The organism is Telluria sp. ZT3P25, assembly GCF_059685895.1.
In genome coordinates this window covers 1,532,293-1,647,635 of record NZ_JCASIJ010000001.1, presented here as the reverse complement: position 1 = coordinate 1,647,635, position 115,343 = coordinate 1,532,293, and the positions used below count along the sequence as shown (strand labels likewise).

General features: G+C 64.7%; 95 protein-coding genes (2 of these 95 only partly in view). 54 read left to right on the top strand and 41 right to left on the bottom strand.

The window, feature by feature from the left end:
• Nucleotides 1–887: the 3' portion of a LysR family transcriptional regulator gene (locus AC56LY_RS07485; RefSeq protein ID WP_499577984.1), read on the top strand. It extends 19 nt beyond the left edge of the window; 887 of the gene's 906 nt are visible here — the last part of the coding sequence; its start codon lies beyond the left edge, outside the window; its stop codon occupies nucleotides 885–887.
• Between the two features lie 92 nt (nucleotides 888–979).
• Here AC56LY_RS07485 and AC56LY_RS07480 read toward each other — a convergent pair whose 3' ends face one another.
• The 3 genes from AC56LY_RS07480 to upp form a co-directional block, all read right to left on the bottom strand.
• Nucleotides 980–1,183: a cold-shock protein gene (locus AC56LY_RS07480; protein WP_137176112.1), complete on the bottom strand. Its 204-nt coding sequence runs from the start codon at nucleotides 1,181–1,183 to the stop codon at nucleotides 980–982.
• Between the two features lie 318 nt (nucleotides 1,184–1,501).
• On the bottom strand, nucleotides 1,502–1,873 hold the full coding sequence (locus AC56LY_RS07475; RefSeq protein ID WP_499577981.1) for an Hpt domain-containing protein: 372 nt from the start codon (nucleotides 1,871–1,873) through the stop codon (nucleotides 1,502–1,504).
• A 7-nt stretch (nucleotides 1,874–1,880) separates the two neighbouring features.
• Nucleotides 1,881–2,531 carry a uracil phosphoribosyltransferase gene (gene upp, locus AC56LY_RS07470; RefSeq protein WP_482898636.1) on the bottom strand — a complete coding sequence of 217 codons (651 nt, stop codon included), beginning with the start codon at nucleotides 2,529–2,531 and terminating at the stop codon, nucleotides 1,881–1,883.
• Nucleotides 2,532–2,996: 465 nt separating this feature from the next.
• Here upp and AC56LY_RS07465 point away from each other — a divergent pair, with 465 nt between their 5' ends.
• Together AC56LY_RS07465 and AC56LY_RS07460 are read left to right on the top strand one after the other, a co-directional pair.
• Nucleotides 2,997–4,733 carry a putative bifunctional diguanylate cyclase/phosphodiesterase gene (locus AC56LY_RS07465; protein ID WP_499577979.1) on the top strand — a complete coding sequence of 579 codons (1,737 nt, stop codon included), beginning with the start codon at nucleotides 2,997–2,999 and terminating at the stop codon, nucleotides 4,731–4,733.
• Nucleotides 4,730–6,223 (top strand): HDOD domain-containing protein, encoded by a 1,494-nt coding sequence (locus AC56LY_RS07460; RefSeq protein WP_499577978.1) that lies wholly within the window; start codon nucleotides 4,730–4,732, stop codon nucleotides 6,221–6,223. The genes AC56LY_RS07465 and AC56LY_RS07460 overlap by 4 nt, the downstream gene beginning before the upstream one ends.
• A gap of 33 nt (nucleotides 6,224–6,256) precedes the next feature.
• On the opposite strand, the gene aroC is transcribed toward AC56LY_RS07460, so the two are convergent.
• Nucleotides 6,257–7,351, bottom strand: a complete 1,095-nt coding sequence (gene aroC, locus AC56LY_RS07455; RefSeq protein WP_499577976.1) for a chorismate synthase — start codon at nucleotides 7,349–7,351, stop codon at nucleotides 6,257–6,259.
• Between the two features lie 228 nt (nucleotides 7,352–7,579).
• On the opposite strand from aroC, the gene AC56LY_RS07450 reads away from it, so the two are divergent.
• Entirely contained in the window at nucleotides 7,580–9,895 is a 2,316-nt protein-coding gene (locus AC56LY_RS07450) for a GGDEF/EAL domain-containing response regulator (RefSeq protein WP_499577975.1), read from the top strand.
• Nucleotides 9,896–9,907: 12 nt separating this feature from the next.
• Here the strand turns inward: AC56LY_RS07450 and AC56LY_RS07445 are convergent, their stop codons facing one another.
• Nucleotides 9,908–10,360, bottom strand: coding sequence for a CBS domain-containing protein (locus AC56LY_RS07445; RefSeq protein WP_183552023.1), 453 nt, complete (start codon nucleotides 10,358–10,360; stop codon nucleotides 9,908–9,910).
• Nucleotides 10,361–10,561: 201 nt separating this feature from the next.
• Here AC56LY_RS07445 and AC56LY_RS07440 point away from each other — a divergent pair, with 201 nt between their 5' ends.
• Nucleotides 10,562–11,350, top strand: a complete 789-nt coding sequence (locus AC56LY_RS07440) for an alpha/beta fold hydrolase (protein WP_499577974.1) — start codon at nucleotides 10,562–10,564, stop codon at nucleotides 11,348–11,350.
• On the opposite strand, the gene AC56LY_RS07435 is transcribed toward AC56LY_RS07440, so the two are convergent.
• Nucleotides 11,343–12,776, bottom strand: coding sequence for a YihY family inner membrane protein (locus AC56LY_RS07435; RefSeq protein WP_499577972.1), 1,434 nt, complete (start codon nucleotides 12,774–12,776; stop codon nucleotides 11,343–11,345). The genes AC56LY_RS07440 and AC56LY_RS07435 overlap by 8 nt on opposite strands.
• 78 nt (nucleotides 12,777–12,854) lie before the next feature.
• Between AC56LY_RS07435 and wrbA the strand changes: the two genes are divergently transcribed.
• From wrbA to AC56LY_RS07380, 11 genes are all read left to right on the top strand, one after another.
• Entirely contained in the window at nucleotides 12,855–13,466 is a 612-nt protein-coding gene (wrbA, locus tag AC56LY_RS07430) for an NAD(P)H:quinone oxidoreductase (RefSeq protein WP_499577970.1), read from the top strand.
• Nucleotides 13,466–13,864 (top strand): DUF2069 domain-containing protein, encoded by a 399-nt coding sequence (locus AC56LY_RS07425; protein WP_499577969.1) that lies wholly within the window; start codon nucleotides 13,466–13,468, stop codon nucleotides 13,862–13,864. Before wrbA ends, AC56LY_RS07425 begins: the two co-directional genes overlap by 1 nt.
• The gene (locus AC56LY_RS07420) at nucleotides 13,857–15,278 is read left to right on the top strand and encodes an FAD-binding oxidoreductase (protein ID WP_499577968.1); all 1,422 of its coding nucleotides are present in this window, start codon (nucleotides 13,857–13,859) and stop codon (nucleotides 15,276–15,278) included. Before AC56LY_RS07425 ends, AC56LY_RS07420 begins: the two co-directional genes overlap by 8 nt.
• Before the next feature lie 112 nt (nucleotides 15,279–15,390).
• Nucleotides 15,391–15,729: a DUF4124 domain-containing protein gene (locus AC56LY_RS07415; protein ID WP_499577967.1), complete on the top strand. Its 339-nt coding sequence runs from the start codon at nucleotides 15,391–15,393 to the stop codon at nucleotides 15,727–15,729.
• Nucleotides 15,717–18,266 carry an FtsX-like permease family protein gene (locus tag AC56LY_RS07410; RefSeq protein WP_499577966.1) on the top strand — a complete coding sequence of 850 codons (2,550 nt, stop codon included), beginning with the start codon at nucleotides 15,717–15,719 and terminating at the stop codon, nucleotides 18,264–18,266. Before AC56LY_RS07415 ends, AC56LY_RS07410 begins: the two co-directional genes overlap by 13 nt.
• On the top strand, nucleotides 18,266–19,336 hold the full coding sequence (locus AC56LY_RS07405; protein WP_499577965.1) for a lipocalin-like domain-containing protein: 1,071 nt from the start codon (nucleotides 18,266–18,268) through the stop codon (nucleotides 19,334–19,336). Before AC56LY_RS07410 ends, AC56LY_RS07405 begins: the two co-directional genes overlap by 1 nt.
• Before the next feature lie 18 nt (nucleotides 19,337–19,354).
• Nucleotides 19,355–21,184 carry an ABC transporter transmembrane domain-containing protein gene (locus tag AC56LY_RS07400; RefSeq protein ID WP_499577963.1) on the top strand — a complete coding sequence of 610 codons (1,830 nt, stop codon included), beginning with the start codon at nucleotides 19,355–19,357 and terminating at the stop codon, nucleotides 21,182–21,184.
• A gap of 260 nt (nucleotides 21,185–21,444) precedes the next feature.
• On the top strand, nucleotides 21,445–23,481 hold the full coding sequence (locus AC56LY_RS07395; protein WP_499577961.1) for a methyl-accepting chemotaxis protein: 2,037 nt from the start codon (nucleotides 21,445–21,447) through the stop codon (nucleotides 23,479–23,481).
• Between the two features lie 103 nt (nucleotides 23,482–23,584).
• The gene (locus AC56LY_RS07390) at nucleotides 23,585–24,709 is read left to right on the top strand and encodes a threonine aldolase family protein (protein WP_499577959.1); all 1,125 of its coding nucleotides are present in this window, start codon (nucleotides 23,585–23,587) and stop codon (nucleotides 24,707–24,709) included.
• Between the two features lie 41 nt (nucleotides 24,710–24,750).
• Nucleotides 24,751–25,545, top strand: a complete 795-nt coding sequence (locus AC56LY_RS07385; protein WP_499577957.1) for a thymidylate synthase — start codon at nucleotides 24,751–24,753, stop codon at nucleotides 25,543–25,545.
• A 64-nt stretch (nucleotides 25,546–25,609) separates the two neighbouring features.
• Nucleotides 25,610–27,067, top strand: coding sequence for a PEGA domain-containing protein (locus tag AC56LY_RS07380; protein WP_499577955.1), 1,458 nt, complete (start codon nucleotides 25,610–25,612; stop codon nucleotides 27,065–27,067).
• A gap of 17 nt (nucleotides 27,068–27,084) precedes the next feature.
• Here AC56LY_RS07380 and AC56LY_RS07375 read toward each other — a convergent pair whose 3' ends face one another.
• A complete protein-coding gene (locus AC56LY_RS07375) occupies nucleotides 27,085–27,906 on the bottom strand; it encodes a hypothetical protein (protein ID WP_499577952.1) in 822 nt (273 codons plus the stop codon).
• Between the two features lie 441 nt (nucleotides 27,907–28,347).
• Here AC56LY_RS07375 and AC56LY_RS07370 point away from each other — a divergent pair, with 441 nt between their 5' ends.
• The 6 genes from AC56LY_RS07370 (at nucleotide 28,348) to AC56LY_RS07345 (ending at nucleotide 35,720) form a co-directional block, all read left to right on the top strand.
• Nucleotides 28,348–30,132 carry an Atrophin-1 multi-domain protein gene (locus tag AC56LY_RS07370; protein WP_499577948.1) on the top strand — a complete coding sequence of 595 codons (1,785 nt, stop codon included), beginning with the start codon at nucleotides 28,348–28,350 and terminating at the stop codon, nucleotides 30,130–30,132.
• A 260-nt stretch (nucleotides 30,133–30,392) separates the two neighbouring features.
• On the top strand, nucleotides 30,393–31,580 hold the full coding sequence (locus tag AC56LY_RS07365) for a glycosyltransferase family 2 protein (RefSeq protein WP_499577946.1): 1,188 nt from the start codon (nucleotides 30,393–30,395) through the stop codon (nucleotides 31,578–31,580).
• Nucleotides 31,567–32,754: a WecB/TagA/CpsF family glycosyltransferase gene (locus AC56LY_RS07360; RefSeq protein WP_499577943.1), complete on the top strand. Its 1,188-nt coding sequence runs from the start codon at nucleotides 31,567–31,569 to the stop codon at nucleotides 32,752–32,754. The genes AC56LY_RS07365 and AC56LY_RS07360 overlap by 14 nt, the downstream gene beginning before the upstream one ends.
• A 56-nt stretch (nucleotides 32,755–32,810) precedes the next feature.
• Nucleotides 32,811–33,842, top strand: coding sequence for a glycosyltransferase family 4 protein (locus AC56LY_RS07355; protein ID WP_499577941.1), 1,032 nt, complete (start codon nucleotides 32,811–32,813; stop codon nucleotides 33,840–33,842).
• A 47-nt stretch (nucleotides 33,843–33,889) separates the two neighbouring features.
• Nucleotides 33,890–34,783 (top strand): beta-1,6-N-acetylglucosaminyltransferase, encoded by an 894-nt coding sequence (locus tag AC56LY_RS07350; RefSeq protein ID WP_499577938.1) that lies wholly within the window; start codon nucleotides 33,890–33,892, stop codon nucleotides 34,781–34,783.
• 37 nt (nucleotides 34,784–34,820) lie between these two features.
• Nucleotides 34,821–35,720, top strand: a complete 900-nt coding sequence (locus AC56LY_RS07345; protein WP_499577934.1) for a glycosyltransferase family 32 protein — start codon at nucleotides 34,821–34,823, stop codon at nucleotides 35,718–35,720.
• A gap of 20 nt (nucleotides 35,721–35,740) precedes the next feature.
• Here the strand turns inward: AC56LY_RS07345 and AC56LY_RS07340 are convergent, their stop codons facing one another.
• The 12 genes from AC56LY_RS07340 to AC56LY_RS07285 all read right to left on the bottom strand — a co-directional run bounded on the left by AC56LY_RS07340 (nucleotide 35,741) and on the right by AC56LY_RS07285 (nucleotide 50,191).
• Entirely contained in the window at nucleotides 35,741–36,601 is an 861-nt protein-coding gene (locus AC56LY_RS07340; RefSeq protein WP_499577931.1) for a glycosyltransferase, read from the bottom strand.
• A 61-nt stretch (nucleotides 36,602–36,662) separates the two neighbouring features.
• A complete protein-coding gene (locus AC56LY_RS07335) occupies nucleotides 36,663–38,087 on the bottom strand; it encodes an MOP flippase family protein (RefSeq protein ID WP_499577929.1) in 1,425 nt (474 codons plus the stop codon).
• A gap of 8 nt (nucleotides 38,088–38,095) precedes the next feature.
• Complete coding sequence (locus AC56LY_RS07330; protein WP_499577926.1) at nucleotides 38,096–38,962, bottom strand: hypothetical protein; 867 nt, start codon at nucleotides 38,960–38,962, stop codon at nucleotides 38,096–38,098.
• 81 nt (nucleotides 38,963–39,043) lie between these two features.
• Nucleotides 39,044–40,249: a glycosyltransferase family 4 protein gene (locus tag AC56LY_RS07325; protein WP_499577923.1), complete on the bottom strand. Its 1,206-nt coding sequence runs from the start codon at nucleotides 40,247–40,249 to the stop codon at nucleotides 39,044–39,046.
• A complete protein-coding gene (locus tag AC56LY_RS07320; RefSeq protein ID WP_499577922.1) occupies nucleotides 40,246–41,688 on the bottom strand; it encodes an O-antigen ligase family protein in 1,443 nt (480 codons plus the stop codon). The genes AC56LY_RS07325 and AC56LY_RS07320 overlap by 4 nt, the downstream gene beginning before the upstream one ends.
• A 33-nt stretch (nucleotides 41,689–41,721) precedes the next feature.
• Nucleotides 41,722–42,795 (bottom strand): glycosyltransferase family 2 protein, encoded by a 1,074-nt coding sequence (locus tag AC56LY_RS07315; RefSeq protein ID WP_499577920.1) that lies wholly within the window; start codon nucleotides 42,793–42,795, stop codon nucleotides 41,722–41,724.
• Nucleotides 42,782–43,738: a beta-1,6-N-acetylglucosaminyltransferase gene (locus AC56LY_RS07310; protein WP_499581984.1), complete on the bottom strand. Its 957-nt coding sequence runs from the start codon at nucleotides 43,736–43,738 to the stop codon at nucleotides 42,782–42,784. Before AC56LY_RS07310 ends, AC56LY_RS07315 begins: the two co-directional genes overlap by 14 nt.
• A gap of 92 nt (nucleotides 43,739–43,830) precedes the next feature.
• The gene (gene epsG / locus AC56LY_RS07305) at nucleotides 43,831–44,718 is read right to left on the bottom strand and encodes a chain length determinant protein tyrosine kinase EpsG (protein WP_499577916.1); all 888 of its coding nucleotides are present in this window, start codon (nucleotides 44,716–44,718) and stop codon (nucleotides 43,831–43,833) included.
• Between the two features lie 39 nt (nucleotides 44,719–44,757).
• Nucleotides 44,758–46,182 carry a chain length determinant protein EpsF gene (gene epsF, locus AC56LY_RS07300; RefSeq protein WP_499577914.1) on the bottom strand — a complete coding sequence of 475 codons (1,425 nt, stop codon included), beginning with the start codon at nucleotides 46,180–46,182 and terminating at the stop codon, nucleotides 44,758–44,760.
• A 70-nt stretch (nucleotides 46,183–46,252) separates the two neighbouring features.
• Nucleotides 46,253–47,041 carry a polysaccharide export protein EpsE gene (gene epsE / locus AC56LY_RS07295; protein WP_482898603.1) on the bottom strand — a complete coding sequence of 263 codons (789 nt, stop codon included), beginning with the start codon at nucleotides 47,039–47,041 and terminating at the stop codon, nucleotides 46,253–46,255.
• A 113-nt stretch (nucleotides 47,042–47,154) separates the two neighbouring features.
• Nucleotides 47,155–48,504: an XrtB/PEP-CTERM-associated polysaccharide biosynthesis outer membrane protein EpsL gene (gene epsL / locus AC56LY_RS07290; RefSeq protein ID WP_499577911.1), complete on the bottom strand. Its 1,350-nt coding sequence runs from the start codon at nucleotides 48,502–48,504 to the stop codon at nucleotides 47,155–47,157.
• Nucleotides 48,505–48,685: 181 nt separating this feature from the next.
• The gene (locus tag AC56LY_RS07285) at nucleotides 48,686–50,191 is read right to left on the bottom strand and encodes an undecaprenyl-phosphate glucose phosphotransferase (RefSeq protein ID WP_499577909.1); all 1,506 of its coding nucleotides are present in this window, start codon (nucleotides 50,189–50,191) and stop codon (nucleotides 48,686–48,688) included.
• Between the two features lie 24 nt (nucleotides 50,192–50,215).
• Here AC56LY_RS07285 and AC56LY_RS07280 point away from each other — a divergent pair, with 24 nt between their 5' ends.
• The 4 genes from AC56LY_RS07280 (at nucleotide 50,216) to AC56LY_RS07265 (ending at nucleotide 54,634) form a co-directional block, all read left to right on the top strand.
• Complete coding sequence (locus AC56LY_RS07280; RefSeq protein ID WP_499577907.1) at nucleotides 50,216–50,497, top strand: hypothetical protein; 282 nt, start codon at nucleotides 50,216–50,218, stop codon at nucleotides 50,495–50,497.
• Between the two features lie 477 nt (nucleotides 50,498–50,974).
• A complete protein-coding gene (locus tag AC56LY_RS07275; protein WP_499577905.1) occupies nucleotides 50,975–51,526 on the top strand; it encodes a dihydrofolate reductase in 552 nt (183 codons plus the stop codon).
• Entirely contained in the window at nucleotides 51,523–52,158 is a 636-nt protein-coding gene (locus AC56LY_RS07270) for a DUF4337 domain-containing protein (protein WP_499577904.1), read from the top strand. The genes AC56LY_RS07275 and AC56LY_RS07270 overlap by 4 nt, the downstream gene beginning before the upstream one ends.
• A 217-nt stretch (nucleotides 52,159–52,375) precedes the next feature.
• Nucleotides 52,376–54,634 (top strand): Orn/Lys/Arg family decarboxylase, encoded by a 2,259-nt coding sequence (locus tag AC56LY_RS07265; protein ID WP_499577902.1) that lies wholly within the window; start codon nucleotides 52,376–52,378, stop codon nucleotides 54,632–54,634.
• 93 nt (nucleotides 54,635–54,727) lie between these two features.
• Here AC56LY_RS07265 and AC56LY_RS07260 read toward each other — a convergent pair whose 3' ends face one another.
• The 5 genes from AC56LY_RS07260 to AC56LY_RS07240 form a co-directional block, all read right to left on the bottom strand.
• Nucleotides 54,728–56,236, bottom strand: coding sequence for an alpha/beta hydrolase (locus AC56LY_RS07260; protein ID WP_499577899.1), 1,509 nt, complete (start codon nucleotides 56,234–56,236; stop codon nucleotides 54,728–54,730).
• Between the two features lie 257 nt (nucleotides 56,237–56,493).
• On the bottom strand, nucleotides 56,494–57,060 hold the full coding sequence (gene dcd / locus AC56LY_RS07255) for a dCTP deaminase (RefSeq protein ID WP_499556188.1): 567 nt from the start codon (nucleotides 57,058–57,060) through the stop codon (nucleotides 56,494–56,496).
• 82 nt (nucleotides 57,061–57,142) lie between these two features.
• Nucleotides 57,143–57,952, bottom strand: coding sequence for an alpha/beta hydrolase (locus tag AC56LY_RS07250; RefSeq protein WP_499577897.1), 810 nt, complete (start codon nucleotides 57,950–57,952; stop codon nucleotides 57,143–57,145).
• Nucleotides 57,953–58,028: 76 nt separating this feature from the next.
• A complete protein-coding gene (locus AC56LY_RS07245; protein ID WP_499577895.1) occupies nucleotides 58,029–58,958 on the bottom strand; it encodes a dioxygenase family protein in 930 nt (309 codons plus the stop codon).
• The gene (locus AC56LY_RS07240) at nucleotides 58,955–59,497 is read right to left on the bottom strand and encodes a Spy/CpxP family protein refolding chaperone (protein WP_499577893.1); all 543 of its coding nucleotides are present in this window, start codon (nucleotides 59,495–59,497) and stop codon (nucleotides 58,955–58,957) included. Before AC56LY_RS07240 ends, AC56LY_RS07245 begins: the two co-directional genes overlap by 4 nt.
• 123 nt (nucleotides 59,498–59,620) lie before the next feature.
• Between AC56LY_RS07240 and AC56LY_RS07235 the strand changes: the two genes are divergently transcribed.
• Both AC56LY_RS07235 and AC56LY_RS07230 read left to right on the top strand, forming a co-directional pair.
• On the top strand, nucleotides 59,621–60,307 hold the full coding sequence (locus AC56LY_RS07235; RefSeq protein ID WP_499577891.1) for a response regulator transcription factor: 687 nt from the start codon (nucleotides 59,621–59,623) through the stop codon (nucleotides 60,305–60,307).
• Between the two features lies 1 nt (nucleotide 60,308).
• Complete coding sequence (locus AC56LY_RS07230) at nucleotides 60,309–61,739, top strand: sensor histidine kinase (RefSeq protein ID WP_499577889.1); 1,431 nt, start codon at nucleotides 60,309–60,311, stop codon at nucleotides 61,737–61,739.
• A gap of 10 nt (nucleotides 61,740–61,749) precedes the next feature.
• Here the strand turns inward: AC56LY_RS07230 and AC56LY_RS07225 are convergent, their stop codons facing one another.
• The 8 genes from AC56LY_RS07225 to AC56LY_RS07190 form a co-directional block, all read right to left on the bottom strand.
• Nucleotides 61,750–64,113, bottom strand: coding sequence for a DNA internalization-related competence protein ComEC/Rec2 (locus AC56LY_RS07225; protein WP_499577887.1), 2,364 nt, complete (start codon nucleotides 64,111–64,113; stop codon nucleotides 61,750–61,752).
• Nucleotides 64,114–64,194: 81 nt separating this feature from the next.
• Nucleotides 64,195–65,574 (bottom strand): T6SS immunity protein Tli4 family protein, encoded by a 1,380-nt coding sequence (locus tag AC56LY_RS07220; RefSeq protein ID WP_499577885.1) that lies wholly within the window; start codon nucleotides 65,572–65,574, stop codon nucleotides 64,195–64,197.
• A 20-nt stretch (nucleotides 65,575–65,594) separates the two neighbouring features.
• Nucleotides 65,595–67,292, bottom strand: a complete 1,698-nt coding sequence (locus tag AC56LY_RS07215) for an esterase/lipase family protein (protein WP_499577883.1) — start codon at nucleotides 67,290–67,292, stop codon at nucleotides 65,595–65,597.
• A complete protein-coding gene (locus AC56LY_RS07210; protein WP_499577880.1) occupies nucleotides 67,289–70,159 on the bottom strand; it encodes a type VI secretion system Vgr family protein in 2,871 nt (956 codons plus the stop codon). The genes AC56LY_RS07215 and AC56LY_RS07210 overlap by 4 nt, the downstream gene beginning before the upstream one ends.
• Nucleotides 70,160–70,284: 125 nt before the next feature.
• Complete coding sequence (locus AC56LY_RS07205) at nucleotides 70,285–71,091, bottom strand: TatD family hydrolase (protein ID WP_499577878.1); 807 nt, start codon at nucleotides 71,089–71,091, stop codon at nucleotides 70,285–70,287.
• A gap of 4 nt (nucleotides 71,092–71,095) precedes the next feature.
• Complete coding sequence (gene lolD, locus AC56LY_RS07200) at nucleotides 71,096–71,803, bottom strand: lipoprotein-releasing ABC transporter ATP-binding protein LolD (protein ID WP_499581982.1); 708 nt, start codon at nucleotides 71,801–71,803, stop codon at nucleotides 71,096–71,098.
• Nucleotides 71,804–71,819: 16 nt separating this feature from the next.
• Nucleotides 71,820–73,085, bottom strand: coding sequence for a lipoprotein-releasing ABC transporter permease subunit (locus AC56LY_RS07195; RefSeq protein ID WP_499577875.1), 1,266 nt, complete (start codon nucleotides 73,083–73,085; stop codon nucleotides 71,820–71,822).
• A gap of 48 nt (nucleotides 73,086–73,133) precedes the next feature.
• Nucleotides 73,134–74,417, bottom strand: coding sequence for a lipoprotein-releasing ABC transporter permease subunit (locus tag AC56LY_RS07190; RefSeq protein WP_499571649.1), 1,284 nt, complete (start codon nucleotides 74,415–74,417; stop codon nucleotides 73,134–73,136).
• Nucleotides 74,418–74,625: 208 nt separating this feature from the next.
• On the opposite strand from AC56LY_RS07190, the gene AC56LY_RS07185 reads away from it, so the two are divergent.
• The 3 genes from AC56LY_RS07185 (at nucleotide 74,626) to AC56LY_RS07175 (ending at nucleotide 78,843) form a co-directional block, all read left to right on the top strand.
• Nucleotides 74,626–75,642 (top strand): hypothetical protein, encoded by a 1,017-nt coding sequence (locus AC56LY_RS07185; RefSeq protein ID WP_499577871.1) that lies wholly within the window; start codon nucleotides 74,626–74,628, stop codon nucleotides 75,640–75,642.
• 43 nt (nucleotides 75,643–75,685) lie between these two features.
• On the top strand, nucleotides 75,686–77,389 hold the full coding sequence (gene recJ / locus AC56LY_RS07180; RefSeq protein WP_499577869.1) for a single-stranded-DNA-specific exonuclease RecJ: 1,704 nt from the start codon (nucleotides 75,686–75,688) through the stop codon (nucleotides 77,387–77,389).
• A 344-nt stretch (nucleotides 77,390–77,733) separates the two neighbouring features.
• Entirely contained in the window at nucleotides 77,734–78,843 is a 1,110-nt protein-coding gene (locus AC56LY_RS07175) for a metallophosphoesterase (RefSeq protein WP_499577867.1), read from the top strand.
• A gap of 38 nt (nucleotides 78,844–78,881) precedes the next feature.
• Here the strand turns inward: AC56LY_RS07175 and AC56LY_RS07170 are convergent, their stop codons facing one another.
• The gene (locus AC56LY_RS07170) at nucleotides 78,882–79,982 is read right to left on the bottom strand and encodes an MBL fold metallo-hydrolase (protein WP_499577865.1); all 1,101 of its coding nucleotides are present in this window, start codon (nucleotides 79,980–79,982) and stop codon (nucleotides 78,882–78,884) included.
• A gap of 268 nt (nucleotides 79,983–80,250) precedes the next feature.
• Here AC56LY_RS07170 and AC56LY_RS07165 point away from each other — a divergent pair, with 268 nt between their 5' ends.
• From AC56LY_RS07165 to AC56LY_RS07140, 6 genes are all read left to right on the top strand, one after another.
• Nucleotides 80,251–81,423 (top strand): sialidase family protein, encoded by a 1,173-nt coding sequence (locus AC56LY_RS07165; protein WP_499577862.1) that lies wholly within the window; start codon nucleotides 80,251–80,253, stop codon nucleotides 81,421–81,423.
• The gene (locus AC56LY_RS07160; protein WP_499577859.1) at nucleotides 81,423–82,145 is read left to right on the top strand and encodes a hypothetical protein; all 723 of its coding nucleotides are present in this window, start codon (nucleotides 81,423–81,425) and stop codon (nucleotides 82,143–82,145) included. The genes AC56LY_RS07165 and AC56LY_RS07160 overlap by 1 nt, the downstream gene beginning before the upstream one ends.
• On the top strand, nucleotides 82,135–82,962 hold the full coding sequence (locus tag AC56LY_RS07155; RefSeq protein ID WP_499577857.1) for a hypothetical protein: 828 nt from the start codon (nucleotides 82,135–82,137) through the stop codon (nucleotides 82,960–82,962). The genes AC56LY_RS07160 and AC56LY_RS07155 overlap by 11 nt, the downstream gene beginning before the upstream one ends.
• A gap of 81 nt (nucleotides 82,963–83,043) precedes the next feature.
• On the top strand, nucleotides 83,044–83,481 hold the full coding sequence (locus AC56LY_RS07150; protein ID WP_499577855.1) for an MbcA/ParS/Xre antitoxin family protein: 438 nt from the start codon (nucleotides 83,044–83,046) through the stop codon (nucleotides 83,479–83,481).
• Entirely contained in the window at nucleotides 83,478–84,167 is a 690-nt protein-coding gene (locus AC56LY_RS07145) for an RES family NAD+ phosphorylase (RefSeq protein ID WP_499577851.1), read from the top strand. Before AC56LY_RS07150 ends, AC56LY_RS07145 begins: the two co-directional genes overlap by 4 nt.
• Before the next feature lie 16 nt (nucleotides 84,168–84,183).
• Nucleotides 84,184–84,504 carry a DUF2288 domain-containing protein gene (locus tag AC56LY_RS07140; RefSeq protein ID WP_499577848.1) on the top strand — a complete coding sequence of 107 codons (321 nt, stop codon included), beginning with the start codon at nucleotides 84,184–84,186 and terminating at the stop codon, nucleotides 84,502–84,504.
• A gap of 45 nt (nucleotides 84,505–84,549) precedes the next feature.
• Here the strand turns inward: AC56LY_RS07140 and AC56LY_RS07135 are convergent, their stop codons facing one another.
• Entirely contained in the window at nucleotides 84,550–86,571 is a 2,022-nt protein-coding gene (locus tag AC56LY_RS07135; protein WP_499577845.1) for a bifunctional 2',3'-cyclic-nucleotide 2'-phosphodiesterase/3'-nucleotidase, read from the bottom strand.
• Between the two features lie 132 nt (nucleotides 86,572–86,703).
• Between AC56LY_RS07135 and prfB the strand changes: the two genes are divergently transcribed.
• The 3 genes from prfB (at nucleotide 86,704) to lysS (ending at nucleotide 90,081) form a co-directional block, all read left to right on the top strand.
• Nucleotides 86,704–87,808, top strand: a protein-coding gene (prfB, locus tag AC56LY_RS07130) for a peptide chain release factor 2 (RefSeq protein ID WP_258837984.1) whose coding sequence is annotated in 2 segments (ribosomal slippage) — nucleotides 86,704–86,784 and nucleotides 86,786–87,808 — 1,104 coding nt in all. Because the reading frame shifts where the segments join, the coding sequence is not laid out codon by codon here.
• A 13-nt stretch (nucleotides 87,809–87,821) separates the two neighbouring features.
• A complete protein-coding gene (locus tag AC56LY_RS07125; RefSeq protein ID WP_499577841.1) occupies nucleotides 87,822–88,493 on the top strand; it encodes an HAD family hydrolase in 672 nt (223 codons plus the stop codon).
• A gap of 52 nt (nucleotides 88,494–88,545) precedes the next feature.
• Nucleotides 88,546–90,081 (top strand): lysine--tRNA ligase, encoded by a 1,536-nt coding sequence (gene lysS / locus AC56LY_RS07120; protein ID WP_499577836.1) that lies wholly within the window; start codon nucleotides 88,546–88,548, stop codon nucleotides 90,079–90,081.
• Nucleotides 90,082–90,138: 57 nt separating this feature from the next.
• Here the strand turns inward: lysS and ppnN are convergent, their stop codons facing one another.
• Nucleotides 90,139–91,560: a nucleotide 5'-monophosphate nucleosidase PpnN gene (ppnN, locus tag AC56LY_RS07115; RefSeq protein ID WP_499577834.1), complete on the bottom strand. Its 1,422-nt coding sequence runs from the start codon at nucleotides 91,558–91,560 to the stop codon at nucleotides 90,139–90,141.
• Nucleotides 91,561–91,877: 317 nt separating this feature from the next.
• Here ppnN and AC56LY_RS07110 point away from each other — a divergent pair, with 317 nt between their 5' ends.
• Nucleotides 91,878–93,326: a peptide MFS transporter gene (locus AC56LY_RS07110; protein WP_499577831.1), complete on the top strand. Its 1,449-nt coding sequence runs from the start codon at nucleotides 91,878–91,880 to the stop codon at nucleotides 93,324–93,326.
• Nucleotides 93,327–93,661: 335 nt separating this feature from the next.
• Here the strand turns inward: AC56LY_RS07110 and AC56LY_RS07105 are convergent, their stop codons facing one another.
• On the bottom strand, nucleotides 93,662–95,908 hold the full coding sequence (locus tag AC56LY_RS07105) for an OPT family oligopeptide transporter (protein ID WP_499577829.1): 2,247 nt from the start codon (nucleotides 95,906–95,908) through the stop codon (nucleotides 93,662–93,664).
• Between the two features lie 205 nt (nucleotides 95,909–96,113).
• On the opposite strand from AC56LY_RS07105, the gene AC56LY_RS07100 reads away from it, so the two are divergent.
• Together AC56LY_RS07100 and AC56LY_RS07095 are read left to right on the top strand one after the other, a co-directional pair.
• A complete protein-coding gene (locus AC56LY_RS07100) occupies nucleotides 96,114–98,546 on the top strand; it encodes a penicillin-binding protein 1A (RefSeq protein ID WP_499581980.1) in 2,433 nt (810 codons plus the stop codon).
• Between the two features lie 96 nt (nucleotides 98,547–98,642).
• Nucleotides 98,643–99,002 carry a DUF1428 domain-containing protein gene (locus AC56LY_RS07095; RefSeq protein ID WP_499577826.1) on the top strand — a complete coding sequence of 120 codons (360 nt, stop codon included), beginning with the start codon at nucleotides 98,643–98,645 and terminating at the stop codon, nucleotides 99,000–99,002.
• Between the two features lie 14 nt (nucleotides 99,003–99,016).
• Here the strand turns inward: AC56LY_RS07095 and AC56LY_RS07090 are convergent, their stop codons facing one another.
• Entirely contained in the window at nucleotides 99,017–100,264 is a 1,248-nt protein-coding gene (locus tag AC56LY_RS07090) for an AMP-binding protein (protein ID WP_499577824.1), read from the bottom strand.
• 192 nt (nucleotides 100,265–100,456) lie between these two features.
• Between AC56LY_RS07090 and AC56LY_RS07085 the strand changes: the two genes are divergently transcribed.
• From AC56LY_RS07085 to AC56LY_RS07055, 7 genes are all read left to right on the top strand, one after another.
• Nucleotides 100,457–100,840 (top strand): PAS domain-containing protein, encoded by a 384-nt coding sequence (locus AC56LY_RS07085; RefSeq protein WP_499577821.1) that lies wholly within the window; start codon nucleotides 100,457–100,459, stop codon nucleotides 100,838–100,840.
• Nucleotides 100,837–102,201 carry a sensor domain-containing diguanylate cyclase gene (locus AC56LY_RS07080; RefSeq protein WP_499577818.1) on the top strand — a complete coding sequence of 455 codons (1,365 nt, stop codon included), beginning with the start codon at nucleotides 100,837–100,839 and terminating at the stop codon, nucleotides 102,199–102,201. Before AC56LY_RS07085 ends, AC56LY_RS07080 begins: the two co-directional genes overlap by 4 nt.
• Nucleotides 102,191–103,969, top strand: coding sequence for a putative bifunctional diguanylate cyclase/phosphodiesterase (locus AC56LY_RS07075; RefSeq protein ID WP_499577815.1), 1,779 nt, complete (start codon nucleotides 102,191–102,193; stop codon nucleotides 103,967–103,969). The genes AC56LY_RS07080 and AC56LY_RS07075 overlap by 11 nt, the downstream gene beginning before the upstream one ends.
• A gap of 116 nt (nucleotides 103,970–104,085) precedes the next feature.
• Nucleotides 104,086–104,346, top strand: a complete 261-nt coding sequence (locus AC56LY_RS07070) for a hypothetical protein (RefSeq protein WP_499577812.1) — start codon at nucleotides 104,086–104,088, stop codon at nucleotides 104,344–104,346.
• 115 nt (nucleotides 104,347–104,461) lie between these two features.
• Nucleotides 104,462–104,731 (top strand): hypothetical protein, encoded by a 270-nt coding sequence (locus AC56LY_RS07065; RefSeq protein ID WP_499577810.1) that lies wholly within the window; start codon nucleotides 104,462–104,464, stop codon nucleotides 104,729–104,731.
• A 90-nt stretch (nucleotides 104,732–104,821) separates the two neighbouring features.
• Nucleotides 104,822–105,829: an HDOD domain-containing protein gene (locus tag AC56LY_RS07060; protein ID WP_499577806.1), complete on the top strand. Its 1,008-nt coding sequence runs from the start codon at nucleotides 104,822–104,824 to the stop codon at nucleotides 105,827–105,829.
• On the top strand, nucleotides 105,830–106,789 hold the full coding sequence (locus AC56LY_RS07055) for a 5'-nucleotidase (RefSeq protein WP_499577803.1): 960 nt from the start codon (nucleotides 105,830–105,832) through the stop codon (nucleotides 106,787–106,789). It begins immediately after the preceding gene.
• On the opposite strand, the gene AC56LY_RS07050 is transcribed toward AC56LY_RS07055, so the two are convergent.
• Nucleotides 106,786–108,108 (bottom strand): GDSL-type esterase/lipase family protein, encoded by a 1,323-nt coding sequence (locus tag AC56LY_RS07050; RefSeq protein ID WP_499577799.1) that lies wholly within the window; start codon nucleotides 108,106–108,108, stop codon nucleotides 106,786–106,788. The two genes, AC56LY_RS07055 and AC56LY_RS07050, sit on opposite strands and share 4 nt — an antisense overlap.
• 158 nt (nucleotides 108,109–108,266) lie before the next feature.
• Here AC56LY_RS07050 and mfd point away from each other — a divergent pair, with 158 nt between their 5' ends.
• The 3 genes from mfd (at nucleotide 108,267) to AC56LY_RS07035 (ending at nucleotide 113,117) form a co-directional block, all read left to right on the top strand.
• Nucleotides 108,267–111,713: a transcription-repair coupling factor gene (gene mfd / locus AC56LY_RS07045; RefSeq protein ID WP_499577797.1), complete on the top strand. Its 3,447-nt coding sequence runs from the start codon at nucleotides 108,267–108,269 to the stop codon at nucleotides 111,711–111,713.
• Nucleotides 111,714–111,721: 8 nt separating this feature from the next.
• Nucleotides 111,722–112,564: a phosphoserine phosphatase SerB gene (gene serB / locus AC56LY_RS07040; protein WP_499581978.1), complete on the top strand. Its 843-nt coding sequence runs from the start codon at nucleotides 111,722–111,724 to the stop codon at nucleotides 112,562–112,564.
• Nucleotides 112,565–112,670: 106 nt separating this feature from the next.
• The gene (locus AC56LY_RS07035; protein WP_499577795.1) at nucleotides 112,671–113,117 is read left to right on the top strand and encodes a hypothetical protein; all 447 of its coding nucleotides are present in this window, start codon (nucleotides 112,671–112,673) and stop codon (nucleotides 113,115–113,117) included.
• A gap of 208 nt (nucleotides 113,118–113,325) precedes the next feature.
• Here AC56LY_RS07035 and AC56LY_RS07030 read toward each other — a convergent pair whose 3' ends face one another.
• From AC56LY_RS07030 to AC56LY_RS07020, 3 genes are read right to left on the bottom strand one after another with little or no spacing between them, the layout of a single operon-like run.
• Nucleotides 113,326–113,901: a DUF1349 domain-containing protein gene (locus AC56LY_RS07030; protein WP_499577793.1), complete on the bottom strand. Its 576-nt coding sequence runs from the start codon at nucleotides 113,899–113,901 to the stop codon at nucleotides 113,326–113,328.
• 37 nt (nucleotides 113,902–113,938) lie between these two features.
• Nucleotides 113,939–114,388 carry a hypothetical protein gene (locus AC56LY_RS07025; RefSeq protein ID WP_499577788.1) on the bottom strand — a complete coding sequence of 150 codons (450 nt, stop codon included), beginning with the start codon at nucleotides 114,386–114,388 and terminating at the stop codon, nucleotides 113,939–113,941.
• Nucleotides 114,385–115,191 carry a DUF72 domain-containing protein gene (locus AC56LY_RS07020; protein WP_499577785.1) on the bottom strand — a complete coding sequence of 269 codons (807 nt, stop codon included), beginning with the start codon at nucleotides 115,189–115,191 and terminating at the stop codon, nucleotides 114,385–114,387. The genes AC56LY_RS07025 and AC56LY_RS07020 overlap by 4 nt, the downstream gene beginning before the upstream one ends.
• A 143-nt stretch (nucleotides 115,192–115,334) precedes the next feature.
• On the opposite strand from AC56LY_RS07020, the gene trxC reads away from it, so the two are divergent.
• A protein-coding gene (trxC, locus tag AC56LY_RS07015; RefSeq protein ID WP_499577782.1) for a thioredoxin TrxC crosses the window boundary here: on the top strand, nucleotides 115,335–115,343 show its 5' end (the start). The gene runs 429 nt beyond the window's last position; the window shows 9 of its 438 coding nt (coding positions 1–9); it begins with the start codon at nucleotides 115,335–115,337; its stop codon lies beyond the right edge, outside the window.

Sequence of the window (115,343 nt, the reverse complement as noted above, 5' to 3'; positions counted from 1 at the left end):
TGACCACCTTTGTCGAGGTCGTCGCGCGCGGCAGCCTGTCGGGCGCGGCGCGCGCCGAGGGCATCGCACCAGCCATGATCGGGCGCCGGCTCGATGCGCTCGAAGCGCGCCTGGGCGTCAAGCTGCTGCGCCGGACGACGCGCAAGCTCGTGCTGACTGACGAAGGCATGGCGTTTCTCGAGGATTGCCAGCGCATTCTGGGTGACCTGGGCGAAGCCGAAGCGGCGGTCTCGGAACGCAGCGGCCATGCATCGGGCCACTTGACGATCTCGGCGCCGGCCGGCTTCGGCCGCCAGCACGTGGCACCGCTGCTGCCGTCGTTCCTGGCCGAGCACCGCGACGTGACGGCCAACCTGAACCTGAATGACCGCGTCATCGACCTGGTCGGCGATGGCGTTGATGTGGCGATCCGGATCGCCCGCCTCGGGGACTCGAATCTGGTGGGCGTCAAGCTGGCCGACAACGGCCGCGTGCTGGTTGCCGCGCCCGCTTATCTGAAGCGCCATGGCACGCCCCGTGTACCTGGCGACCTGGCGCGCCACAATTGTCTGGCGATGAGCAGCGAAGGCAGCCAGCGCGGCTGGACCTTCCTCGAGAATGGCAAGCCGGTCACGCTGAAGGTCAGCGGGAATATGGTGTGCAACGACGGCGCCGTGCTGCATGCCTGGGCGCTGGCCGGCAAGGGCCTGGCGTGGCGTTCGATGTGGGAGGTGGGCGAGCAGATCGCCAGTGGCGAACTGTGCACGGTGCTGGACGACTTCGCCGCGCCCGGCAACGATATCCACGCCGTGTTTGCGCAGCGCCGCCATCTGCCGCTGCGGATCCGCGCCTTTGTCGACTTCTTGCGCCGCAGCTACGCAGCGCCCGACTACTGGCGGCAACGCTAAAGAGGCAGACCAGACCAGAATCTGGAAGCGACAGACGAAAAAAAATCCCCGGCAGTTCCGGGGATTTTGGTCTCGCAACGCCTGTTAGGCGATTACAGAGGCTGGATGTTCGAGGCTTGCTTGCCCTTAGGGCCGGTGGTCACGTCGAACGAAACGCGCTGGTTTTCCTGCAGCGACTTGAAGCCGTTGCTCTGGATAGCCGAGAAGTGCGCGAACAGATCTTCGCCGCCTTCATCAGGGGTGATGAAGCCGAAGCCCTTCGAGTCATTGAACCATTTAACGATGCCAGTTGCCATTACAATTTCCTATTTCGGTTAGTTGGGCTTACGCCCGTTTTAGATCGTTTGAAGAAGCAAGAAAGAAATGACAGACAGACTGCACTACTACCTCGAACCCAACGATCCCACATTATACCGAATATTTCTCGCGCATGCCCTATTCGTTCAACAAAATACGTAAGTAGCCCCACGATTCCTGCTGTCAATAAACGCGCCGGCGCAATTTTTTAATTCGGTATGCAGCAAAGAATAGAGGCAAGGACCGTTGATTTGTTTGCGCTTGATCAAATTCCGGTCTGCTCGACAATTGTGCGCACCACTTGCGTGGCGGCTGGTTCAGGTCAGTGCTTTGGGATCGCGCAGTGCGGCAGCAATGTACTCGTCGAGCTCGGCGCGCCATGCCTGCCAATCGCTGGCGCCGACGCTCTCGAACGCGCGCAGCACGCGCAACCGTTGTTCGAGCAGGCGCGCGTGATGCCCCAGGCCCCGGAACCCGAAGGTCGCGGCCGAGCCTGCCAGCGTGTGGAGCATCGCCTGCAGTTCAGCCGCCGGTCCGGCCGGGTCGAACCCGGGCGCGCCGGCCGATGCGAGCTCTTGCGACAACGCCGTCAGGCGCCCGAACGTGGATGGCAAGCGCGCTGCGAACTTGTCATTCAGTTCGGCCAGGCGGGCAAAGAATTGCTGGTCAGCCGGCTGCGTCATGGTCATGGCGGCCTTATTTGGTGCCAAAGATACGGTCGCCCGCATCGCCCAGGCCCGGGATGATGTAGGCATGCTCATCCAGGTGCGAGTCCAGCGACGCGACATAGACCTTGACGTTCGGGTGGGCATCCTGCACCACCTGGATGCCTTCCGGCGCCGCCACCAGCGCCAGGAACAGGATCTGCTCGTCCTGCACGCCACGTTTCTTGAGGACGTCGATCGCGTGCACTGCCGAGTTGCCCGTGGCGACCATCGGGTCGCACAGGATGAAGGTGCGATCGGTCGTGTCCGGCAAGCGGACCATGTACTCGACCGGTTCATGCGTCTTGGGATCGCGGAACACACCGATATGCCCGACGCGCGCCGATGGCACCAGTTCCAGCAAGCCGTCGCTCATGCCGATGCCGGCGCGCAGGATCGGCACCACAGCCAGTTTCTTGCCAGCGATCACCGGGGCATCGATCGTCACCAGCGGCGTGCGGATCTGGCGTGTCGTCAGTGGCAGGTCGCGCGTGATTTCGTAGCCCATCAGCAGCGTGATCTCGCGCAGCAACTCGCGGAACGTGCGCGTTGACGTGTCGTGCTCGCGCATGTGCGACAGCTTGTGCAGGATCAGCGGGTGATTCAGGATGAAGAGGTTCGGGAAGCGCGGATCTTGGTTCATGGCGGGCTCGACAGAGTCAATAAAGCTTGAGAGCCAGCATTATCACAGGCACAACGTCGTTTGTCCCGGCTCAGGCCGAAAAAATTGTGTGCCGGTGGTGCCGACAGGTGTAATCCGGTCGCCCGCCTGCCCTTGCACCTTGTTACCCGTCATGCATCCAGAACCATCAGCGTCGGTAAGCGCAGCACATGAATGTGTCATGACCGCGCAAATGTCGTTGCATTAAGGCACTTAATTAACGGACAGACATTTTCTACTCAGCAATAATCAGCGACAATACGTAGATGACCCGGCGTACACACGCTGTCCGTCATGCGTGGATGCGAACGCACCGTACGTTGTTCATTCTGATGCAGTACGGAATTTTTCAGTGATAGACTCGTCCCTGGTTTGTTCGCCCGGCACGGATAACGAGATGACATCGGCATGTATCGACATGCCGCGAAACGAGAGCCCTGACCGACCATGCACCTCCCTTCCTGCGACGCCCCCCATTCGCCGCCAGCGCACCTGCCGCAGGCGAGCCTGCTCGACGGTCTTCTGGAAAGTGCGGGCGATGCCGTGTTCCGGGTGGCCGCGAGCGGGACGATCCGGGCTGCGGGCACGCGCGCCCAGCGCTTTCACGGGTACGCGCCCGGCTGTTCGCTGGTCTCGCTCGTGCACGACGTCGACCAGGCGGCCCTGCGCCACGCACTGAACGGCGCGGCCAGCGCGCACGAAGCGGCCCTGGTCCAGGCGCGCTTTCGCATTGGCGAGCAGGATATCTGGTTCGAATTGCGCATTGCCCGGCTGACGACGGGCGACGATGCGCAGATCCTCGTGATCGGGCGCGACATGTCGACGCAGCATGCAACCGAAGAGCGGCTGCGCCACATGGCGACCCACGACGCGCTGACCGAATTGCCGAACCGCCTGCTGCTGGCCGACCGCATCCGCATGGTGATCTCGAACGCACGCCGCTCGGGCCAGGGGTTTTCGGTCGTGGCAATCGGCCTGGACGGGTTCAAGAAAGTCAACGATGGCCTGGGCCATCCGCTGGGCGACGCCGTGCTCCAGATGGCAGCCAGCCGCCTGCGCCGGGTCTTGCGCGACAGCGACACGCTGGCGCGCGTTGGCGGCGATGAATTTGTCGCCGTGCTGCCGGGCACGTTCAGCGAGGCCCAGATCAAGCTCGTCACCGGGCGCCTGATGGCCACGCTGCAGTCGCCCTTCGAGACGGGCGGCCACACGATCTACCTTGGCGCATCGATTGGCGTGACGATCTACCCGGACCACGCCGAAGACGAGGTGCGCCTGGTAACGCTGGCCGACGCCGCGTTGTCGCGTGCCAAGGAAACCGGCAAGGGCCGCACCGTTGTCTACAGCCCGGCCGACCAGGGCCCGTCCGAACACGATATCTCGCTCGAGGCGGCCATGTTCAAGGCCGTGCGCGAAGGCGAATTCCTGCTCTACTACCAGCCGATCGTCGACGCCCGCACGCGCGTTATCGAAGGCTTCGAAACCCTGATGCGCTGGAAACACCCGACCCTCGGCATGGTGCCGCCGGTCCGCTTCATCCCCATTGCAGAAAACAATGGCCTGATTAATCTGCTGGGCGCGTGGGCACTGAAGGCAGCCTGCATGCAGATCCGTCAGTTCCAGGAAGTCGCCGGCCGCGAACTCTACATCTCGGTCAATATCAGCCCGCGCCAGTTCCGCAGCGACCGCTTCCTGACCGTGCTCGACGAGGCGCTCACGCTGTCGGGCGCGCAAGGCCACCAGTTGGTGCTGGAAATCACCGAGGGCACGCTGATGGTCGATCCGGTGCATGCCGAAGCGGTCATGGCGAAAATGGTCGAACGCAATGTGCGCATCGCGATCGACGATTTCGGCACCGGCTACTCGTCGCTGGCGTATCTGAAGCGGTTCCCGATTTCGGTACTCAAGATCGACCGCGCATTCGTCAAGGACCTGCCCGGCTCGCAGAAGGACGCCGCGATCTGCCGGGTGGTGCTCGACCTGGCCAGGCACCTGAGCCTGGCGGTCGTGGCCGAGGGCGTCGAAACCGAAGACCAGTTGGTCTGGCTGGACGGACAGGGTTGCCACTACATCCAGGGCTACCTGACGGGTAAGCCAATGCCCGCCAATGTGGCCGTCACGGCACTCAACGAAAACCTCTACACCGCTCTTCTGCCGGCCGACACCCGGACAGGCACACCATGACCTTACCCAACACCGCCGCGCGCTCGGCGAAAGCGCAAGCCACCCTCGCCCTGCTGTGGGAACGCATCCGCCGCCAGGGCGACATGCCCGGCTTTACCAAGGCGATCAATGCCATCCTGGCGTCGATGCGCGGCGAGGACGAGCGCGATTTCTCGATGACGCAGACGGTCCTGTCCGACCCGGTGCTGACCCAGAAGGTCCTGCGCCTGGCCAACAGCAGCATGTACGCGGCGTTCGGCCAGCACGTCAACACGATCTCCAAGGCGGTGCTGGTGCTGGGCACCGACAGCATCGGCCACCTGGCGCTGGGCCTGAAGCTCATCGAGGAGCTCGGCCGCAGCACGCCGGACACCGAAGTGGCCCACATCGAGATGGAAAAAGCCGTGCTGGCCGGGATGGTAGCGCAGCAACTGGCCGCCGGCGCGCAGGCGCGCAATCCGGAAGAAGCCGTCGTGTGCTCGATCCTGCATTCGCTGGGCCGGATGATGATCACGTTCTACATGCCCGAGCGCTGGACCCTGATCCAGGCCGCAGCTGCAGGCGGCGACGACACTGCTGCCGCCCAGGACGTGCTGGGCCTGCATCTCGAAGACCTCGGCCGCGCCACCGCCGCCCATTGGGGTTTGCCGGGCAACCTGGTGGCCGGCATGCGCCGTGTCGAACCGGGCGAACGGGGCGACGGCTTCGAGCACGACGACTGGCTGGCGGCGCTGGGCACGATGTCCACCCGCACCGCCGATGCGTTGTGGGCCGACGATGCCGCCGGCGCCGCCAAAGTCGCCGAGCTCGCCGAGCAGTTCGCGCCGATGCTGGGCATCTCACCGGCCGGCATCCTGGCATCGATCGAGCAGGCCCGGCTTGAGGCCGCGGCCGATCTGTCGATTGCACCGCTGGCCAGACCCGCCGAGAAACGCGCGCGCCTGGCCGCGGCCACGCGCAGCCGCATTGCCGGCAACAAGATTCTGATGGGCGGCGTGGCCGACATGCGCGAGGCAGGCCCGAACGCCACTGCCGGCCAGATGATGTCGCTGGCACTGGAAACCATGCACGAGGGACTGTCGTTTGCGCGCTCGTTTGCGTTCGTGCGCAACCGGCGCGACGGACGCTACGCAGCGCGCCTGGCACTGGGCGCCAACGCCAGGACGCTGCAGCCGGACCTGACCTTCGACGATACTTACGAGGCGAACGTGTTCCACGCGGCGCTGGCGAGCGACCGCGTGATCTTCATCGAGAATGCGCACGACGCCAAGTTCGTGGCCAAGCTGCCGGACTGGTGGAAAGCTTCGCTGTCGCAGGCCCGCTGCTTCGTCGTGATTCCGCTGTGCGCGCACGGCCAGCCGGCCGGCTTCATTTATGGCGACTGGGACGACACCTACCCGCAGGTGATCCTGAGCCAGACCGAGTTCGGCCTGCTCAACGACATGCGCGCGCTGGTGGTGCGCACCGTCGAGCGGCGCCACCAGATGGAAGCGATCGCAACCCGCGTCTGAACGGGCGGTCTTGGCAACCCCAGCCGCTGACGCTCAGGTCAGCCGGGGCGTGGCGACCCGGACGTCGCCACACTGCGCGCGGTGCATCAGCGCATGGTCGATCAGCACCAGCGCCAGCATCGCTTCGGCAATCGGCGTCGCGCGAATGCCCACGCACGGATCGTGGCGACCGAAAGTTTCCACCAGCGCCGGATTGCCTTCCTTGTCGATCGAGCGGCGCGGGACGCGGATCGATGACGTTGGCTTGATTGCCAGCGACACCGTGATGTCCTGGCCTGTCGAGATGCCACCCAGGACACCGCCGGCGTGGTTGCCGACGAAACCTTCTTGCGTCAGCTCGTCGCCATGGACCGAACCGCGCTGCGCCACCGAGGCGAAGCCGGCGCCGATCTCGACGCCCTTCACGGCATTGATGCCCATCATCGCGTAGGCGATGTCGGCGTCGAGCTTGTCGTAGATCGGCTGGCCCCAGCCCACCGGTACGCCGCGCGCGACGACGTCGATGCGTGCACCGATCGAATCGCCGTCGCGGCGCAGCTGGTCCATCGCGTCTTCCATGCGCTGCAGCAGCGCAGCATCGCCCGTCGCGGCAAAGAACGGGTTGGCATGCACGTGTTCCCAGCCTTCGAACGGCACGGCAATATCACCCAGTTCACGCATGCAGCCCAGGAACTCGGTGCCATATTGTTCGCGCAGCCATTTCTTGGCGACGGCGCCGGCGCCCACCACGGGCGCGGTCAGGCGCGCCGATGAACGGCCGCCGCCGCGCGGATCGCGCACGCCATACTTGTGCCAGTAGGTGTAGTCGGCATGGCCGGGACGGAAGCTCTCGGCGATATTGCCGTAATCCTTGCTGCGCTGGTCTTCGTTGCGAATCAACAGCGCGATCGGGGTGCCGGTCGTGACGCCCTGGTAGACGCCGGACAGGATCTCGACCCGGTCGGCTTCCTGGCGCTGCGTGACGTGGCGCGACGTGCCGGGCTTGCGGCGATCGAGGTCCAGCTGGATATCGGCTTCGGTCAGCGCCATGCCGGGTGGGCAGCCATCAATGACGCAACCGATTGCAGGGCCGTGCGACTCGCCGAAGGTGGTGACGGAAAACAGCTTGCCAAATGTATTGCCGGACATGGATAGGAAGGGGGTACAGTTTGATCGAACTGGCATTTTAACAGGCGATCCAATTAGCAGAAACGCATAATCTGCACATGGCCCTCGCCAAAATGTTGCCAACAGGATATATTTAGCAAGTTACTGGCAGTTCGTATTCCTCCGTGAGCAACCGGCTACTTCCTTTCCAAATTACAAATGCCTATATACTGGACGTACACATGCCAAGCATCCCTGGAGACGTAGCACATGCCAGCTTTGACGCCGCCGTCCGGACCACCGCAGGATGATCACACGATGGATGATCTCGTCTTCGCCGACGAAGTCGTCGTCGTCCCCGTCGCTACGCTTTCGCCATGGCGGATCCTGGTGGTCGACGACGATGCAGACGTACATTCGACAACACTCTTTGCACTCGGCAACGTCGAGATGCAGGGTCGTCCGCTGGCCTTCCTGCATGCCTACTCGGCCACCGAGGCCTTCGCCGTGCTCGGCCGGGAACGCGATATCGCCGTGATCCTGCTGGACGTCGTGATGGAACGGGCGGATGCCGGCCTGCAGTTGGTGCGCCGCATCCGCGACGAACTGGGCCTGCATGACGTGCGCATCATCCTGCGCACCGGCCAGCCCGGTTACGCCCCCGAGATGGAGGCGATCCGCGGCTATGACATCAATGATTACCGCACCAAGTCGGAACTCACGCGGACCAAGCTCTACACGGCAGTGGCCGCAGCGATCCGCTCCTACGAGCAGCTGTGTGCGCTCGAAGCGAACCGGATCGGCATGGAATGCATCGTTGCCGCCTGCGCGCAGCTGATGGCACTGCACGGCGTGCGCGATGTGGCATATGGCATCCTGAGCCAGGCCGGCAAGTTGATCGGACAGCCGGCCGACGGCGTGCTGTGCACCCGTGAATTCGGCGACGGCACCGGCGCCAGCGCCTTCGGCCCGCTGGGCGTGGTGGCCGCCTGTGGCGCCAGCCGCGACCTGGAAGGCTGCGAGCTCGATGCGCAGTACGACGATCCGCACGTGACCCGGCTCGCGCAGGCTGCCGGACGCACACTGGCGCGGCGCGCCTGCACGGCCGAGGACGGTGTCCTGGCGTTGTTCTTTCCTGGCAAGGCGGGGCGCGATTTTGTCGCCTGCATACCGCTCGGGCGCACGATCAGCGACGTCGAGATCCGCCTGCTGAAAGTCTTTTGCGGCATGGTGGCCGTCAGCCTGGACAATTGCGAACTGGTCACCGACCTGCACAAGTCGGCCTTCCACGATCCGCTGACGGGCCTGCCCAACCGCACGCGCATGGTCGAACTGATCGACGCCAAGCTGGTGGCAGGCTCAGGCTCCGGCCCCGACCACGCTGACGACGCCGTGCTGGCACTGGTCGATATCGACCACTTCGCCGAAACCAACGATGCCCTCGGCCACCGCTTCGGCGACCTGCTGCTGGCTGCCGTCGCGCAGCGCCTGTGCACGCGCCTGGCGCCCGGTCTCGCACCTGCTCTCAGCATCGGACGCATCGGCGGCGACATCTTTTGCGTACTGGGCAATGCCCACCTGGTCCAGCCAGCCCTGCTACAGGCACTGTTTCTCGAAGCGTTCCACATCGATGGTCAGGACGTGCAGGTGTCGTCGACGCTGGGCCTGGTGCGCCTGGCCGAACACGACGGCAGCGGCGCCGATGCGCTCAAGGATGCCGACATCGCGCTCAAGCGCGCCAAGCTGCAGCAGCGCGCCGGCCACTGTTATTTTTCGCGCGGCATGGGCGTCGAGATCCGCGAGCGCGTGCGCATGATGCATGCGCTGCGCAGCGGCTTCCGGAACGGCGAACTGTTCCTGGCCTACCAGCCGCAGATCGACCTGGGCACCAACCGCGCCTTTGGCGCCGAGGCGCTGCTCCGCTGGCGCCAGCAGGACGGCCAGCTGGTATCGCCCGACCGCTTCATCCCGATTGCCGAATACTCGGGCCTGATCGTCGAGATCGGCGAATGGGTGCTGCGCCAGGCCTGCATGGAATTGCTGCGCCTGCGCGCCGCCGGTCACACGGCGTTCACGATGTCGGTCAATGTTTCGCAAGTGCAGCTGCGGCACCCGCACTTTCTCGACATGCTGCGCCGCGCGCTTGACGATACGGGCGCGCCGCCCGAATTTATCGAGCTGGAAATCACGGAATCGATGGCGATGGAAGAGCCGGCCGTGCTCGTCGAAAAGCTGGCGCACGTCAAGCGCACCGGCGTGTCGATCGCGATCGACGATTTCGGCACCGGTTTTTCATCACTGTCGCATCTGCAGCGGTTGCAGGTCGACCGGCTCAAGATCGACCGCACGTTCGTCACGGAAATAACCGGTTCGGCGCGCGGCAGCAGCATCGCGCAGATGGTGGTGCAACTGGGCCGCAATCTGGGCCTGTCGGTGATTGCAGAAGGGGTGGAAGACGAGCGCCAGGCGCAGATCCTGCGCCAGCTCGGATGTCCGCTGGCCCAGGGCTTCCTGTATTCGCGGCCCTTGTCGCCCGAGGCGCTGCTGGTCTGGCTGGCAGGCGAACCGGTCACGCAGGCAGCGTGACCGGCGACAGGGTCAGTCCGGGGCGTTCTGCTCGGCTGGCCAGTCGCGGATATAGGCCTTGAGCATGCGGTTTTCAAAACTCTGTGCTTCGAGCACTGCGCGCGCGACGTCATAGAACGAAATCACGCCCAGCAGTGTGCGTGCATCCATCACCGGCAGGTAACGCGCATGCTTCTCGAGCATGATGCGGCGTACCTCGTTGACTTCGGTTTCCGGCGTGACGGTGATCGGGCTGTCGTCCATGTGACGACGCACCGTGCCGGCGCCCACCGCGCCGCCATTGGCGTGCAGCGTTTTGAGCACTTCGCGGAACGTCAGCATGCCCACCAGGTCGCCGTATTCCATCACGACGAGCGAACCGATATCGTTCTCGGACATCGTGGTTACGGCCTCGACCAGGGGCTGGTCGGGCGTCACGGTGTATAGGATATTGCCCTTCACTTGCAGGATTTCCGAAACTTTCATGCTGGCCACCCCCGCGCGGTCAATACTGCTGTTGGATAAATTTGTATAAGGCATAACGCCGACTGTAGCCTATGCCCGCTAAAAAATCCAGCTTTGCGCCACCTCATGGTGCAGAGACGCCGGCCCAATGGTGCAGTGCAGATTGCGCAAACGGCCAACGCTGCTAGGATGGCTGGCTTCCATCAAGACAGGCTATCTGACATGCAACTCGCGATCGACGGGCACACCGCCTTCTGCCATACCGGTGACAACGCGTTCGACCCGGCACTGCCCACGGTCGTGCTGGTGCACGGCGCCCTGAACGACCACACGGTGTGGCTGCAGCAAAGCCGGGCGCTGGCCGCGCGCGGCGTTGCCGTGCTGGCGCCCGACCTGCCCGGCCATGGCCGCAGCAGCGGGCCGGCGCTGCGCTCGGTCGAGGCACTGGCCGACTGGCTGATCGCCCTGCTCGATGCGGCGGGCGTCAAGCGTGCGCTGCTGGCCGGTCACAGCATGGGTTCGCTGGTCGTGCTGGAAGCGGCGTACCGCGCGCCGCAGCGCGCCGCCGGCCTGGCCTTGCTGGGCGCGACCTTCCCGATGAAGGTAGCTGACGCGTTGCTTGCTACTGCGCTGGACGATCAGCAGGCCGCCATCGACTTGGTCGTGACCTGGTCGCATGCAGCATGGAGCGACCCGTCGATCGCCGACGCCGCGCGTGACATGATGCGGCGAGTGGCAGCAGGGAGCAGTGAGCCGCTGCTGCACACCGATCTGGCCGCGTGCAATGCGTACGGTAATGGCTTGACTGCGGCTGCATCGATCACCTGCCCGGTCGTGGTCGTGCAGGGTACGCAGGACAAGATGACGCCGCCGCGCAAGGCCGGGTTGCTGACCGACGCGATCGCGCATGCGTCGATCGTCACGGCCGAGACGGGCCACGCGATGATGCAGGAAGCGCCCGAGGCGGTCTCAGACGCGCTGCTGGCGCAGGCGGAACGATTGATCAGCTGACCGGCGCCGTAACAGCATCAACGTCGGCATCCACGTCGGCGTTGGCGTCCCCGGCGTCGCCGAAATGCTCGCGCAGGGTTTCGCCCAGGCCGGCCTCGACCGCCTCTTCGACCCGGCGCGCCAGCGCGCCGGTGTCGAGCGACAGGGTGGTATCGGGGCTGGCCTCTTCTTCGCGCTGCACGGCCTCTTCCACCGCGAAGTCGAACACGAACAGGCGGTACACGTCGGCCAGGCGCAGCGTATCCGGGTCGGCCAGCAGCACCCAGTGCTCCTGGCTGGCGCGCTTGGTATGGCGCCAGCTGATCTTGGTGGGCGCCTGGTCATGCACGCGCCCGACCCAGCCTTCGGCCACCATGCGGTGCAGCAGGCGCGCCAGTTCGTTGTAACCGATCCGCGTGTGATGGCGGATGGTGCTGCCGGACACGAGCGCCGTGCCAGTCAGCTTGGCGCTGCCGTGCAGGACCTTCAGCACCGACATCGCGTCGACGAAGGCGCCGCCGGGCGCGGCCTGGTACCACCAGCGTTCGTATTTGACGACCGGCAGCGCCGCCGTCAGCAAGGCGCCCACCAGCGTGATCATCCAGGTGACATAGATCCAGACCAGGAACAACGGCAGTGCGGCCAGCGCGCCATAGATGATGGCGTAGGTCGGAAACTGGCGGATGAACAGGCCGAACACGCGCTTGGCGACTTCGAACGCGATCGCGGCGGCGAGTGCGCCCCAGAAGGCGTCGCGCCAGGCGACGTGGCGATTCGGCACCGCCACGTACAGCAGCGTGTAGCCACCTGTTGTCGCGGCAATCGAGGCAAGGGTGAAGGCCAGCGTGGCCAGTACGCTGGCATCGCGCTCCAGCCCGCCGGTGACGTCCACCAGCTGCGACGTGAAACTGAGCGAGGCGCCGAACAGGATCGGACCCAGCGTGATCAAGGCCCAGTACACCAGCAGGCGCTGGGTCCAAGGCCGCGGCTGGCGCACGCCCCAGATCTGGTTGAAGACCCGCTCGATCAGGCTCATCGTCGCGGCCGTCGTAAACAGCAGCGCCACCGCGCCCAGCGCCGACAGGCCCTTGGCCTTGCTGGCAAACTGCGTCAGGTTGCCGCTGATCGTGCTGGCAATGGCCGGCGGCATCAGGTTCTGCACGAACCAGGCGTCGACCATCGTGCGCACCTGGCCGAACGCCGGGAACATCGTGAAAATAGCCAACACGATCGTGAGCAGCGGCACCAGCGCCAGCGTGGTCGTAAACGTCAGGCTGCCGGCAACCTGCGGCAGGCGCTCTTCGCGCAGGCGGCGCAGCGCAAACCGAACAAGATCCTTGGCTTCGGCCCGCGTCAGGCTGCGTTCGAGGCTGCCATCGGCGTTCTCGGTAACGACGTGGGAAGGATGCTGGGAAAGATGCTGCGGCGGTTGGTTCGGCATGGCCATGGAAATACCCGATTCAGGCCGCGAATTGGGCGTCAACCCGGGCATGTCACTTCAACAAAGCGCACTATAATACCAAGGATGAACACGAACCCTTTGAGCATCCTGGTTTTGTATTACTCCCGCCACGGCGCCACGCGCAAGCTGGCAGAACTGATCGCCCAGGGCGTGGACAGCGTCCCCGGAGCCGAGGCGCGCCTGCGCACCGTGCCCGCCGTGTCGTCGGTGGCCGAAGCGACCGCACCGTCCATCCCCGACGATGGCGCGCCGTATGTCGACGCGGCCGACCTGGCCGAGTGCGCGGGCCTGGCGCTGGGCTCGCCCACGCGCTTTGGCAATATGGCCTCCAGCATGAAGTACTTCCTCGACGGCACCGCCGCCGAATGGGTCAATGGCACGCTGTCGGGCAAGCCGGCCGTCGTGTTCACGTCCACCGGCAGCCTGCACGGCGGGCAGGAAGCAACGCTGCTGTCGATGATGATTCCCCTGCTGCACCACGGCATGCTCGTGATGGGCCTGCCGTACACACACCCCGAACTGATGAACACGGCCAGTGGCGGCAGCCCGTACGGCGCCACCCACTGGGCCGGCGTCGATGGCAAACGCGCCATCACCGAGGACGAGCGCGCCTTGTCGATCGCGCTCGGTCGCCGCCTGGCAAGCGCGGCGCTCAAACTGCACGAAGGTCAATAATGGGCAAAGGCAGAGTCTTTCATATCGGCGCGGTACTCAGCCTGGTCTGGCTGATCGGCTGGCTGGTGGCATGGGAAGCGTTCGTGGCACCCCTCCAGCCCGGCAGCTGGCTGCTGGCCCTGAAAGCGCTGCCGCTGCTGCTGCCGCTGCGCGGCGTGATCAAGCGCGACCTGTACACGCTGCAATGGTCGTCGATGCTGATCCTGATCTACTTTGCCGAAGGCGCCGTGCGGGCCTGGGCCGATACCAACCTGCTGTCGCGCCAGATGGCCATCGGTGAAGTTGTGCTGGTGGTCGTGTTCTATGTTTGCGCCCTGCTGTATCTGCGCCCATTCAAGAAGGACGCGCAGCGCATGGCCAAGGAATTGCTGGACAAGGTCAAAGTTCCGCATGGTTGATCAGTCAGCGGCCGCCTTCCTGCAACAGCTGCGGTCCATCGTGGGCGTCGACCACGTCATCACGATTCATGCCGACATGGCGGGCTATCTGGCCGACTGGCGCGGCCGCTACAGTGGCCGCGCGCGCGCCGTCGTGCTGCCCCTCGACACCGATCAGGTCGCTGCAATCGTGCGCCTGTGCGCCAACGCCGGTGTGCCCATCGTCCCGCAAGGCGGCCGTACCGGCCTGGTCATGGGCAGCGTGCCCGATACCTCTGGTGATGCCATCGTGCTGTCGCTGCGCCGCCTGAACCGCATCCGCGCAATCGATCCGGCCAACCGCACCATGACGGTCGAGGCCGGCTGCATCCTGGCCGACATCCAGGCCGCCGCCGCCGGGGCCGGCATGCTGTATCCGCTGTCGCTCGCCGCCGAAGGATCGTGTACGATTGGCGGCAACCTGTCGACCAATGCCGGCGGCACCGCCGTGCTGCGTTACGGGAACACGCGCGACCTGTGCCTGGGCCTTGAAGTCGTCAATGCCCAGGGCGACGTGTGGGATGGTCTGCGCGGCCTGCGCAAGGACAACACCGGCTACGCGCTGCGCGACCTGTTCATCGGCGCCGAAGGCACGCTGGGGGTCATCACGGCGGCGGTGTTGAAACTGTTTCCGGCGCCGCGCGGCATGCTCACGGCCCTCGTGGCGCTGGACTCGCCGCGCCAGGCGCTCGCGCTGCTGAACCTGCTACAGGCGCGCTGCGGCGCCGCGCTGACGGGCTTTGAGCTGATGTCCGCCGTCTGCCTGGACCTGGTCGCGCAACAGTTCCCTGCCCTGCCGCAGCCATTCGCCACGCGCCATCCGCAGTATGCGCTCGTGGAATTGTCGAGCAATGAATCCGAAGCCCATGCGCAGGCGCTGCTCGAGTCAGGCATCGGCGCCGCGCTGGAAGATGGCATCGCACGCGACGCCGTCGTGGCCACGTCCAGCCAGCAAGCACTTGGCCTGTGGCGCCTGCGGGAACACATCCCATTGGCCCAGGCGGCGGCCGGCAAGAACATCAAGCACGATATCTCGTTGCCGGTCTCGACGATTCCGGAGTTCATTGCCCATACCGACGCTGCACTCGAGCGGGCGTTTCCCGGCTGCGTGCTGGTCACGTTCGGCCACCTGGGCGATGGCAACCTGCACTACAACGTCGCGCCGCCGCCGGGTGTCGCGCACGAAGCGTTCCTTCTGGAGCAGGATGCGGTCAACCGCATCGTCCACGACGCGGTGGTCGCGTTTGCCGGTTCGATCTCGGCCGAGCACGGCATCGGCGCGCTGAAACGCGACGAGCTGGCGCGCACCAAGTCGCCGGTCGAACTTGGCATGATGCGTGCCATCAAAACCGCGCTCGACCCGCTGGGCATCATGAATCCCGGGAAAATACTATGACCGGGAGCCTGCCATGCGTTGCCTGTGGTGTTTTGTATTGTGCGCGACGTGCTGCGCCGTGTGCCGGTTGGCCACGGCCGGCACGGTCTACAAATGTCATGAGGGAACGCACGTGAGCTACGCCGACCGACCCTGCCCTGGCGCCGGTGCGCCGCTCGCGCTGCCGCCCGCCCCGAGGCCCGATCCGGTGCAAGCCGCGCGCCTGGCCGCTGCGCGCACCGCATTGGCGTCCATCGAGGGGACACGCACCGCGCAGGCTGCGCGTGACGCGCAGGAATTCGAACGCGCCGGCCGCGCTGCGCTGACCCTGCGCAAGCGCTGCGACAAGCTGCGCCTGCAGGCACGCTGGGCCGACGAAGACCTGGCGCGCAGCACCGATGAGGCAAAAGCCGTCGCGCGCATCAAGGCGCGCCGCCAGGCCGAAACACTGGCGGTCGAATGCCCGGGTTGAGCCGGCTCACGCGCTGGCTGCTGCTCGGCGAGTGGCGTGCGCACCCGGTCCGTGCGCTGGTCGCGATTGCCGCGATTGCCGTCGGCGTGTCGATGGGCTTTGCCATCCACCTGATCAACGCTGCCGCCTTCAATGAATTCTCGGCCGCCGTCAAGAGCCTCTCGGGCCAGGCCGACATCCAGGTCCAGGGCCGCGAACTGGTGTTTGACGAAGCGGTCTACCCGCGCCTGGCCAGCCACCCGGACGTCGCGGTGGCCGCGCCCATCCTCGAGGTGCAGGCCGGCGTGCCGGGCCAGGACACACCGCTGCGCATCATCGGCATCGACGCCTTCCGCGCCGGCTACATTTCGCCCGACCTGACCGGCGTGCCAGGCGAAGGCCGCATGCTGGATGTGCTGGCCGACGATGCACTGTTCCTGTCACCCGCCGCCGAAGCGTGGCTGGGCAAGCGGCGCGGCGATACACTGAATCTGCGCGCCGGCACCGGCATCGTCACGCTGCGCGTGGCCGGCCCCGTGCAACGGGCGCGCAGCGGCCAGCGCCTGGCGGTGATGGACATCGGCGCGCTGCAGTGGCGCCTGGACCGCGTGGGCAAGCTCTCGCGCGTGGATCTCAAGCTGCGCAGCGGCGTCGACCGCGCTGCCTTCCAGCGCGCTCTAGCGGCCGATCTCGAGCGCACCTGGCCGGGCCGCTTCACGGTCGGCCAACCGAACGACGCCGACCAGGAAAGCCGCACCGAGAACATGAGCCGTGCCTACCGCGTCAATCTCACGGTGCTGGCGCTGGTCGCGTTGTTTACCGGCGCCTTCCTGGTGTTCTCGACCCAGGCGCTGTCGGTCATGCGCCGGCGCAGCCAGTTCGCGCTGTTGCGCGTGCTGGGCTTCGAACGGGGTCAGTTGCTGCGCCAGGTGCTGCTCGAAGGCGCGAGCCTGGGCGTGGCCGGCAGCCTGCTGGGGATCGGCGCCGGCTATGCGCTGGCCGCGACAGCCCTGCATTATTTTGGCGGGGACCTGGGCGCCGGTTATTTCCCGGGCATCCGTCCGCAAGTGGCGTTCACGCCCGGTGCGGCCATCGTCTTCTTCGGCCTGGGCCTGGGCGTGGCCTTGCTCGGTTGCCTGGCGCCGGCGTGGGAAGCGGCGCGCGCACGCCCGGCCGTGGCGATCAAGTCCGGCGCCGACGAAGCGCCGCTCTCGCGCCTGGCGCGCGTGTGGCCGTCGCTCGCATGCCTGACGATCGCCGCGCTGTTCGCGTTCGCGCCGCCCGTGTTCGAGCTGCCGCTGTTTGGCTACCTGGCGATCGCGCTGCTGCTCGTCGGCGGCATCGGCCTGATGCCGCGCTTTGCCGCCGTCACGTTCCGCGCGCTCGAAGGCTTGCTGGCAAAGAAGCGGCACCCGATGCCGGTGCTGGCGCTGTCGCTGGGTCGTCTGGCCAATGCGCCGGGCCAGGCCTCGATTGCGCTGGGCGGCATCCTGGCCAGTTTCAGCCTGATGGTCGCGATGGGGATCATGGTGTCGAGCTTCCGGGTCTCGGTCGACGACTGGATGGGGCATATCCTGCCCGCCGACCTGTATGTGCGCACGGTCGACGCCGGCGGCACCGGTTATTTGAGCCCGGCGCAGCAGACGGCGCTCACCGCGCTGCCCGGCGTCCAGCAGATCCAGTTCCTGCGCACGCGGCGCGTGTCGCTGGCGCCCGAGCGTCCGCCGGTCGTCGTCATCGCGCGCGACATCGACGTGCGCGATCCGGCGCGCCTGTTGTATCTGGTGGGCGCGAGTGCGCCGATTCCTGCCGGCGCGCGGCCGGCCTGGGTCTCCGAGGCGCTGCTTGACCTGTACGGCGCGCGCGTCGGCCAGACCCTGCGCCTGCCCCTGGGCGGCGCCGAAACGCCGTTCTTTGTCGCCGGCGCCTGGCGCGATTACGCGAACCAGAGCGGCTCGGTCGTCATCCAGCTGGCCGATTACCGCCAGTTGACGGGCGAAGGGGCCGTCACCGACGCGGCGCTGTGGACGGCGGATGGCATCGACGCGGCCGCGCTGGAAACCCGTTTGCGCGCGCTGCCGTTCGGCGCGGCGCTCACCTTCATGCGCCCGGGCGACATCCGCGCGGCGAGTCTGAAAATCTTCGACCGCAGTTTCGCCGTGACGTACTTGCTGGAGGCGATCGCGATCGCCATCGGGCTATCGGGCATCGCCGCCAGTTTTTCGGCCCAGACTTTGGCACGGGCGCGAGAATTCGGTATGCTGCGCCACGTCGGCGTCACGCGGCGCCAGGTGTTGCAGCTGCTCGCTTTCGAAGGCGGCCTGCTCACCGGCCTGGGCGTCATCGCCGGTTTCGTGCTCGGACTGGTGATCAGCCTGATCCTGGTATTCGTGATCAACCCGCAGTCGTTTCACTGGACCATGGGCTTGCATCTGCCCTGGCCATTGCTGGGCAGTGTGGCCGGGGTGCTGGTCGCCGCGTCCGTCGCCACCGCGCTCGTGTCGGGCCGTCAGGCCTTGTCGGGCGGTCCGGTGCGCGCTGTCAGAGAGGATTGGTAATGCGTTTCATCCTAGGTGTATTGCTCTCGCTGCTGGCGCTGTCCGCGCGCGCCGAACCGCCCGTGTTTGCCCCCGTCACGCCCGGTGCGGCGCTGACATTCCCGCGCGACTACGGCGCCCATCCCGAGTTTCGCACCGAGTGGTGGTACGTCACCGGCTGGGTCGAAACGCCCGACAAGCGCCCGCTGGGTTTCCAGGTCACGTTCTTTCGCAGCCGCACGGGCGTCGACGGCGCCAACCCGAGTCACTTTACGCCGCGCCAGCTGGTGATCGGCCATGCGGCGCTGTCCGATCCGTCGGTCGGGCGCCTGGTGCACGACCAGCGCAGCGCGCGTGAAGGCTTCGGCCTGGCCTGGGCCCGCCCCGGCAACACCGACCTGAAACTGGACGACTGGCGCATGGTGCGCGACAACGACGGCACCTACCGCGTGACCATCCGCTCGAACCAGCTGACGCTGGAACTGCGCCTGCGCCCCACGCAGCCGGTGCTGGCGCAGGGCCAGGGCGGCTATTCGCGCAAGGGCCCCAGTGCCCAGCATGCCAGCTACTACTACAGCGAGCCGCAACTGGCCGTGACGGGCAACGTGGGCCGCGCCGGCATGGCCGCCACGGCGGTCACCGGCAGCGCCTGGCTCGATCACGAATGGTCGAGCGAAGCCCTGCAACCCGACGCCGTGGGCTGGAACTGGGTCGGCGCCAATCTCGACGATGGCGGCGCGCTGATGGCTTTCCAGATCCGCGACAAGCAAGGTGGTAAACTATGGGCGCACGCCAGCCGGCGCGACAAGGCGGGCAAGGTCACGCATTACGCGCCGGAGCAGATCACGTTCACCCCGCAAACGCTGTGGACATCGCCGCGCACACAGGCGACCTACCCGATCGCCACCACGATCGCCACCGGCGACCAGGTATGGCAGATCGTCCCGCTGCAGAACGACCAGGAACTCGATTCGCGCCGCTCGACGGGCGCCGTGTACTGGGAAGGTGCAGTCACGATCCAGCAGAACGGCCGCCGCGTCGGCCGCGGCTACCTCGAGATGACCGGCTATGTGCAGCCGATGAAACTATAAGAATCCCACGAAGACACGATGACGACGCGCACCACCAGCTCCACCGCCTCCCCCGACGCAGACAGTTCCCGCAAGAGCAGCCTCTCGACCCTCAAGGGCTTGATCCCGTTCATGGCGCCCTACCGGCGCCAGTTCATCCTGGCCGGCATCGCGCTGCTGTTCGCGGCCGGCGCCACGCTGGCGATCCCCGCTGCCTTCAAGCAGATGATCGACCTGGGGTTCGGCGCCTCGGCCACCGCGCGCGGCATCGAGAACGTCAACGCGACTTTCCTGGCGCTGTTCGGCGTGGCCGCCGTGCTGGCGGTGGCCACGGCCGCGCGCTTCTATATGGTGTCGTGGCTCGGTGAGCGCGTAACGGCCGATATCCGCAGCGCCGTGTATCGCCACGTGGTGCGCCAGAGTCCCGAGTTCTTCGAGACCACACGCACCGGCGAAGTCCTGTCGCGCCTGACCACCGACACGACGCTGATCCAGGCGATTGTCGGCACCAGCATCTCGCTGGCACTGCGCAACACGCTGCTGTTCATCGGCGGCCTGGTGATGCTGTTCATCACGAGCCCGCGCCTGACGTCGATCATTCTCGGCCTCTTGGTGCTGGTGGTGCTGCCGATCGTGCTGTTCGGCCGCCGCGTGCGCAAGCTCTCGCGCGATTCGCAGGACCGCATCGCCGATGCCTCGGCCGTCGCCGGTGAAATCCTCAACGCCATGCCCACCGTGCAGGCCTTTACGCGCGAAGGCTACGAGGCCGGGCGCTTTGGCGTCGAAGTCGAAAGCGCGTTCACCACCGCCATGCGCCGCATCCGCGCACGCGCCACGCTCACGCTCCTGGCCATCGTACTGATCTTCGGGGCAATCGTGTTCGTGCTGTGGCTGGGCGCGCACGCCGTGATTGCCGGGACCATGACCGGGGGCGAACTGGGACAGTTCATCCTGTACGCCGGCATTGTCGCCGGTTCGGTCGGCGCGCTGTCGGAAGTGATGGGCGACGCCCAGCGAGCCGCCGGTGCCACCGAGCGCCTGCTCGAACTCCTGGGCGCACGTTCGGACATCCAGGACCCGCTGCACCCGGCCACGCTGCCCGCGCGCACCGCCAACGGCGCGCGCGTGACGCTCGACAATGTCACCTTCGCCTACCCGTCACGCCTGCAGGAAGCCGCTCTGTCGCACCTGGCGCTCGAGATCCAGCCTGGCGAGACGGTCGCCGTCGTCGGCCCGTCCGGCGCCGGCAAGACCACGCTGTTCCAGCTGCTGCTGCGCTTTTATGATCCGCAATCGGGCAGCATCCGCCTCGACGGCGTCGATGTGCGCGACCTGACGCTGCAGACGCTGCGCAGTGCGGTCGGCATCGTGCCACAGGACACCGTCGTGTTCTCGCTCGACGCAATGGAAAACATCCGCTACGGCCGACCCGATGCCACCGACGAGGAAGTGATCGCGGCGGCGCGCATGGCGGCGGCGCACGAATTCATCGAGCGCCTGCCGGAAGGCTACCGCTCGTTCCTGGGCGAGCGCGGCGTGCGCCTCTCGGGCGGCCAGCGCCAGCGCATCGCGATTGCGCGCGCGCTGCTGAAGAACCCGCCGCTGCTGCTGCTCGACGAAGCCACCAGTGCGCTCGACGCCGAATCCGAACGCCTCGTGCAGCGCGCGCTCGAAGCGGCCATGGTCGGTCGCACCACAATCATCATCGCCCACCGCCTGGCCACCGTGCAGCGCGCCGACCGCATCGTCGTCTTCGATGGCGGCAAGATCGTCGAGATGGGAACGCACCACGAGCTGGTCGCCCTGCGCGGCGTGTATGCCAACCTGGCGGCGCTGCAGTTCCAGGCGCACGGGCCGGTGGCCGCGTAACGGCTTCGTCAAGGCGTGCTGCCTGCAGTGGAGCATGCCGCGTCTGGCTGCAGACAACGCCGTTAGCATTACCACATCCGCTATCTGTTCTCGACGCAATCATGGCGGAATGATCAAGCAAACCATCGATTTTCGTCACATTCCGTTGTAATGTTGCATCGGAGCACCACAATGACTGCTAAAACTCACTAATTATTTCCTCATGAAAAGTTGTGGGGCGTATGATCCCGGGTTATACCTTCCATCATTACTCAACTATCATGAGCAACCAGAAATATAGTTTAGCCAGCTGGAATGTCGGCACCCGTATCAGCGTGGTCACATTTGCCCTGGCAGCGGTCATCCTGGCCGTCCTGATCGCCACGATCACCCTTTCCACCTCCAGCATGCTTGAGCAGCGTGCGATGCAAAGCGTGGCGAGCGAGCTCAAGGGTGTAACCAATACCGTCGAGCTGTTCAACAAAACCGTGTCGAGCCAGGCCGTCAGCTTTGGCCGCATCTTCAGTTCCGGGCTCACGGGCGCCTACGCGCTCGACGAAGCCACCACCGTCGACATCGGCGGGCGCCAGGTGCCGACGCTGAGCGTGGACGGCAAGCCATTGAACCTCGATTTCGCCGTACCGGACAGCTTTACCGAGCGAACCGGCGCCAATGCCACGGTGTTCGCCGTCGCCGGCGACGACTTCGTGCGCGTGACCACGTCGGTCAAGAAGGAAAACGGCGACCGCGCCGTCGGCACGGCCCTGGACAAGACGGCGCCAGCCTACGCCGCGCTGCGCGATGGGCGCACCTACGTCGGCCTGGCCACGCTGTTCGGCAAGCAGTTCATCACCCAGTACGAGCCGGTGCGCGACGCCGCCGGCAAGGTCGTCGGCGCGCTCTACGTGGGCGTCAACATCAGCAAGGACATCGCCTTCCTCAAGGAGCGCATCAATGCGATCAAGGTCGGCGACAGCGGCTACTTCTACGTGCTGTCGGCAGCGCCGGGCAAGACCTATGGCGAGCTGCTCGTGCACCCGAAGAGCGAAGGCAAGAACATCCTCGACAGCAAATCGGCCAATGGCCACGAGTTCGTCAAGGAAATGCTCGAGAAAAAGGAAGGCACCGTCCGCTACGACTGGCAAAATCCGGGCGATACCGGCGCGCGCGAGAAATTCGCGGCCTACACGCACATGAAGGACTGGAACTGGGTCATCGCCGGTGGCACGTATGTCGACGAGATCACCGCCGCCGCAACCCAGCTGCGCAACCGCTTCATCCTGTTTGGCATTGCCGCACTGGCCGTACTGGCCACGCTACTGTATCTGCTGGTGCGCTCGACAGTGACGCGCCCACTGGCAGCGGTCGAAGAAGTGGCACGCCGCATCGCCAGCGGCGACCTGACCGCCCGGATCGCGCCCCGCAACAATGACGAAATCGGTCGCCTGACCGTTGCCATCAACGACATCGGCGAGAGCCTGTCGGGCGTGGTCGGCAAGGTACGCGACGGCGCTGAGCACATTGCCGCCGCCTCGCAGCAGATCTCGACCGGCAACCTGGACCTGTGCAGCCGCACCGAGGAACAGGCGGCCAGCCTGGCCACCACCGCGTCATCGATGGACGAGCTGACCACGACCGTGCGCCAGAACGCCGACAATGCGCGTCAGGCCAATGAATTTGCCCGCACCGCATCGAGCGTGGCGCAGAAAGGCGGCGACACGGTCTCGCAAGTGGTCGCCCGCATGGATTCGATCACGGTCGCCTCGCGCAAGATTTCGGACATCACGAGCGTCATCGATGGCATCGCGTTCCAGACCAATATCCTGGCCCTGAACGCGGCCGTCGAAGCGGCCCGGGCCGGCGAACAGGGCCGCGGTTTTGCGGTCGTGGCGTCCGAGGTGCGTAACCTGGCACAGCGCTCGGCCGCAGCGGCCAAGGAAATCAAGGGCCTGATCGACGCCTCGAACCATGAAGTCGGCGCCGGCAGCGCGCTGGTGGCGCAAGCCGGTACCACGATGCAGGAAGTACTGACGAGCGTGCAGCGCGTCACCGCCATCATGGCCGAGATCAGCAACGCCAGCCAGGAGCAGACCCAGGGCATAGAGGAAGTCAACCGCGCCGTAGTCGAGATGGACACGACCACGCAGCAGAATGCCGCGCTGGTCGAAGAAGCCAGCGCCGCAGCGCAGGCGATGCACGAGCAGGCCGATGCCCTCGCCCGCTCGGTGCGCAGCTTCCGCCTGGCCGAAGACGGCCCGAGCCTCGGCTACGATGCACCGGCACCGGCCCCGCGCCGCACGGCCCTGACCCACGGCTGAAGTTCGGCCGATCAAGCGTCCTGCGCCCGGCCTTCCGGCCGGGCGTTTCCTTTGCCTGCCCGGCGCGGTGTAGAGTAGAGTTCCTGTCCCTTCGGAGTGCACCTTGTCAGAATCCGCCCTGCAGCGCCGCTGCCACACGATCTTCCCCGGCCACCGCCAGCGCCGTCCCGCCGAACACTTCGCGGCGATGGCCGCCTGGTGCGAGCAGCACGACATCGATCACGACGTGTATGGCAATGGCGACCTGATTCAATCGTTCGAAGCCAAGGTGGCGGCCACACTGGGCTTCGAAGCCGCTGTGTTCTGCGTCAGCGGGACGATGGCGCAGGTAACGGCGCTGCGCCTGGCCTGCCTCGAGCGCGCCAGCCGCCTGGTGGCGCTGCATCCGACCTCGCACATCTTCGTCCACGAGCGCGCCAACTACCAGTTACTCGACCACTTCCAGGCGCTGCCCGTGGGCGACCGGCACCGGCCATGGTCGGCCGCCGACCTGCTGGCAGTACCGGACCACCTGGGCGCCGTCGGCCTCGAGATTCCCATGCGCGAGATCGGCGGCCAGCTCTCGTCCTGGGACGAACTCGAGGCGATCAAGCGCAGTTGCCGTGAGCGCGGCATCCACCTGCACATGGATGGCGCGCGCCTGTGGGAAGCGGCCGCCGGGTACGAGCGCAGCGTGGCGCAAATCGCGGCCGGCTTCGATTCGGTGTATGTTTCGCTGTACAAGGGACTGGGCGGTCTGGGCGGCGCGATGCTGGCCGGCAGCCGGGAGTTCGTGGCACGCTGCGCCGAGTGGTTCCGGCGCCAGGGCGGCAACGTGATCCACCGCTCGCCGTACGTCGTGGCAGCCGCGATGGACTTCGATGCGCGACTGGCAGCGATGCCCGATTATTTCAGGCGCACGCAGTTCCTGTACGCGGCGCTGCAGGCGCACCCGGCAATCGGCGTGAACCCGGCCGCGCCGCAGAGCAATATGCTGCACCTGCACCTGCCCGTATCGCGCGAGCAGGCACTGGCGATCCGCGATGCGCTGGCGATCGAGGATGGTATCTGGCTGTACAACCGCGCCGCCCATGGCGCGCTGCCAGCCACCAGCGTCGTTGAAATCTACGTGGGTGACAATCTGCTGGCGATGCCCGACACTGCGCTGCACCTGGCGCTGCAGCGCTTTGCCGACCGGCTGGCCGCACCAGCCTGCGCCAGCCCAGGTGCCCCCATCTGCACCGGATGATAGAATGCCGGGTTGTACGATCCTTCATACCATCACCCGCAATGCGCCAATATCTCGACTTCATGCGCCATGTCCAGCAGCATGGCGCCACCAAGACCGACCGCACCGGCACCGGCACCCGCTCGGTGTTCGGCTACCAGATGCGCTTTGATCTGCAGGAAGGCTTTCCGCTCCTGACCACCAAAAAAGTGCACCTGAAGTCGATCATCCATGAGCTGATCTGGTTCCTGCAGGGCTCGACCAACATCGCCTACCTGAAAGAGAACGGCGTCTCGATCTGGGACGAATGGGCCGACGCCGACGGTAATCTGGGCCCGGTGTACGGCTACCAGTGGCGCAACTGGCCGACCCCGACCGGCGAACACATCGACCAGATCGCGCAGGTGCTCGAGCAGATCCGCACCACGCCCGACTCGCGCCGCATGATCGTCTCCGCCTGGAACGTGGCGGACGTGCCGTCGATGAAGCTGCCGCCGTGCCATGCGCTGTTCCAGTTCTATGTGGCCGATGGCAAGCTGTCGTGCCAGCTGTACCAGCGCAGCGCCGACATTTTCCTGGGCGTGCCATTCAATATCGCCTCGTATGCGATCCTGACCCACATGATGGCCCAGCAGGCGGGCCTGGAGGTCGGCGACTTCATCTGGACCGGCGGCGATTGCCACCTGTACGCCAACCACATGGAGCAGGTCGACCTGCAACTGTCGCGCGACCTGCGCGCGCTGCCGCAACTGGTCATCAAGCGCAAGCCTGACTCACTGTTCGACTACCGCTTCGAGGATTTCGAGATCACCGGCTATGACCCGCATCCCGGGATCAAGGCGCCGGTGGCCGTCTGACGGTGGCCGGCGTTGCCCGGCATATGCAGTGCGCCGGGCATGACAGCATTCTGACTGGAGCACTATGACATTGTTACCCAACGCGTTGATACCGCGCCTGCTTGCGACTCTGGTCTGCACTGCGCTCACCATCATCCAGACCAGCGCGGCAGGAACGTCGCCAGGCACGGGCGCGCGCGCTGCCGAGTTCGGCAATTATCTGCGTCCATTTGCGGCCACGTCCTTGTGGAACGCGCGCCCGGTCAACCCGACCTTCGGCACCTTCGTCATTCCAAAGTCGAGCTACTTCCCGACCGTCGCGTCGGGCGCGTATTCGACCGGCGTCTTCGTGGCATCGGCAACGGACAAGCCGATGACCGTGGTCGGCCCGGGCTCCACCGGCACCCACACGGTGGGCGTTGCCGACCCCGACAACAACGGCAGCCGCGAGATCACGATTCCCCGCTGGCCTGCAGGCGTGTTGCCGGCGTCAGGCACGGACGGTCATGCCGATATCGTCGACCCGGTGACGAAGACCATCCATTCATTCTGGCAATTGAAACAGAAAGACGGGCGCTGGACCGCCGCCCTTTACTCGTGGAGCAAGCTCTCCGGCAACGGCTGGGGCGATCCCGCGCATTATTATCAGGGCGCCCGCGCGGTCGGTATTCCTGCGTCGGCAGGTCTGATTCGCAAACACGAGATCAAGGATGGTCTGGCCACGTATCCGCATGCGCTGGCCATGTCGCTGACCAAGAATGGGCTGGCCAACGGCGTCAACAGCCCGGCCTATATTTTCCCGGCCACTTCGGCCGACAACACGGCAGCAGCCAATACCGGCGCCATTCCGCAAGGCGCATTGCTGATGCTGCCGCCCGGTTTCGACAGCAGCGCGATCACCAATCCGGACCTGAAGAAGATCGTCGAGACCCTCAAGTTGTATGGCGCGTATGTCGTCGACTACAACACCGGCACGCCATTCGTCATCTATGCCGAAAACGACGCCGGTTTCAATCTAATGCCCAAGGGCTGGGACAACGAGGTCGCCAGCCAGCTCGACCTGGTTCGTGCCGGTCTGCGCCAGGTGACGTCGGTCCAGGGTTGGCTCGACGGTAATGGCAACCCGGCAACCGCCGCGATCAAGGCGCAGCAGAACATGAACGTCCTGTCGATGCGGGGTCCATGGTCTCGGCAATCGGGCACCGGTACGGCTGCCTACGACACCCTCGAGCAGCGCCTGTCGTTCGATGCGACGACCGGCAAGACCGTGTACGTCAACTCGAGCAATGCCGGCATGACGCCCGTGACATGGGCAAAGCCGCAGGCCGGCACGCACGTTCAATTGTCGGTCAGTGCGACCGGCGGCGCCACGTTGCGGCTGCAGGTGACAAGCAACAACGTGATGGTGCAGGACACCCGGGACCTCGCGAACGGGCAATCCCGCCGCTTCGTGTGGCCGGCCGACGCCAAATTCACACTGACGGCAACGAGCGGCGCGGCCGGACCGTCGTCAGTCAAGGCCTCGCTGGTCAGATTGCCCTGACCTGATACCCGCCGGGATTACAACCAGAGTCCTGGCGCGATCTTGCGGGCAATCATGCGCAGTTTCTCTTTTGCCCTGTAACTGGAACTACGGTAATTCGCATTCGAATACCCGGAATAACCATCGATGATCGGTTGCACGCGAAAACGCGGAATGATTCTGGTATTCGGTGTGTGCAATGCCTCGTTCATCGTTTGGAAGAATTTCTTTTCGAGCACGAACGATTTGGCATACTCGCCCCGGAAATAGCGGTCATAGGCATCGCGACGGAAGGCAAACGTACGCAATTCCATCCACAGATTACCGCCCAGCGATTCGCCGATGAGTGGCACGTCCCGCAGGTCGCAATACACCTCGTAATCGGCGGGCGCCGAGCAAATCAATTGCTCGATATTCAAAATTTTCAATCTGCCGGTGACTTTCCAGATGTGATCATCCGCCTTGATCACATTACTGGCGAGCAGGCCCTCGTCAAACATCCTGAATTCGCCATAGCCCTTGCCTCTGGACGGCGGGTAATCCGAACTGACGCTGATGAATTCCACGTTCTTGAATGACTTGCGCTGCAGCGCGTTTTTCAGCGGGGTCAGATCGGTGTCCGAGTTTTCGAGAAACACGATGCGATCGGCGACTTCCGGCGCCACCGCCTCGTAATACCGGAGCGCCTCGATATAGTCGTTCATCCGGATGGCAGGGTCCATCCTCGTCGAACCGGGCATGTCTTTCGATGGCGTGATCGTCGCAGACATCAGGATCACATTGGGTTTTTTGGGGTTCGACATCGTTTTCCTCGCGGCCAGGCCAGCCTTGACCATTTCTGTTTGTTGTAACTTCAACATCTTACCGCGTTTTTACCGGCACAGGCAGTCGCGCTCGCGACATCGTAATTAATGCAGCCGAGAAACTCTATGGATGGTCGTGCCGCTGAATGACGTCAGGTATCTGCAGCGACGCTTCCCGTCAATACCACAATCCCCCGTTCGCGTAAATACACTCGAATCTTTGTCCAATAGTAAAGACGCCTGACCGGCTCTGCCATTTAAAAGAAACACAATTGCTTTAGGTGTTGCTTTTTAATTTGATCACGTGGACCGGTATCACTTTTTTAATGCCCATAGCAAGAAGGGCAATCTTCTGTTGCAAATCTCCAAAATTAGTGCATATAACTTTTATTTGCCGTGTGGAATTCTTTTCCCTACAGTAATATTCATGGCATCTGACAGGCTGAGAGAGAAGAGCCTGATACGCATCCGATCCTCCTGAATATTGAAGATACCGACATGACACTCTTTTCGCGCACGGTCACCGTGCAGGTCGTCTCCACACTACTGTGCACGTCGCTGGCCGCATGTGGCGGCGGCGGCGCAGATACCGGTTCGGCGACCGCCGCATCGACCGTTTCGAATATCGTTGCGCCGACGCCCGCTGTAACAACGCCCACCACCGATAGCGGCGGCGCCTCCAAACTCTCGCCTGCGCAAGACGCGCCGACGACGGGCACCACCCTGCCCGCCGCCTCGCCCGCGATCCCGTCGGCACCAGTGTCAGTGACACCATCGGTGCCAGTGGTGACCCCATCTGTGCCAGTCTCGGTGACCCCATCTGTGCCAGTCTCGGTGACCCCATCCGTACCATCATCGTCAACCCCATCAACGGCGACCCCATCAAAGATACCCTCGGCGACCCCGCCCGCGTCGCAAACCACGCCCTCGAACACCGGAGATGGCGTCTTCGGCACCTACTTGCGGCCGTATGCCGCCAACTCGCTATGGAACTCACGTCCGCTCAACCCGGTGTTCGGCACCTTCGAGATTCCGAAGTCCAGCTATTTCCCGACCGTCGCCTCGGGTGCCTATTCGACCGGGGTCTTCCTGGCGTCCGCGTCCGACTCGCCGATGACCGTCGTCGGCCCGGGCTCGACCGCCACGAACACCGTCGGCGTCGCCGACCCGGACAGTGGCACGAACCGTGTCATCACGCTGCCTCGCTGGCCAGCGGCCGTGTTGCCGGCTTCCGGTACGGACGGTCATGCCGATATCGTCGATCCGGTTACGAATATCGTCCACTCCTTCTGGCAGCTGAAGCAGCAGAACGGCCGCTGGACCGCGTCGATGTACTCATGGAGCAAGCTGGGCGGAACTGGCTGGGGCGATCCATCGCATTATTACCAGGGCGCACGCGCAGTGGGCGTTCCTGCTTCGGCCGGCCTGATCCGTAAGCATGAAATCAAGGACGGCCTTGCCGCCTATCCTCATGCGCTTGCCATGTCGCTGACCTTCAACGGTCTGGCCAACGGTACCAGCCACCCTGCCTACGTGTTCCCTGCGACGGCCGCGGACAATTCGGCGTCCGCCAATACCGGCGCCATCCCGCAGGGCTCGCTGCTAATGCTGCCACCGAACTTTGACAGCAGCGCGATCGTCAACCCGGACCTGAGGAAGATCGTCGAAACGCTCAAGTTGTACGGCGCCTACGTGGTTGACCGCAATACGGGTACGCCATTCGTGATCTATGTCGAAAACGACGCCGGGTTCAACCTGATGCCAAAAGGCTGGGACAACACGATTGCCGACCAGCTCGACAAAATCCGCGCCAGCCTGCGTCAGGTCACCTCGGCACAATCCTGGGTCGACGGCAATGGCGACATGATTGCCGCAAGAAATGTACCGCAGCAGAACACCAACATCCTGTCGATGCGTGGCGGTTGGTACCGGCAGTCCGGCACCGGCACGGGAGACTATGACGCGATGACCCGCAAATTCTCGTTCGGCGCGACGACGACCAAGACGGTCTATGTGAATGCCAATAACACGGGCTTGACGCCGGTCAAGTGGGCCAGGCCGCAAGCGGGCACGTATGTGAACTTCACAGTCAGTGCCACTGGCGGCGCCCGGTTGCGTCTGCAAGTTAAATCCGGAAACACATTCACGCACGATACGTGGGATCTGGCCGATGGAAAAACAGTGCGGATCCTGTGGCCCGAAAATGCCTCGATCGTCCTGATTGCGTCCAGCGGTACCAGCGGCGCGTCGTCGGTCAACGCCGAACTCGTGCCGGCACCCTGATCGTACTGCTGTCCCAACCGAAAGCCGCGCCCCCAGCGCGGCTTTTTTCATGCCAGGACAGCACGATATCTTTGCCCGTTACAATTCATGCATCTGAAATTTAGCTTATGATATTGCTATTGATCACAACAGCGTCACATAGCGCCGCTTAGCGCAGTCAGCTTCACGACTGCCGGTATTGCCGCCCGGTGGCGTTCGACGTCGCAGCCGCCGTGTTCAGCCCGGCCTGCCCTGCTATCCAATTTTAGGAAACCATTCTCTTGATCCAAGCGTTTTCGATCGCCCTGCTCGTGCTGCTATGCATCATACTGGTGCCGGTCATGGTCCTGTTTGTCCAGGCAGTGCTGGCGTGGCGCCCCGTGCGCAGCGCAGCATCCGTGCCCGGGCCGCGTCCACGCATTGCGGTGCTGATCCCTGCACACAACGAAGAGGCGGGCTTGCTTGCAACCCTGTCGAGCCTGCAGCCACAGCTCAGCGCCAGCGACCTTATCCTGGTTGTTGCGGACAATTGCTCCGATGGCACGGCCGACGTGGCCCGCCAGGCCGGTTCCAGCGTGATCGAACGCAGCCATGCGCAACTGCGCGGCAAGGGCTTCGCGCTGGACTTCGGCGTGCAGGCGCTGGCCGAGACGCCACCCGACGTGGTCATCATTGTCGACGCCGACTGCATCGTTGCCGAAGGTGCCATCGCGCGTCTGGCGACGCTGGCGGCGCACCATCAACGTCCGGTGCAGGCGCTGTACCTGATGCACACGCCAGCCGGTAGCGGACCGCTGAAAAAGATCGCTGAATTTGCCTGGATCGTGAAGAACAAGGTGCGTCCGCTGGGCTGGTTCCGGATGGGCTGGCCGTGCCAGTTGATGGGCACCGGCATGGCGTTCCCCTGGCAAACGATCCGCACTGCCCACCTGGCAACCGGCCACATCGTCGAAGACATGAAGCTCGGGCTCGATCTGGCGCTGGCCGGGAGCGCGCCGATGTTCTGTCCGTCTGCGCTGGTCTACAGCCATTTTCCAAGCAGCGCCGAAGGCGTGCAAAGCCAGCGTACGCGCTGGGAGCATGGCCATCTGAGCGTGATTGCCAGTGCCGCTCCGGCTGCGCTAGGTGGCGCCATCCGCCGCCGCAGTGCCAGCCTGTTCGCGTTTGGCCTGGACCTGTGCGTGCCGCCGCTGGCGCTGCTGGTGTTGCTGGTATGCGCACTGACCGGGCTGAGCTTGATAATGGCTGTGGCCGGCGGCCCGGTTGCGCCGTTGCTGCTGGGCCTGTTGGCGGGCGTGGCGCTGGGCGTGGCGATTCTGCTGTCCTGGTGGCGTTATGGCCGCGCGGTGCTGAGTGGTAAAGAACTGGCACTCGCTGTGGTCTACGTCTTGGCGAAAATACCCTTGTATTTCCGCTTTCTGTTCCGTCGTCAAGTTTCATGGGTGAGGTCAAAACGTGACAGTGAATAATATTGCGCCGACCGCGCCGGTGCGTGCCCCTGTCGTCACCGACTTCACGCGCCCCGTGTATTGCGTGCTGGGCCTGCCGTTCGATGCACTGAACATGCAGCAGACCGTGGATTTGCTGCTGGCGCGCGTTGGCAATGCCGAGCGCTGCTTTTTCTCGACGCCCAACCTGAACTTCCTGATCACCAGTCAGCAGGACCCGGCATTTCGCGACTCGGTGCTGCGCTCGTCGCTGTCACTCGCCGACGGCATGCCGGTGGTGTGGCTGGCCAGGTTGCTGGGTTTGCCGTTCACCGACCGCGTTGCGGGAGCGACCGTGTTCGAACGCTTGCGCGACCAGCGCACGACGCCGATCAGCGTGTTTTTCTTCGGTGGACCGGATGGTGTCGCGCAGAAGGCGGCGGACGTGCTGAATGCCGGCGAAGGCCGTATGCGGTGCGTGGGCGCCTGTTCGCCCGGCTTCGGGACATTGGCAGAGATGAGCACGCCAGCCATGATCGAACGCATCAACGCAAGCAACGCCGACCTGCTCGTGGTGTCGCTCGGCGCCAAGCGCGGTCAGGTGTGGATCGAACACAATCTGGACGCGCTGGAGACGCCGCTGGTCAGCCATCTGGGCGCCGTGGTCAACTTTGTCGCGGGCACGGTCAGCCGAGCGCCTGGTCTGGTGGGCCGGCTCGGGCTGGAATGGGTGTGGCGCATCAAGGAAGAACCGGCGCTGTGGCGGCGCTACTGGAACGACGGCGTGGCGCTCGTGCGCCTGCTCACCGCGCGCGCGCTGCCTGCCGCGCTGGATGCGCGGCGCCTGCGCACTGCACATGGGGCGCCCGTACTGCAGGAAAGCGACGATGGCGAGCGTTACACGCTGATGCTGCGCGGCATCTGGCGCGATGCGGCCCTGGGCGATCTGCGGGCTGCGCTGGCGCGCGCCACTGCCCGGCCGCGCCGGGTTCATCTGGCCCTGCAGGACGATTGCGGCCTGGACAGTGCTGCGCTCGGCCTGCTGCTGCTGCTGTATGGCCACCAGAGCAAGGTGGGCGCTGCCCTGAGCATCGACGCACAAGGTGCTTCCCTGCGCCGCACCATGCGTTTGCAGAATGTCGAATTCCTGCTGCAGGGATTGCCTGGCACGACCGCCTCTGCGGCCACGGCCGCCGATCTCGCACCACAACGCTAGTACGCTGGCGCACCGCGCCGGCGACCCTGTTTTTCACACTGATTGGATCGTGCAGCATGGATTGGCTCGTATTGTCGCCGTTCGTTAAGACCACCTACCCCGGCTGGTTGATGCCCTTCATCGATGCGGCCAAACACCGTACCCGGCAGGTGCCTGCCGACTACGATCACGACCGCTCGCGCGCAGTGTCCTCGGGACGCCAGTGGCTCGATTACCTGCGCCACGGCTGGCGCGGTTTCAGGCAGACGTTCACCAAGAAACCCACCGGCATCGTCACGGCGTTCCCGCAACTGGCGGTGATCGTCGCACTGTTCAAGACGCTCAGCGGCCGCAAGAACGTGCCACTGATCGCCTGGTGCTTCAACCTGGCCCAGCCCTACGGCGGCATCAAGGGCAAGCTGGCGCGTTTCTGCCTGCCGGCGGTGGACGTGTTCGTCGTGCATTCACGGGCCGAGATCGAGATCTACAGCACCTGGCTGCAGCTGCCGCGCGAGCGCTTCGTGTTCGTGCCCCTCAGCGCTGAAATCCGGGATACGGACACCTGGTCTGACCAGGGCGACGACCCGTACATCGTTGCCCTGGGCACGGCCAACCGCGATTACGCGCTGCTCTCTGAAGCCGCCGGCCAGCTGGGCTATAAGACCATCATCGTGGCCGGTAGTCACGCCACCGCCCACATCCAGCCACCGCCCTGCGTGAGCTTCCGTTCCAACCTGACGCTGGCAGAGTGCCACCAGCTGGCGCTGTACTCGCGCGTCAACGTGATCCCGATTGCGGACGTGAACGCGCCGTCCGGCCAGGTCACGGTGATCGAATCGATGATGCGCGGCGTGCCGATGGTGGCCACTGCCTGCGCCGGCACCAGCGATTATGTCGTCGATGGCGTCGACGGCATCCTGGTGGCGCCGAACGACGTGGCTGCCATGGTGAACGCGCTGCGCACCGTCTGGGAAGATGCCGCACTGCGCACCGCCCTGTCGCGTAACGCGCGCCAGGCCTCGCTCGACAAATTCACCTTCCCGGCGGCTGCGGCGCGCCTGACGGAGCTGATGACGCAGCTGGCCAATCGGCGTTCACGCCCCGATTGATCCCTTGCTGCAGTTGACACCCCATCGCGCCTTCACCGGAGACCGAATTGATTGCTTATTTACTGCTGGCACATGGCAACCCCGCCCATCTTCAACGGTTGATCGCACGCCTGCGCTCGGATGGGACGGCATTCTTCATCCACGTTGACGCGAAAACCGACGGGCGCGCCTTCGCCCATCTGGGTGCGGACGATGTGACGCTGGTGCCTGCACCGGTCGCCGTACACTGGGGTGACTTCTCCCAGGTGGAAGCGATCCTGCTGCTGATGAAAACCGCGCTGGCGGCGGGCAGTTTCACCCGCTTCGTGCTGCTCAGCGGCGTCGACTATCCGTTGTGGCCGACAGCGTCGATCAACGCTTTTTTTGCCGCGCAGCCCGATGCCGAATACATCAACCTCGTCGCGATGCCCTGCGCCGCTGCCGGCAAACCACTGGCTCGCCTGACCTCCTACACGCTGCGGCCAACGTTGTCTGCACTGCACCGCTTGACCCTGCGTGTGCTGCTCAAAGCCCGGATCATCCCGCGCCAGCGCGATCTTCAACGTGCACTGGGGGCATTGACGCCGTATGGCGGCTCCACCTGGTGGGCACTGACGCGCGGCGCCTGCACCTACCTTGTAGATTACGTGGCGCGCAACCCGGGGCTGGTGCGCTTTTTCAAGGGCACGCAATACGCAGACGAGACGTTCCTGCACACGATTCTGGGGAACTCGCCGTTCATGGCCAACGTCAGGCGCAACCTGACTTATACCGACTGGAGCGCAGGCGGGGCGAGCCCGGCCAATATGTCGGCCAGCCACATCGACTACTTCCGGACCAATACGCAATTTCGCGCCGACGATGTCTACGGCAGCGGGCCGATGATCTTCGCGCGCAAATTCAGTGACGGCGACGCTGCGCTATTGCAGGCGATGGATGCAGAACTACCGGCTCACCACTGAAACACACGACAACGGCAACGGAAGGCATACAACCGGCATGGCAAAAGATTTGTTGAACACGACACCGGCGACGGCGGGCCGCGGTGAAAAATACCCGCTTCCCGTCTTCGCCATGGGTGACACTATTCCGAAGCAGATCCACCAATGCTTTTTCGGTGCGCGCACATTTACCGACGAGCTGGCGAACAATGTGAACCATATCAAGGGCCTCAATCCCGGCTGGACGCACACCCGGTACGACGAACCCATGATGAAGCAATTTATTCTGGAAAATTATGGCGCCACGATCCTGCGGTATTACGAGCGGATCAATCCCAATTATGGCGCGGCGCGCGCCGACCTGTTCCGCTACCTGCTGCTGTATAAGGTCGGCGGCGCCTATCTCGACATCAAGAGCACGATGACGCGTCCATTCGACGACTTCATCACGCCGTCGGATCGTTACTTGTTGGGGCAATGGGACGATCCGGATAATCTGGACCGCCTTGGCTGGGGCATGCACAGGGAAATCGCGCATGTCGACAAGGGCGAGTATCAGCAATGGCACATCATTTGCGTGCCGGGCCACCCATTCCTGCGCGCCGTGATTCTGTCCGTGCTGGCCAATATCGACCGCTATCTGCCATGGAAAAATGACACGGGTGCGCATGGCACGTTCCGGCTGACAGGACCCGTCGCCTACACGCTGGCGATTCATCCACTCACCGCGACGCAACCCTACCGACTCATCGACAGCCGCGACAGTGGCCTCGTGTATTCGATCCTGAACCAGCGCAGCCACGCCAAGCTGTTCACGTCGCATTATTACCGGCTGACCGAATCGATCGTCACGCTGAACACATTCTGGACCGTCGTCGGCCAGCTGCGCCATTTCAGGCAGCAGACGAAGGCGCTGATCAAGCGCCAGGTGAAACGGATGCTGGGCCGCCCGACCTAGCGCGCAGCATCAGCTTGATGCTAGCGGATCGAGCTGTCCAGCGACATCCTGAATTTGCCGGCCCTGATTTTGCGCAGCGCAAATTTGGCATGCTTCGAACGCAGCATGACGCCCAGATCCCGTAGCGTCAGCCGGATCTGGTCGTAACCCGCCAGTGAATACAGCATGCCGGCGAGGTCGCCGCGCTGACAATGCTTCTGATAAAACAGGTGGGCCGCGCGGATGATTTTCTCCGACGACTTCTTCGTGATCCGCTCGAACTCGTGCGAGATATCCATGATGTAGGTATTCGCCTGAATGCTGTACGCCGGACCACCTGTCTTGATCAGCCGCACCCACATATCCCAGTCCTGCCACGCCGGCATCGCCGGATCGAAGCCGCCCGCATCCTTCATGCGCTGCGGCGTCGTGAATACCTGATTGCCGACGGCGTTCGATTGCACGATCTGCTCGGCCGATACCGACGCTTGTGTGTCCCACAATGCGACGTTGTCGCCGGCATTGACAATGCGCCGGTCGAACAGGCACGAGAAATGCACGCCCTTTTCCTGCTGGCGATGCCATTCAGCCAGAAACGTGGCGAGCCGGTGCGGCAGAAAAATATCGTCGTCGTCCAGACCAGTAATGAATTGGCCCTGCGCCACCTGAATGGCCTGATTGCGCGCCGCGCAGGCGCCGACCGACGTGTCGTTGTGAATCAGCGTGATCGAGATGTTTTCAATCAGGCCGTTCACATAGTCGCACGTGCCATCATCGGAACCGTCCGAAACAACGATGAGTTCAATGGGCCGGTGCGTCTGCGACAGGACGGAATTGACGGCGCGCTTCAACAGATCAAGGCGGTTCTTGGTGGGGATATAAACGGTAATCAGGTTTTCCATAGGAACGTCGTCGATCTCGATAAAGTGTAACAGCGCGGGACTGGCAGCATGCCGGGCACGATCACCCGGTCTTCATGCCAATCATTTGTTTGCAGCTCTGCACCACTGCTTTCGAAAACATCATGATCAACGCGCCGTAGATCACGGCGCCGGTCAGGGTGACCGTGATCAGGATCGTCTGCGGCGCATAACCGGCGTTCGACAGCACGTTGAACAATGGATAGATGACCGCGACCATCACCCCGGAGAACATCACGGGCTGCCAGATCACGCGCAGCAAGGCGGCCAGGCTCGTATGCAATTCTCGCGTGGCGTAATAGAAATGCGGCAGCCCGTTGAGGATATTGGCAATCAGGTAGCAGGCAGCCACGCCCTGGATACCCCAGTTCACACCGATGAAGAAGCTGCCGACCTGCAGGACCGAGCCCAGCAAACCCAGACGCATCATCAGATCGGTGCGTCCGGTCGACATGAACACGGAGCCGGTCGTGGAAATCAGCGATTGCAGGAAGCCGACGGGTGCCAGCCAGGCCAGCACGATGGGCACCTGCGCCCACTGCTTGCCCAGTGCGATCGCAACGAACGGCTCACGCAACACCCACAGACCCGCCATCATCGGCGCGGTCAGTGTGGCGATCATGGCCAGCGCGCGGAAATACAGCTGCGCCATCTTGTCCCGCTCGGCCTGCTGTCGGCTCATGACCGGGAACAGTGCGCGACCGGCGACGTAGCTCATGCTCTGCAACGGGAACATCATGACCTTGTAGGCCTGGCCGTAGATACCCAGCTGCACCGAGCCCAGGACGCGACCGATCACCATGCTGTCGGCATTGCGCGCAAAAAAGTTGATGAAGTTAAATCCGGTCAGATTGCCACTGAATCCCCACAGCGAGCGCAGTTCGGACGCGCTCCAGACCTTCTTCGGACGCCATGGACTTGCCAGCCACAGTTGCGTGGATGAGCACAGCGCCGATATCACGGAATTCCACACCAGGCTGTACACGCCGTAGCCAAGCAGCGCAAGCGTGATCGCGACCGTCAGTCCGATGACCGACGACACGATCTCGATGCGCGCCAGCGTCTTGAAGCCGGACCGGCGTTCCACCAGCGACTGGTGGACGGCACTCGCGCTGGTGATCGGAAACACGATCGACAACAGGCACAGCACCGGCGCCAGCCGGTCGATACGGAAGTACGCTGCCAGAAACGGTGACGCGAGCACGAGCGCCAGCGTCAGGAACAAGCCCATCGCCATGTTCAGCCAGAACACGGTACTCGTGGTCTGGTCGGTCAGGTTCTCCTTCTGGACCACGGCGGCGCCGGTGCCCATGTCGCGCAGCAGGAACGCGAAATTGGTGGCGACGGTGGCCATTGCCAGCAAGCCGTATTCGGACGGCGGCAGCAGCCTGGACAGGATGGTCAGGGAAATCAGCTGCAAGATGATTCTTGAAGCCTGCGACAGCGTGAGCCATCGCGCATTGGACATTGCAGACATCAGGTGGTTGTTCTTTCCGCGGTAAAGCCGTAGGCGCCGATCATGGCCCGGATCTGGTTATCGTTCATCATTGCGCCCAGGTTGTCTTTCCACAGTGCGACTTCCTGTGTCCCTTCCCAGCAATGGATTTCTTGTTGATGCGGCACGCGTTTGAAGGTGGCGCCATTCGCCCGCGCCATCCACCAGAACCAGATATCGTCACCGCGCGGGCAATAGGTCGTGAAGGCCTCGACATTCAGGACTTCAGGCTTGAACACATTCGGTGGATACAGCACGCCGCCGATGCCGGTCGGGAAATTCAGCCGGCTGGATGTGCGATCGGCGGTCTCGAATTCCCATTCGTTGTAAGGCACGGGCAGCCCGCTGGCATCGAGCTTGACCCGATGCATGCGGTGAGCGATTACCTCGAGCTTGCCCGGATCGCGCGCCTGCACCAGTTGCTCCAGCCAGTCGGGCCAGTAGTGCACGTCGTCGTCGGCAATCACGATCGGCGCATTGCAGCCCTGCTGCAGTAGCGGGATCATCTTCTTGTAGGATTTCAGGTCGTCGCACGGGATGATTTCCAGCCCCGCAGCGCGCAGCGCGGTCACTGCCGGCGGCAGCGCTGCCATGTCGGCGCGCCCGATCCACAGAATGATGCGATCGGCCACATGCGACTGCGACAGCAAAGATTTCAGTGTCAGGTGCAAGGTGCCGAAACGTGGCGGATACGACGTCAGCGACACGATGACACCGCTGCCGGAGCGTTTCGCGCGCGCATAGCGCCGGCCTTGCCTGAGCCAGCGCAGTTCGAGCTCGGTGTGCAGCGCCAGCATCTTCAGTCGCCAGCGCAGCTTCAGGAAAATATCTCTTGTCCAGCTAATCATACATCGTGTTCTCGGAGTGCCAAAAAATTGCGGTCGTGAGCGAGCTGCGCCAGCGGGCCATCAGGCCAGCGCGCTTGCGCGTCAAGCTATGGACTGACGCATCAGTTGCGCCAGTTTCGCCGCTTCGGTGTCGACGGCGTGGCGCGCCAGCACGCGCCCGTGGCCGGCCTCCCCCATCGCCTCGAGCTCGGCTGGCGACGCCGCCAGGCACGCCTCCAGTGCAGCAGCAAGCGCGTCCACGTCGCCCGCCGGGAACAGCCAGCCCGTCTCGCCGTGGCGTACCAGTTCGGGAATGCCGGCGATATAGGTGGTCAGTACCGGACGGCGCAGTGCCATCGCTTCCATGACCACGACCGGCAAGCCTTCGGCAAAGCTCGGCAAGACCATGGCGCGCGCCGCCAGCATTTCCTCACGCACCTGGTCGCCGTTGATCCAACCGGTGATACTGATGTGACTGCCCAGATTGTTCGCGGCGATCAGCGCCTCGAGCTCGGGGCGCATTTCACCGTCACCGGCCAGCACCAGATGGATCGGAATCCCTTTGGCGACCACGGCCTGCACCGCGCGCACCAGCAGCATCTGGCCCTTCTGTTCGCACAGGCGGCCCACGCACACCAGGCGCGGCGCGGCCGGGCTCGGCTGCGGCGGTACGGCGTGGAAGCCCGGATCGATACCGCAGTGAACCACCTGCACCTTGGCCCAGTCCGCGTACGCGGCCCAGCGGAACAACTGGCTGCGGCCGAACGAGCTGACGGCCACCACGAAGGCCGAACGGCGGATCTTTTCACCCAGCCACAAGAGTTCAGGCTTGTCGAATTCTTCCGGGCCGTGCACGGTGAAGCTGTACGCAGGGCCGCCAAGCATGTTCGCGAGCATTGCCACCTCGGTGGAATTGGTGCCGAAGTGCGCGTGCAGATGGCGCGCACGATGCGCCGCCATCCATGGCACGATCCTGCAGGCTTCCGCCAGATAGATCAGGTGCAGCGGCAACGGGCGATCGGCGCGCAGGCCGATCTTGCAGGCCAGGGCCAAGGCCCTGGCAAACCGGCCCGGCCGCTTGACGGCCATGCGCAGCACGTCCATTGCCATGGCCAGCGCGCCGTCCTGCAACACATAGCGCGTCAGAGCGCGCTCACGCACGTCGTCCTCGTCGCGCAGTTCGTCTTTCCAACCGCGCACGGCCAGGCGCTGCACCTTGTAGCCCTGGCGCTCGAGCGCCAGGATTTCGCGCCGGATGAAACTGTGACTGATTTTGGGGTACTGGTTCACCAGGTACGCGATATTCATACTTTTCCTTCATGATTGCCGGGCAGGCCCGACCTGGTCGCCCGGTGACGTGCTGTACCTGTTCTGGTCGTCGCTGCCTTGGTAGCTGCGTGCAGATTCACCAGCGCACAGGCGCCGCCGACGGCAAACCACAGGTACCAGTTGAACACCAGGTAGCGGAACATATTGTCCGAGAACGACACGATCAGGTACTGGATCACGATCGCCAGCATCAGGAACCCGGAGACGGGATCGATACGGGCCAGCGTGCGCAGCGTACCCAGCACGCGGGCGTATAGCCACAGGTAGCACAGCACGCCAACCACGCCCATCTCGAACAGGAACTGCACATAGACGTTGTGCGCATCCCACCGCACCGTGCGGTCGGCCGGGAAGAACGTCGCCACGTGGTAGCCGAACCCGTCGAGACCATAGCCAAGGAGCAGGCGTGACGTTTCCATCCAGCCGATCGCCGATTCCCACAGCAGCACGCGCCAGGCAAACGAGTTGAGCTGCGCATTGCGCATGACTTCATTGCCCTGCCCCAGATCCATCAGGCGTTCGTTCACCGCCGGCACGAACAGCAGCAGCGGCAACAGAAACAAGTACAGCAGGTAGCTGCGCTTGAACAGCAGCGCATACAGCACGAATACGAGGAAACACGCGAGCCAGGCGCTGCGGGTCTGCGTCAGCAGCAGCTGGAGCATCAACACCGGCATATAGATGCACACGGCCATACGGGCACGCGGCGTGATGTTGTACAGCGGGCTCTTGAGCATGTACAGGCCCAGCACCAGAACCAGTGTCAGGTAGAACGCCAGCACGTTGGGATGGGAGAACGTCGACTGCAGGCGGAAACTGCCGTCGCGCATGTGCAGCGCGATATCGACGAGCGCATACAGCGTCGGCAGCAGCGACGAATACAGCACCAGGCGGATGGCCTTGTTGAAGTCGTCGTTCGAACGCACCATGTAGATCGCGATGATGAAGATCGCGAAGTTGGAGAGCATGCCCAGATACATTTTGAGCGCATTCGTCTTTTCATACGACAGCACCAGACCCACGCTCATCATCACGAGGAACGGCAGCCAGTAGCGCGCCAGTTTGCCTGGAAACTCACGCGGCTTTTCCATCACCATCATGCAGGCGATGATGATCACGAACAGGTTGATCAAGCCACCGATGCCCATGCGCACGCTGCCGATCCCGAACTGCGTCGATTCCAGCACCATGTCACCGACCGACCGGAACAGCAGGATCAGCATCACGAGCTTTTTATAGTCGTAGATCAAGAGCACGCCGAGCAGCAGCAAGGCGGGCAAGGCCGCAAGACGGCCGAACTGATAGCCCATGCTGTCGCCAAACATGGGAATCACGGCGCCCACAGCCAGGCTGAGAACGACCAGGCCCAGGATGGTCCAGGTCGGGACGCCAAAGGGCTGCCTCAGCCAGTCAAGCATGCGTTCTGATCGGTTCAACATTCCCTGCGACCACTAGACCAGTTCAGGCGCGACGCGGATGCGGCGCTTGCCAGGATACCGACGCACGAGCCAGCCGCGCACTGCGTGCCACTCGCCCGTTTCGGTGATGTCGCCCGAACGGAAGCGGTTGTAGCGCCACAGCAGCGACGCCCAGTTACGGGTCGAAATCGCCTTGCGATAGCGCAGTTCGCGTTCGATCTCGGGCGATGCGCCAAACACCTTGCGCACGCTGTGTGCCATCTTTTCGAATTCGGCATCGAAGTTGCGCTTGCCACCGACGTCCATCAGGATGCCGCCGTGGTTGCAGAACGGCGCCGGATCGAACCACGGCAGGTTGTGCATCGTGCAGAACGAGCGCGTCAGCGAGCGCGAAATCGCCAGCGAGACTTCCATCTGCTCGGTGAAGCTGGTGATGCTGACATTTTTGCCGTGCCAGCGGTACTTCAGCAGCTTCTGCGGCAGATTGGTCACCTTCCCCAGGATCGCGAGCTGGCCGAACAGGAAATAGTCTTCCGCCAGCGACGGCACATCGATGCGCTCGTTCTCGGGCAGAATCTTCAGAATGTCGATGCCGTAGCGCGCACCCATCTTCTGGACCGGGTCGAATCGCAGTGTCGAGGCCGGATGCGACACCGGATTACGGAACAGGCTGGCAGCGCCGATGCGGGCGGTGCCCACTGGCAGGCGCAGATCGTCGAGCTTGTTACCGGCGGCGTCGATGACGTCGGCCTGGCCACTGACGACGATGCATTCCGGCTGCGCCTCGAACGCGGCGAGCGTCAGCGCCATGCGGTCCGGCAGGCAAATATCATCGGCGTCGTGGCGCATGATGAACTCGCAGTCGGCGATGTCGATGCCACAATTTAACAGGCCGGACAGGCCTTTCGCCTGCGGGAACGAATGCACCTCGATGCGCGGGTCGCGCGCATGGTAGGCCTGCGCCATTTCCACGCTGCCATCGGTCGAGCCGTGATCGAGCACCAGCAGGCGCCAGTCGGTGTAGGTCTGCGCGATGACGCTGTCGATCGCTTCTGCCAGGTAGTCCTTGCCGTTTTTCACCGGCAGTAAAATATCAATTCGAGCCATTCTGTACCTTAGTTAGAGCTGATTCTTCTGTGCCATGCGCATACGGCTGGCGCTGCGCCGCCATGGCGTCGATCGTGTCGAGCAGCGGCGCAGAAGCTTCGGAAAACTTGCGCGCAAACAGCACTTCGCGCCGCTCGCCGGGGCTGTTCTTGTCCGCCGACGCGCGCACGCGAGGCCCCTGGAACTGCGGCAGATAGCTGGCGTCAAGCATGTCGGGACCGGTCTTGCCGGGCGTCCACCGGGTGAACGTCAGGCTGTGGCTGATGCTTGACCTGAAGCGCGAATTCCACAGGATGTACTGGAAATAGAATTCATCGGGACAATCCACGAGCTTGCAGTACCGGTACACCTGCGGCGCGCGCGCCGTCACGTCCAGCACATATCGTACGGCGGCGTCGGTCAGACACCACCACTGCGAACCGGTGACAAGGTCGCCCGTCAATACCTTGCGGTAGTCGCGTGGCGGCAGCACCCGGTTCAGAAAATGCTGCAGCGGCCAGCGATAGCGCCCCAGGGGTTTGCTCTTGCGGATCGATACGCGGGAGATACGCTCCAGCGTCTTGCCATACGTGGTATCGGGCAGTGCAAACGTTTCAATGAACTCGGTCTCGCGATGGTCCGCGAGAAATGCCGCGATATACGCCGGCGTCTGCAGCGGATAGCAGGCGCCGCTGAGCAAAACGTATCGGTCAAAGCGCCCCGGCTCGGCCGCCGCGATCTTCATCAGTTCCAGCGTCGCCTTCACCAGCGAGATATCGCCCCAGGCGCCATTCACGCGCCGCTTGCAGAACGTGACGGCCTGCGCCAGTCCGGCAAACGCGTTCAGATCCGCTTTGGCGTCGATGTGGACAAAGAACGCCACGCCGGGCGCCGCCAGCCGCGCGACCAGGCGCTGCAGATGCGCCGGCTGATCGTGCGCCAGGATCAGGTACGCGATACGCACGCTCAATCTTGCACCATGCCGATCGAGGCGCGGGCCGACACGGGAACCAGCGGTGCCAGAGGGCGCAGGCGGCTTGTCGTCATCATCATCGATCAGTACTCGTTGAGTACCGTGCCCACCAGATGCACGCGCGCGTCGGTCAGCAAATCCACCAGATCGCGCATTTTCTTGAAGTGGCTATGGTTCTTGTGCGCCACCATGACGGCAGCGCCGGCGCGGCTTGCGACCACCTGGGCATCGGGATACTCGGCGCCGGCCGGGGTATCGATCAGGATCACGTCGTAATCGTTGCCCAGTTCGCGCAGCAGCTTGCCGAACGCTGGCGAGCCCAGCAGTTCGGACGGGTTCGGCGGTAACGCGCCGGCAGTCAGTACGGACAGGTCGACCAGCGCCGGTACGCGCTGGATCGCCTCGTGCCCGCTGCGCCCGGCCAACACGCCCGACAGGCCGGCGCGGTTTTCCAGGCCGAACAGCGCGTGCTGGCGCGGCGCACGCAGGTCGGCGTCGATCAGCAAGGTGCGCTGATGCTGCTGCGAAAACACGACGGCCAGGTTGGCTGCCAGGAAACTGCGCCCGTCGCCCGATTCGGCGCTGGTGATGGCCAGTGCGCGGCGCTCGTCGCCGGTTTCGAACCAGCGCCACAGCAGCTGGTTGCGCAGTGCGCGCAGCGATTCGACGCGCGTGGTGAACGGTTCGTAGGCAGCCACGACTTCGTCGCTGATGGCACTCTGGCCGGCCAGCAGGTACGGGTAATCGTACTGGCGCGACAGTGCCAGCTCGATATCGGCATCGCTCAAGATGCCCATCTCGACAGCGGCGTCGCCAAAGCGCAGTTTGCGTTCGATCGAGAAGCGCATCACCTTGTCCGCATCGGCCACCGACAGGCGCCCGTTGCGGATCAGGATGGCACCGATCGAATCGTCCGACCCGGTGCGGGCGGCGTTGTCCGTCAAGGCGACGGCCGGGGAAGTGGAATTCATCGTTGACGCTCCATGCTGGTCAATATGCTGATGCGCCATTTATGTCGGCCGCGTCAGGTTGCCGGTGCGCTTGGCGCCAGGCGACTTGGGAAAGGATTTCTTCGCGCTGGATGCCACGCGGGGTTTCTGCACCACGCCCAGCATCGGCAGGCCGAACGCGTCGGACAGATGCGAGGCCGAACGGATGCGCTGATCCAGCAGTTCCAGGACCAGGACCGCGCCCAGGCCCAGAATCGTCCCGGCAATGATGGCCAGCACGATGTTGAGCGACACACGCGGACCGGCCGGCTGCAGTGGTGGCGTGGCAGCGCTCAGCACGGCGATATCGGCCTGCTTGGACTCGCCTTCCAGGCTGATCGTGTTCAGGCGCTGGCTGGCCGATTCATAGGCGCGACGGGCGTTCTCCGCTTCGTTGGTCAACAGGTTGAATTCGTCGCGGGCGCCGTTCAGGGATTGCACACGGTCTTTTTGCGCTGCCAGGGCTGCGCGCAGCTCGCCTTCGCGGCGCTCGCTGATATCGGCCGAGGCCACCACGCTGCTGGACGAATTGCGCTTTTGCTGTTCCAGGTTCGAGCGCAGCTTGGCCACTTCAGACTCGGCTGCCTTGTACTGCGGGTGGTTCGACGCCAGGCGCTGCGAGATGTCGGCAAACTTGGCTTCGGCCAGCGACAGGCTCGTCTGCAGGGTCTGCACCACCGGATTGTTCATCACGTCGGGCGAGCTGCTGGAGTTGCCCTGGGCCTGGCTGCGGCGCGAGGCAGCGTCCATGCTCTGGCTCTGCACGACCACCAGCTGGCTCGACAATTCGTTCAGGCGCGCAGTCTCGACGTCCAGACGGTTGTCCGCACTGTAGATGTTGTTGTCCTTCTGGTACTTCGACAGGCGCGACTGCGCCAGCTCGTAACGGTTGCGCAGGGTCTTGATCTGGGCCGTGATGTAGCTGCTGGCGCGCTGCACCGGATCGGTCTTGAGCTGGACACTGATGTCGAGGTAGGCGTTGGCGAATGCATTGGCCGCCTTCGACACGAATTGCGGGTCGGTGCCACGGAAGTTAATCGTCAGCACACTGCTCTCGCGCGCCGGCACCACGTCCACGTTGCCGAGCAGTGAATCGGCCAGCCACTCGCGCAGCGTGCCGCCATTGCCGCCGGTAGCATTCTGGAAGCGCGCCTGCGCGTCTGGCGCGTTGGCCAGGCCCAGATCGTCGACGACCTTCAGCGCCACGCTCTTGCTCTTGATGATGTCGACCTGGGTCGCGATATAGCCGGGCATCAGCTGGGCTGGTGCGCTCAGGCCCGTCACCGGATCGACGCCCTTGTAATTGACGACCATCGACACGGTGGCGGCATATTTTTTTGGCTGCATCATGCTGAAGACGACGGCAGCGAGCACCGTCACGCCGAGCGCGAGCAGCACGATCTTGTAGCGTGCGCGCAAGGCGAGTAACAACAGGCTTGGGTTCATGGTTGGCTTTCAATAAAGTGCAATGGCGCGCGCACGTGCGGCGCGCGCTGGACAGGGCAACGGCGCACCGTCAGAACAGGCTTTCCTTGACGTACACGACGTCATCGGGCTGGAGCAGATCGTCGCCCTTCACGCTGATGATCTGCATCTTGCCGCTCGCGTCACGGCGCTTGACGCGAAGGCCGCGCTCGGTACCGCGCGCCGTCAGGCCACCGCCGGCCGACAGGCCCTGCAGCACCGTCATCTGGCGCTCGAGACGCAGCATGCCCGGCCGCTGCACTTCGCCGTAGATATAGAAGCGCGGCGCGCGCTCGACGAAGATGACGTCGCCGCCCTGCAGATCGTAGTTGCCCGCCATGTCGGCGGTGCGCATCACTTCGGCCGTATCCAGCGCGTCTTTCGTGACCTTGCCGTTACGCGTGCGCACGACGGTGACGATGTCGCCACCGTTGGTGTCGATGCCGCCGGCCAGCGCCAGCATGTCCAGCACGCTGCGGCGCCCGTCGATGGCATAGCGGCCTGCCTTTTTGACCTGGCCCAGCACCGAGACCTGCTGGCTCGTGAGCGCCGTGATCAACAGATTGACCTGCGGCTTTTTCACGAAGTTGCCACGCTCGAGCATGCCGGCAATTTTTGCCTCTGCTGCCGCGCTCGACAGACCGGCCACGGCCACCTGGCCAACCAGCGGCATGGTGATGAACCCCGATTCGCTGACGCGGGTTTCCACGGCCAGATCGGGATTGCCGAATACCGAGATCTTGACGACGTCCCCGCCGCCGAGCACCAGCTCATCGGCGTGCGCGCTTCCCATGCTCCAGGCCAGCATGACGGCGAAGATACCAAGCAAGATTTGTTTCATGTTAAGTTCATTCCATTCACAAAGTGTCGATAGTGCAAATCAGATCGTTCATTGGTGTTGGCGAGGGCGCGAACGTTGTTGGAACCCATTCTTCGCCAGTTGTTCGCCAACCATCAGTTAAATTGCAACGTGGCGTTGATGGATCCGCCATTTGCTTTGTAGCTATTGGTTCCTGCGGCGAGGCTACCAGAGCGCTGCTCCTGGAAGGCCCGCGCCTTGATGGTGATATTGCGCAGCGGCTTGTAGACCAGTGCGACTGACTTCGTGTCGCGGCTGTCGCTGGCAAGATCGGCCGCGACTACTGGCTGGGCTGCGCCACCGAACGGCTTGAACTCGCGCTCTTCGCGCCGCACATCCACCTCGGCCTGGATCTTCGATGTGAACTCCCAGGTCACGAGCGCACTGGCGCCGTTGGCCAATGCACTGCCGATCAGCGCCCCGTCAATGGCGGCAAATTCGCGCCATGCCTGGCCGGTGACCTTGATGCGCCCCGCCGGCGTGTAGTTGACGATCAGCCGTGCATTGGTCCCGCTGTCGTCGCGCGTCGACTGGCCCATTTGCTTGCGCTGCACCCAGCCGCCAAGAAACAGCAGTTGCGTGCTCCCCGTGGCCAGCCACAGGACGTTGAGTTTCGCTTCGTCCTGGTCATAGCCGTTGATCATCATGCCGGTGGTGCCTGCCGTGAGCCAGTTCGGATACTTGCCTTCCAGCCGGCGCAGCTGAAAACCGGCCGTGCTGCCGCTGCGCGCCAGATAGTCGAAGCCCGCGACCCACGAATCCTCGGTCCGGTCACTGGCGCGCTGTGACGCCAGTTCGTAGGCGTACTCTTCTTTCGATACCTCGCCACGCAATTGCCAGCTCGGGTGGAAGCGCCAGCGGCCGTCTGCATAACGCTTCTTGCTTACCCGCAGATTGCGCTGAACGACGTCGAAATCCGCGAACGACGCCAGCTCCTGCCGGTAATAGCCGCCGATATGCCCGTCGAAACGCGAGGCAACGAACCAGTTCCAGTCACCGCGGATGTCCTTGCGCAGATAATCCAGCTGGCTGTTACGGTCAAACTTCACCGACGAGAAGTCGGCAAACGCGGTGAGTATCTGACGACTGACGGGGCGCTCGAAGCGCACACCGCCACCGGCACTACGGTAGGTGTCACCACGCGCCGCCGACCGTGTCGCCTCGTCATCCGATGCGCGGAACAGGTTGTCGTCATGTTCGACGCCGGCACTGACAAACGGCCGAAGCGTACCGGACAGTGCGGGCGTGCTGGACAGGGAACCAGCCAGCGCCACACATGCTGCCGCAGTCAGCTTCAGGCAAAGACGGCTGGCTGGCAGCCGGCTGACCGACCGCGCAGTGCTGGAGCCAACATGACGTTCGCAGGTTCGCAGTAAGTACAAGAAGAATCCCATCCCAAATAAACTGTTTTCACGCTTCTTCCCGCTCGCTTGCAACACATGCACGCCGTACACTTTTTAATCAGCGCAATAAAGACAGCATGGACCCAGCGGGCAAACATGTCTTTTTATCAGGATAAGTTGCAATTCTACTACATCACTTCAAGAACACGCGTTCGATACGCGCGCCTCGAATGGCTTGTCTGGCAGCGTTCCAGCAGTGTTCAAGCCGTGCGCCGCCAGGGTGTCAGTACGCAGTCTTGTGGAACCAGACCGAGAAGGCCGTCATGACGAGAATCTTCATATCCAGCATCAGCGACCAGTGCTCGATATAGTGAAGATCGTGCTCGACGCGGCGCTGCATCTTGTCCAGCGTATCCGTCTCGCCCCGGAACCCGTTCACCTGTGCCCAGCCCGTGATACCCGGCTTGACGTTGTGGCGCGCGTAATATTCCGAAATGATGGCGCCGAATTCCAGGTTGTGCTTGATCGCGTGAGGCCGCGGACCGACGATCGACATATGGCCGAACAACACGTTAAAGAGCTGCGGCAATTCGTCCAGGCTGCTGCGACGCAGGAAGCTGCCGACACGCGTGACCCGGCTGTCGAAGCGCGTTGCCTGCTTGACTTCGGCGCTGGCGCAATCGTCGAACTTCATCGAGCGGAACTTCCAGACTTCGAATTCATGATTGTTAAAGCCATGGCGCCGCTGCTTGAAGATCACCGGACCCGGACTATCGAACTTGATCGCGAGCGCAATGATTGCCAGAACCGGGCTCACCAGGGCAAGCAGGATGCTGGAGATCAAGAGGTCTTCGGCACGCTTGAGACGCCCCATCTGCTCGCCGACGCGGCTGTTGGCAATCGTCAGGACCGGCACACCTGCCAGGCGCTCCATATTAATGGACGGGAATTGCCAGACGACGTTGTTCGGCACCAGGTCGATCCTGACCGGCACGGTGCGCAGTTTCGTAAGCAAGGCTTCGACCCGTTCCGTTGCCAGCCAGGGTAGCGCTACCACGACACGGTCAACGGGATTGGCGCGAATGTAATCGAGCATCGTGCACGTTGAACCGAGCATGTGCTTGCGCAGCGTCGCCGGGATGCCCCGCTCGACGCGATCGTCGAACACACCCAGCACCCGGATATTTGCATGCCCGCTGCGCTTGATCGCGTTGACGATCAGTTCGGCGCGCTCGTTGGCGCCGACGATGATGATCGACTCGTCGAGCATGTGCGCCATGCGCGCACGGTAGATGATCCGTGTGAGGATCAGGCGATTGGCCAGCAGCAGGACAAACCAGGCGCAGGCACTGGTGGCGACCCAGACGCGCGAATACTCCGACAACGTGCCGGACAGGTAGCCGACGATCATGATCAGGGAAATACCACCGAAAAAGCCCAGACCGAGCTTGCTCAGAAGCGCATTGAGCGACAGGATTTCGCGCTCGCGATACGCCTGCGCGCAGTGCAGCGACACGATGATGACGAGCGTGCTGAGATAGATGAAGAGATGCCCGGCGGTGCTCAGCTTGGCATCGAGACCGAAGCGCACATAAAAGCCGCCGAAACCTGCCAGCAGCAGGACAGCGACGTCGGAGATCTTGAGCAGATTGATGAAGAATGGCAGCCAGTATCTGGCAGACGACTGCGCACTGCCCTTTTTCAGGAGCGAGCCGAGGTCGCCCGCAGCGTCAAGCGATCGATGCTTATCGTGTTTGCCGACAGTGGCAGCAGGGTCGAAGTTATTCATCGTGACAGATCCAATCATCATGAATTGAATAAGGTACGCAATATTTTCCCGGCAGGCGCGCCGTCTTGGCGCACCATCGCGAACGCTGGCAAGTACGATCGAGGCGCGACTGGCCATCTACGCAGCGAGCACTGCCGTTACCGGAAACCGCCTTCCATGCATGCCATGGCGCTGGATTTGCTTGCCTTATCCAATTGTTTGCTGCAGCGCCGCGAAACGCATACCACTCAAAAAGAAAAAAATGAAACCGACTACATCAAAGATTTCGGCAAAAATATTTTTGCATCATTTGATGCACATCAATAACATAACTAGACTATATGCTAATTGAGCTTCAAAGTCATTAGTTTTGACGCGACGCAGCAAAATATATAAATTACAACTAGCAACGGAATTTCCTTCGTTGCAAGCCGTCTTCGTCCCCTACCCGCCAGGCATCGGCTGCCACACATACCATGTGCGCCAGCATGGCTGGTTCCACCTATGGGACAGCATCTGTAAGGCTGCATTCCCCACAACGACCAACCTGGCTGCGACCTTACCCCGGCCACATGGAGACGGTACATACTGCTTACCTTTTATTACTGTTTCCAACGATACGGCGAACGCCGGTCGGCTGGCGCACATCACAAACAGCACGACCGTGCTGCGGTTGCATACCCCACGCAAACCTGTTGTCAGTACGCTGTATACGTAAGGATTTGACACATGGGCCGTCGATAAACCGTATAAATATTGGTATCATGCAAGGTCTTGATACCCCAGCCAACACAGGATCTACCGATGCCAGCTCCCAACGCCGCGACCGTCGCGCCTGCCATGACCGCGCAGTTGACCCTGGTGGTGGCCATCGACCGTGACAACGGCATCGGCATCGACAATCGCATGCCGTGGCACCTGCCGCAGGATCTGGCGCACTTCAAGCGCGTCACCCTCGGCAAACCGGTGATCATGGGCCGCAAGACGTTCGACTCGATCGGCCGTCCGCTGCCGGGCCGGCGCAATATCGTCATTACCCGCAATGCCGGCTGGTCGCATGAGGGCGCCGAGCCTGCCGAATCGCTGGCAGCCGCCATCGCGCTGCTGGACGGTGCGCCGGCCAGCATCATCGGCGGTGCGCAGATCTTCGATGCGGCCATGGACCTGGCCGATGCCATGATCGTCACGCACATCGATCACCGCTTCACCTGCGACACCTTTTTCCCGCCAATCGACCCGGCACAGTGGCAGGAAACTGCCCGCGACCCGCATCGGCGGCCGCAGGAGGCCGGCGAACCGGGGTTCGACTACGCCTACGTCACGTACCAACGCCGCGCCGGCAAGGACACCCCATGAGCGAGACACATCGCCCCACGGGTTCGCGCGGCGGCGACGGTTTTGCCGGCCGCATCGCGGTGCTGATCGCGGTGCTGGCCACCGTGGGCACGCTGTTCGCGTTCCTGGGGACCTCGTCCCACAATGACGCAAGCCTGTTCAAGACCACCGCTGCGATGGAAAAGACGAGCGCGGCCAATGCCTGGGCCCATTACCAGGCCAAGTCGAGCCGCCAGAACCTGGCTGAACTGGCCGCTACCCTGCCCGGCGTCGACACGGGCCGCTATACGATGGACGTCGAGCGCTATCGCGTCGAGAAAGACGTGATCCGCAAGGAAGCGGAGCGCTGGGAAGCCTCGTCGCGCGACTGGAACAAGCGCTCCGAAGAAGCGCTGCACCGTCAGCGCCAGTGGGCGGCAGCATCGGTGGCGCAGCAGATCGCGATTTCACTGGCTGCGATCACGCTGCTGGCGCGCCGCACGTGGCTCTTGACCCTTACCGGCGCCGTCGCCACGTTCGGTATCACGCTGGGGCTGTTCGCCTTCCTGGAAGGCAGCACCACCGCGTTATCGCCCGTACCGCTGGGTGCGGCGCTAGCGGCTGCACTGCTGACCGAAGGGTGCCGGCGCGCCGGGCGCCGCCTGGACAGCTAGGGTGCGACACCGATCGCCGCGAGTGGTTAATCTAGCCACTCAGCCAGCTAGTAAAGTGGCGACCAAGGGTTGACAAAAAAACCTGCACCGGAACCCGCAATTTCTGCGAAAATCCGCTACTCATTTTCTACGGTGCCGTGCGCGGCGGCCCGCTGCCACTTCGGAATGATCCGGTGTGGTGCGGCCGCTTCCACGGCGCTTCGCTTTGGAGCTGTCCATGAAATTTCGTTTCCCCATCGTCATCATCGACGAGGACTTCCGCTCGGAGAACACCTCCGGCCTTGGCATTCGCGCCCTCGCGGCGGCGATGGAACAAGAAGGCATGGAGGTCGTTGGCGTGACCAGCTATGGCGACCTGTCCCAGTTCGCCCAGCAGCAGTCGCGCGCATCGGCATTCGTGCTGTCGATCGATGACGAGGAATTCGGCAGCGGCTCGCTCGAAGACACCGATTCGGCACTGGTCGGCCTGCGCGCCTTCGTCAAGGAAATCCGCCACAAGAACGCGGACATCCCGATCTATATCTATGGCGAAACGCGCACCAGCCGCCACATTCCGAACGACGTGCTCAAGGAACTGCACGGCTTCATCCACATGTTCGAAGACACGCCCGAATTCGTCGCGCGTCACATCATCCGCGAAGCCAAGGCCTATCTGGACAGCCTGGCGCCGCCATTCTTCCGCGCGCTGGTCAACTATGCGTACGACGGTTCGTACTCGTGGCACTGCCCCGGCCACTCGGGCGGCGTCGCGTTCCTGAAGTCGCCGATCGGACAGATGTTCCATCAGTTCTTTGGTGAGAACATGCTGCGCGCCGACGTCTGCAACGCGGTCGAAGAACTCGGCCAGCTGCTCGACCACACCGGTCCGATTGCCAAGTCCGAGCGCAATGCCGCGCGCATCTATGGCGCCGACCATTGCTACTTCGTGACCAACGGCACGTCGACCTCGAACAAGATGGTCTGGCACTCGACCGTCGCGCCGGGCGACATCGTCGTCGTCGACCGCAACTGCCACAAGTCGATCCTGCACTCGATCATCATGTGCGGCGCGATTCCCGTGTTCCTGATGCCGACCCGGAACAACCTGGGCATCATCGGCCCGATTCCGCTGTCCGAATTCACGCCCGAATCGATCGCCCGCAAGATCGAAGCCAATCCGTTTGCCCGCGAAGCCGTCAACAAGAAGCCGCGCATCCTGACCATCACCCAGTCGACCTACGACGGTGTGGTCTACAACGTCGAGACGCTGCGCGAAATGCTCGACGGTAAAATCGACACGCTGCACTTCGACGAAGCGTGGCTGCCGCATGCGACGTTCCACGACTTCTACAAGAACATGCACGCGATCGGCCAGAACCGTCCGCGCGCGAAGGAGTCGATGATCTTCTCGACCCAATCCACGCACAAACTGCTGGCCGGCCTGTCGCAGGCGTCGCAGGTGCTGGTGCGCGAATCGCAGTCGGTCAAGCTCGACCAGGATGCGTTCAACGAAGCGTACCTGATGCACACGTCGACCTCGCCGCAGTATTCGATCATCGCCTCGTGCGACGTCGCTGCCGCCATGATGGAAGCGCCAGGCGGCACCGCCCTGGTCGAAGAGTCGATCCTGGAAGCGCTGGACTTCCGCCGCGCGATGAAGAAGGTCGACGCGGACTTCGGCGACGACTGGTGGTTCCAGGTCTGGGGCCCGGACAAGTTCTCGGAAGAAGGCATCGGCACCCAGGACGACTGGATGATCCGCGCCGAAGAATCGTGGCACGGCTTTGGCGACCTGGCCCCGGGCTTCAATATGCTCGACCCGATCAAGGCGACCATCGTCACGCCGGGTCTGAACCTGTCGGGCCAGTTCGGCGAGACCGGCATTCCGGCCTCGATCGTCACCAAGTACCTGGCCGAGCACGGCGTCATCATCGAGAAGTGCGGACTGTACTCGTTCTTCATCATGTTTACGATCGGTATCACCAAGGGCCGCTGGAACACGCTGGTCACGGCGCTGCAGCAGTTCAAGGATGACTACGACCGCAACGCGCAGATGTGGCGCGCCATGCCGCAGTTCGCCGCGGCCAATCCGCGCTACGAAATGCACGGCCTGCGCGACCTGTGCACCGAGATCCACACGTTCTACAAGTCGCACGATGTGGCACGCCTGACGACCGAGATGTACCTGTCGGACATGATCCCGGCGATGAAGCCGTCGGACGCGTTCGCGCATATGGCGCACCGCAAGATCGATCGCGTGGCAATCGACGAACTCGAAGGCCGCATCACGGCGATCCTGCTCACGCCCTACCCGCCGGGCATTCCGCTGTTGATCCCGGGCGAGCGATTCAACCGCACGATCGTCGATTACCTGCGCTTTGCGCGTGACTTCAACGAGCGCTTCCCGGGCTTCGAGACCGACGTGCACGGCCTGGTCAAGCGTGAAGTCGATGGCAAGCGCGGTTACTTCGTCGACTGCGTGCGGCAAGACGACTGATCTGCGCGCTGCACCGTCAGGTTGGCTAGCCCAGCCTGACATTGAAGACAACGCCAGCCAACCGGCTGGCGTTGTTGCGTCAAGCGTGCGTGCTCAGCGCGGCGCGCACTGCGGCAAGGCTGCCCGCGTGGCCAGCAACGTACGGCTGTCGTCCTGGGATGGCGTGTTGTCGGTGAATTTGCAGCCGTACTGCGGATCGGCCACGATGGCCGGCGTCAGCACGTCGTCGCCCTCTGGTTTCACGCCCCGCTGCTCCCATTTGACCATCGCGTCAAAGGCGGAAGCCTGTTCGGCGATCGTGAAGTCGCAGTGGGCAATCCCCCGGATGGCACGCTGGACCAGCAGGTTCGATGTGCCGAGCGCATCGGCGCGGCGCTTGTAGATCTGCTCCATCTTGAACGGCACGTACAGGTCGCCCAGCGTATGGATGGTCACCACCGGCACGGTGATCCGCGCGTTCGTTTTCGGCACCCAGCGCAGGCCGTCGCGGCGCAGCCGGTTGGCGTCTGGCGTGGCAGGCACGCGGAAGATGCTCGCATTGTAGGCAACTTCTTCGGCGCTCATGGCCGGGTCGGCATCGAGCTGGAAGGTGATGTCCCTGGTCGTGACGACATCGTCCAGCAGAACGCCCTGCATCTTGCCGTCGCGGCCGAACGTGCCCCAGACCGTGGCCTGGTACGCGCTGGCATACGCATAATCGAATAGCGGACGGGTGCCGCCGCTGAGGCTGGCGATAATCTGCTTGAGCCGCATGCCTTGCGCGGTCGGCACTGCCGGCGCGTTCGGCGTGCTGCCGCCCGGGAAGCTCGAGAACATTTTCGCCCGCACCTGCGGGCCGATGGTCGCCCAGTCGGCCGGCGGCCAGCGCGTGGCAGGCGTGCCGGCCTCCACCATGGCGGCCGTCTGGTAGGCGGCGAAATAATCGTACAGTTCCGTGTCGCCCAGCACGCCGCACATCGGCACTGCACCGTGGTAGCGGATCTTGTTGATGGCCGTCTCGATGTTTTCTTCGTCCACCGCGGCCGCCGTGACATGGCCACCCATCGAGTTGCCGATGATATAGGTCTTGGTCGGCGCTGCCAGTGTACGGCCGTTCTTGCCGGCGATAGCGCGGAAGGCCAGCGCCAGCGCGTTCGTGTCTTCCACGCCCGCGCGCACGTCATAGTAGTTGGTGCTGTAACTCGATGCGGCCCACGCATAGCCCTGGCTGATCAGGTGGCGACGAATCGCCGGCGGCGCCACTTCCAGCACCGGGCCCGTGCCGCCGTAGCCGTGGGCATACATGACCAGCATGCCGTTCCAGTTTTTCGGCACTTCGATCTGGTAACCCGCTTTGTTCAGCACGCCCCACCAGCGGTCGGTCTCCGGCGCATTTGTCATGGCGGCAAACGGCAGGTTGCTTTCGACGACGGCGTAGGTACGCCCGTCCTGCGGACGGACTAGCTCGGGTTGGACGGCAACCGGCGGCGTGCTCGCCTGCGGCGGCGCGCCGTGATCGTCATCGTCGCCGCCACAGGCGGACAGCGCCAGGACGGCGATGAGCGAAGGTAACACCCGCGCGGCGATGCGGCGGGACGTGCAACGTGCAAACTGGGTTTTCATCAACACTGTCTCCATGATTTTAGTTTTGCACAGCGAAACCAAAAATCACTGTGTGATTTATTGTAGATCGAAACGGCGTTCACGGGCGTGCCCGGGTCGCGCTAGGTGTTGCCGGACAGATGGGGGAATGCAGCTTGGAGGGATGGGGCAGCAGTACCGGCCTGACAGGGTGTCAGGCCGGTGGTAGTCGGGGCATGTCGGGCCGCCCTGCGGCGGTCACGCTGCCCCGTTTGACTACAATATGGTCGTACGGTTACTCAGGCTTTCGGCAGCGTGACGCCGATCTGGCCCTGGTACTTGCCGTCGCGGTCCTTGTACGACGTTTCGCAGACTTCGTCGCTTTCGAAGAACAGCACCTGCGCGCAGCCTTCGCCGGCGTAGATCTTGGCTGGCAGTGGCGTCGTGTTCGAGAATTCGAGCGTGACGTAGCCTTCCCATTCCGGTTCGAACGGCGTGACGTTGACGATGATGCCGCAGCGCGCGTAGGTCGATTTGCCCAGGCAGATCGTCAGCACATTGCGCGGGATGCGGAAGTATTCGATCGTGCGCGCCAGCGCGAACGAGTTCGGCGGGATGATGCAGACGTCGCTCTTGATGTCGACGAACGAGTTCGAATCGAAATTCTTCGGGTCGACGATCGTGCTGTTGATGTTGGTGAAGACCTTGAATTCATCGGCGCAGCGGATGTCGTAGCCGTACGACGAGGTGCCGAACGAGATGATCCGGCGGCCATCCTGCTCGCGCACCTGCTGCGGCTCGAATGGTTCGATCATGCCGGTGCTGTGCGCCATGCGGCGGATCCAGTTGTCGCTCTTGATAGTCATTGTTGGGTTTCCAGCAGGGAGAAAATCACGCGATTTTACGCGAAAAGGCGCTGGCCGTGAGGCTTTGGCAATGATTGATTGACTACCCGCGCCCCCCGGCGCCGCCGAGCAACCGCGTGATCATCGCGTGAACCAGTCCCGCTGTCTCGGCCGGCTTCTCCAGCGGGTACAGATGACCGCCTTCGATCATGACCAGGTGCTCACCCACCAGCTTGCGCGTGGGCGCCAGCCCTGCCCGCCGCATCTCTTCGGACACCGTGCCGGCGATGAAGCCCACCGGCACCGGGAACGGCGCGCGGATCACGGCGCCCATGTGGTGCGGCAGCGTTTGGTAAATGGCCGATTCGACGTCGCGCCGGAAGCGCAGCGTGACACCGTCGGGATGCGGCGCCAGCCCATGCTCCATGTAGTCGTCGAGCGCGCCCGGCGCCCAAGCCTGGAAGATCGACTTGGCGTGAAAGTGGCGGTAGGCGGCGTCGCGGTCCGGCCAGTGCTCGCGCCGCTTGTACGAAAAGCGCGCCGGTGACAGACGAGCGCCCCATCCTGCCAGCTTGACCAGGCGCCAGGCCAGCGCGCGCCAGCCGGCCACCACGGGCGAGTCGAGCATCACGACGCAGCGCGCCAGGTCGGGGCGGCGCCGCGCCGCCATCGTACACAGTGCGCCGCCCAGCGAATGACCAACGAGGATCGCTGGCTGGCCATACGTGTCGAGATGCGCGATCAGCTCGTCGACCAGCGTGTTCCAGCCGTCGCCGACCGGATAGCGCGGATCGTGGCCGTGCATGTCGAGCGTGCGCACGTCGTAATGCTCGGCGAGCTCGGCCAGCAAGCGGTTGTAGGTGCCGGCCGGGTAGCTGTTCCCGTGGGCGAAGTGCAGCAGCGGTTTGGACATGGACAGGAGCGGTGGCCGGATTCAGCGGCCTATTGTAATGGCGCGGACCGCCCCACTGCCGATCTTCGGAGCGCGTTTAGATGTTTACACCTACTGCCAGCGTCGCGCTGTAGCCCTGACTGGCCGTGCCCGTCACGCTCGCCATCTGGAGCGCGGTGCCGTCGCTGAACACGTTATCGAGCGCAAAGCTCATGCGCGCCAGGTTGCTCACGCTGCTCGCATAACCGCTGCTGGTATAGGCTTCGTTGGCGATCGCCAGCGGGAACGTGAACTGCGACGTCCTGATGCGGTTGGCTGCGCTGGTCGCCCTGGCCAGCGTCGGGTACACCTCGAAGTGCACGTGCGGCATGCGCCCGTCGTAGCAGCCGGGGAAGATGGTCGTGAACGTGACATAGCCTTCGCTGTCGGCTTCCTGCACGCCGCGCAGATAGTTCTCGCCCACAATGCCTGTGCTGTACATCGAGTAGCCCCCTTCGCGCGTGCAGTGCCACAGGTAGACGGTGGCACCGGCAGCCGCCGCGCAGCCCTGCGCCACGTTCTCGATCTTCAGGCGGATCGTCAACGGCACACCGGCCGCCACGCCGCTGGCGCCGGCCACGCTGGCGCGCAGATCGCTACGCACGATGCCGGACAGGATCAATGCGTTGGCCACCCCGTTGGCATTGCGGTTGGTGCCGTCGCCCGGATACGGGCCGCCCGTTTCTTCGGGGATCACCGAGCACACCGCGCTGCCGCTGCCCGTGCTGGCGGCACCCGTCGTCGAGGTCGAGCTGGACAAGCCGAAACCATCGTCCGCGCTGCTGCCCCCGCCGCAGCCGGCCAGCGGCAGGACGACACTGCCGGCGCCGGCAAGCAGCCAGCACAGCGACTGGCGCCGCGTGGCGGTCCGGGTCAGCATGCGGGCAAGGTCGGCCCCCAGGCCCAGGTGGTGGTCGGCGTCGTGGTCATGGCCGGCGTCATCGCCGGCGTCTTGGCCAGCCTCGTGATGATGGCATGCTGCTTTCATTTCCTGCTGTCTCCACGATGGATGTTGTGTCGTTCAGCATCGGCCTTGCGGCCCATGCCGCGCGGCGCCTCGAGCTGCGCACGCTGTTCTGGCGTGAGCACTGCCTTGAGCATCGCGCGTGTCTGCAGTCGCAGCAGTTCCTGGTCGGCGATCGCCTGGCCCAGCGCCTGCGCGGCGGCGGATGCGGCGGCGCCGTCGAATTCGGGGGCACCTGCCACCGCGCGCAGCGCGTCGTCGGCCCTGCTTTCGGCAAGGTCCAGCGCGCGGCGCCGGGGCGCCTGGCCGTGCAGGATCGTGAAGACGCGCTCGTGCTGCGCATCGCTCAGGTTCAGGCCACGCAGAAATGGCGGCGTGCCGAACGGACCCGGTTCGCCATCGCGCTCGTGCAGTTGACCGAACGGCGGGCCGCCGTATTCAGGGCCGTCCGGTGGCGGCATCGGCTGGGCCAGGACGGCGGGCGCGGCCAGCAGGCAGACGGAGAACGCGGTCGCGGCGCGTAGTCCGCTCAGTGTGGGACGCGGGGAAGCTGGTCGTGTCATCGTGGACCTCTCGTGTTATGGAAGCGGCCATTGTGTGGCGGCGCCATGTAAAGCGCGTCTAAGCCAGGTAAATTCGGGTAAAGCAGCGCAGACGCGGCGGACCTGCTGCGCTATCCTGTCGCCATGAACAACGTTTTACTCATCGACGACGACGTCGAACTGGTCGGCATGTTTGCCGAATATCTGGAACAGGAAGGCTTTCCCGTCACCTGCGTGCACAATGGCGAAGACGGCGCGCGCGCCGCGCTGGCCGGCGGCTACGCCATCGCGATCCTCGATGTGATGATGCCCGGCGCGGGCGGCATCGAGGCGCTGCGCCAGATTCGCGCCGGCAGCCGCATGCCGGTGCTGATGCTCACCGCGCGCGGCGACGATGCCGACCGCATCCTGGGCCTCGAACTGGGCGCCGACGATTACGTGGCCAAGCCTTGCACGCCACGCGAGCTGACGGCGCGCGTGCGCGCCATCCTGCGCCGCACGCAGGCCGTGCCCGAGAGCGGCCCCGGGGTCGTGCTCAGCGTCGGCAAGCTGACCATGCTGCCCGAGCAGCGCCGCGCCACCTGGGACGGCCAGCCTCTCGACCTGACCAGCACCGAATTCAATCTGCTCGAAGTCCTGGCCCGCAACGCCGGCCGGCCGGTGAGCAAGAACGATTTGTCCGAACAGGGTCTGGGCCGGCCGCTGGCGCGGTTCGATCGCAATATCGACGTCCACCTGAGCAGCCTGCGGCACAAGCTGGGGCCGTTGTCCGACGGCCGCTCGTGCCTGCAGACGATCTACCGCCAGGGCTACCAGTTGATCAAGGATTAGCGTGGGCCGGCTGTTCTGGAAGTTCTTCCTGTGCATCCTGCTGGCGCAGGTGGCGGCGACCATCGGCGTGGGCGGCGTGTTCTGGTTGCGCGACCAGGCGCGCCAGCGCGCGACGCCCGTGCTCGACAGCGGTCCGCCCGCCGCGATCGCCCTGGACGCCGCAGCTGCCACGCTGCGTCACGGCGGTTTGCCCGCCTTGCGTAGCCTGCTGCCCGACATGCGGCGCCCGCAACTGTTCGTGCTCGACGCGTCGCGCCACGAACTGCTCGGCCGCGCAGTGCCGGCCGACTTGATGCACGAAGTCGAGCGCGAACTGCGCGATGGCGCCCAGGGTGGCGACAGCGCCGTGTGGCGCGGTGCGCGGCGCCTGGTCGGCCCGGACGGCGAGCAGTACATCGCGTTCGTGTCGCGCAATTTCGGGCGCCAGCCTGGCCGCCAGGATGGTGCGCAGTACAAAGGTGGTCCCGAGCCCATGGCGCCTGCGATCGACCCCGGTCCCGGCCCGCGCCGACGTATTGGCCAGAGCGTAGTGATCGGCGCCACCATCCTCGCCAGCCTGCTGTTCGCGGCGCTGCTGGCCTGGTATTTTTCACGCCCCATCCGCGCCCTGCGCAGCGCGTTCGAAGCGGCCGCCGCCGGCGACCTGGCGCCACGCTTCGGCCCCGGCGCCGCGAGCGGCGACGAGCTGGTCGATCTGGGCCGCGACTTCGACCGCATGAGCGCCCGCCTGCGCGCGCTGATGGATGGCCAGCGCCGCCTGCTGCACGATGTCTCGCACGAACTGCGCTCTCCGCTGGCACGGATGCAGGCAGCGCTTGGCCTGGCGCACCAGCAGCCGGACAAAATCAGTATCACGCTCGAACGCATCGAGCGCGAAAGCAATCGCATGGATCAGCTGATCGGTGAACTGCTGACGCTGTCGCGCCTGGAAGCATCGCCCGACGTGCTGCGGCGCGAGCCGGTGGATCTGGTCGAGCTGGTCGACGGGCTCGTTGCCGATGCGCGCTTCGAGGCTGACCAGGCCGACCCGGCGGCCGGCGGCGCGGCGCTGCGGGTCGAGTTCGAGGCCGACGAGCGCGTCGGGCTCGAAGGCGACCCGGATCTGCTCTGGAGCGCGCTCGAGAACGTCGTGCGCAATGCCGTTAAACATGGCGCCCCGGGTGGCATCGTGACCGTGTCCGTACGCGCCATCGACGGCATCGCGCGGGTCGACGTCTGCGACCGGGGACCTGGCATCGCGCCCGCCGATCTGCCGGCCATTTTCCAGCCGTTCTTCCGTGCCGGCGCCTCGCGCACTGGCATCGACGGGCACGGCCTCGGGCTGGCCATCGCGCAGCGCGTCGTGCAGGCGCATGGTGGCGAGATTGTGGCCGCCAACCGTGACGGCGGCGGATTGCAGGTGACAATCACGTTGCCATCGGCCAGAGGTTGAAGATCGCAGCTCAGCGCCCGTACCAGTAGCGGGCGTGGGTCGCACGGTAGGTCGCCACGTCCAGACCTGGTCCGAACGACAGCGTGACGGCGCCATGTTCATCGGTGCGCAACCGCTCGATGCCCATCGCGCCGTAGCGGGCATACACCAGTTTTTGCGGGTGGCGGTAACGATTGCGGTAGCCCACCTGGAAGATGCCGACTGTCGGCCCGACCGCTTGCAGGAACGCTGCAGTGGACGAGGTACCGCTGCCGTGGTGCGGCGCCAGCAGCACGTCGGCGCGCAGGCGGCCGGCGTCAAGGCGCAGCAACGCGGCCTCCTGCGCCGCTTCGATATCGCCGGCCAGCAGGATCGCCCTGCCACCGGCGCTGATGCGAAGAACGCAGCTGCGCGCGTTGGAACGCAAACCCGGGGTCGCGTAGCTTGCCACGGCGGGCGCGAGCATCTCGAAGCGCACCCCATCCCAGTTCCAACCCTGCCCCGCACCGCAGCGGGCCGGGTGCGTGGCCTTCTGCAGCAGCGGGTGTGCTGGCGGCAGCGACGAGATCAGCTGCCCTACCTGGACTGTTGTCAGCACCGCCTCGGCGCCGCCGATGTGATCGAGGTCGCTGTGCGAGATCACCAGCGCATCGAGCCGGCCGATGCCGCGGCCACGCAGATACGGCAGGATGACGCGCGTGGCGCCGTTCGCGCCCGGCGCGTACAGCGGGCCGGTGTCGTACAGCAGGCGGTGGTGCCGCGTCTCGACCAGCAGCGCCATGCCCTGGCCGACGTCGAAGGCCGTGACGTCGAACCGGCCCGCCACCGGCGCGCCCGGCATGTGGGTCAGCAGCGGCGTCCACGCGGCCAGGCCCACCCAGCGCTGCGGCCAGCCGCGCGGGGCCAGCATCCACGCGGTGCCGGCCAGCGCCAGCAGGAGGATCCAGGGTGATGGCGCCGGCGCGGTCCACACCGCCAGCGCTGGTGCAGACAACCACCCCAGTGGCCACGCCAGCAAGGCCATCGCGAGATGCGCGAGGCCCAGCACCAGATCGGCCAGCGGCGACGGCAGCACGCTGCCCGCCAGCGCCAGCGGCGTGACGAACAGGCTGATAACGGGAATGGCCACCGCGTTGGCAACGGGGCTCACGAGCGAGACTTGCCCGAACAGCAGCAGCGTCAGTGGCGCCAGGCCGAGCGTCACGGCCCACTGGGTGCGCGCTGCCACCATCAGGCCGGCGCGCCAGCCACGCGTGCGGGCATCAGGCTGGCGACTGCACGCGTACAGGATTGCCGCCACCGCGCCGAACGACAGCCAGAAGCCCGGCCACAGCATTGCCCACGGATCGCGCAATACGGCCACGCCCAGCGCGAGGCACAGCACGTGCGACATCGACGCGATCCGGCCGCACCACAGCGCCAATGCAACGACGGCCAGCATGTAGAAGGTGCGCTGGGCCGGCACGCCGAACCCTGCCAGCAGCACGTACAGCAATGCCACCAGCGCGCCAGCCAGCGCCGCCACCTTCTGGGCCGGCAGGCGCAACGGCAGCGCCGCACCGGTGAAGAACGAGCGGCGCCACAACCATGACGTCGCCCAGGCAGCCAGGCCTGCCAGCATCGTGATGTGCAAGCCGGAGATCGAGACCAGATGGCTGATACCGGTCCGGTTGAACACATCCCAGGATGCCTGGTCGATGCCGCGCTGGTCGCCGATCACCAGCGCGACAATCACACCAGCGTACGGCTTGCCATCCAGGACCGCCAGGATGCGGCTGCGCAGCCAGCCCCGCGCCCGCTCCACGGCGTAGCGCGCGTCCGGTGTCCACGTGGTCAGGCGTTGGTTGTGCCGGTCGGCCGGACGCACATAGCCGGTGGCGCGGATGCCCTGCTCGAGCAGCCACGCCTCGTAGTCGAAGCCGTGCGGGTTGGCGTTGCCGTGCGGGCGCTGCAGGCGCACGACGAGGCGCCAGCGCTCGCCGGGATGCACGCGCGACGGATCGGCAGCGATGGCGCCATACCAGGACAGGATGATGGTCGGCGGCACGGTTGCACCTGGCGTGTCGACCTGCGCCACGTCGAACTGGAAACGCACGCCACCGGCGAAGCGGTGCGGCAGGCTCGCGACGACGCCGGTCACGGCGATATCGCGGCCTTCATCGGTACGCGGCAAAGCGTGGCGCAGGGCGAGATGGGCGAGCAGCGCAGCCCAGCAGATGCCGAGCAGCAGGCCGGCAAGAAGACCGGCGACCAGCCTGCGCTGGCGCCATCGCAGCAGCGAGTAGCCGACCAGGGCCGTGGCAGCGCAGACTGTGAGCGTGGCCGGCGTCGGCAGGGCCGGCTGCATCTGGACCCAGGCTGCGCCGGCGGTGAAGGCAAGGATGGCGCTGCGCATGCGCTGGGGATCGGTGGTCAGCCGTCGGTCAGCTGATGGTCAACCTGCAGGGCGCCGCGTCGCGCGTTCGGCGGAAGACTCTCACGGTTGATCAACGTTCAGCAGCAGCGCGGCATCGGGCGCCCCCGCTCCTAGACCCCGCGGCGCATGACGCCTGTCCGCCAGGCGCCACCGGGTGGGCGTGTTGCTCTCATAGCTTGGCTGCAAGCCCCTGATTCGCTGCCACACGGTCGCCTGCGGTAGCAGCAATGCCTGCGGCATCGGCGCGCCCGCTTCGATGAACTGCCGACGCCCGCCCAGCACACCCACCTGGGCATTGGCCTCGGTGCAGTGCCACCAGCCCGTGTACGGACAGCGTTCACGTGCCAGCGCGATGTCGCCGAGAGCACCCATCGGCAATTCTGGCCGCGCCGGCTGGCGGGGGGCGGTCGGGCGCAGCCGGAGACTGCCTGCGATCCCGTCCCACAGATCGAGCAGCGCGGGCTCTGACAGCGTCGACTGCACCGGTTTGCCACCGCTGTCCGGATTGGAGCCGGCGCTCAGTTCCAGCATGAGCAGTGGCGCATGCACGTCAGCCTGGCGGCCCGTCATCTCCCACTGGAATGCGTAGCCCGTCGTGAAATTGGGCTCCCTGACGCGCATCACGAGTTCGTCGCCATCGAGGCCATTGATGGCGCGCGCCGCTTCGCGCAGGTGCGAAAAGGCCAGCCGCATGAACACCGGGCGGCGCTCGACCGTGATCGCGTGACGCTCGAGCAGTCGCGGGGCCGGGTCCACGCCTGCCATCGAGGACAGGACGATATGCATGTCGGGATGGTCAGGCAGGCCGGCGAACATCACCACGCTTTCGGTCTCCGGGTGCTCGTACGGGTCCAGCACGATCGCGTGGCCGATGCAGAAGCCCGGCTCGGTCGGAACTTCATCGTGCGCGAGAGCGCGAAACCGGCCCAGCAGGCGTACCAGCGCATCGCCGCTGTCCAGTGCCATCCCCTTTGCGCTCGCCGAAATACTTGCGTGCGCAAGACGCAGCATGCCGTCCAGATCGACGCTTTCGATGTCGATAATCCGCTCGCCTTCGAAGGCCCGGGCCCACTGCCGGTTGTGCACGAACACGTTCCCGCGCCGCCCCTCGGACGCGATCGTCTTCGTGGATTCGAGCGCGGCCCGATCATCCCCGGCGCTTGCGTCATGCCAATTGGCAGCAAGCTGCGCCAGACGCGCGTCGAACTCGTCGTCGGATTCGCGGTCGGTACTGGCGACGTCATAGCCACTGATGAAACCGCGTCGCAGACGCACGGTTGCCTCGGCGGGAAGATCAATCAGAAAACGGCCCACACACACGGTCTGCATCTTGCCGGTCATCTTTGCCACCTTTAGCTTGTCCTGGTCGGCCTGCACGGAATTGGCAAGAAACGACGCAAGCATCAAGACCAATGCCACCACTGCCCCGACCCAGCGCACCTGGCGGCTCCTGAGCCGCCTCATCGGACTTCCTGGACGATCTTGACGATGAGATGCCGCGTCAGGAGCAGCATGTCGTCGTGCTGGAAGCTGTCCTGATGGCGAAACCCTGCGGCAGCAAAGGTGCGCCGCACATGCGATACGGTACCGGCACCGGATTGCGCAGGGACCGTTTCGTCGCCGGGGGCATCCTGCGGCCAGAGCACGAAGTTCAGGCGCGCCCCTGGCTCGATCTCGACTTCGCGCATACCCGCACTGCCATGTGCAACCAGCCTGGCGGCGCGAAGATTGGCAGGCGTCAGCGCCGCGCGGGTGTGGGCCGGAATGCGCGCCACCCAGCGGATCTGACCATAGGCCTTGAGCGCTTTGTCGGCACCATAGAACGCATACGAATGCGGATGGTAGTAAGGCCGGGCCGGCCTTCCCTGCACGTCGGTTGACAGAACCTGGGTGTGAAAGCGCTCGGCCTCCTGGATGGCATCGAGAATCCGGCGCCGCACGCCACCGCTCACGTGCGCATAGCGCTTGGCCGGATCCGCCAGGCCCGGATCGATCATCCGGTGCCACGATGTCATGTCACGGTACATGTCGTAGGGATTACCATCCGGGAGCGACACCATGTCGCGGCTGTCCTCGTGCGCGCTCACACCCCGCAGCGTCCGGATCACCAGCCAGGGTTTCGGGTACAGGTGATTCGGCAGCAGTTGCAACAGGCCGGGCGCCACCGCCATGACCGGCATCGTTCGCTCGCTCGTATCGCCGGCCACGTCCGCGAAGCCGGACGCGGCCAGATTGGCCAGTGGCCCGTTGGTGAAGTTGCCGGCCTCGGTGCCGCAGGCGATGCGCCGGTAGGCCACCGGCGCGCCCAGCGCGGGCATCACCGCGTGCACGATGCCGGCGATATCCGATGCGCCCGACGCTTCGCTCAAGCGCGCACAGGCGCGTGCCACCAGCCCGCCCATCGAATGGGTCACCAGGATCACATGGCGGCATGTGTGCTTGCGCTCGCTCCAGAACGCGCGTATCCGGTCGATGCGCGCGCGCAGGCTATGCGCCGCCAGGTCGCACGACGCCAGCCAGTTGTAGCCGAATGCGTACACCGGGTACTGGTAGCCGGCAAATTTTTCCAGCTCGGCTTCGGTGACGTGATCGATCTGCCGCACGCCCCAGCGTTCAGGGTCGCAGTGCATGACCCGTTGCCAGTGCTGGCGCACGAGGCGCGCGCCATGCGGCGACAGCTGGAAGGTCTTGTCCAGGTGGCGTTGCAGGTCGGCCAGGACAGCCCCATACGAGTCGGCGTGGATTTCGCCCCAGCCCCGCTCGCGCATGACGGCGGCATCCAGTGCGCACGGCGGAAAATCCAGCTCGCCGTCGGGATCCACCTCGAGGATGGCAGGGTCCAGGATGCGCTGCCGGATCGACGGCGCGCGCGTTTCCCACAGATCGGCCTCGCGGTACTTGCCGGTGAAGTCGTTCGGTGGCCGCCAGGCGGGCTCACCGGGCCGCAGCACGGCGTCGTCACGCTGCTGCATGTCGGGACGCGCCCGCAGGTTCGAGCCCATGGTGCCCGGCACGAAGATGACGGGAATGACCTTGCGCGAACCGACTGTCACGCGTGCCCGCACCTTGAACGCGACCGGCGTGGCGACCGTGTGGGCCACCAGGCTGCCATCGCGCGCGACGACGGGCTGGTGGATCGGGCGGGTCGGCTCGTTCATGCCCGGTCCGTCACGGCTGTGGCCGGTTGGGCGGCATCGTCATCGGGCAGCAGGCGGATTTCGATATCGCCCATGGCGTAGCTGTGCAGGATGCTGGTGCGGCCTTCGTCGTCCGTGATGCCGTCGATGGTGGTGCCGTCCTCGTGACGGGCGATATAACGCTGGCCCCGGGCCGGCAGGTTGGTCTGGCGGTCGATGACCACCACACGCTCGTCGGTTTCCAGCGCCGTTGCCGGCAGCCGCAGGCCAGCCGGCACGCCATTGCCGCCCGTGAGGTAGTCGACGCTGGCGGCCTTGACGACGTGGTTGCCGCTGCTCTGGTGCGTGATCGTGCCGCCGGCCCAGTCGGTTTGCGTGCCCTGCGAGACGATCTTGACCGACGGCGCTTCGAGCTCGATGCCGGTGGCGGCGATCAGGCGGATCCGGCTGGACGACTTGATGTCGATATCGCCCTTGTGGGTTTCGACAATGATGTCGCCGCGCGCCGCGATCAGTTTGATGCCGAGGTCGTACGCGAACAGGCTCAGTGCACGCGCCGCGCGCAGGAACAGGCTGCCGCCGGCGGCTGCTTCGGTGTCACCGGTCGAGACGATGTCGATCTTGGTGCGTGCGCCGAGCGCAATGGCGTCGTCGCTGGCCAGCACGATGCCGGCCGGCGCGCTGACCGCCACCATCGGCGCGCCGGCCGATGCCGTCGCCGGCCCCGCCGCCGCCCCCGAACCCGCCGGATGCGGCGCCACATTGGAGCCATCATGCCAGCGGCGCAGGCGCTCGGTGAGTTCGGCCATGCGTGGCCTGGCCTGCTGGTCTTCGCCGTGCGCGCTCGCCAGCCGGGCCAGCTCGTCGAGCACGCCGTGCATGACGTCGGCGATGCCGACGAGCGCGTCCCGCTCGAGCTGGGCGCCGGCACCAGACTCGATACTGCCCGCACTGAGCAGAACGCCTTCGCCGCCACGCACGGCGACCGCCTTGCTGCTGCGAAGCTCGGCGCCTTCACCGCGCGCACCGCCCTTGCCATCCACGCGTGGCTCGGACAGCCAACCCAGATTGAGTTCCGATTCAGCATGTTCGCTGGCCAGCTGCACGCCGATCTGGCCCGGCGTGTCGTCGAACAGCAACTGGCCACCGCGCGCGCCGCCCACTTCGCGGCTGCGCATGCCTGACAGGAAGCGATTGCCCGGCAACGCGCCCGCACGGCTCAGTGCTGGCGGCTGCGCGCGCTGGTTGTACAGCTGCGACAGGATCACCGGGCGGTCAGGGTCGCCGCCCATGAACGCCACCAGCACTTCGGTGCCGACGCGCGGCATGCACAGCGTACCCGATTGTTGCTGGCTGCCGGTGCCGGCCCCGGCCCAGTTGGACGCGACGCGCACCCAGGCGGAGTCGGCCGGCGTGTCGGACGCCCCTGCTCCATGCGCGTGCTGGTGGTCGTCCATGCGCATGCCGGGAAACCGGATCTTGACCCTGCCCAGCGCATCGCAATGCACTTCTTCGCCGGGCGGGCCGGTCACGATGGCGCTTTGCAGTTGCGGATGCGGCAGGTCGGCGCGCGGATCGAACCCGGGGGCCAGCACGATGCCGCGCCGCACCGCGTCGAAACTGACCCGCACGCGAAGCAGAGCGCCCGTGGTCCCGGCAGTCGGCCACGCGCTATCGGCGCCCGGCAGCGAAGCGCCCATCAGGCGCTGCAGGCGCGTCGCGACATCCAGCGGCAGGTTGTTTTCGGCCTCAACGTGCAAGGCGGTGATGACGAAGTCGCGTTCGGGGGCCGGATGCGTATCGATCTCGGGGTGGCCGGTGAGCGTGAACCACTCGCCCGCGCGCAGGTCGCGCACCGTGCCCACGCCATGGAAGCATTTTGTATCGAGCTCGTGCCGGTTCATGCGCAGCTGACCCAGGCGCCAATGGTCTTCGACATCGTTGCCGGCATGCGGCATTTCGACCTGGTAGTCGTCCAGGCTCGCCGCCAGCGCGTTGCCATGGCCGCCCTGGTCGGCCATGCCCTGCGCGGTGGCGGTCATGAACTGGGTGCCCAGCGGATTGCGGTAATCCCAGCTGTGCCGGGTCGTGCTGCCGGCCTGCAGGCGGCGCGCGGCGCACCAGGAGACGATCGTGTCGCGCTCTTCGGTGGCGCCACCCTGGTGGTAGCGCACCGTGCCGGCACTGTTGCAAGGCAGCGCATCGGGGTCGTTAAACAGCACCAGCGTGTGGACCGGCGACCCAGCGCGCTCAGTGTCTGGCGCCCCGGTGCGCGCATGGCCGGGGCGGAACGTCCAGGCCACGCCGCGCCGGCGCAACAGGCGGCGCACGAACGCGGCGTCGGACTCGTTATATTGCATGGTCTGCTCGCGGGGCGGGAACTGGCGCTGGTCGAACAGGGGATCGAGTTCGTACTGGAAGGCGCTGGCCAGGACGCTGTTGGACTGGCGCCATTCGTCGAACAGCACCTGCACGATCTGCAGTTCGTTCTGGCCACGAAACACGCGGCTGTTGACGCGTTTTTCCATGATCGTCAGCGCGTCGCGGATCACCAGCTGGTAGACGCCGAGGCTGCCATCGACATCCCCGGCGCGCGCTTCGGCCACGATGCCGCAGGCGCAGCGCAACCCGCCACGGTCGGTGACGAACCCGATTTCGGCCGGCAACGCAATGAGTTCCTTGAGCGGCAGGCGCGGGGTGGCGGCAACGCAGGTGACGGTGTAATCAAGGCCGCCGCAAATGGCTTCGCTGCCAGTGACGCGCTGCGGCAGGAGGATCGTGTCGAACGGGTGACCGGCAAGGCCGAAACGCAGCCGGATCGGCCGGTGGGCCGCCGACAGCGACCGTTCGCTCTGCAACATGCGCAGGAATTCACTGGCGCTGTCCACATGGATCTCCTGTCCATACAATGCGATTCTCGAGGAAGCACATCTTGGCACGCTGTCTCTACAGCGGCTTGTCAGGTGTCACAGATGGCGAGCGGAATTCAGGGAACTTTGCCTGGGTAGCTGCTCTACCCGATAGGGCACAAACCGGCCAGGCGTGGAATGGCGGTAAGTGAGGCGTGATGGGCGGCAATGCGCACGACCTCCGTCCCAACGCCGCGCAATTCGGCCAGCGCAGCACCAATGCCTGGCAGATTCTCGGGGCTGTTGCGGCCGGGATGAATCCAGCTGGGGGCGATGTCGGGTGAGTCAGTTTCCAGCACGATCCAGTCGAGCGGCAACTCGGTAGCGAGGCGCCGGATTTGCAGTGCGCGTGTAAAGGTCAGGTTGCCGCCGAAGCCCAGGTGCAGGCCGAGGTCGATGAAATTCTGCGCCTGCTGGAAGCTGCCATTGAACGCATGTGCGATGCCGCTTGGCGGGCGAATCTGGCGCAGGTGCTTGAGCACCTGGTCCTGCGAGCGGCGCACGTGCGTCATGACCGGCAAGCCGAAGTCGCGCGCGATGCGCAGCTGTTCGCGGAAGAACCGCGCCTGCTTCTCGCGCATCTCGGGTGTGGTGAGTTCGGGAATGAAGAAATCCAGCCCGATTTCACCGATGCCCACGAAACGCGGATCGCCCATCGCCGCTTCGACGCGCGTGCGCAGGTACGCCAGGTCGTCGTCGTGCGCCTGCGGCACGCACATCGGGTGGATACCCAGCGCGTAGCAGGCGTTCGGGCTGCCTGCCGCCAGGGCCGCGACCGTATCGAAATTGCCCCGCTCGACGGCCATGATGACGATCATCGATACGCCAGCCGCTTCGGCCCTGCGCGCGACGCCGGCGCCATCGCCACCGTATTCGCGGGCGTCGAGGTGAACGTGCGTATCGATCCACATGGCGTCAGCCTTCTGCAGCCTGCAGGCCGTGTTCGGTCATGCGCAGCACGCGGTCGCAGCGGCGCGCCAGTTCCATGTCGTGCGTGACGATCACGAAGGCAGTGCCCAGGGTGCGCGACAGTTCGAGCATCAGGTCGAAGATGATCTGCGCGGTCGTGTGATCGAGGTTGCCGGTCGGTTCATCGGCCAGCACGCAAGCCGGTTGCGTGACCAGCGCGCGCGCCAGCGCGACCCGCTGGCGCTCGCCGCCGGACAATTCGCCCGGGCGGTGCATGACGCGTTTGCCCAGGCCGACGCGCTCGAGGATTGCTTGCGCCAGCGTCAGCGCTTCTGCGCGCGGCATGCGGCGGATCAGGAGCGGCATCATGACGTTGTCGAGCGCCGTGAATTCGGGCAGCAGGTGGTGGAACTGGTACACGAAGCCCAGCGCCGTGTTACGCAGTTCGCCGCGGCGCGATTCGGACAGGATCGCAAAATCCTCGCCGCGCAGGCTGACCGTGCCGCTGCTCGGCGTATCCAGGCCGCCGAGCAAATGCAGCAGCGTCGACTTGCCCGAGCCGGAAGCGCCAACAATCGCCACGCGCTCGCCGCGGTACACGGCAAAGTCGATGCCGTCGATGACGCGCACGATGGCGTCGCCCTGGTTGAAGGTCTTGCCCAGGCCACGGCAGGCCAGCACGGGTACGTCGTTCGTTTTATTCACGTCGTTCATCGCATTGTTCTTCACATTATTCATAGCGCAGCGCCTCCGCCGGCTTCACGCGCGAGGCAGCCCAGCTTGGGTAGATCGTGGCCGCAAAGGCCAGCACCACCGACACGATGCCGATGGTGACGACGTCCGGCGTGTACAGCTCGGACGGCACGGTACTGATCAAATAGATATCCTTGGACAAGAACTCGACGCCCAGCACGCGTTCGATGAACGGGACGATGACACCGATGTTCTTGCTCACGCCCACACCCATGGCCACGCCCGCGAGCGTGCCCAGCACACCGACGACGGCGCCCTGCACCATAAAGATTTTCATGATCGAACCGGGCGACGCGCCCAGCGTGCGCAGGATCGCGATGTCGGCCTGCTTCTCGGTCACCGTCATCACCAGGCTCGAGACCAGGTTGAAGGCGGCCACCGCGATGATGAGCGTCAGAATAATGAACATCATCTTTTTTTCGGTCTGCACCGCAGCGTACCAGTTGGCGTTGAGCTTGGGCCAGTCGCGCACGACCAGGTCGCCCTTCATCGAGGCCTTCAATTCGGCTGCGACCTGCGGCGCTTCGCGCATATTGGCGATGCGCAGGCGCAGGCCCGATGGCGCCTGCTGGCGCTCGAGGCGCTGCGCATCCTCGATGTGCACGAACGACAGCGCCGCATCGAAGTCAAAATGCCCGGCCTCGAAGATGCCGGCCACCGTGAAGCTGCGCGTGCGCGGCACCATGCCGGCCGGCGTGACCTGGCCTTGAGCCAGGACCATTGTGACCTTGTCGCCCATACTGACGCCCAGCGCACGCGCCAGCGCATAACCGAGCACGATATTGAAGCTGCCGGGCTTCAAGGCATCGAAGCTGCCGGCGCGGATCTGCTTCGCCACCGTCGACACATTGTCTTCCACGCCCGGCAGCACGCCGCGCACGATCGACGGACGCATGATCCCGTCGCGCACCAGCAAGCCCTGGGTTTCGACGAACGGGGCCGAACCCAGTACCGCCGGATTCTGCGCCGCTTCCTTTGCCCTGGCCTGCCAATCGGGCATGCTGCCGGAGGCATCGAACACTTCGATGTGGGCCAGCACCGACAGCATGCGGTCGGTGACCTGCTTCTGGAAGCCGTTCATCACCGACAGCACAATGATCAGCGCCGCCACGCCGAGCGCGATGCCGGCCACGGAAATGAGCGAGATGAACGAAATGAAGCTGCTACGACCGCTGCTCTTGCCGGCGCGCGTGTAGCGCAGGCCGACCTGCCACTCGTAAGGCAGTTTGTGGATGATGCTCATGAATTTTCGTGCTTCAGATTGGAATCGGGGCAAACGACACAGGCGCGGTTACTCATAGCGCAGTGCCTCTGCCGGTTTCACGCGCGAGGCGGCCCAGCTTGGGTAGATCGTGGCCAGGAACGACAGCAGCACGGCCACGCCGCCGATCCAGCCGACGTCGGCCCACAGCAGTTCGGACGGCATCTCGCTGATCAGGTAGACCTCTTGCGACAGGAAGTGCACACCCGAGATGCGCTCAATGGCCGGCACGATGACATCGACATTGAGCGCCACCAGCACACCCAGGCCCACGCCGAGCAGGCCGCCCAGCAGACCGACCAGCGTACCCTGCACCATGAAGATTTTCATGATCGCGCGCGGCGAGGCGCCCAGCGTACGCAGGATGGCGATGTCGGACTGCTTGTCCTTGACGGTCATGACGAGCGTCGAGACGAGATTGAACGCGGCCACCGCCACGATCATCGTCAGAATAATGAACATCATGTTTTTCTGCGATTGCACGGCCGCGAACCAGACGGTGTTGACCTTGGTCCAGTCGCGCATGATCAACTCGCCCGGCATCGAGCGCTGCAATTCGTAGGCCACGCGCGGCGCCTGGTGCAGGTCTTGCAGGCGCAGGCGGATGCCCGCCGGGGCCGTCGCGCCCGTGGCCACCTGGGCGTCGTCGATATTGATCAGGGCGAGCGTGGAGTCGAACTCGAAATGGCCGGCCTCGAAAATGCCGGACACGGTCAGCGCCCGCGTGCGCGGCAGCGGGTTCTCGCCCGGCGTGCTGGCACCGCCCAGGATGCCACTGCTGGCCACGAGCAGCGTGACGCGGTCTCCCACGTCGACACCCAAGGATTTGGCCAGCGCGCGGCCCAGCACCACATTGAACGAGCCGGCGCGCAGCGATGCGAAGCTGCCGGCCTTCATCTGGCGCGTGATGTCCGATACCTGCGCTTCTTCGACGGGCGCCACGCCGCGCAGCAGCGCGGGCTTCATGACGCCATCGACCAGCAGCATCGATTGCGCGTCGATAAACGGCGCGGCGGCCTTGACTTCCGGGTTGCGCAGCGCCTGCAGGCTGGTGGCGCGCCAGTCGGGCAGCGCGCCGCGACTGTCGAAAATCTCGACGTGCGCCAGCATCGACAGCATGCGGTTGGTGACTTCCTTCTGGAAGCCGTTCATCACTGAGAGAACGACGATCAGCGCGGCCACGCCGAGGGCGATGCCGGCTACCGAGGCCATCGAAATGAAGGAGATGAAGCTGTTGCGGCCGCTGCGCTTGCCGGCGCGCGTGTAGCGCAGGCCGATCTGCCATTCGTAGGGGAGTTTGTGGGTGATGCTCATGCTGTCCGTGTCGACCGATCCGCTGTGTTTCGCTGTGTTCTTGTGTATTGATGGCGCAGCGCCGGGCTGCATCAGCCCGGCAGTTTGCCAGACAAACCGGGATTGTGGCGCAATTATCAAAAACCCACTAGAGCATTCCAGCGAGCATGCGGGTGAAGAATCGGGGTGGCACGCCGCTGGTGGTGGCGATTTGCCCTAGAATAGCGGGATGGCTCATATTACGCTCGTCCTGCCGTTCGCTCTGCCGCTTCCCGAATTTGCTCCCGACCTGATCCGTGCGATGAACACGCCGGCGCTGGCGCAGCTGCTCTCGCGTACCTCGAGCGCCACGCGCACGCGCACGGCCGAACATACCCACGCCCTGCCCCATGAAACCTGGCTGGCGCGCGCGCTTGGCCTGGGCGCTGCGGGCCGGGTCGACGTGGCCGTTGCCGCCATGCGCGGCTTCGGGCTGGAATCCGATGGCGGCAACTGGTACATCGTGTCCCCCGGCCATATCCAGATCGCCCGCACGCATCTGACGATGGCCGATACGCGCCAGGTACCGCTTGACGATGCCGACAGCCGCGCACTGTTCGCCACGGCGGCTGAACTCTGCGAAAGCATTGGCCATGCGCTGCGCTACGGCGACGCGCAGACGTGGTTTTTGCGCGCGGACGACTGGACCGGTTTCGAGACCGCCACGCCCGACACGGTCGTCAATATGGACCTGACGGATTTCATGCCGAAGGGGCAGCCGGCGCTGGCTTATCGGCGCCTGCAGAACGAAGTGCAGATGGCGTGGCATGCGCATCCGGTGAACACCGCGCGCGAAACGCGGCGCCTGCCGATCGTGAACGCGTTCTGGGTCTGGGGTGCGGGCCGGACGGCGCCCGCCTTGATGCAGCCGCTGGCCAGTGTTGCCGTGCCGGGCTGGCTGGGCGCGCTCGGCGATCAACGGCTCGACACCCTCGACCGATTAGCCGATCTGCTGTCGACCGACCGCACGCTGGTGGTCGGCACGCTGGCCGAAGCGGCGCAGGCCGCCGACTGGGGCGTCTGGCTGCAGGTGATGGGACAGCTCGAAGAGATGCTGTTCGCGCCGCTGCTGGCGGCCGTGAAGGCGGGCCGCGTGAGCAAGCTGACGCTGGTGCTGAGCAGCCGCGAAGGCCTGCTCGAGACGACGACGGGCGCGCTGGCGCAGCGCAAATTCTGGCGCAGCCCGACACTCGACGCACTGAAGTGAGAACACTGGTGAGCGCACTGAAATAACCCGACCGAGATAGACATTGACCCTGAAGACCCGACTTTCTACACGTCCCTGCCCGTTCCGCACCTCTGAACTGCTGCGCCAGGATGGCGTGCACCCCGTGCTGGCCCGCATCTACGCGTCGCGCGGCCTGCTCGATGCGCGTGAACTCTCGAGCGAACTGGCAGCGCTGTCGCCACCGTCCGGACTGAAGCACATCGATGCCGCCGCCGCGTTCCTGGCCGACGCCATCGGCGCCGGCAAGCGCATGACGATCGTGGCCGATTACGATTGCGACGGCGCCACGGCCTGCGCCGTTGCCCTTCGTGGGCTGCGTGCGATGGGCGCGCAGGTCGACTACATCGTCCCGAACCGCTTCGAATACGGCTATGGCCTCACGCCAGAAATCGTCGCACTTACGGCGCGCGAAAAGGCGCCCGACATCATCGTCACGGTCGACAACGGCATCGCCAGCGTCGACGGCGTGCTGGCAGCCAATCAGCTGGGCATCGACGTCGTCGTTACCGACCACCACTTGCCGGGCGACGTGCTGCCGGCAGCGCGCGTGATCGTCAACCCGAACCAGCCCGAGTGCGGCTTCCCGAGCAAGAACCTGGCCGGCGTGGGCGTGGTGTTCTACGTGCTGCTGGCCCTGCGCGCCGAATTGCGCCGGCGCGGTGTATTCGACGCGCAAACGCAGCCCAAGCTCGACAGCCTGCTCGACCTGGTTGCGCTGGGCACGGTGGCCGACGTCGTCAAGCTCGACGCCAACAACCGCATCCTCGTCGCACAGGGCTTGAAGCGCATGCGCGCGGGCCGCATGCATGCCGGTGTGGCGGCGCTGTTCCGGGTGGCCGGGCGTGAAGCGCGCTGCGCCACGCCGTTCGACCTGGGCTTTGCTGTCGGCCCGCGCCTGAATGCTGCTGGCCGCCTGCAGGACATGGCGCTCGGCATCGAATGCCTGACCACCGACGACGAAGGCCGCGCCTGGGCCATTGCCCAGCAACTGAACGAAATCAACCTCAAGCGCCGCGAAATCGAAGCCGAGATGCAGGACACCGCGCTGCTGCATCTGGACACGTTCGAGCCGACCGGCGCCAGCACGATCACCGTGTTCGACGCAGGCTGGCACCAGGGCGTGATCGGCATCGTCGCCTCACGCCTGAAAGAAAAATTCTACCGCCCGACATTCACCTTCGCGCCAGCCGGCGACGGCATGATCAAGGGCTCGGGCCGCTCGATTCCGGGCTTCCATTTGCGCGACGCGCTGGACCTGGTGTCCAAGCGCGTACCGGGCCTGATCGACAAGTTCGGCGGCCACGCCATGGCCGCCGGCCTCTCGCTGCGTCACGACAATTTCGACACCTTCTGCCAGGCGTTCGAAGCCGTCGGCCAGGCATGGCTGACCGAAGCGCAGCTCGAGCGCATCATCGAAACCGATGGTCCGCTCGAGGACGAGTTCTACTCGACCCAGTTCATCGAACTGATGGACGGTCAGGTCTGGGGCCAGGGCTTTGCGCCGCCCGTCTTCTGCGACGAATTCCGCGTCGTCAGCCAGCGCATCCTCAAAGAGCGCCACCTGAAGCTGCAGCTGGAAAAGAACGGCCGCCGCTACGACGCCATCTGGTTCGGCCACACCGACAGCCTGAACGACCGCGCCCGCGTCGCCTTCCGCCTCGACGCCAACGAGTACAACGGCGTCACCAAAGTCCAGCTCCTGGTCGAGCACGCCGAATCCGCCTGACAGTGCAGGCCAAGCCCCTGAGCAATTGCCCAATAATTCGACTCTGACCCTAATTGTTACAGTGCAGGCTAAGCCCCTGAGCAATTGCAAAATAATTCGACTCTGACCCCAATTGCAGGTCGCTCGAATTGAGGCAATTGCCCAATAATTCGACTCTGACCCTAATTGTTACGTTTGCTGCAGAGCCTGCCTAACAATTAGGGTCAGAGTCGAATTGTTTGATAACTGTTTGCGGGCGGGATACTTACAGGCGACATGATCTTTTCGTGTTCGCTATGATGGGCCGGTTTGTCCGTTGCCCCCCTCATTCCCTACACGCTGGCTGGCTGCTGGCGGGAGCATGCATGTTTTCGATCATTATCAATTTTCTCGGCTCACTGATGCATTTTTACGTGGCGCATCGCCTGTATGCGCTGGGACCGGTTCGTGCACGCGTGCCGGCGCGGGTCTGGTGGGTGGGCGCCGTGGTGCTGTGGGCGGTGTATCTATGGGGCGTGCAGCTCGGCGATGCGGCGCTTGACTGGCGCTGGTGGCCGGGGCAGTTTTCGATGACCTGGCTTGGCGTGCTGTTCTGCATGACCCAGTACCTGCTGCTGGCCGACATCATCACCGGCTTCGGCTTCTGGCTGCGTACCTGGGCGCCGCGCATGCTGGCACTGGGCGCGATTGCCGGTGTCTCGGTCAGCGGTTTTGCGATATTCCAGGCGATGCGTGCCCCGGCGATCGTCGAGCAGGAACTCACGCTGCCCGGCCTGCCAAAGGCGCTCGATGGCACCGTGATGGTGGCGATCAGCGATACGCACCTCGGGGCCCAGCGCCGCGCGAAGTGGCTCGGCGAACGGGTCGACCAGATCAATGCACTGGCTCCAGACGTTGTCGTGATGCTGGGCGACCAGGTCGAAGACGAGCCGATCAACGACGACCTGCTCGCGCCGGTCCTTCAACGCCTGCGGCCGGCGATGGGCGTCTGGGCCATCACCGGCAACCATGAATACTACGGCGACGCCGGCGGTACGATCCACGAGTTCGCCGCCGGCGGCGTCCGGTGGTTGCGCGACCAGCAGGTCGAAATCGCACCGGGCCTGCACCTGGCGGGCCTGGACGACATCGGGCGCGCGCGACGCGGAAAGCGCGACATCACTACCGGCCTCGAACGCATGCTCCCCAAGCGGCTGGACGGCGCGACGATCCTGCTCGCGCACATCCCTGACCCGATACTGATCGAGCGCGCCGCGCACAAGGATATCGACCTGATGCTCTCCGGGCACACGCACGGCGGTCAGGTCTGGCCTTTCGCTTATCTGGCCAAGCGCGAGTTTCCCTACCTGGTGGGCTGGTACCGCATCGGTGCCATGCAACTGGTGGTCAGCCGCGGTGCGGGCGGCTGGGGACCGCGCATGCGACTGTGGGAGCCGGGCGAGATTCTCAAGCTGACCCTGCGCGCCCAACCCTGACGGCTGCGCATGATGCGCTTGACGGCCCCGGCGGCCACCTAGGGCGTGATGGCTGGCCTGTACGTCTGACCGTGCTGCATCACGAAGAACGCGTCGTCGGCCACGCCCTGCGCCGCGCGCGCCAGCGCCAGGTCGCGCGGCGCCTGGTCGAGGCGCTCCTGCCCCATCGGATACGTCCCCCAATGCATGCCCACGCTGCGCCTGACGCGCAGCTCGCGATGGATCCGCACCGCCTCGTCGGGGCTGACGTGCGAATTGCGGTACCACAGCGGTTGGTACGCGCCGATGCCGATCGCCGCCAGGTCAAAGCCGCCGAAGCGCGCGGCGATGTCGCCGATGTCCTTCGAATAACCCAGGTCACCCGAGAAGAAGAACGCAAAGCCCGGACGCGTGACGGCAAAGCCGCCCCACAGCGTCGCGTTACGGTCCCACAGCGAGCGCGCCGACCAGTGATGCACGGGCAGCAAATGCAGTTCCAGTCCCCGGTAGACGGTCTTTTCCCACCAGTCGAGCTTGACGATGCGCGAGCGGTCGCCGCCCGTCACGTTTTTCTCGAGCCAGAGGTCGACACCCAGCGGCGCCACCAGCAGCGGCGGCCCGCCCGCCTGGCGGTACAGCGCGCGCAGCGACGCCTTCGACAGATGATCGTAGTGCGAGTGACTGAGCAGGACGACATCGATGCGCGGCAGGTCGGCCAACGCCACGCCGGGCGCCTGATGGCGCCTGGGGCCTGCGAACGGTAACGGCGAAGCACGATCGTCGAACACCGGGTCGGTCAGGATGTTCACACCGGTTCCGCTCTGAAACAGGAACGTCGCGTGCCCGATCCAGGTCAGCGCTACCTCGCTGCGGTTGGCATGCATGAAGGCCAGGTCGGGCGCCACCGGCTCGATCGGCGCAAGCGGCGCGCGCACCGATTCGTCCTCGGTCCAGTTCCTGATGCGCGCCGCCCAGCCCTCGAAGAAGCCGCGCGGGGGCCGCTGGTACGCCGGATTGGCCGGATAATTGTTCGCAAAACCTTCCACCCGGTGATGGGGTCTGGCGGCATCGTAATAGGGATTGCGGTGCGCGCAGCCAGTTGCAAGCAGTGCAGACGCAACGGCGGCAACCGACAGAAAGGTGGCGATCAAAGTGCGCATGCGGCAATGCCCGGTCGGTGAAAAATGCCAGTATAGGCCGGGTTGCCGTCAGCGCGGGCACGCCAGAGCTGACCGTCGCCCCGCCCCGTACTGACAGGTCTTTTGGGTGCGGCCAATGTTCTTTTGCGCGGCTTTCCGGTACGATAGCGCCTTTCCCGATCTCGATGCCAGGCCGACGTCCGCGACATGGGCAGGTCTTGATCGATGGGAAACTCAATGCCCGAACCCCGTGCGCAATGCACTTGCCGGGTTCCTCTACTGGAATCGAATGGAGAATCCCGCGATCACCCGGCCGTCCAGGCATCATGCGATCCTGTTCGGCTGTCTGCTGCTCGCCGTGCTTGTCATCGCGGCGGAGGCACTGCGCTGGCGCGCCGCGCATCGCGCCACCGCAACGGCAGGCGCCGTGCCCAGCCTGACCACGAGCAACCCTGGCCGCGTGACGCTCACCGAACTGTCGCATGCGCATATTCCCGCGCCGCGCGGCATGCCATCGGCCCACGCCAGCACGCTTGCCGGCTTGCCCGGCAACCGCATGCTCGCATTCTGGTGGGCCGGCAGCCGCGAGAGCGGTCCGGACGTCAAGGTCTTTGCCTCGACCTGGGCCAATGGCGCCTGGTCTGCGCCATCGATGGTCGTCAGTCGCGAGTCGCTGGGCGCCGAACTGGGCTTCGGCGTGCGCCGCATCGGCAACCCGGTCGCCTGGACCGACCGCGCCGGCAGGATCCATCTGTACGTCGTGGCCACCGGCCTGGGCGGCTGGGCCGCGGCGCGCATCGCCCACCTGGTTTCGCAGGATCAGGGCAAGCACTTCCACGTACGCCGCATCCTGCCGACCTCGCCCCTGTTCAATACCAGCGCGCTGGTGCGCACCGCGCCGCTGGCGCTGAGCGACGGCGGCTGGTGGCTTCCCGTTTACTTCGAGATCGGTAACAAGTACCCGATGCTGATGGCGTTCGACGCCGATGGCAACCCGACCAGTCTGGCGCGCATCGGCAACAGTACGTCGACCCTGCAGCCGGCCCTGGTTGCTGTATCAAAGCACGAAGTGCGCGCCGTCATGCGCGACGACAGCGAGCAGCAACTGGTGCAGCACGCGGCAAGCGTGGATGGCGGGGCCACCTGGCAAGACCTGCCGGCGCTCAACCTTCCCAACTACAGCACGTCGGTCGCTGCCATACGCCTGACCAGCGGCCAGTTCCTGATGCTGCATAATCACGTCGAAGGCGGCGCGTCTGCGCGCAGCATCCTGCGCCTGTCGATCTCGAACGACATGCGCACCTGGCGCACGATCGCCGATATCGCCAAAGGCCCGGCCGGCGACGAATTTTCGTATCCATCGATGCAGCAGGTCGGCGACGAGCTCCACATTACCTATACCTGGCAACGGCAGGCGATTGCCCACCATCGCTACCGCATCCAACCGGAAGGCACGACCTGATGATACTGCCGGATCTAGCAAGCCAGATCGTGTACGGCCGCATAAGCTGGGCGATCGTTGCCGCCACCGTGGTCTGCGCCCTGTGGCGCCGCGCGGCGCCAATGCCGCGCGCCACGCTGGCCGCCATCGTGGCCGGTGCGCTGGTCTTGATGGCCCTGCCGGGCAACCTGTCGCCAGCCTGGTACCTGGGCCTCGCGTTCCAATATCCGAGCGGACTGCTGGTGGGCTGCTGCCTGCTGCACCTGACGCAGCGCTGGAACGGCCTGCGCCGCAGCCCGGCCATGCCGCAGGCGCTGGCCGGCGTGCTTGCCGGCGCCGGTATCCTGCTGTATCTCGACGCGCTCGGCGTGCTCACGAGCGGCTACTATTACGCCGGCTTCGGCGGCGTCTTGGCGCCGCTGGCAGCGATAGTGCTGGCCGTCGCGTGCGCGGCGGCGATCATGTTGACGCATGCGCGGGGCCATGCCACAGCAGTCCTTGGCGCCGTCGTCCTGTTCTCGGTGCTGCGCCTGCCGACCGGTAACCTGTGGGACGCGTTGCTCGACCCGCTGCTGTTTGGCTGGGCGCTGGTTGCGCTGCTGGCCGGTGCGCGGCGCCGCGCGGGCCGGCAGACATCCGGGCGCGTCCCGGCAAACGATGGCGAGCCCGTTCCGGGCGCCGCCCTGCAGCCGCTCGCGGCTGAACATTTTTCGTCTCTGAAGGAGCAAGTTGGTGGTCAATAACACAGTGGTCAATCATCAGTGGTACAAGCACCCGGTCATTATTTCGGCCACCATCATCAATGCATTCATCCTGCTACTGACGCTGGCCTGGTCGGGCAATCCCCAAGAATTGTCGCGCCTGCTGGTCGAAGACGGCATCGTCGAATGGATGCAGTTCCTGGCCTTCTCGCTCACGGCGGGCTTGCTCGGCTACGTGGCCGTCGACCGCTGGAAGAACGGCGGGATGCGGCTCGAAGTGCTGGTACTGCTTGGCCTGACGGGCCTGGTGGCCCTGGCTGCACTGGAAGAAATCAGCTGGTTCCAGCGCATCCTGCAGATCCAGTCGCCCGAATTTTTCGTGCAGAATAACCGCCAGGCCGAAACCAATCTGCACAATCTGGGCTTCGGCAAGGAAAGCCTGCACAAGGCCGTGCTGCTCAAGATCATCCTGATCACGGGCCTGATCCACAACCTGTTCCTGCCGCTGCTGGCGCGCAAGCGGCCGGCGGTTCGTACCTTCGTCGAGCGCTTCGGTCTGTATCTGCCGCCGCTGGCTGCCTCGATCCCATACCTGGTGCTGGTGATCCTGTCGCATCTGCTGATCGACCATCCGCGCAAGGGTGAGCTGGGTGAAACGTTTGGCGCCGTGCACTATCTGGCGACCGTGTTCGGTGCCTATTTCGTCGGTGTTGCCTACGACAAGAAGCCGCTGTTTGCCGGCCTGGATGCCCGCCGCGTCTCGGTGCTGTTCACGCTGCTGATGTTCTATCTGTTGATGACCGGCTGGATGCTCAGCGCCGGTGCTGGCGCCATCGTCACTGCAGTCGGCGCCGACTGACGCCACACCGCGCGCGCTTGGCAGGCAAGGCTTGCGATGATTCCAGAATTGGAGTATAAATACTCCAACATCGGAGGAATCATGAGCCTGGCCTATGCCTATCCCAAGAGCCGGTTTGAGCCGGCAACGCTGGTCGACCTGACGTCGAAGGCCGAGCGCGAGCGTTTGTCGCGCTCGGCCCTGACCGGCTTCTTCCGGCTCGCTGTCGCCTGGGGCCTGCGCGACGACGATGCGCGCGAACTGCTTGGCGGTTTGTCGTCGTCGTCGTTCTACGACTGGAAGAAAAACCCTGACCGGGTGCTCGAAGTCGACCGCATCACGCGCATCTCGTACCTTCTCGGCATCTACAAAAGCCTGCACATCCTGTATGGCGACAAGCTCGCCGATGAATGGGTGCGCCTGCCCAACACCAATCCGATTTTTGCCGGCCGCACGCCGCTCGCGTTCATGCAGGCCGGCGGCCTGCTGGCGATGCAGACGGTGCGCAAGCTGCTCGACGCCAGGCGCGGCGGCCTGTGAGCTCGCACGTCACACCACGGCTGACGCTGCTGCGCCAGCTCGATACCTGCCGCCTGATCCCGTCGCGCTTCGCCGATCTCGAAGACTCCGTGCTTGCGCCCCTGGCCGACAGCGACGACGCACTGCGCGACCTGTTCGACCTCGATAACGCCACCAATGAACGCCTGCGCGCCGAATCGGGGCAGGCGCCCGGCATCGGCATGGACGAACTGGTCTTCGGCGTGCCGAACTTTCGCATCATCAATGCCGCGTTCACCTATGCACGCCCGGAAGGCAGCCGTTTCAACGACGGCGAGCGCGGCGCCTGGTACTGCGGCTTCGACGCCGCCACGTCGCTGGCCGAAGTCATCTTCCACAAGACCGTCGAATACGCCGAAATTAACCGTTTCGACGACAGCGTCAGCTACCAGTGCCTGCTGGCCGACTTCAGCGCAACCTTCCACGATCTGCGCGGGATCGCCGCGTATGAAGACTGCCTCGACCCAACCAGCTATGTCGCGTCACAGGCACTGGCCAACGAGTTGCTGGGCGCCGGCTCGCTTGGCGTGATTTTTCCCAGCGTGCGCCATCCCGGCGGTACCTGCCTAGCGTGCTTCCGCCCGGCGCTGGTGGGCAACGTGCGCAAGGCGCACACCTATCGGTTAACATGGGCGGGTTCGCCGCAACCTGCGGTCGAGATTCTTTGACCAGATGACCATGCACATGAAGACCAAACCCGAGAACGACACCGAACTGCACGACAAGATCAACCGCGAAACCGGCCGCGTCGCATGGAGCGAGCTGCAACGCCACTTTGCCAGCGGCAGCGTGGTGTGGGTATCAAGCACACTGGACCTGATCGATGTCGCGCTGCGCATCGCGCACGACGACCGTGACAGCATCACGCGCTGGATGGGCGATGGCCAGGTGGCCAAGGTCAGCGACGCGCAGGCACAAGCCTGGCTGGAAACGGGTGCGCTGCTGTGGGCGTCGGTCGTGAGCCCGTTCGTACTGGTGCAGGACGAAAAGAAGCCGGTGCACTAAATAGCAATGCCGGCCCAGGGCCGGCATTTATCAGAGTACGAAGGCTTACTTCGACAGATCCACCGCGTACAACGCCGTCCCCTTGCCACTGCCATCGTCGGCCTTCACCTGGCTGACAGTGCCCAGCCCTGCCTCGCGCGCCAGCCCCTCCAGGCCTGGCGCCGAATGAAACACCACCGGCCCCTCCGTCTCGACCCGCGCAAAGCGCCAGCTGCGCGCCGCGCCATGCGATGCGCGCGTCAGTTCTTTCGCCGCGCGGATGTGCGCGATCAGGATGTCGCGGTTGTTGTCCGGCGACGCGAGGACGATATTGCTGCCATCGAGCCCCGGGAAGCCGCCGCCGCCACTGGCGCGGTAGTTGTTGGTCGCGACCAGGAATACCTGCGTCGGCGCCACCGGTTTGCCCAGATACGTCAGGTTCACGATGCGCTCGCCCGGCTTTTTCGTCACGTCGATCTCGTAGCTGACATCCTTCGACGTGATCGTGTCGAAGTTAAAACTCGGAAAGCGCGTGTTGATCAGTTCCTGCGGCGCGGCCAGCGCCGGGTCGATCCTGTTGAAGCGCTGCGCCGCCGTCTCCAGCCACGCCTTCAGGCCCGCGCCATCCACCTTCACCGCATACAGCGAGTTCGGGAACAGATACAGGTCGGCCGCGTTGTTCAGCGCCAGATCGCCCGCCGGGACGTCGGTGTAATCCGCCACGCTCGGAAAACCCGCCTTGAACGGCGCCGACACCGACAGCACCGGCACGCCGGCGTACTGCGGCAGATTGGTCTTGACGTAATTGCTCACGTACTCGGCCTGCGCGCGGTTCACGACTTCGAGCGCCGACGGGTCGCCCACGTCAGCAAAATAACTCGTCATGCGAAACGCCGAGCGCCCCACCGGCGTCTTCACGTAGGCGATCGTCGCTTCGTGCTCGGCGCGCACCAGGGCGGCCACTTCCGGATCCGGTTCGACAAAGGTCCTGGCGCCCGTCTGCGTGGCGCGCGCCTGCACGACGGTCTTGTCCTTGTCGACCGCCCAGGTCTTGCCGTCATAGGTCAGGTGCAGCTGGACCACGCCCAGATGCTTGCCCCACTGGCTCGGCATCACGGTCGGCACGCCGTGCACCAGACCGCGCACCTTGTCCACGCCCGGCAGGTTGAATTGCGGGACCGTGCTGTCGGCGTTCGGGAACAGCTGGTGTGCGTGCCCCATCAGCATGACGTCGATGCCAGGCACCTTGGCCAGGTGCCAGTTGGCGTTTTCCATGGCTGGCGAATATGGCGCGTCATCCAGGCCACCGTGCGACAGCGCCACGATCAGCTGCGCGCCTTTCTTGCGCATCTCCGGGATGTATTTTTCGGCCGTTTCGCGCACGCCAGCGGTGGCCACGCGGCCTTCCAGCCAGCGCTTGTCCCAGGCCATGATCTCGGGCGGCGTGAAGCCGATGATGCCGACCTTCACCAGCGTCTCGACCGGCTTGCCATCGGGCCCGCGCGCCGTGATCTTCTTGTCGATGATGCGGTATGGCGCAAACAGCGGCGCCTTGGTCTGCAGGCTGTTCAGATTGGCCAGCACGATCGGGAACGCCGGCCCGGCGCAGCGCGCGCCCTTGTCGACGCCCTTGACCTGAAACTGGCTGCCCGTGATCCGGTTCAGGAACGGCAGGCCGTAGTTGAATTCGTGATTGCCGACCGTGCCGCCTTCGTAACCCAGCGCATTCATGATCTTGTAAATGCCCAGCACCTCGTTGCAGGCGGGCGGTTTGACCAGTGCCTGGTAATCGGCAAACGCCGTGCCCTGGATCGTGTCGCCATTGTCGAGCAGGAGCGTGTTGGCAAATTCCTTGCGCGCGGCCTTGATCAGCGTGGCGGTGCGGTCGACGCCGATCGACGGCTCGGCGGCCAGTTTGTAGTAGTCGTAGCCGACGACGTTGGCGTGCAGGTCGGACGTTTCCAGCACGGCCAGCACGGCGGTGGCGCCGGCCGGTGCTTTGGCCGCATAGGCGGGAGCATTGAGGAGCAACGGGGTAAAGGTGGCGACAAGCGCGGTGCTGATCTGGTAACGCAGGGAGCGGTTCATGGGTAATCCGGGTAACAAGACCGCGCGATGGTACCCCTTGCCCTGCGACTGGGCAAGCCATACCGCCGCAGCAGCATACGCCTCGGGTATAATCCCCGGTTCGATTCAACCCACATTGAGACTGCCGATATCATGGAAGCCGAACGCATCAACGCCATTTCCGCCCTGCTGAACGACCTGACGGGTCGTGAGGCCGAACTTCGGAGGTATCTTTGACTTCGATAAGAAGTCAGAGAAACTAGAACAGGTCAACCAGGAGCTGGAAGACCCGGCCATCTGGAACGACCAGAAGCGCGCCCAGGAAATGGGCAAAGAAAAGAAGGCGCTCGAGGGCGTCGTGCTGACACTCGAGAAAGCCAAGGCCGATCTCGCCGACGCACTGGACCTGTTCCAGATGGCGCGCGAAGAAGGCGACGAAGACACGATGGAAGCCGTCGCGGGCGACGTCGAGGCGATCCAGAAGATCATCGAAGCCATGGAATTCCGCCGGATGTTTTCCAATCCGATGGACCACGCGAGCTGCTTCATCGACATCCAGGCCGGCGCCGGCGGCACCGAGGCGCAGGACTGGGCCTCGATGCTGCTGCGTCAATACCTGCGCTACTGCGAACGCAAGGGCTTCAAGGCCGAGATTCTCGAGCAGTCCGACGGTGAAGTCGCGGGCATCAAGACCGCCACGATCAAGGTCGACGGCGAGTACGCGTATGGCCACCTGCGCACCGAAACCGGCGTGCACCGCCTCGTGCGCAAGTCGCCGTTCGACTCGGCCAACGGCCGCCACACGTCGTTCACGTCGCTGTTCGTGTACCCCGAGGTCGACGATTCGATCGAGATCGAAATCAATCCGGCCGACGTGCGCATCGATACGTACCGCGCGTCCGGCGCCGGTGGTCAGCACATCAACAAGACCGACTCCGCAGTGCGCCTGACGCACGGCCCGTCGGGCATCGTGGTCCAGTGCCAGAACGACCGCTCGCAGCACCGCAACAAGGCCGAAGCCTGGGACATGCTGCGCGCCAAGCTGTACGAGCTCGAACTGCGCAACCGCATGAGCGAGCAGCAGAAGCTCGAAGACTCCAAGACCGACGTCGGCTGGGGCCACCAGATCCGCTCGTACGTGCTGGACCAGTCGCGCATCAAGGATTTGCGTACCGGCTTCGAGACCGGCAACACCAAGAACGTCCTGGATGGCGACCTCGATGATTTCATCTCGGCGTCCCTGAAGCAAAACGTATAAAGGCTTACCCCGCATGACGACACCCGCCCGCGCACTGATCTTCGACATGGATGGCACCATCGTCGACAATATGGACTTCCACACCCGCGCGTGGATCACGTTCTTTGCGCGGCGGGGGCAAACCATCGAGCCCGATGCGTTCTTTCGCGACACGGCCGGCCGTCAGGGCAAGGAAATCCTGCGCCACTATCTGGGTACAGAGCTGGACGACGATGCGCTGGCCACGCTGAACCACGAAAAGGAAGTGCTGTACCGCGAGCTGTATGGTCCGCACCGGCGCACGATCGACGGCTTCGACGCCTTCATCGACCGCGCGCGCGAACAGGGCTGGGCCCTGGCGGTGGCCACGTCGGCGTCGCCAGGCAGTGCCCGTTTCATCCTCGACGAAATGGACCTGCAGCGCAAGTTCGATACCGTCGTCGTCGGCACCGTGGATGTCCCGCGCGGCAAACCGCATCCGGACGTGTTTCTCAAGGCCGCCGAGCGCTGCAGCGTACTGCCGGCGCACTGCATCGTGTTCGAAGACGCGCCACTGGGCGTGGAAGCCGCGCGCCGCGCTGGCATGCGCGCCGTGGTGCTGACCACGACGCTGCCCGCCGAGGCGTTCGCCGAATTCGACAACGTCATCGCGATCGTCAACGACTTCACGCAGCTGGACGTTGAAGCGCTGCTCTCGCTGTCTTAATTACTGCGCGCCGTATCGGCGGCATGCTCAACCAATACCAACAACCACCACTATGACCACCGAGAACCAAGAACAGGCCCCGTTGCAAGGCGCCGACGAAAACAAGATCATGGCCGAGCGCCGCGTCAAGCTGGCGGCGATCCGCGAAAAAGGCGTCGCGTTCCCGAACGACTTCGTCCCCCAGCACAAGGCGGCCGACCTGGTCCAGGCGTACGGCGAAAAAACGCGCGAAGAACTCGAAGCCGAGCCGATTCCGGTGGTGCTGGCCGGTCGCATGATGCTGCGCCGCGAAGCGGGCAAGAAAGCGGCGTTCGCAACGCTGCAGGACAGCTCGGGCCCGTCGGCCAGCGGCCGCATTCAGATCTACATCACGCTCGACAGCGCCGGCGAAGCGGCGATGGACGAACTGCGCAGCTATGACTTGGGCGACATCCTGGGTGTCGAAGGCACGCTGTTTAAAACCAAGGTCGACGAACTGACGGTCAAGGTCAGCCGGCTGCGCCTGATCACCAAGGCGATCCGTCCGCTGCCGGACAAGTTCCACGGCCTGGCCGACCAGGAAACGAAGTACCGCCAGCGTTACGTCGACCTGATCATGAACGAGGACACGCGCCGCACGTTCAAGGCGCGCACCGCCGCGATGTCGTCGATGCGCCGCTTCATGGAAGACAACGGCTTCATGGAAGTCGAAACGCCGATGCTGCACCCGATCCCGGGCGGCGCTGCGGCCAAGCCGTTCGTCACACACCACAATGCGCTGGACATGGAAATGTACCTGCGCATCGCACCGGAGCTGTACCTCAAGCGCCTGGTGGTCGGCGGCTTCGACCGCGTGTTCGAAGTAAACCGCAACTTCCGCAACGAAGGCGTCTCGGTCCGTCACAATCCTGAATTCACGATGATGGAATTCTATGCGGCATACACCGACTACAAATGGATCATGAACTTCACCGAACAGGTGATCCGTCAGGCGGCAGTCGATGCGCATGGCAGCGCCGTGCTGTCGTACGGTGGCCGTGAGCTGGACCTGTCCAAGCCGTTCCAGCGCCTGACGATCATCGAGGCGATCGACAAGTACGCGCCGGGCTACACGCCCGAACAGCTGAACGACGCCGAGTTCATCAAGACCGAACTGAAGAAGTTTGGCGTCAAGCCATTCGCTACCGCCGGCCTGGGCGCGCTGCAACTGGCGCTGTTCGAGGAAACCGCCGAAGCGCAGCTGTGGGAGCCGACCTTCATCGTCGACTACCCGGCTGAAGTCTCGCCACTGGCGCGCGCATCGGACACCCGTGCCGGCGTGACCGAGCGCTTTGAACTGTTCATGGTCGGCCGCGAGATCGCCAATGGCTTCTCGGAGCTGAACGACCCTGAAGACCAGGCCGCGCGCTTCCTGGCGCAGGTCGAGGCCAAGGATGCAGGCGATGAAGAGGCGATGTTCTATGACGCCGACTACATCCGCGCGCTCGAATACGGCATGCCGCCGGCAGGTGGTTGCGGCATCGGCATCGATCGTCTGATGATGCTGATTACCGATTCGCCGAACATCCGTGACGTGCTGCTGTTCCCGCACTTGCGCAAGGAAGACTGAGTAACCGGGCGTTGACGCCTGCATGAAAAAGGCCGCCTTCGGGCGGCCTTTTTTTGCTTACTGCACGATCGTGTAGCAAGGCATATAAGCCTTGCCCGGCAACTTCATGCGACTTTGTTCGACGAACGACGCCAGCAGCGCATCCATCGGCCCCATGATCGCGGCCTCGCCACGGATCTCGTACTTGCCGAATTGCTCGATCGCGCGGATCCCCTCTTCCTTCACGTTCCCGGCCACGACACCCGAAAACGCCCGGCGCAGATTGGCCGCCAGCAGGTGCGTCGGGATGCCCCGGTGCAGGTCGAGGTTGCGCATGTTCTCGTGCGTCGGGCGGAACGGCTTCTGGAATTCGTGGTCGATCTTCAGGCGCCAGTTGTAATAGTAGGCGTCGCTGTGCGCCTTGCGGAAGGCCCGCACTTCGCTGATGCCCTTGACCATTGCGACGGCCACCGCATCCGGGTCGTCGATGATGATCTGGTAGCGCTTCTGCGCCGCCTCGCCCAGCGTCAACGACAGGAAGGCATCGATCTGCGTGAAGTAGTCACGTGACGATGCCGGGCCGGTGAAGATCAGCGGGAACGGGATCTCGGCGTTATCGGGATGCAGCAGGATACCGAGGATGTACAGGATTTCTTCGGCCGTGCCCGCGCCACCCGGGAACACGACGATGCCGTGGCCCGTGCGCACGAAGGCTTCGAGGCGCTTCTCGATGTCCGGCATGATGACCAGATCGTTGACGATCGGGTTCGGCGACTCGGCCGCGATGATGCCCGGCTCCGAGATGCCCAGATAACGCCCGCCCGCCAGGCGCTGCTTCGAATGGCCAATCGTGGCGCCTTTCATCGGGCCCTTCATCGCACCCGGGCCGCAGCCGGTGCAGATATCGAGTTCGCGCAGGCCCAGCGCGTAGCCGACCTTCTTCGTGTAGTTGTACTCGATGCGCGAGATCGAGTGCCCGCCCCAGCACACGACCAGATTCGGATTGCGCTGCGCCTGCAGCACGTTGGCATTGCGCAGGATGTGGAACACGGCGTCGGTGATGCCGTCGGTCCGGGTCAGGTCGAACTTCGGGTTGTCGGTGACGTCGAAGTTGACGAACACGATGTCGCGCAGTACGGCAAACAGGTGCTCGTGAATCCCGCGAATCATTTTGCCATCGACGAACGCGCTGGCCGGCGCGCCGCGGATATCGAGCTTGATGCCGCGCTCGCGCTGCAGGATGCTGATGTCGAAACTGGCGTACCGCTCGAGCAGTTCCTTGCCGTCGTCAATGTCGCTGCCGCTATTGAGTACTGCAAGCGCACATTTGCGAAACACGTCGTACAGGCCGGTGCGGCCGGTGTCGAGCAGTTTGCTGACTTCGGATTTGGACAGCACTTCGAGCTGGCCTTCGGGCGAAATCAGCGTGTCGACGACTTGCCGGCTTTCAGGGGACAGCTCGGTATCTACTACAGGTAATGCACTTGCTGCTTGCGTCATGATGGGATGTCCTCGTTCTATTCTGTGATGCGGAGTGCCAATAATCTGACCGTCCTGTACAGCAATATACGCCAATCCGATGGCGCATGCGCGCCCCAAAACAGGGTGCAGTGCACCATGTTCGGGACCCGTCGGCGCAGAGGGAAAAAAGCTTCGTATGATGCTGGATATGCACTAGAATGCGTGCCTATTGGAACGTTCGCCCGTCGAATAGCGCCATATAACAATTACCTTGTCATTACATTTTCGGGAGGAACCGCATGAGCGGTGCAGCTACTACCCCAGCTCGGGGACCTCTTCCAGAGTTCAAGCAGATCATGGGCCATCCAGCACCGCTGTGGATGCTGTTCATGACGGAATTCTGGGAGCGCTTCGCTTTCTATGGCATTCGTTGGGCACTCGTCCTTTACATCGTCGGCCAGTTCTATGCCGGCGACGCGGCTGGCCAGGCCAGTGCCAACCTTACCTACGGTTCCTACCTCGCGCTGGTGTATGCCGGCGCCGTCTTCGGCGGCTACGTGGCCGACCGCGTCATCGGTTATCAACGCTCGATCCTGGTCGGCGCCATCTTCATGGCAGCTGGCCTGTTCATGATTTCGATTCCGAACCAGGACGTGTTCAAGCTGGGTCTGGCCACGATCATCGTCGGTAACGGCATGTTCAAGCCGAACATCTCGGCGATGGTCGGCCAGCTGTACGCGCTGAACGACACCCGTCGCGATTCCGGCTTCACCATCTTCTACATGGGCATCAACGTCGGCGCATTCTTCGCACCGATCCTGACCCAGGTGCTGGCTGAAAAAGTGTTCGGCACTGCCGCCATGCCAGCCTACAAGATCGTGTTCCTGGCCTCGGGCATCGGCATGCTGATCTCGCTGGTCTGGTTCTACATCGGCCGCAAGACGCTCCAGGGCATCGGCGCACCGGTCGGCGAACTGGCCAGCCCAAAACGGCTCGCAATCGTCCTGGTCGGGTCACTGATCGTGATCCCGATCGTCTACATGCTGCTGCAAGCCGGCGCCGCCAATCTGCAGATCCTGCTGACCGTATTGTTCATCGGCCTGGCCGCGATGCTGATCATCGAAGGTATCCGCGAAGGTAAAGTCGCCCGTGACAAGACCTGGGCGATGATGATCATCTTCTTCTTCAACGTGTTGTTCTGGTGCTTCTTCGAGCAGGCCGGCAGCTCTTTCACGTTCCTGGCCGATAATATCGTCGACCGCGACCTGAATGGCTGGACCTTCCCTGTGGCCTGGTTCCAGTCGGTGAACTCGGTCGCCATCATCGTCTTCGCACCGATCATCGCTGCCGTCTGGGTCTGGCTGGGCAAGCGCAATGCCAACCCATCGATCCCGCGCAAATTCGGCCTGGGCCTGATCTTCAACGGCATCGCGTTCGGCCTGCTGGTCTACGCCCTGTCGCAGCTGATCGACGGTAACGGCAAGATCCCGTTCTGGACGCTGTTCGCGGTCTACGTGATCCAGTCGGTCGGTGAGCTGTGCCTGTCGCCAATCGGCCTGTCGATGGTCACCAAGCTGGCCCCTACCCGCCTCGTCGGCCTGGGCATGGGCGGCTGGTTCCTGTCGACCGGTATCGGCAACAACCTGTCGGGCATCTTCGCCTCGCACGTCTCGGGTGAAACCGGCATGACGGTGGCATCGGCACTCAACGGCTACAACTTCGGCCTGCTGTCGCTGCTGGGCGGCGGCATCCTGCTGGTGCTGCTCGCACCGGTGATCCAGAAGCTGATGCACGGCGTGAAGTAACAGCGCTGCGCACGAATGAAAACGGCGGCCTGCGGGCCGCCGTTTTTGTTTCTACCACCTCGCATCGTTTGGAGAACTTGGCAAAAGCCGGGGTCACAAAAGCCGGGGTCACATAAAAGCCGGCAAAAGCCGGGGTCAGGTCTGACATTTGGACACGATCTCAACCAAAAGCCGGGGTCAGGTCTGACATTCGGACACGATCTCGACAGTCGGGGAGGCGGAACTAGCTCGCCCATAGCCATGCTAATACTGGCAACGCGGCGTTGGAAGTGGCTAAGGCTGAGGTCGTGTCCGAATGTCAGACCTGACCCCAGCTGTTGCCTTATCCGTTTGCCTTACCTCACGGGCTTTTCACGCGCTACCCAGAACAGCAGCCCAACGATCAACGCATACGGCAGCATGCTCAGCACATTCGCGCTGTCGCCGGCGAAGAACGGGTTGTAGGCTTCGGCCCAGCGCGCAGCCGCAGCGTCGAAGTCCGTCAGCACGCCCGCCGTGATCGCGATGATGATCCCGGCCAGCGCGCCGCCGGCGATATAGCCTGATGCCAGCAGCACACCCGAGCTGCGGTCGTTTGCGGCCTGGCGCTCTTCTTCGTTCAGGCCCACGTTCTGCGGCAGCTTGTTGTTGCGGCGGTCCGCCAGCCAGCGTACCGTGCCGCCAATGGCGATCGGCAGCGTCGCCACCAGCGGCAGGTAGACGCCCACCGAGAATGCGAGCGACGCGATCCCCGCCATCTCCAGCACGATCGCGATCATCACGCCAAACAGCACCAGCGTCCACGGCAGCTCGCGGTCCAGGATCCCCTTGATGATGTACGACATCAGCACGGCTTTCGGCGCATCGTATTTCTTCACTTCGGTGCCGTCGGGCCGCGTCTTGTGGTGGCCGTTGATGCCCGGGTCGACCAGGTACACGGCCTTGCCCGCGTTGTCGACGAAGTACTTGCCGGCCGGGCCGCCGACCGTGTCGGTCTTGTGCCAGACTTTATAGGTGTTCTTGTCGGTATCGGCCTGCGGGCCGTGCAGCGTGCCGGTGTCGGTCAGCTTGGACGCATCGACTGTCAGGCCTGGCGCCACTTGCGCTGCCGGCACGTACACGGTGCCAGCGTCGTTCAGCTTGAGCAGCACCGGTCCCAGGATCAGCGCCGATGCAAATGCGCCGCACAGGATCGCGTACTGCTGCATGCGCGGCGTGGAACCGACCAGGTAGCCGGTCTTCAGATCCTGCGACGTCGTGCCGGCATTGCTGGCGGCGATGCAGACGATCGCGCCGACCGACAGCGCCGTCACGTAATACTGGCCACCCGTCCAGCCCATCAGCAGGAAGATCAGGCATGTAAACAGCAGCGTGGCCACGGCCATGCCCGAGATCGGATTGGACGATGAACCGATTTCGCCCACCAGCCGTGACGACACGGTCGCGAACAGAAAACCGAACACCAGGATCAGCACCGCACCGAGCACGTTCATGTGCAGCGGCGCAGCCAGCGAAATGACGGCGACGATCGCGAGGCACCCGATGACGACCCACTTCATCGGGATGTCACGGTCGGTACGCAACGACGCATCGGCGCTGCTGCCGTTCTTCATGCCCGCCAGGCCGCCGCGCAAGCCGTTCCAGATCGTCGGCATCGAGCGCGCCAGCGAAATCAGCCCGCCCGTGGCGACGGCGCCGGCGCCGATGTAGAGAATATAGGCGCTGCGGATGTCGTCGCCCGTCATGTCGCGGATCGGGATCGTGCCGGGCGAGAGCGGCGTGCTGGCCAGCTCGCCGAAGAACTTGATCATCGGGACCAGCATCAGCGATGCCAGCACGCCGCCGGCAGCCATCGTGAACGCAATGCGCGGCCCGATGATGTAGCCCACGCCCACCAGCTCGGGCGAGATCTCGGCGCCGATGCTGCCGGTCTTGAGCGGCGCGCCGAACTCGAAGTTGACGGTATCGCGCCAACCCTTGAACGACACGCTGAGCGTCTTGTACAGGATGCCGATGCCAAAGCCCCCGAAGATCAGCATTGCGCGGCGCTTGGCGATGCGGACCGCGTCGCTGCCGGCGATGCGCACTTCGCCCGCCGCGTCGCGCGAGACGTCGGTCGCCGCGGCCTTGAGCACTTCGGCGCAGGCCGTGCCTTCCGGGTATTTCAGTTCGCGGTGCTGGTCGACGATCAGCGTGCGGCGCAGCGGGATCATCATCAGGATGCCCAGCAGGCCACCGAGTACGCCCACCAGCAGCACACGCGAGATTTCCAGGTCAAAGCCCAGGATCAGGATCGCGGGCATCGTCACGCCCAGGCCGAACGCCAGCGACTCGCCGGCCGAACCGGCCGTCTGCGCGATGCTGTTTTCGAGGATCGTCGACTCGCGCGCACCGAGCTGCTTCGCCACGCCGAACAGCGTGATGGCGATGACGGCCACCGGAATCGAGGCGCTGACGGTCAGGCCGACTTTGAGCACCAGGTACAGCGACGACGCGCCGAAGATCATGCCGAGAATGACGCCCATGATCAGGGCGCGTGGCGTCATTTCAGCCAGTTGGGCATGGGCGGGAATATACGGTTTGAAGCTTGAATCGGGCGGCATGGTGTCCTTGTTGGCGGGCGTAGCTCGCCGCTGCGGACGAACCGAAAGCAGGAATATCGCACATGCACGTACGGAAAGAAAGCGTGCGCTGAAAGCGGACTATAATCGCCCGATCCTGGCCCACCACGTGGCCTGCAGCAACTTTTACAGTGAGAGTTCGGCAGTGAAAGCGACCAACCAACAGTCCCGAAAAACCCTGCTCGGCATGAAGCGCGCGTACGCCTACGTGCTGATTTCGCTCGCTGTGCTGCTGCTGATCGCGGGCGGCCTGGCGATCGGCGTGTGGAGCGCGATCAGTGCCAAAGTGCCGCCGATCGACGCCGTGACCGACTACCGCCCCAAAATCCCGCTGCGCATCTACACGCAAGACAATGTGCTGATCGGCCAGTTCGGCGTCGAGCACCGCGACTTCGTGCCGATCACGAAGATCCCCGCCATGATGAAAAGCGCCGTGCTCGCGATCGAGGACACGCGCTTCTATGAACACGGCGGCATCGACTTCATCCGCGCGATGGGCGCGGCTCGCGCCAATCTGCGCGGCGGTTTCCGCCAGGGCGCGTCGACCATCACGATGCAGGTCGCGCGCAACTTCTTCCTCACCAACGAGAAGACGCTCTCGCGCAAGCTGACCGAGGTCGCGCTGGCCTACAAGATCGAGCGCTCGCTGAGCAAGGACCAGATCCTCGAGCTGTACATGAACCAGATCTATCTGGGCCAGCGCTCGTACGGCTTTTCGAGCGCCGCGCGCAGCTACTTCGGCAAGACGCTCGATCAGCTGTCGCTGGCCGAAACAGCGATGCTGGCCGGCCTGCCGCAAAATCCGGCGCGCACCAACCCCGTGTCAAACCCGAAACGCGCCGCGGCGCGCCAGCACGCGATCCTCAAGCGCCTGCTCGAACTGGGCACGATCACCGAGGCGCAGTACACCACCGCGCTGGCTGAACCGCTGCGCGTCAAGCGCGACGCCGGCCAGAAATTCGACACGCCGGCCCAGTATGTCGCGGAGCTGGCGCGCCAGGCGGTCTACGAACAGTTCGGCGAAGAAGCCTACACGCGCGGCATCGTGGTCACCACGACGATCCGCGCGGCCGAACAAAAGGCCGCGTACGAATCGGTGCGGCGCAACGTGCTGGCATATGACGGGCGCCATGGCTACCGAGGCCCCGAGGCGCGCGTCGACCTGCTATCGGACCCGGAGCAGCGCGACGAGGCCATTGCCGACGCGCTGCAGGCGCGCCGCTCCAGCGACGGCCTGCTGGCCGGCGTCGTGCTGGCGGCCAGCCCGGGCCAGGTGCGGGTGACGCTGCTGTCCGGCGAAGACATCGTCGTCAAGGGCGCCGGCCTGAAGTTCGCCAGTCCGGGCCTGCAGCCAACGGCGCGCGAGGCGCTGCGGATCACGCCGGGCGCGATCATCCGCGTCAGCAAGGACAAGGCCGGCGACTGGGCTATCGTACAGGTGCCGCAGGTCGAGGCGGCGTTCGTCGCGATCGATGCCGACACCGGTGCCTACCACGCGCTGGTCGGCGGCTTCGACTACAACCTGCAGAAGTTCAACCACGTCACGCAGGCGTGGCGCCAGCCGGGATCGAGCATCAAGCCGTTCGTATATTCGGCCGCCCTTGAAAAAGGCTATTCGCCCGCCACCCGCATCCTCGATGCGCCGATCGAACTGCCCGGCGCCAGCGCAGACAACCCGTGGCGGCCACAGAACGACGATGGTGTGTTCGATGGCGAAGTCACGCTGCGCCAGGCGCTCGTCAAGTCGAAGAACGTGCCGACCGTGCGCGTGCTGCGCGCGGTGTCGGTCGATTTCGCGCACCAATACCTCGAGCACTTCGGCTTCGACCTGGCGCGCCATCCGCGCAACTACACGATGGCGCTGGGCACGGGCGCCGTCACGCCGCTGCAACTGGCCGGCGCGTACTCGGTGTTCGCCAACGGCGGCTACCGCGTCAAGCCCTACCTGATCCAGCGCATCGTCGACGGCAATGGCAGCGTGATTGCCGAGGTGGCGCCATCCCAGGGCCCGCAGGAAGACAACCGCGTCATCACGGCAAGAAATGCCTTCGTCGTCGACAGCATGCTGCGCGACGTGGCCCGTTTCGGCACTGCCGCCGGCTCGGCCAAGCAGCTCGGCCGCACCGACCTGGCCGGCAAGACCGGCACCACGAACGATGCGATCGATGGCTGGTTCGCCGGTTACGCTGGCAAGGTGGTGGCCGTATCGTGGATGGGCTACGACGAACCGCGCTCGCTGGGCGGCCGCGAATTCGGCTCGACGCTGGCGATGCCGATCTGGATCGACTACATGCGCGTGGCGCTGGCCAAGGTAGCGCCGCAGGAGCGCACACCCCCCGAAGACCTGGTCAACGATGGCCGCGACTGGATCTATCCCGAATACGCGGATGCAGTCGAGACGCGCACCATCGACATCGCGCTCGCGCCGCCGGCGGCGCCCGTCGACGAATTCCAGCAGCCGCTCGACGATGCACCGCTCGAGGGTTCGTCGCCGCTTGAGGCCCTGCCCCACGTTGCACCCCCAACGCCGCCAGCGCAGCCACCCCAGGCGCCGCCGCCGCCGCCGGTGCCCGCGCAACAGCCCCCGCAAGCGCCGCCGCCCGACAACAGCGTGTGGTAGCCTGAGGTTCCCGACACCACCGTCGGGAACCTCGTGGGCCGCGTACTGGTGGGCCACAGACGCGCTCCGCGCATCTAACTGTCCAGGGAGATCCACATGGCATATGTCGATGGTTTTGTCCTTCCACTTCCGACCTCGAGCATCGAGGCATACCGCGCCCAGGCGCAGCTGGCCGGCGCCGTCTGGCGCGAGCACGGCGCACTGGAATACCGCGAATGGATCGCCGAGGACGTCAAGCCTGGCGAGCGCACATCGTTCCCGCAAAGCGTACAACTGGAAGATGGCGAAACGGTGATCCTTGCCTGGGCTGTCTACGAATCGCGCGCCCATCGCGATGCGGTCAACGAAAAAGTCATGAACGATCCGCGCCTGGCCGCCATGATGCAGCCGGGTGGCGTGCCGTTCGACGTCAAGCGCATGTTCTTTGGCGGCTTCGAGAGCTTCGTGGCGCTGTAGGCGCGCGCCTGCCGCTAGGCGTCGCTGTCGATGATCCAGTCGGCCAGCTTGCCGCTCGCCCCACGCGGCAGGCGCGGGCCGAACGAATAGGCCGCCGGACATTCGGGCGCCGTCAGGCGCTCGCTCAGCCAGGCGTGCAACCCCGCCTGCAGGTCTGCATCGGCCATGGCGCCATCATGCACGTCCAGCACGTCATGCAGCACCACGAAGGCCTTGAGGCGTTCACCCTCATCGGGCCGCATCCGGCGCACACTCGCTTCCAGCACGGCCGGATGCAGCCGCAGCACATCGGCGACATAGCCCGGAAACACATTGACGCCGCCAACCTGCACCGCCTGGTCAATGCGCCCATCGGGCTTGAACCGCCCGTCGCCCGCCCATGCCAGCCGGTCCTGCAGCAGGGCTGGCTGGCATGTCCCATCCGGGCGCCGGCGCACCAGGCCATCGGCCTGATCGTCACGCGACCAGTACGGCAACAGCGTGTAGCCGCCCTCTGCCTCGTCACGCCAGCCCACGCCGGCAGTCTCGGAGCTGCCATACACCTGGACCAGCCGCGCCAATCCCGTACCGAGCGCAGCACGCGCCACCTCGTGCGGACACGGCGCCGTCGACGTGACGCCGACAACGTCCGGCGCCAGCTCCCCGGCGGCCTGGCCGAACGCACGCCAGAAATCCGGGTACCCGATGACCAGGTCACCCGCTGTCAGTTGGGCTGCCAGCGCCCCCGGTGCATGGCCGCGCAGGTCGCACACGGCATCGATGCCCAGGCGGCGTGGTAGCAGGACCGTAAACAGGAACCCATAGATATGATGCGCCGGCACCAGGCTGACGACGCGCCGCCGGCCCGGCAGCAGCGTAGCGAGTGCGTCGACTTCCTGCCACAGCAGCGCCAGAGGGTGCATGCATGGCTTGGGGGCGCCGCTGCTGCCCGACGTGCGGAACGTCAGTGCGCTCCCGTCGGCGTCGAGTCCGACGCGCGCCACGTCGAGCCAGTCTGCCAGGCAGGTACGTGTCAACAACGGCGCGTCGGCCGCCCCGTGCAGATGCAGTTGCGTTTCCAGCGCCGACGCCAGCCCCATCAGCTCGAGCGAATCGGCGCCCAGATCGCGGCGCAGGTCCAGCGCTACTGGCCAGGGCGGCGCCTGCAGCTGCCGGCCGGGTCGCAGCAGCGCCAGTTCGGCGGCCAGCAGGTCGGCAACCATGCGCTGCAAGGCTGCCGCATCGTGCCACCAGCAGGCCGCATCGTCCGGGTGATGTGTCATGAAATAGGAGAAGATAAAGAGACGGGCATGGTGACGTTGAAACACCGGGCTGTCAATTTGTGCCACAGTGTGCAAAATCGCACATTCGGACATGAAAATCCTATTTTGTTGCAGGACGGCAATTGACACACGTTAATTGCACATGGCAACATCGATGATCAATTTCCACTGCCGCGCGTCGGCACCCATTTCATGACTCTTGCCTTTGATTTTCCCGAGCTGGCCACCCGACTCGACGCGTGTTCTTCCGAAGAACTGGACCAGCTCGATTTCGGTGTCATCGGCTTCGATTCGAATACCGAGGTCAGCCGGTACAACGCGTTCGAGTCGCAAGCCGCCGGCCTGTCGCCGCAGCGCGTGCTGGGCCAGCCGTTGTTTACCAACGTCGCACCTTGCATGAACAACTTCATGGTTGCGCAGCGTTTCGATGACGCGCTGGAACAGAACATCGCCCTCGACGAAACGATCGATTACGTACTGACGTTGCGCATGCGCCCGGTGAAAGTTGCCCTGCGCCTGCTGTCCAACCCCGGTAGCGCCACGCGCTACGTTCTCGTCAAGCGGCAACCGAAGTGAGTGATGACCTCGCCCAGCTCAGCGCGGAATACGAGGCGCTGATCCAGTTCCTGTATCTCGCGCCGGTTGGGCTGGTTCAGCTCGACGCCGATGGCGAGATCGCCATGATCAATCCGATCGCGGCCCAGCTCCTGATGCCGCACTCGCGCAACGGCGGGCTCGATAACCTGTTCGTCGCGCTCGAGGACATCGCGCCCGACCTGCGCAACCTGTGCCAGCAAAGTACGGTCCAGAGCGGCAAGATCTGCGACGGCATGCACGTGCACCTGCATGCCGGCAGCGGCTGCAGCAAGCGCATGCCACAGATCCTGTCGATCACGCTGCTCAGGCTCGATGCCAGCCGCATCATGGCCGTCATCGACGATATCACTGAGCAGGTCCGGCGCGAATGCCGTCAGCGCCAGAACGACGCCTGGCTCAATGCGGTCCTGACCGGCATCACCGATTACGCGCTGGCCAGCCTGGATGCGCAAGGCCGGCTGTGCGAATGGAACCCGAGCATCGGCCGCGTGACCGGCTTCGGTCCGGACACCGAAGGACAGAGCTACACGATGTTTTATCCGGCCGATGCCATCACGCCCGAGCGCGCGCTGGACCGCCTGCGCGAAGCCGACGCCGATGGCTGGGCGCTGGATGAGAGCCGCCTGCTGCGCGCCGACGGCAGCGCATTCTGGGGCAGCGTGATGATCGCTCCGCTGCCGGAAGCCGACCGCGACGCGGCAGATGGCACCCCCGGCCTGCCATGCGAAGCGGGCCGCGCGTATTGCTTGATCCTGCGCGACGTATCCGACAAGCGCGACATCGCCGAGCGGCGCCGGCGCGAAGCATTCAGCGACCACCTCACTGGCCTGGCCAACCGCCGCGCGCTGTTCGACGCCGCCAGCCAGGAATTCGAACGCAGCCGGGCCGCGCCGCGGCCGACGGCGATGATCATCCTCGACGCCGACCACTTCAAGGCCATCAACGACCGCTACGGTCATCCGGGCGGCGACGCCGTGCTGCAGCACCTGGCGGCGATCCTGCTCGACTTTTTCCGCGAAGTCGATGTCGTCGCGCGCATCGGCGGCGAGGAATTCGCCGTGCTGCTGCCTTCGACCGACCTGGCGCATGCGCTGGATCTGGCCGAGCGCCTGTGCGCGCGCGTCGCGCTCGATGCCAAAAGCTTCGATGGACAGGCGATCGTGTGCACGATCAGCGCCGGCGTTGCAGTCGCTGCCGATGGCCATGGCGGCGTCGACCTGCTCATCAAGCAGGCCGACCAGGCCCTGTACGCCGCCAAGCGCGCAGGGCGCAACTGCGCCCTGGCGTGGCAGCCTGATCCCGTTGTCGCGACTCCCCAGGAGGCGCTCGATGGAGCCTAAAGTGCAGCAAGACGCGGTCGACGCCTACGAAGCACTGGTGCAGTTCCTGTACCGGGCGCCGATCGGCCTGGCCCAGACCTCGCTCGATGGCACGGTCGACATGCTCAACCCGATGGCGTCGCGGCTGCTGATGCCGCTGGCTACCGCGCAGGGCCTGGACAATCTGTTCGACGTACTGGGACCGGTGGCGCCGCATCTGGCGTCGATGGTCGAGGCATTCCTGGAACCGTCCGGCATGATCTGCGAAGGCCTGCGCCTGCCGGTGGGCGTTCCGCACGCCGCCAGCGGCAGCCTGCAAGTGCTGGCACTGAACCTGATGAAGCTCGACCCCGAACGCCTGATGGCGACCGTGGCCGACGCCACGTTCGAAGTGCAGCGCGAGCAGGAGGTGCTGTCGCGCCGCCTGCGCAACGCCGCGCGCACCGACACGCTCACCCGCATGCCCAACCGCGAAGCCGTGCGCGACGCCCTGCAGCATCTGCTGGCGCAGCCGGTGTCGGACTTCGGCTTCGCGGTGCTGACGCTGAACTGCGACCGCTTCCGTCAGCTCAACGACAGCCTGGGCCAGGCCGTCGGCGACCATCTGCTGATGCACATGGCCGACCGCCTGCGCGGCGCGCTGCGTCCGGCACTGGGCCGGATCGAACCGGGCACGCAAAGCGGCCAGCTGGCCGCGCGCACTGGCGGCGACGAATTCGTCGTGCTGCTCGATGGCCTGCGTGGCCGCGCCGACGCCGAGCGCATCGCATTGCGCCTGCTCGACGCGCTGGCGCACCCCTACCTGGTCGACGGCCACGACATCGTTTGCGGCGCCAGCGTCGGCCTGGCCTGGAGCATGGACGATCCGGACATCGCCCTGCGCGAGCCGGACGACGTGCTGCGGGACGCCGGTATCGCGATGGTCGAGGCCAAGCGTGCCGGTGGCAACCGCCACGTGGTGTTCGTGCCGAGCATGCGTGAACGCGCGGCGCGCCGCGCCGGCATCGAAGCCGAACTGCGCCAGGCACTGGTCGAAGAACAGCTGTTCGTCGTCTACCAGCCGGTCGTGCGCCTGCTGCCCTGCGGCGGCGTCGATTACGCTGCCGGCGTCGAAGCGCTGGTGCGCTGGCGCCATCCGGTGCGTGGCATCGTGCCGCCGATCGACTTCATCGAAGTGGCCGAGGAATGCGGCCTGATTGGCCTGTTGGGCGACTTCGTTCTCGAACGCGCCTGTCGCGACTTTCTCGACTGGCGCGCGCGCCTGGGTGAGCGCGCGCCTGGCCTGATGGCAGTGAACCTGTCGCGTGCGCAGCTGGCGCAACCGTGCTGGATCGACGGCGTACGCCGGATCCTGGACGAGACCGGTATGCCGCCGGGCTGCCTGCAGCTCGAGGTCACCGAAAGCCTGGCCGCGCAGGACCAGGACATCCAGCGGCGCCTGCACGATCTGAAGGCGCTGGGCATCCAGTTGGCGCTGGACGATTTCGGCACCGGCTATTCGTCGCTGTCCAGCCTGCATCTGCTGCCGGTGGACACGGTCAAGATCGATCGCTCGTTCGTGTGCCAGGCCGATACCAGCGCCCACCACCGGGTACTGATCGAAGCCACGGTAAAAGTCGCCCGCAGTCTGGGGATGACCACGGTGGCCGAAGGCATCGAGACGCAATCGCAACTGGACGTCGTGCGCAGCCACCTGTGCGACAAGGTGCAAGGTTATTTCTACAGCCGGCCATTGCCTGCCGCCGATTTGCTGGCCTGGCTGGCCACCCACGATGCGGAAGTGCACTGACGTCTGCACTGACGTGCGCTGGGCGTGTCGTCCTACAAGAATGAACTCTCCGTTCCTATTCGTGTGAACCCGTGGTTGCTTGATGATAAGACAACTTAATCATCTCGGAGACAACCATGACACGCACCCTCGGAACCGCACTGATCGCAGGCATGATGGCATTTGGCCTGGCCGCATGCGACACCCCAAGCAAGACCACCGATTCGATGAGCGGCTCGAGCAGCACGATGTCGAGCACCGGCTCGGTGCAGACCCCAAGCACGACCGCAGGCCAGGGTAGCTGGAATTCGGGCGCAACTGGCGCCACCGGCGTCAACAGCGCATCGGGCACCACCAGCAACAACGAGCCAGTGACCAACTCGGCAACCGGCCGCTAAGCGACAGGCAGGCGCACCATCCCACCAGTGCATTCCGCACGCGTGGGTGGTCGACCGGCCATCGGGACAGATGGCCGCATTCGATCATGTCATTCACCTTTGAAGGAGAAATACAATGAAAACGCTTCACACTGCACTGATTGGCGGCATGTTCGCTTTCGTTCTGGCAGGTTGCAATACCACGGACACCATGGGCACCAGCAGCAGCGGCTCGTCCTCGATGGGCACGACGGCAGCCGGCTCCACCGGTAATGCAACGGTCGATGCACAGATGGGCATCACCCCAACCGATGGCACCAGCGCCAGCGCGCCTACCGCAACTGGCACGGCCGCAACGCCAACCAATACCGGTCATACGACCACCAGTTCGGACACCAAGAAGTAATCGTCATCGCGCATGGCCGGGTTCTCGGTCGTGCGTTGCATTGGCGCTGTAGAATCGCGCCATGCCCCCATCTTTTATCATTCCCGTTCCATGAAACGCTGGCTCGCACGCCTGTTTGGCGCAGCGCCTGCAGCGCCGGTCGACCACGCCCCCTCCCCGTCCAACGTGCCTTCGCCCGATATGCCGCTCATCCCGGCCGTCAACGAGCAGCCTGCACTCGACCTGGATCTTGCGTTCTTCCACTGGCTCGCCGGGCCGCACATTGCCGGCGCGGCAGGCGACGAAACCCTCGTGCTTGACGAACTGGCACGCCTGGCCCGCGATCCACACGCGGCCAGCGCTCTCGTGCCTCGCGTGCCTGCCGTGATTCCGCAAGTGCTGCGCAGCCTGCGCGACGATGCTGGCTCATCGTCTGATCTGGCGCGCCTGGTGGCACAGGACGCTGTCCTGGTCGCCGAGGTGATCCGCGAAGTCAACAGCCCGTACTACCAGCCCGGCACGCCGGTGCGCAATCTGGAAGGCGCGCTGCTGCTGCTTGGCCAGAATGGCCTGCGCATGCTGCTCGCGCGCGTGGCCTTCCGGCGGATTATCAGCCTGCAGACCAGCCGCCTGGCGCGCCTGGTCGCGCCGCAACTCTGGAGCCAGTCCGAGAAATGCGCGCAGGCAGCGAGCCTGCTGGCGCCCGGTCACGGTGCCGACCCGTTCGAAGCCTATCTTGCTGGCCTGATGCACAATGTCGGCCTGATCGTGGCCCTGCGCGTGATCGATGGCCTGGTGCCAAGCGGCGGCCTGCCCGACAGTGACGCCTTCGGACTGCGCCTCGTGCATGCGGCGCGCCTGATCTCGGCCGGGATTGCCGCGCAATGGGAGCTGCCACCGGCCATCGGCCACGCAATTGCCCATATTGGTGATGCTGCAACGCCGTCCTCGCCTCTGCCGGCCACGCTGGGCGAGGCGGATGGCCTGGCCAAGCTGCACATGCTGGCCAAGGGCGGTCAGCCGGCCTTCGTCAGTGCCGTGGCAGCCCTGCCGGCAGGCCTGCGCCAGACGTACGATACGTTCAACGACACCGACCACGCCAATCAACAGGACGCCTGAATGCCATTTCCCATCGAAGAAAAGCTCGTGATCGGCGTTGCCTCCAGCGCGCTGTTCGATCTGTCCGACTCGCATCAGGTCTATCTGGACGGCGGTCCGGAAGCCTACCGCAGCCACCAGGAACGCCAGCGCGACGTGATCCTGGCTCGCGGCGTCGCGTTCCCGTTCATCCGCCGCTTTCTGAGCCTGAACCGGTGTTTTCCGCAGCAGGCGCCGGTCGAGGTGGTGCTGTTTTCGCGCAATTCGCCCGAGACGGGCCTGCGCGTGATGCGCTCGATTGCCCACTATGGCCTGGACATCTCGCGCGCCGTGTTCATGAGCGGCAAGTCGCCCTATCCGTATCTGCCGGCCTTCAACACGGCGCTGTTTCTGTCGGCCAACGAGGACGACGTCAAAAGCGCGATCGCGGTCGATTACCCGGCCGGCCTCGTGCTGCCGTCGGGAATCGCCGATGAGGACACCGACATCGAGCTGCGCGTCGCTTTCGACTTCGATGGCGTCATCGCCGACGATGAATCGGAGACGGTCTACAAGCGCAACAACGACCTGAGCGAATTCCACGCCCACGAAACCCTCCACATGGCGCGCCCGCACCAGCCAGGCCCGCTGGCCGGCATGTTTCGCAAGCTGGCCATGCTGCAGCAACTGGAACACGCCGCCCAGCAGGCCGACCCGGACTACCGCCGCATCGTGCGTATCGCCATCATCACGGCGCGCAGCGCGCCGGCGCACGAACGCGTCGTCACCACGCTGGGCAGCTGGGGTGTATCGGCCGACGAAACCTTCTTTTTGGGCGGGATGGACAAGGCGCGCGTGCTGTCGGTGTTCAAGCCGCACATCTTTTTTGATGACCAGCTTACCCACCTCAAGTCCGCCCCGGGCGGCACGGTGCCGATGGTGCACGTGCCGTTCGGCGTCGCCAACCGGCGCATCGCCGAGCGCACGGACATAATTCCCTAGAGACGCGGCAGCGCCATCAGGCGGTCGAGTTCAGGCTGCATCGCCCTGGCCCAGATCGCGTAGCCCGCTTCGTTCGGATGCAGCAGATCGGGCATGATCGTTTTGCTCAACGTGCCGTCCGGCGTCAGGAACGCACGGTTCACGTCCAGGAACACGATCCGGTTGCCATCGGCCAGAGTTGGCAGTTGTGCGTTGATGGCCTGGTTGGTGCGCCGCAGTGGGCTCTCGGGCGTCGCATCGCGCGGGAAGATCGCCACCAGCAGGATGCGCGTGCGCGGCAGGCGTTGCCGCAGCTCGTCCAGATTGCGGCGGATGCCTGCCAGCGTGCTGGCCGCGAAGTCGCCGCGCAAGCCTGTGTTGTTGGTGCCGATCATCAGCACCGCCACCTTCGGATCGAGCCCGTCGACCGCGCCATTCTGCAAGCGCCACAACACGTTTTCGGTGCGGTCGCCACCGAACCCGAGGTCCAGCGCATCGAACCGCGCATAGTGGGTCTGCCAGACGGGCGCGCCCTCCTTTTCCCAGCCCTGCGTGATCGAGTCGCCGATGAACACCAGCTGCGGGCTGCGGCCTTCGCGCACCATCTGCTGCGCGTCGTCGAGTTTCTGGCGATGACGGGGCAGCCACCAGTCGATCGACCAGGCTTCGTCAAGTTTGGCCGGCGTGATGGCCACCGTGCGCCAGTCCGGGCACGCCGCGTTCGGCGCGCCGCCCGGTGCGATGGTCACGTTGGCGATGCTGACCTGGCCGCTACCCGTGCCTTCCAGCGCAAACGGCCTGGCCACCTGCGAGAAATCGTCGCCATCTCGCGCGAAGCATGACAGCGCCAGCACGATACGCTGCCAGCCCTTGCCCTGGGCAGCGCGCCCCGGGAGCACGTACGGCACCTGGCGTTCGCAGGACGGACCGCAACCGACCTTGACCATGAGACCACCGGCGTCGAGCGCATCGACCTTCAGGTCGAACGCCAGCGTGCCGCGCGCCAGGAACGGTCGCAGGTCCTGCGGGGCCGTCTGCAGCGCCACGCCGCTTTTCCAGATCTGACGCCATTGCAGCGTGAGCGCAGCGCCGCCATCGGCCCGCTTGCTGCGCGCGAGCTCGATGGCGCTGTCCGGGAAGGTCGTGCGCAGCGCCGCGTCGGCCGTGACGGTGTCGCCTTCCAGCAGGTGCGTGGTATCGGGGGCCAGCGCCAGCACGGCCACACCTGGCCGTGGTCCATCGCCGAATAACCGCAACGGCTCCGGTTGCGGCGCTGCGCCCGCGCTCGAGCACAGCAGGGACGCAAGGAGCAGGGGCAAACCGGTCAATTCGAGGCGCATGATGTCTCCGTCATTTTTATGGTAGCGCAATCATGCCCGTGAATGGGCGTCGCGACAAGCCGGCGGCGACGCATGCTGCGCGGCGGCGCGATGCGCGTTCGACTATAATTGACCTCCACTTTCCAGCGCATTTTTCACGGATACCTCAAGCACGCGGCATGCCTTTCGACCTCGAGAAACACCTCCCCAAAGCAGGCCATCGTTTCGTCCTGCCGCTCCTTCACGGTTCGTCCGACGCCTATGCGCTGGCGGTTGCCGCCCTTGCTCTCAAGGCCCAGGGCCAGATGCTCACGGTCGTCGTGGCCAATGCCAGCGACGGCCAGCGGCTGCTCGATGAAATCCCGTGGTTCGCCGATGGCAAGCTGGCCTGCCACCTGCTGCCGGACTGGGAAACGCTGCCGTACGATGCGTTTTCGCCGCACCAGGATCTGGTGTCCGAACGCCTGGCCACGCTGCACGAGATCCGCAACGGCCAGTGCGACGTGCTGATCGTGCCGGCGACCACGGCGCTGGTGCGCCTGGCGCCGCCGTCGTTCCTGGCGGCCTACACCTTTTTCTTCCGCCAGGGCGAGCGCCTCGACGAAGCGCGCCTCAAGGCGCAGCTGACGCTGGCCGGCTACACGCACGTGTCGCAGGTGATGTCGCCGGGCGAGTACTCGGTGCGCGGCGGCCTGATCGACCTGTTCCCGATGGGCTCCGTCCTGCCTTACCGGCTCGACCTGTTTGGCGACGAGATCGAATCGATCCGCACGTTCGACGCCGACACCCAGCGCTCGCTGTACCCGGTGCGCGAAGTGCGCCTGCTGCCGGGCCGCGAATTCCCGATGGACGAAGCGGCAAGAACAGGCTTTCGCGGCCGCTGGCGCGAACGTTTCGAGGGCGATCCGTCACGTTCGCCGATTTACCGCGACATCGGCAACGGCATCGCCGCGGCCGGTATCGAGTACTACCTGCCGCTGTTCTTCGATTCGACGTCGACGCTGCTCGATTACCTGCCCGACGACGCGTCGCTGGCACTGGTCGGCGATATCGATGGCGCCATCGGGCGTTTCTGGATGGACACCGAGTCGCGCTACCGCTTCCTGAAAAGCGACCGTGAGCGCCCGATCCTCGAACCGACCGAACTGTTCCTGAGCGCCGAGCAGTTCTTCACCTGCATCAAGCCGCACGGCCGCTGGAACATCGCGCGCGACCCGCTGGCACCGGCGTCCGAGCTGTCCGCACCGATTCCCGATGTCGCCGTCAACCGACGCCTGGACGATCCGCTGGCCAGCCTGCGCACCTATCTCGAGCGCGGCGACACCCGCGTGATGATCTGCGCAGATTCAGCGGGCCGGCGTGAAACGCTGCAGCAGTACTTCAGCGAATACCGACTCGATCTGACGCCGGTCGAAGGCTTCGAGGGCTTCCGCGCAAGCGACGCCCGCCTGGCGCTGGGCGTGGCGCCGCTGCAGGCTGGCTTCGAGCTGCTCGATGCGGGCGCCGGTCACCTTGTCTTCATCACCGAGACCGAGCTGTATGCCGGTTCGGGCCGGCGCGCCGGCAAGAAGAAGCAGGAAGCAACGAGCCAGGTCGAGTCGATGGTGCGCGACCTGTCCGAGCTCAAGATCGGTGACCCGGTCGTGCACATCAACCACGGCATCGGGCGCTACATGGGCCTGACCAGCATGGACCTGGGCGAGGGCGAGACCGAGTTCCTGCACCTGGAATACGCGAAAGACACGAAGCTGTACGTGCCGGTCTCGCAGTTGCACGTCATCGCCCGCTACTCGGGCACGGCGGCCGAAGACGCGCCGCTGCATTCGCTCGGCTCGGGCCAGTGGGAAAAGGCCAAACGCAAGGCGGCCGAGCAGGTACGCGACACCGCCGCCGAACTCCTGAACCTGTACGCGCGGCGCGCGCTGCGCCAGGGCCACGCGTTCGAATATTCGAACGTCGACTACGAAAACTTCTCGCAGAGCTTCGGCTTCGAAGAGACGCCCGATCAGGCCGAGGCGATCCACAACGTCATCAAGGATATGACGTCGGGCCGCCCGATGGACCGGCTTGTGTGCGGCGACGTCGGCTTCGGCAAGACCGAAGTCGCGCTGCGCGCCGCCTTCATCGCCGTCATGGGCGGCAAGCAGGTCGCGATCCTGGCGCCGACAACGCTGCTGGCCGAGCAGCATGCGCAGACCTTCGCCGACCGCTTTGCCGACTGGCCCGTGAAGATCGCCGAGCTGTCGCGCTTTCGCACCGGCAAAGAGATCAACAACGCGATCAAGGGCATGGCCGATGGCACGCTCGACATCGTCATCGGTACCCACAAGCTGCTCTCGCCCGACGTGAAGTTCACGCGTCTGGGCCTGGTGATCATCGACGAAGAACACCGCTTCGGCGTGCGCCAGAAAGAAGCGCTGAAATCGCTGCGCGCCGAAGTCGATGTGCTGACGCTCACCGCCACGCCGATCCCGCGCACGCTGGGCATGGCGCTGGAAGGCTTGCGCGACTTTTCGATCATCGCCACCGCGCCGCAAAAGCGCTTGGCGATCAAAACTTTCGTGCGGAGCGAAGACGGCTCGATCATCCGCGAGGCCTGCCTGCGAGAACTCAAGCGCGGTGGCCAGATCTACTTCCTGCACAACGAAGTCGATACCATCGAAAACCGCCGCGCGATGCTGCAGGAACTGCTGCCAGAAGCACGCATCGGCGTGGCGCACGGCCAGATGCACGAGCGCGACCTCGAAAAAGTCATGCGCGACTTCGTGGCGCAGCGCTTCAACATCCTGCTGTGTACGACCATTATCGAAACCGGCATCGACGTGCCGACCGCGAACACGATCATCATGCACCGCGCCGACAAGTTCGGCCTGGCGCAGCTGCACCAGCTGCGCGGGCGCGTGGGCCGCTCGCACCACCAGGCATATGCGTATCTGCTGGTGAGCGACGTGCAGAACCTGACCAAGCAATCGCAGCGCCGCCTGGACGCCATCCAGCAGATGGAAGAACTGGGCAGCGGCTTTTACCTGGCGATGCACGACCTGGAAATCCGGGGCGCGGGCGAGGTTCTCGGCGAGAACCAGTCCGGCGAGATGCTGGAGATCGGCTTCCAGCTGTATTCGGACATGCTCAACGAGGCGGTGCGCTCGCTCAAGGCCGGCAAGGAACCCGACCTGGCCGCGCCGCTGTCGTCGACCACCGAGATCAATCTGCACGTGCCCGCCCTGCTCCCGGCCGACTACTGCGGCGACGTCCACGAGCGCCTGTCGATCTACAAGCGCCTGGCCAATTGCGAAAGCGCGGACCGTATCGACAGCATGCAGGAAGAACTGATCGACCGCTTCGGCAAGCTGCCGGAGCCCGTGAAGGCGCTGGTCGAGACGCACCGGTTGCGCATCGCCGCCAAGGCCGTGGGCATCGTCAAGATCGACGCCCATGGCGAAGCGGCGAGCCTGCAATTCATGGAAAAGCCGCCGATCGATCCGATCAGGATCATCACGCTGATCCAGAAGAACCGCCACGTCAAGCTGGCCGGGCAGGACAAGCTGCGCATCACGGCCAGCATGCCCGACCTGTCGGCGCGCGTGAACCAGATCAAACAGACCATCAAACAACTACTCGCATGAACACGACGATGAATCTGGTGCTGCAAGGCCCGCAGGCCGATCCCGCCACGCTGGCGCGCCTGGCGCAACTGGCCAATGCGCAACGCAGCACGGACGTGGGCGCGCATGCGCTGCGCTGCGAAGGCGTGGCGTTTTCCGCCGAGCTGAAAGAGCGTATCGATGCCGCTGCGTTCGAGGCTGGTGTGGACGCCACCTTCATCGCCGCAGGCCGCTCGCTGGGCGACGTGCGTCTGGTGGCGATGGACATGGATTCGACGCTGATCACGATCGAGTGCATCGACGAAATCGCCGACATGCAGGGCCTCAAGCCGCAAGTGTCCGAGATCACCGAGGCGGCAATGCGCGGCGAGCTCGATTTCTCGGAAAGCCTCAGGCGCCGCGTGGCCCTGCTGGCGGGGCTGGACGCGGGCGCGCTGCAGCGGGTGTATGACGAGCGGCTGCGCATCTCGCCGGGTGGCGAGGCAATGCTCAAGGCTGTGCAGGCGGCCGGCATCAAGACGCTGCTGGTGTCGGGCGGATTCACGTTCTTTACCGAGCGCCTCGGCGCGCGTCTGGGACTGGATTACACGCATGCGAACGTGCTCGAGATCGAAGATGGCAAGCTGACCGGCCGCGTGGTCGGCGGGATTGTCGATGCCGAGGAAAAGAAGCGCACCGTCGAACGTGTGTGTGCTGAACTGGGCGTCTCGCCATCGCAGGCCGTCGTCATGGGCGACGGCGCCAACGACCTCCAGATGATGGGCATTGCCGGACTGTCGGTGGCGTTTCGCGCCAAGCCGGTCGTGCGCGCGCAGGCCGATGTGGCGCTGAACTTTTCCGGGCTGGATGGGTTGCTGACGATCCTGGCCTGATGGGTGTCCACGCATATATACGGTTGGTTGCAGGCTGTAACAGCGTGTAAAACCGTGCGCCGCCTTGTGCGCAAGCTCGTATGATGGCTTGATCAGGAGGAGTGCCATGAAAAATCTTGCGATCATTATTGTGTCACTGGGCGCGCTGGCCGGTTGCGCCGCGCCCGGCCCCTATTACAGCAATCAAGGCTATGCCCAACCGGCAGACCCCAGCCAGTGGCGCGTCGTGTCGGTGACGCCAGTGCCGATCGGCACGGGCGCGCGCGTGGCATCTTCGGGCGGCAGCACGGTGACGTCGACCCCAGTGCCTGCGACCAGCTATTCCACGCCCTACTACACGCCGCAGCAACCGGTGTATGTCCAGCAACAACCGGTGTACATCCAGCAGCAGCCGGTCTACGTGCCACAGCCGGTGTATGTGGAACAGCCAAACTACTGGTATCCACCGATCTCGATCGGGCTTGGCTTCGACTTCGGCCGCAGCAGCTGGCGCGGCCATCGTGGCCGGGGCTGGGGCGGCGGCATTGGGACGCACTTCCCGTACCGCAGATAGTGCGCAACAAAAGCCGGCCGATGCCGGCTTTTTTCATGCAGCAAAGCGGGGGTCAGGTCTGACATTCGGACACGATCTCGACAATCCGGTAAGCGGAATCAGCCGGAATCAGGCCATCCTGGTGCTGCTCAAGACCCCATTGAAAGTGAAGAAAGCTGGGCTCGTGTCCAAATGTCAGACCTGACCCCGGCTGTGCCATGGCCTTGCACTACGACAAATCGTGCAAATCTTTCTGCAGAGCTGGCTGTACCGAGAACTTGCTGAACACTACCTCGAGACCGCCACGTTGCGGTGTGCAGCACATGGGACCAACGAGGTAGCGATCCGCGACGGGGAACGGTGCCAGGCGTAGCAAGGGCCACACGGTGCCATCCATTGAATATTGCGCCCGGACGGTGCCATTCCCAACGGTCACACGGATCCAGAAGCCGTCGCTGATGGGCGGTGCAGGCATCACGGCCCAGTCGGATTTTTCATCCGTCAGCACGGTGCTGAGCATCAGCTGATCGTCCGAAAACTCCACACCGATCTTGATCCAGCGGGTCTCGTCGATTCTCACCATCAAGCCAGCCTGGTCGTACAAGGCCTGGAAGTCCGCGCGTACATGTAGTTGGGCGGTGAATGCATGGTCGACAGGTTTGCCGAAGAAGTGGCCGTTATCACGAATGAAACCGTATTGCGTGATGCGCCAGAAGTCCGTGTTCTCGCTGGTGATGACTTTTAACGTGTCGTGGTCGATCTGGCATTCGGGTGGCGTGTGAAGCCATCTGCATTCGTTGAACATGTAATCTTTCTTCGTGATGTGTCGCTGTGCTTGGCGATTAACTGCCAAACAAATCATGCGCATCGAGAATTGCCCAGGCGATTTCTGGGCGCATGCTCAAGCACCGCCGCACTGCAGCCGGCACCGATTGCCGTACCTTCTTGCACAACCCAGGCCGGTCTTCGAGCACGATCACGATGCCGCGCACGCTGCGCACCTCGTTTGGCCCCGGCGCGATATGCAGTGTCGCGCCGATGTTCTTGTGGATCAGCCCCTGCACGTGCTGCAGGTCCGCGAGACTGTCGACGCGCTCGATCCTCTCGATCAGCTTGAGTTCCTGCTGGCGCGTGATCATCAACGGGCGCTGATCCAGTTCCGGGTCAGCCAGAACGCGCGCCCGATCGCAGACGCAGGCGCCCGGCGGACACTCGACGCGCAGGGGCGCGGCGGCAGGCTGCGGGCCTGCAGGCGGGCCCGGCTCTGACTGGACGGCGGTGGATGCATTCACTCGGATGGCACGGTGACGTTTCGACCCGCAGATTCTACCCCGCCCTGGTCGCCCGATGGCCCCACTTCGTGCCCCATCAATTCGAGCGCATTGGGCACGGCCGCGCCCTCCGCTGTATTGTCGAAGATGCACCACACCGTGCGGCCCGCCGCAACATCGCGATCGATGCGGCTGCGCCAGCGGGCGATTTCCTCGCCCGGATACGCCGAATAATAGATGCGCGGGGCGCCGTGCAGGCGCACGTAGACCTGGGTATCGCTCGTCGGTTCGTGCTCCCCCGGCTGGCCAGCAGCAGGATCCGCGATGACGCGCACAATGCCGCACTCGCGCAGCGTCGCCGTGGCAGATTCCGAAAACCAGCTCGCGTGACGCGCTTCGAACGCAATGCTGCACCCGAAACGCTCACGCACCTGCCCGAAGAATGCATGCGCCAGCACGTCATCGAAACCGAAGCGCGGCGGCAGTTGTACCAGCAGGCAGCCCAGCTTGTCGCCCAGCATGCCGGCTTCGCCCTGGAACCGGTCAAGCAACGCATCGACATCCCGCAACCTGGCGTCATGCGTGATCGCACGCGGCACCTTGACCGCGAAGCGGAAGTGTTCGGGCACGCTGGCGGCCCAGCGCGCATAGGTTTCGGGTTTGTGCGGCCGGTAGAACGACGAGTTGATTTCCACGGCCGGAAACACGGCGGCGTAGCGTTCGAGGTGGCTTCCCTCTGCCGGAAACGCGGCGAAGTCCTTGCTTGCAAGGCTCCAGCCGGCACAACCGACCAGCAGGCGGCCAGGCATATTCTGCTCAGGCATACGATCGTCTCATTTGTATTATTGCAACCATTCTAGCGAGCGGAGGCAGCGGGCGGCGCATGGAAGCGCTGGCGACGTGCAGGCGACGTGCAGACCAGGCCCCGCTTACAATAAGAACATCGTATCGAACGGAGGAAGCCAGCATGACCGAA

What these genes read in the sequence shown, in the direction of transcription:
- AC56LY_RS07480 (WP_137176112.1), bottom strand. Translation starts at nt 1,183, where the DNA reads ATGGCAACTGGCATCGTTAAATGGTTCAATGACTCGAAGGGCTTCGGC.
- AC56LY_RS07475 (WP_499577981.1), bottom strand. Translation starts at nt 1,873, where the DNA reads ATGACCATGACGCAGCCGGCTGACCAGCAATTCTTTGCCCGCCTGGCC.
- upp (WP_482898636.1), bottom strand. Translation starts at nt 2,531, where the DNA reads ATGAACCAAGATCCGCGCTTCCCGAACCTCTTCATCCTGAATCACCCG.
- AC56LY_RS07465 (WP_499577979.1), top strand. Translation starts at nt 2,997, where the DNA reads ATGCACCTCCCTTCCTGCGACGCCCCCCATTCGCCGCCAGCGCACCTG.
- AC56LY_RS07460 (WP_499577978.1), top strand. Translation starts at nt 4,730, where the DNA reads ATGACCTTACCCAACACCGCCGCGCGCTCGGCGAAAGCGCAAGCCACC.
- aroC (WP_499577976.1), bottom strand. Translation starts at nt 7,351, where the DNA reads ATGTCCGGCAATACATTTGGCAAGCTGTTTTCCGTCACCACCTTCGGC.
- AC56LY_RS07450 (WP_499577975.1), top strand. Translation starts at nt 7,580, where the DNA reads ATGCCAGCTTTGACGCCGCCGTCCGGACCACCGCAGGATGATCACACG.
- AC56LY_RS07445 (WP_183552023.1), bottom strand. Translation starts at nt 10,360, where the DNA reads ATGAAAGTTTCGGAAATCCTGCAAGTGAAGGGCAATATCCTATACACC.
- AC56LY_RS07440 (WP_499577974.1), top strand. Translation starts at nt 10,562, where the DNA reads ATGCAACTCGCGATCGACGGGCACACCGCCTTCTGCCATACCGGTGAC.
- AC56LY_RS07435 (WP_499577972.1), bottom strand. Translation starts at nt 12,776, where the DNA reads ATGGCCATGCCGAACCAACCGCCGCAGCATCTTTCCCAGCATCCTTCC.
- wrbA (WP_499577970.1), top strand. Translation starts at nt 12,855, where the DNA reads ATGAACACGAACCCTTTGAGCATCCTGGTTTTGTATTACTCCCGCCAC.
- AC56LY_RS07425 (WP_499577969.1), top strand. Translation starts at nt 13,466, where the DNA reads ATGGGCAAAGGCAGAGTCTTTCATATCGGCGCGGTACTCAGCCTGGTC.
- AC56LY_RS07420 (WP_499577968.1), top strand. Translation starts at nt 13,857, where the DNA reads ATGGTTGATCAGTCAGCGGCCGCCTTCCTGCAACAGCTGCGGTCCATC.
- AC56LY_RS07410 (WP_499577966.1), top strand. Translation starts at nt 15,717, where the DNA reads ATGCCCGGGTTGAGCCGGCTCACGCGCTGGCTGCTGCTCGGCGAGTGG.
- AC56LY_RS07405 (WP_499577965.1), top strand. Translation starts at nt 18,266, where the DNA reads ATGCGTTTCATCCTAGGTGTATTGCTCTCGCTGCTGGCGCTGTCCGCG.
- AC56LY_RS07400 (WP_499577963.1), top strand. Translation starts at nt 19,355, where the DNA reads ATGACGACGCGCACCACCAGCTCCACCGCCTCCCCCGACGCAGACAGT.
- AC56LY_RS07395 (WP_499577961.1), top strand. Translation starts at nt 21,445, where the DNA reads ATGAGCAACCAGAAATATAGTTTAGCCAGCTGGAATGTCGGCACCCGT.
- AC56LY_RS07385 (WP_499577957.1), top strand. Translation starts at nt 24,751, where the DNA reads ATGCGCCAATATCTCGACTTCATGCGCCATGTCCAGCAGCATGGCGCC.
- AC56LY_RS07380 (WP_499577955.1), top strand. Translation starts at nt 25,610, where the DNA reads ATGACATTGTTACCCAACGCGTTGATACCGCGCCTGCTTGCGACTCTG.
- AC56LY_RS07375 (WP_499577952.1), bottom strand. Translation starts at nt 27,906, where the DNA reads ATGTTGAAGTTACAACAAACAGAAATGGTCAAGGCTGGCCTGGCCGCG.
- AC56LY_RS07370 (WP_499577948.1), top strand. Translation starts at nt 28,348, where the DNA reads ATGACACTCTTTTCGCGCACGGTCACCGTGCAGGTCGTCTCCACACTA.
- AC56LY_RS07355 (WP_499577941.1), top strand. Translation starts at nt 32,811, where the DNA reads ATGGATTGGCTCGTATTGTCGCCGTTCGTTAAGACCACCTACCCCGGC.
- AC56LY_RS07345 (WP_499577934.1), top strand. Translation starts at nt 34,821, where the DNA reads ATGGCAAAAGATTTGTTGAACACGACACCGGCGACGGCGGGCCGCGGT.
- AC56LY_RS07340 (WP_499577931.1), bottom strand. Translation starts at nt 36,601, where the DNA reads ATGGAAAACCTGATTACCGTTTATATCCCCACCAAGAACCGCCTTGAT.
- AC56LY_RS07335 (WP_499577929.1), bottom strand. Translation starts at nt 38,087, where the DNA reads ATGTCCAATGCGCGATGGCTCACGCTGTCGCAGGCTTCAAGAATCATC.
- AC56LY_RS07330 (WP_499577926.1), bottom strand. Translation starts at nt 38,962, where the DNA reads ATGATTAGCTGGACAAGAGATATTTTCCTGAAGCTGCGCTGGCGACTG.
- AC56LY_RS07325 (WP_499577923.1), bottom strand. Translation starts at nt 40,249, where the DNA reads ATGAATATCGCGTACCTGGTGAACCAGTACCCCAAAATCAGTCACAGT.
- AC56LY_RS07320 (WP_499577922.1), bottom strand. Translation starts at nt 41,688, where the DNA reads ATGCTTGACTGGCTGAGGCAGCCCTTTGGCGTCCCGACCTGGACCATC.
- AC56LY_RS07315 (WP_499577920.1), bottom strand. Translation starts at nt 42,795, where the DNA reads ATGGCTCGAATTGATATTTTACTGCCGGTGAAAAACGGCAAGGACTAC.
- epsG (WP_499577916.1), bottom strand. Translation starts at nt 44,718, where the DNA reads ATGAATTCCACTTCCCCGGCCGTCGCCTTGACGGACAACGCCGCCCGC.
- epsF (WP_499577914.1), bottom strand. Translation starts at nt 46,182, where the DNA reads ATGAACCCAAGCCTGTTGTTACTCGCCTTGCGCGCACGCTACAAGATC.
- epsE (WP_482898603.1), bottom strand. Translation starts at nt 47,041, where the DNA reads ATGAAACAAATCTTGCTTGGTATCTTCGCCGTCATGCTGGCCTGGAGC.
- AC56LY_RS07285 (WP_499577909.1), bottom strand. Translation starts at nt 50,191, where the DNA reads ATGAATAACTTCGACCCTGCTGCCACTGTCGGCAAACACGATAAGCAT.
- AC56LY_RS07275 (WP_499577905.1), top strand. Translation starts at nt 50,975, where the DNA reads ATGCCAGCTCCCAACGCCGCGACCGTCGCGCCTGCCATGACCGCGCAG.
- AC56LY_RS07270 (WP_499577904.1), top strand. Translation starts at nt 51,523, where the DNA reads ATGAGCGAGACACATCGCCCCACGGGTTCGCGCGGCGGCGACGGTTTT.
- AC56LY_RS07265 (WP_499577902.1), top strand. Translation starts at nt 52,376, where the DNA reads ATGAAATTTCGTTTCCCCATCGTCATCATCGACGAGGACTTCCGCTCG.
- AC56LY_RS07260 (WP_499577899.1), bottom strand. Translation starts at nt 56,236, where the DNA reads ATGAAAACCCAGTTTGCACGTTGCACGTCCCGCCGCATCGCCGCGCGG.
- dcd (WP_499556188.1), bottom strand. Translation starts at nt 57,060, where the DNA reads ATGACTATCAAGAGCGACAACTGGATCCGCCGCATGGCGCACAGCACC.
- AC56LY_RS07250 (WP_499577897.1), bottom strand. Translation starts at nt 57,952, where the DNA reads ATGTCCAAACCGCTGCTGCACTTCGCCCACGGGAACAGCTACCCGGCC.
- AC56LY_RS07245 (WP_499577895.1), bottom strand. Translation starts at nt 58,958, where the DNA reads ATGAAAGCAGCATGCCATCATCACGAGGCTGGCCAAGACGCCGGCGAT.
- AC56LY_RS07240 (WP_499577893.1), bottom strand. Translation starts at nt 59,497, where the DNA reads ATGACACGACCAGCTTCCCCGCGTCCCACACTGAGCGGACTACGCGCC.
- AC56LY_RS07235 (WP_499577891.1), top strand. Translation starts at nt 59,621, where the DNA reads ATGAACAACGTTTTACTCATCGACGACGACGTCGAACTGGTCGGCATG.
- AC56LY_RS07225 (WP_499577887.1), bottom strand. Translation starts at nt 64,113, where the DNA reads ATGCGCAGCGCCATCCTTGCCTTCACCGCCGGCGCAGCCTGGGTCCAG.
- AC56LY_RS07215 (WP_499577883.1), bottom strand. Translation starts at nt 67,292, where the DNA reads ATGAACGAGCCGACCCGCCCGATCCACCAGCCCGTCGTCGCGCGCGAT.
- AC56LY_RS07205 (WP_499577878.1), bottom strand. Translation starts at nt 71,091, where the DNA reads ATGTGGATCGATACGCACGTTCACCTCGACGCCCGCGAATACGGTGGC.
- lolD (WP_499581982.1), bottom strand. Translation starts at nt 71,803, where the DNA reads ATGAACGACGTGAATAAAACGAACGACGTACCCGTGCTGGCCTGCCGT.
- AC56LY_RS07195 (WP_499577875.1), bottom strand. Translation starts at nt 73,085, where the DNA reads ATGAGCATCATCCACAAACTGCCTTACGAGTGGCAGGTCGGCCTGCGC.
- AC56LY_RS07190 (WP_499571649.1), bottom strand. Translation starts at nt 74,417, where the DNA reads ATGAGCATCACCCACAAACTCCCCTACGAATGGCAGATCGGCCTGCGC.
- AC56LY_RS07185 (WP_499577871.1), top strand. Translation starts at nt 74,626, where the DNA reads ATGGCTCATATTACGCTCGTCCTGCCGTTCGCTCTGCCGCTTCCCGAA.
- AC56LY_RS07175 (WP_499577867.1), top strand. Translation starts at nt 77,734, where the DNA reads ATGTTTTCGATCATTATCAATTTTCTCGGCTCACTGATGCATTTTTAC.
- AC56LY_RS07170 (WP_499577865.1), bottom strand. Translation starts at nt 79,982, where the DNA reads ATGCGCACTTTGATCGCCACCTTTCTGTCGGTTGCCGCCGTTGCGTCT.
- AC56LY_RS07165 (WP_499577862.1), top strand. Translation starts at nt 80,251, where the DNA reads ATGGAGAATCCCGCGATCACCCGGCCGTCCAGGCATCATGCGATCCTG.
- AC56LY_RS07160 (WP_499577859.1), top strand. Translation starts at nt 81,423, where the DNA reads ATGATACTGCCGGATCTAGCAAGCCAGATCGTGTACGGCCGCATAAGC.
- AC56LY_RS07150 (WP_499577855.1), top strand. Translation starts at nt 83,044, where the DNA reads ATGAGCCTGGCCTATGCCTATCCCAAGAGCCGGTTTGAGCCGGCAACG.
- AC56LY_RS07140 (WP_499577848.1), top strand. Translation starts at nt 84,184, where the DNA reads ATGAAGACCAAACCCGAGAACGACACCGAACTGCACGACAAGATCAAC.
- AC56LY_RS07135 (WP_499577845.1), bottom strand. Translation starts at nt 86,571, where the DNA reads ATGAACCGCTCCCTGCGTTACCAGATCAGCACCGCGCTTGTCGCCACC.
- AC56LY_RS07125 (WP_499577841.1), top strand. Translation starts at nt 87,822, where the DNA reads ATGACGACACCCGCCCGCGCACTGATCTTCGACATGGATGGCACCATC.
- lysS (WP_499577836.1), top strand. Translation starts at nt 88,546, where the DNA reads ATGACCACCGAGAACCAAGAACAGGCCCCGTTGCAAGGCGCCGACGAA.
- ppnN (WP_499577834.1), bottom strand. Translation starts at nt 91,560, where the DNA reads ATGACGCAAGCAGCAAGTGCATTACCTGTAGTAGATACCGAGCTGTCC.
- AC56LY_RS07110 (WP_499577831.1), top strand. Translation starts at nt 91,878, where the DNA reads ATGGGCCATCCAGCACCGCTGTGGATGCTGTTCATGACGGAATTCTGG.
- AC56LY_RS07105 (WP_499577829.1), bottom strand. Translation starts at nt 95,908, where the DNA reads ATGCCGCCCGATTCAAGCTTCAAACCGTATATTCCCGCCCATGCCCAA.
- AC56LY_RS07100 (WP_499581980.1), top strand. Translation starts at nt 96,114, where the DNA reads ATGAAGCGCGCGTACGCCTACGTGCTGATTTCGCTCGCTGTGCTGCTG.
- AC56LY_RS07095 (WP_499577826.1), top strand. Translation starts at nt 98,643, where the DNA reads ATGGCATATGTCGATGGTTTTGTCCTTCCACTTCCGACCTCGAGCATC.
- AC56LY_RS07090 (WP_499577824.1), bottom strand. Translation starts at nt 100,264, where the DNA reads ATGACACATCACCCGGACGATGCGGCCTGCTGGTGGCACGATGCGGCA.
- AC56LY_RS07085 (WP_499577821.1), top strand. Translation starts at nt 100,457, where the DNA reads ATGACTCTTGCCTTTGATTTTCCCGAGCTGGCCACCCGACTCGACGCG.
- AC56LY_RS07075 (WP_499577815.1), top strand. Translation starts at nt 102,191, where the DNA reads ATGGAGCCTAAAGTGCAGCAAGACGCGGTCGACGCCTACGAAGCACTG.
- AC56LY_RS07070 (WP_499577812.1), top strand. Translation starts at nt 104,086, where the DNA reads ATGACACGCACCCTCGGAACCGCACTGATCGCAGGCATGATGGCATTT.
- AC56LY_RS07065 (WP_499577810.1), top strand. Translation starts at nt 104,462, where the DNA reads ATGAAAACGCTTCACACTGCACTGATTGGCGGCATGTTCGCTTTCGTT.
- AC56LY_RS07060 (WP_499577806.1), top strand. Translation starts at nt 104,822, where the DNA reads ATGAAACGCTGGCTCGCACGCCTGTTTGGCGCAGCGCCTGCAGCGCCG.
- AC56LY_RS07055 (WP_499577803.1), top strand. Translation starts at nt 105,830, where the DNA reads ATGCCATTTCCCATCGAAGAAAAGCTCGTGATCGGCGTTGCCTCCAGC.
- AC56LY_RS07050 (WP_499577799.1), bottom strand. Translation starts at nt 108,108, where the DNA reads ATGCGCCTCGAATTGACCGGTTTGCCCCTGCTCCTTGCGTCCCTGCTG.
- mfd (WP_499577797.1), top strand. Translation starts at nt 108,267, where the DNA reads ATGCCTTTCGACCTCGAGAAACACCTCCCCAAAGCAGGCCATCGTTTC.
- serB (WP_499581978.1), top strand. Translation starts at nt 111,722, where the DNA reads ATGAATCTGGTGCTGCAAGGCCCGCAGGCCGATCCCGCCACGCTGGCG.
- AC56LY_RS07035 (WP_499577795.1), top strand. Translation starts at nt 112,671, where the DNA reads ATGAAAAATCTTGCGATCATTATTGTGTCACTGGGCGCGCTGGCCGGT.
- AC56LY_RS07030 (WP_499577793.1), bottom strand. Translation starts at nt 113,901, where the DNA reads ATGTTCAACGAATGCAGATGGCTTCACACGCCACCCGAATGCCAGATC.
- AC56LY_RS07020 (WP_499577785.1), bottom strand. Translation starts at nt 115,191, where the DNA reads ATGCCTGAGCAGAATATGCCTGGCCGCCTGCTGGTCGGTTGTGCCGGC.